The organism is Pseudomonas sp. TH49, assembly GCF_016650625.1.
Classification (GTDB): domain Bacteria; phylum Pseudomonadota; class Gammaproteobacteria; order Pseudomonadales; family Pseudomonadaceae; genus Aquipseudomonas; species Aquipseudomonas fluorescens_H.
Map to the genome: position 1 here is coordinate 3,193,647 of NZ_JAEKFL010000001.1, position 115,343 is coordinate 3,308,989.

The 115,343-nt window shown below is 56.8% G+C and carries 98 protein-coding genes, 5 tRNA genes, 3 pseudogenes and 1 riboswitch (2 of these 107 cut by a window edge); of the genes and pseudogenes, 62 read left to right on the forward strand and 44 right to left on the reverse strand.

All coding sequences use genetic code 11. The features are described from left to right. On the reverse strand, window positions 1–1,055 hold the 5' portion of the coding sequence (locus JFU48_RS14480; RefSeq protein ID WP_201136798.1) for a glycerophosphodiester phosphodiesterase. Its footprint begins 73 nt before the window's first position; 1,055 of the gene's 1,128 nt are visible here — the first part of the coding sequence; the start codon lies at window positions 1,053–1,055; its stop codon lies off the left edge, out of view. 222 nt (window positions 1,056–1,277) lie between these two features. On the opposite strand from JFU48_RS14480, the gene JFU48_RS14485 reads away from it, so the two are divergent. Further along, window positions 1,278–1,604, forward strand: a complete 327-nt coding sequence (locus JFU48_RS14485) for a DUF2025 family protein (protein WP_003227331.1) — start codon at window positions 1,278–1,280, stop codon at window positions 1,602–1,604. Window positions 1,605–1,799: 195 nt separating this feature from the next. Here JFU48_RS14485 and JFU48_RS14490 read toward each other — a convergent pair whose 3' ends face one another. After that, window positions 1,800–2,114: an antibiotic biosynthesis monooxygenase family protein gene (locus JFU48_RS14490; RefSeq protein WP_003227328.1), complete on the reverse strand. Its 315-nt coding sequence runs from the start codon at window positions 2,112–2,114 to the stop codon at window positions 1,800–1,802. After that, window positions 2,111–2,812, reverse strand: coding sequence for a CTP synthase C-terminal region-related (seleno)protein (locus JFU48_RS14495; protein WP_201136799.1), 702 nt, complete (start codon window positions 2,810–2,812; stop codon window positions 2,111–2,113). Before JFU48_RS14495 ends, JFU48_RS14490 begins: the two co-directional genes overlap by 4 nt. A gap of 43 nt (window positions 2,813–2,855) precedes the next feature. Here JFU48_RS14495 and JFU48_RS14500 point away from each other — a divergent pair, with 43 nt between their 5' ends. After that, complete coding sequence (locus JFU48_RS14500) at window positions 2,856–3,797, forward strand: LysR family transcriptional regulator (protein ID WP_201137089.1); 942 nt, start codon at window positions 2,856–2,858, stop codon at window positions 3,795–3,797. Here the strand turns inward: JFU48_RS14500 and JFU48_RS14505 are convergent, their stop codons facing one another. The 5 genes and pseudogenes from JFU48_RS14505 to JFU48_RS14520 form a co-directional block, all read right to left on the reverse strand. Next, window positions 3,798–4,331, reverse strand: coding sequence for a DUF1003 domain-containing protein (locus JFU48_RS14505; RefSeq protein WP_201136800.1), 534 nt, complete (start codon window positions 4,329–4,331; stop codon window positions 3,798–3,800). It abuts the gene before it with no gap. A 613-nt stretch (window positions 4,332–4,944) separates the two neighbouring features. Then, the gene (locus JFU48_RS30585) at window positions 4,945–5,439 is read right to left on the reverse strand and encodes a methyl-accepting chemotaxis protein (RefSeq protein WP_446739776.1); all 495 of its coding nucleotides are present in this window, start codon (window positions 5,437–5,439) and stop codon (window positions 4,945–4,947) included. A gap of 51 nt (window positions 5,440–5,490) precedes the next feature. Next, window positions 5,491–5,985, reverse strand: a pseudogene (locus tag JFU48_RS30590) (PAS domain-containing protein); the annotation flags it as partial. Window positions 5,986–6,082: 97 nt separating this feature from the next. After that, window positions 6,083–7,156 (reverse strand): diguanylate cyclase, encoded by a 1,074-nt coding sequence (locus tag JFU48_RS14515; protein ID WP_201137090.1) that lies wholly within the window; start codon window positions 7,154–7,156, stop codon window positions 6,083–6,085. A 156-nt stretch (window positions 7,157–7,312) separates the two neighbouring features. After that, window positions 7,313–7,921, reverse strand: coding sequence for a TetR/AcrR family transcriptional regulator (locus JFU48_RS14520; protein ID WP_103520091.1), 609 nt, complete (start codon window positions 7,919–7,921; stop codon window positions 7,313–7,315). Window positions 7,922–8,137: 216 nt separating this feature from the next. Between JFU48_RS14520 and JFU48_RS14525 the strand changes: the two genes are divergently transcribed. After that, complete coding sequence (locus tag JFU48_RS14525; protein ID WP_201136802.1) at window positions 8,138–9,193, forward strand: MBL fold metallo-hydrolase; 1,056 nt, start codon at window positions 8,138–8,140, stop codon at window positions 9,191–9,193. A gap of 36 nt (window positions 9,194–9,229) precedes the next feature. Here the strand turns inward: JFU48_RS14525 and JFU48_RS14530 are convergent, their stop codons facing one another. The 3 genes from JFU48_RS14530 to JFU48_RS14540 form a co-directional block, all read right to left on the reverse strand. Beyond that, a complete protein-coding gene (locus tag JFU48_RS14530; protein ID WP_201136803.1) occupies window positions 9,230–9,496 on the reverse strand; it encodes an XRE family transcriptional regulator in 267 nt (88 codons plus the stop codon). A gap of 11 nt (window positions 9,497–9,507) precedes the next feature. Continuing rightward, entirely contained in the window at window positions 9,508–9,822 is a 315-nt protein-coding gene (locus JFU48_RS14535) for a hypothetical protein (RefSeq protein ID WP_086794665.1), read from the reverse strand. Between the two features lie 93 nt (window positions 9,823–9,915). Then, window positions 9,916–10,683, reverse strand: a complete 768-nt coding sequence (locus JFU48_RS14540) for an AraC family transcriptional regulator (RefSeq protein ID WP_201136804.1) — start codon at window positions 10,681–10,683, stop codon at window positions 9,916–9,918. A gap of 112 nt (window positions 10,684–10,795) precedes the next feature. On the opposite strand from JFU48_RS14540, the gene JFU48_RS14545 reads away from it, so the two are divergent. Next, window positions 10,796–11,611, forward strand: coding sequence for a sulfite exporter TauE/SafE family protein (locus JFU48_RS14545; RefSeq protein WP_201136805.1), 816 nt, complete (start codon window positions 10,796–10,798; stop codon window positions 11,609–11,611). A 63-nt stretch (window positions 11,612–11,674) separates the two neighbouring features. Next, window positions 11,675–12,814 carry a hypothetical protein gene (locus JFU48_RS14550; RefSeq protein WP_201136806.1) on the forward strand — a complete coding sequence of 380 codons (1,140 nt, stop codon included), beginning with the start codon at window positions 11,675–11,677 and terminating at the stop codon, window positions 12,812–12,814. Window positions 12,815–12,817: 3 nt separating this feature from the next. On the opposite strand, the gene JFU48_RS14555 is transcribed toward JFU48_RS14550, so the two are convergent. Continuing rightward, window positions 12,818–13,801, reverse strand: coding sequence for a hypothetical protein (locus JFU48_RS14555; protein WP_201136807.1), 984 nt, complete (start codon window positions 13,799–13,801; stop codon window positions 12,818–12,820). 242 nt (window positions 13,802–14,043) lie between these two features. After that, window positions 14,044–14,757: an HNH endonuclease gene (locus JFU48_RS14560; protein ID WP_201136808.1), complete on the reverse strand. Its 714-nt coding sequence runs from the start codon at window positions 14,755–14,757 to the stop codon at window positions 14,044–14,046. A 706-nt stretch (window positions 14,758–15,463) separates the two neighbouring features. Between JFU48_RS14560 and JFU48_RS14565 the strand changes: the two genes are divergently transcribed. The 3 genes and pseudogenes from JFU48_RS14565 to JFU48_RS14575 form a co-directional block, all read left to right on the forward strand. Beyond that, window positions 15,464–16,609 (forward strand): PP2C family protein-serine/threonine phosphatase, encoded by a 1,146-nt coding sequence (locus JFU48_RS14565; RefSeq protein WP_201136809.1) that lies wholly within the window; start codon window positions 15,464–15,466, stop codon window positions 16,607–16,609. A gap of 3 nt (window positions 16,610–16,612) precedes the next feature. Further along, complete coding sequence (locus JFU48_RS14570; protein WP_201136810.1) at window positions 16,613–17,674, forward strand: serine/threonine-protein kinase; 1,062 nt, start codon at window positions 16,613–16,615, stop codon at window positions 17,672–17,674. Further along, window positions 17,671–18,501 (forward strand): annotated as a pseudogene (locus tag JFU48_RS14575) (serine/threonine-protein kinase); the annotation flags it as partial. The gene JFU48_RS14570 and the pseudogene JFU48_RS14575, both read left to right, overlap by 4 nt. A 241-nt stretch (window positions 18,502–18,742) precedes the next feature. On the opposite strand, the gene JFU48_RS14580 reads toward JFU48_RS14575, so the two are convergent. From JFU48_RS14580 to JFU48_RS14590, 3 genes are all read right to left on the reverse strand, one after another. Next, window positions 18,743–19,998, reverse strand: a protein-coding gene (locus JFU48_RS14580; protein ID WP_201135842.1) for an IS3 family transposase whose coding sequence is annotated in 2 segments (ribosomal slippage) — window positions 18,743–19,647 and window positions 19,647–19,998 — 1,257 coding nt in all. Because the reading frame shifts where the segments join, the coding sequence is not laid out codon by codon here. A gap of 125 nt (window positions 19,999–20,123) precedes the next feature. Then, on the reverse strand, window positions 20,124–21,374 hold the full coding sequence (locus JFU48_RS14585; RefSeq protein WP_027612630.1) for a ribonucleotide-diphosphate reductase subunit beta: 1,251 nt from the start codon (window positions 21,372–21,374) through the stop codon (window positions 20,124–20,126). Window positions 21,375–21,927: 553 nt separating this feature from the next. After that, window positions 21,928–22,188 carry a DUF2790 domain-containing protein gene (locus tag JFU48_RS14590; protein WP_003227290.1) on the reverse strand — a complete coding sequence of 87 codons (261 nt, stop codon included), beginning with the start codon at window positions 22,186–22,188 and terminating at the stop codon, window positions 21,928–21,930. 439 nt (window positions 22,189–22,627) lie between these two features. Here JFU48_RS14590 and acs point away from each other — a divergent pair, with 439 nt between their 5' ends. The 7 genes from acs (at window position 22,628) to argR (ending at window position 30,684) form a co-directional block, all read left to right on the forward strand. Continuing rightward, entirely contained in the window at window positions 22,628–24,583 is a 1,956-nt protein-coding gene (gene acs / locus JFU48_RS14595; protein WP_047599664.1) for an acetate--CoA ligase, read from the forward strand. 721 nt (window positions 24,584–25,304) lie between these two features. Further along, the gene (locus JFU48_RS14600; protein WP_003227288.1) at window positions 25,305–26,078 is read left to right on the forward strand and encodes an ABC transporter substrate-binding protein; all 774 of its coding nucleotides are present in this window, start codon (window positions 25,305–25,307) and stop codon (window positions 26,076–26,078) included. A 91-nt stretch (window positions 26,079–26,169) separates the two neighbouring features. Then, window positions 26,170–26,859, forward strand: coding sequence for an ABC transporter permease (locus tag JFU48_RS14605; RefSeq protein ID WP_003227287.1), 690 nt, complete (start codon window positions 26,170–26,172; stop codon window positions 26,857–26,859). Further along, a complete protein-coding gene (locus JFU48_RS14610; RefSeq protein WP_003227285.1) occupies window positions 26,856–27,554 on the forward strand; it encodes an ABC transporter permease in 699 nt (232 codons plus the stop codon). Before JFU48_RS14605 ends, JFU48_RS14610 begins: the two co-directional genes overlap by 4 nt. Before the next feature lies 1 nt (window position 27,555). After that, window positions 27,556–28,668, forward strand: coding sequence for a M14 family metallopeptidase (locus JFU48_RS14615; protein WP_003227283.1), 1,113 nt, complete (start codon window positions 27,556–27,558; stop codon window positions 28,666–28,668). A gap of 27 nt (window positions 28,669–28,695) precedes the next feature. Next, window positions 28,696–29,460: an ABC transporter ATP-binding protein gene (locus tag JFU48_RS14620; RefSeq protein WP_003227281.1), complete on the forward strand. Its 765-nt coding sequence runs from the start codon at window positions 28,696–28,698 to the stop codon at window positions 29,458–29,460. A gap of 231 nt (window positions 29,461–29,691) precedes the next feature. Further along, a complete protein-coding gene (argR, locus tag JFU48_RS14625; RefSeq protein ID WP_003227280.1) occupies window positions 29,692–30,684 on the forward strand; it encodes a transcriptional regulator ArgR in 993 nt (330 codons plus the stop codon). Window positions 30,685–30,710: 26 nt separating this feature from the next. Here the strand turns inward: argR and JFU48_RS14630 are convergent, their stop codons facing one another. Further along, window positions 30,711–35,756 (reverse strand): dermonecrotic toxin domain-containing protein, encoded by a 5,046-nt coding sequence (locus JFU48_RS14630; RefSeq protein WP_242486640.1) that lies wholly within the window; start codon window positions 35,754–35,756, stop codon window positions 30,711–30,713. 309 nt (window positions 35,757–36,065) lie between these two features. On the opposite strand from JFU48_RS14630, the gene JFU48_RS14635 reads away from it, so the two are divergent. The 7 genes from JFU48_RS14635 (at window position 36,066) to astE (ending at window position 43,933) form a co-directional block, all read left to right on the forward strand. Then, window positions 36,066–37,286, forward strand: a complete 1,221-nt coding sequence (locus tag JFU48_RS14635) for an aspartate aminotransferase family protein (RefSeq protein ID WP_103522294.1) — start codon at window positions 36,066–36,068, stop codon at window positions 37,284–37,286. A gap of 203 nt (window positions 37,287–37,489) precedes the next feature. Then, a complete protein-coding gene (aruF, locus tag JFU48_RS14640) occupies window positions 37,490–38,509 on the forward strand; it encodes an arginine/ornithine succinyltransferase subunit alpha (RefSeq protein ID WP_007951057.1) in 1,020 nt (339 codons plus the stop codon). Window positions 38,510–38,560: 51 nt separating this feature from the next. Then, the gene (astA, locus tag JFU48_RS14645) at window positions 38,561–39,586 is read left to right on the forward strand and encodes an arginine N-succinyltransferase (protein ID WP_003227276.1); all 1,026 of its coding nucleotides are present in this window, start codon (window positions 38,561–38,563) and stop codon (window positions 39,584–39,586) included. Beyond that, the gene (astD, locus tag JFU48_RS14650) at window positions 39,583–41,052 is read left to right on the forward strand and encodes a succinylglutamate-semialdehyde dehydrogenase (RefSeq protein ID WP_201137091.1); all 1,470 of its coding nucleotides are present in this window, start codon (window positions 39,583–39,585) and stop codon (window positions 41,050–41,052) included. The genes astA and astD overlap by 4 nt, the downstream gene beginning before the upstream one ends. Before the next feature lie 163 nt (window positions 41,053–41,215). Then, complete coding sequence (gene astB, locus JFU48_RS14655) at window positions 41,216–42,562, forward strand: N-succinylarginine dihydrolase (RefSeq protein WP_103485849.1); 1,347 nt, start codon at window positions 41,216–41,218, stop codon at window positions 42,560–42,562. A 57-nt stretch (window positions 42,563–42,619) separates the two neighbouring features. After that, entirely contained in the window at window positions 42,620–42,910 is a 291-nt protein-coding gene (locus tag JFU48_RS14660; RefSeq protein WP_003227270.1) for a hypothetical protein, read from the forward strand. A 12-nt stretch (window positions 42,911–42,922) separates the two neighbouring features. After that, window positions 42,923–43,933 (forward strand): succinylglutamate desuccinylase, encoded by a 1,011-nt coding sequence (gene astE, locus JFU48_RS14665; protein ID WP_201136812.1) that lies wholly within the window; start codon window positions 42,923–42,925, stop codon window positions 43,931–43,933. Window positions 43,934–44,055: 122 nt separating this feature from the next. On the opposite strand, the gene JFU48_RS14670 is transcribed toward astE, so the two are convergent. Continuing rightward, window positions 44,056–44,565, reverse strand: a complete 510-nt coding sequence (locus JFU48_RS14670; RefSeq protein WP_047599675.1) for a 6,7-dimethyl-8-ribityllumazine synthase — start codon at window positions 44,563–44,565, stop codon at window positions 44,056–44,058. 101 nt (window positions 44,566–44,666) lie between these two features. Beyond that, a riboswitch (FMN riboswitch) is annotated at window positions 44,667–44,837 on the reverse strand. Window positions 44,838–45,113: 276 nt separating this feature from the next. Between JFU48_RS14670 and ltaE the strand changes: the two genes are divergently transcribed. From ltaE to JFU48_RS14710, 8 genes are all read left to right on the forward strand, one after another. Next, window positions 45,114–46,118: a low-specificity L-threonine aldolase gene (gene ltaE / locus JFU48_RS14675; RefSeq protein WP_201136813.1), complete on the forward strand. Its 1,005-nt coding sequence runs from the start codon at window positions 45,114–45,116 to the stop codon at window positions 46,116–46,118. A gap of 146 nt (window positions 46,119–46,264) precedes the next feature. Further along, window positions 46,265–48,883 (forward strand): alanine--tRNA ligase, encoded by a 2,619-nt coding sequence (alaS, locus tag JFU48_RS14680; protein ID WP_003227262.1) that lies wholly within the window; start codon window positions 46,265–46,267, stop codon window positions 48,881–48,883. Window positions 48,884–48,973: 90 nt separating this feature from the next. After that, entirely contained in the window at window positions 48,974–50,215 is a 1,242-nt protein-coding gene (locus JFU48_RS14685) for an aspartate kinase (RefSeq protein WP_003227260.1), read from the forward strand. Between the two features lie 188 nt (window positions 50,216–50,403). Then, window positions 50,404–50,592 carry a carbon storage regulator CsrA gene (csrA, locus tag JFU48_RS14690; protein ID WP_002554426.1) on the forward strand — a complete coding sequence of 63 codons (189 nt, stop codon included), beginning with the start codon at window positions 50,404–50,406 and terminating at the stop codon, window positions 50,590–50,592. A gap of 62 nt (window positions 50,593–50,654) precedes the next feature. Next, window positions 50,655–50,745: transfer RNA gene (locus JFU48_RS14695), tRNA-Ser, on the forward strand. Between the two features lie 107 nt (window positions 50,746–50,852). Then, window positions 50,853–50,929 (forward strand) — tRNA-Arg (locus tag JFU48_RS14700). 71 nt (window positions 50,930–51,000) lie between these two features. Beyond that, a tRNA-Arg gene (locus JFU48_RS14705) sits at window positions 51,001–51,077 on the forward strand. Between the two features lie 72 nt (window positions 51,078–51,149). Then, window positions 51,150–51,226: transfer RNA gene (locus JFU48_RS14710), tRNA-Arg, on the forward strand. Window positions 51,227–51,244: 18 nt separating this feature from the next. On the opposite strand, the gene JFU48_RS14715 is transcribed toward JFU48_RS14710, so the two are convergent. Then, on the reverse strand, window positions 51,245–51,763 hold the full coding sequence (locus JFU48_RS14715; RefSeq protein ID WP_201136814.1) for a cell envelope protein SmpA: 519 nt from the start codon (window positions 51,761–51,763) through the stop codon (window positions 51,245–51,247). A 321-nt stretch (window positions 51,764–52,084) separates the two neighbouring features. Between JFU48_RS14715 and mgtE the strand changes: the two genes are divergently transcribed. Next, a complete protein-coding gene (mgtE, locus tag JFU48_RS14720) occupies window positions 52,085–53,527 on the forward strand; it encodes a magnesium transporter (protein WP_201136815.1) in 1,443 nt (480 codons plus the stop codon). A gap of 113 nt (window positions 53,528–53,640) precedes the next feature. Continuing rightward, window positions 53,641–54,972, forward strand: a complete 1,332-nt coding sequence (locus tag JFU48_RS14725) for an IS4 family transposase (RefSeq protein ID WP_201136773.1) — start codon at window positions 53,641–53,643, stop codon at window positions 54,970–54,972. A 213-nt stretch (window positions 54,973–55,185) separates the two neighbouring features. Here JFU48_RS14725 and JFU48_RS14730 read toward each other — a convergent pair whose 3' ends face one another. Next, window positions 55,186–55,512, reverse strand: a complete 327-nt coding sequence (locus JFU48_RS14730; RefSeq protein ID WP_003178899.1) for an Arc family DNA-binding protein — start codon at window positions 55,510–55,512, stop codon at window positions 55,186–55,188. Window positions 55,513–55,901: 389 nt separating this feature from the next. Between JFU48_RS14730 and phnN the strand changes: the two genes are divergently transcribed. Beyond that, entirely contained in the window at window positions 55,902–56,471 is a 570-nt protein-coding gene (gene phnN, locus JFU48_RS14735; RefSeq protein ID WP_003227252.1) for a phosphonate metabolism protein/1,5-bisphosphokinase (PRPP-forming) PhnN, read from the forward strand. Here the strand turns inward: phnN and JFU48_RS14740 are convergent. Both JFU48_RS14740 and JFU48_RS14745 read right to left on the reverse strand, forming a co-directional pair. Continuing rightward, complete coding sequence (locus tag JFU48_RS14740) at window positions 56,446–56,625, reverse strand: PA3371 family protein (RefSeq protein WP_003227249.1); 180 nt, start codon at window positions 56,623–56,625, stop codon at window positions 56,446–56,448. The two genes, phnN and JFU48_RS14740, sit on opposite strands and share 26 nt — an antisense overlap. Window positions 56,626–56,645: 20 nt before the next feature. Beyond that, window positions 56,646–56,876, reverse strand: a complete 231-nt coding sequence (locus tag JFU48_RS14745; RefSeq protein ID WP_003227247.1) for a hypothetical protein — start codon at window positions 56,874–56,876, stop codon at window positions 56,646–56,648. A 294-nt stretch (window positions 56,877–57,170) separates the two neighbouring features. Between JFU48_RS14745 and JFU48_RS14750 the strand changes: the two genes are divergently transcribed. Next, window positions 57,171–57,247 (forward strand) — tRNA-Arg (locus JFU48_RS14750). 289 nt (window positions 57,248–57,536) lie between these two features. Here the strand turns inward: JFU48_RS14750 and JFU48_RS14755 are convergent. After that, window positions 57,537–60,731: a tetratricopeptide repeat protein gene (locus tag JFU48_RS14755; RefSeq protein WP_242486641.1), complete on the reverse strand. Its 3,195-nt coding sequence runs from the start codon at window positions 60,729–60,731 to the stop codon at window positions 57,537–57,539. 406 nt (window positions 60,732–61,137) lie between these two features. Here JFU48_RS14755 and JFU48_RS30595 point away from each other — a divergent pair, with 406 nt between their 5' ends. After that, complete coding sequence (locus JFU48_RS30595) at window positions 61,138–61,326, forward strand: helix-turn-helix transcriptional regulator (RefSeq protein WP_223886552.1); 189 nt, start codon at window positions 61,138–61,140, stop codon at window positions 61,324–61,326. A 161-nt stretch (window positions 61,327–61,487) separates the two neighbouring features. After that, window positions 61,488–62,978 carry a replication initiation protein gene (locus tag JFU48_RS14765; RefSeq protein WP_242486642.1) on the forward strand — a complete coding sequence of 497 codons (1,491 nt, stop codon included), beginning with the start codon at window positions 61,488–61,490 and terminating at the stop codon, window positions 62,976–62,978. Between the two features lie 784 nt (window positions 62,979–63,762). Here JFU48_RS14765 and JFU48_RS14770 read toward each other — a convergent pair. Further along, on the reverse strand, window positions 63,763–64,494 hold the full coding sequence (locus JFU48_RS14770; RefSeq protein WP_201136818.1) for a TraX family protein: 732 nt from the start codon (window positions 64,492–64,494) through the stop codon (window positions 63,763–63,765). Between the two features lie 313 nt (window positions 64,495–64,807). On the opposite strand from JFU48_RS14770, the gene JFU48_RS14775 reads away from it, so the two are divergent. From JFU48_RS14775 to JFU48_RS14795, 5 genes are all read left to right on the forward strand, one after another. Continuing rightward, window positions 64,808–65,494: an OmpA family protein gene (locus tag JFU48_RS14775; RefSeq protein WP_109634070.1), complete on the forward strand. Its 687-nt coding sequence runs from the start codon at window positions 64,808–64,810 to the stop codon at window positions 65,492–65,494. A gap of 94 nt (window positions 65,495–65,588) precedes the next feature. Continuing rightward, complete coding sequence (locus JFU48_RS14780) at window positions 65,589–66,017, forward strand: hypothetical protein (RefSeq protein WP_201136819.1); 429 nt, start codon at window positions 65,589–65,591, stop codon at window positions 66,015–66,017. A 372-nt stretch (window positions 66,018–66,389) separates the two neighbouring features. Further along, window positions 66,390–66,572, forward strand: a complete 183-nt coding sequence (locus JFU48_RS14785) for a hypothetical protein (RefSeq protein ID WP_201136820.1) — start codon at window positions 66,390–66,392, stop codon at window positions 66,570–66,572. Continuing rightward, on the forward strand, window positions 66,565–67,098 hold the full coding sequence (locus tag JFU48_RS14790) for a hypothetical protein (RefSeq protein WP_201136821.1): 534 nt from the start codon (window positions 66,565–66,567) through the stop codon (window positions 67,096–67,098). Before JFU48_RS14785 ends, JFU48_RS14790 begins: the two co-directional genes overlap by 8 nt. After that, window positions 67,095–69,278: a hypothetical protein gene (locus JFU48_RS14795; protein WP_201136822.1), complete on the forward strand. Its 2,184-nt coding sequence runs from the start codon at window positions 67,095–67,097 to the stop codon at window positions 69,276–69,278. Before JFU48_RS14790 ends, JFU48_RS14795 begins: the two co-directional genes overlap by 4 nt. A 50-nt stretch (window positions 69,279–69,328) precedes the next feature. Here JFU48_RS14795 and JFU48_RS14800 read toward each other — a convergent pair. Next, a pseudogene (locus JFU48_RS14800) lies at window positions 69,329–69,400 on the reverse strand (site-specific integrase); the annotation flags it as partial. Between the two features lie 103 nt (window positions 69,401–69,503). Next, window positions 69,504–70,058 carry a GNAT family N-acetyltransferase gene (locus JFU48_RS14805; protein WP_201136823.1) on the reverse strand — a complete coding sequence of 185 codons (555 nt, stop codon included), beginning with the start codon at window positions 70,056–70,058 and terminating at the stop codon, window positions 69,504–69,506. 96 nt (window positions 70,059–70,154) lie between these two features. Here JFU48_RS14805 and JFU48_RS14810 point away from each other — a divergent pair, with 96 nt between their 5' ends. After that, window positions 70,155–70,640, forward strand: coding sequence for a hypothetical protein (locus JFU48_RS14810; RefSeq protein ID WP_201136824.1), 486 nt, complete (start codon window positions 70,155–70,157; stop codon window positions 70,638–70,640). Window positions 70,641–70,938: 298 nt separating this feature from the next. On the opposite strand, the gene JFU48_RS14815 is transcribed toward JFU48_RS14810, so the two are convergent. The 7 genes from JFU48_RS14815 to JFU48_RS14845 all read right to left on the reverse strand — a co-directional run bounded on the left by JFU48_RS14815 (window position 70,939) and on the right by JFU48_RS14845 (window position 77,274). Then, window positions 70,939–71,739 (reverse strand): hypothetical protein, encoded by an 801-nt coding sequence (locus JFU48_RS14815; protein WP_201136825.1) that lies wholly within the window; start codon window positions 71,737–71,739, stop codon window positions 70,939–70,941. Further along, entirely contained in the window at window positions 71,736–74,285 is a 2,550-nt protein-coding gene (locus JFU48_RS14820) for a type IV secretory system conjugative DNA transfer family protein (RefSeq protein ID WP_201136826.1), read from the reverse strand. The genes JFU48_RS14815 and JFU48_RS14820 overlap by 4 nt, the downstream gene beginning before the upstream one ends. A gap of 76 nt (window positions 74,286–74,361) precedes the next feature. Next, the gene (locus tag JFU48_RS14825) at window positions 74,362–74,856 is read right to left on the reverse strand and encodes a hypothetical protein (protein ID WP_201136827.1); all 495 of its coding nucleotides are present in this window, start codon (window positions 74,854–74,856) and stop codon (window positions 74,362–74,364) included. Beyond that, entirely contained in the window at window positions 74,856–75,191 is a 336-nt protein-coding gene (locus tag JFU48_RS14830) for a hypothetical protein (RefSeq protein WP_201136828.1), read from the reverse strand. The genes JFU48_RS14825 and JFU48_RS14830 overlap by 1 nt, the downstream gene beginning before the upstream one ends. A 36-nt stretch (window positions 75,192–75,227) precedes the next feature. Beyond that, window positions 75,228–75,893 (reverse strand): hypothetical protein, encoded by a 666-nt coding sequence (locus JFU48_RS14835; protein ID WP_038442577.1) that lies wholly within the window; start codon window positions 75,891–75,893, stop codon window positions 75,228–75,230. Then, a complete protein-coding gene (locus JFU48_RS14840; RefSeq protein ID WP_201136829.1) occupies window positions 75,886–76,722 on the reverse strand; it encodes a hypothetical protein in 837 nt (278 codons plus the stop codon). The genes JFU48_RS14835 and JFU48_RS14840 overlap by 8 nt, the downstream gene beginning before the upstream one ends. An 18-nt stretch (window positions 76,723–76,740) precedes the next feature. After that, a complete protein-coding gene (locus tag JFU48_RS14845; RefSeq protein WP_201136830.1) occupies window positions 76,741–77,274 on the reverse strand; it encodes a hypothetical protein in 534 nt (177 codons plus the stop codon). A 343-nt stretch (window positions 77,275–77,617) separates the two neighbouring features. Here JFU48_RS14845 and JFU48_RS14850 point away from each other — a divergent pair, with 343 nt between their 5' ends. From JFU48_RS14850 to JFU48_RS14865, 4 genes are read left to right on the forward strand one after another with little or no spacing between them, the layout of a single operon-like run. Next, window positions 77,618–78,052: a hypothetical protein gene (locus tag JFU48_RS14850; protein WP_024688444.1), complete on the forward strand. Its 435-nt coding sequence runs from the start codon at window positions 77,618–77,620 to the stop codon at window positions 78,050–78,052. After that, entirely contained in the window at window positions 78,049–82,941 is a 4,893-nt protein-coding gene (mobF, locus tag JFU48_RS14855; protein ID WP_201136831.1) for a MobF family relaxase, read from the forward strand. The genes JFU48_RS14850 and mobF overlap by 4 nt, the downstream gene beginning before the upstream one ends. Further along, the gene (locus JFU48_RS14860; protein WP_201136832.1) at window positions 82,941–83,378 is read left to right on the forward strand and encodes a hypothetical protein; all 438 of its coding nucleotides are present in this window, start codon (window positions 82,941–82,943) and stop codon (window positions 83,376–83,378) included. The genes mobF and JFU48_RS14860 overlap by 1 nt, the downstream gene beginning before the upstream one ends. After that, the gene (locus JFU48_RS14865) at window positions 83,371–83,580 is read left to right on the forward strand and encodes a hypothetical protein (RefSeq protein ID WP_101156008.1); all 210 of its coding nucleotides are present in this window, start codon (window positions 83,371–83,373) and stop codon (window positions 83,578–83,580) included. Before JFU48_RS14860 ends, JFU48_RS14865 begins: the two co-directional genes overlap by 8 nt. Before the next feature lie 228 nt (window positions 83,581–83,808). Here the strand turns inward: JFU48_RS14865 and JFU48_RS14870 are convergent, their stop codons facing one another. Beyond that, window positions 83,809–85,164 (reverse strand): hypothetical protein, encoded by a 1,356-nt coding sequence (locus JFU48_RS14870; RefSeq protein WP_201136833.1) that lies wholly within the window; start codon window positions 85,162–85,164, stop codon window positions 83,809–83,811. Window positions 85,165–85,582: 418 nt separating this feature from the next. On the opposite strand from JFU48_RS14870, the gene JFU48_RS14875 reads away from it, so the two are divergent. After that, window positions 85,583–86,389, forward strand: a complete 807-nt coding sequence (locus tag JFU48_RS14875; protein WP_201136834.1) for a hypothetical protein — start codon at window positions 85,583–85,585, stop codon at window positions 86,387–86,389. Between the two features lie 179 nt (window positions 86,390–86,568). On the opposite strand, the gene JFU48_RS14880 is transcribed toward JFU48_RS14875, so the two are convergent. The 4 genes from JFU48_RS14880 to JFU48_RS14895 all read right to left on the reverse strand — a co-directional run bounded on the left by JFU48_RS14880 (window position 86,569) and on the right by JFU48_RS14895 (window position 89,010). Next, window positions 86,569–87,258 (reverse strand): hypothetical protein, encoded by a 690-nt coding sequence (locus tag JFU48_RS14880; RefSeq protein WP_201136835.1) that lies wholly within the window; start codon window positions 87,256–87,258, stop codon window positions 86,569–86,571. Between the two features lie 72 nt (window positions 87,259–87,330). Continuing rightward, the gene (locus tag JFU48_RS14885; protein ID WP_201136836.1) at window positions 87,331–87,687 is read right to left on the reverse strand and encodes a DUF7079 family protein; all 357 of its coding nucleotides are present in this window, start codon (window positions 87,685–87,687) and stop codon (window positions 87,331–87,333) included. Further along, on the reverse strand, window positions 87,672–88,454 hold the full coding sequence (locus JFU48_RS14890) for a hypothetical protein (protein WP_201136837.1): 783 nt from the start codon (window positions 88,452–88,454) through the stop codon (window positions 87,672–87,674). The genes JFU48_RS14885 and JFU48_RS14890 overlap by 16 nt, the downstream gene beginning before the upstream one ends. Before the next feature lie 10 nt (window positions 88,455–88,464). Next, window positions 88,465–89,010 (reverse strand): PAAR domain-containing protein, encoded by a 546-nt coding sequence (locus JFU48_RS14895; protein ID WP_201136838.1) that lies wholly within the window; start codon window positions 89,008–89,010, stop codon window positions 88,465–88,467. A 555-nt stretch (window positions 89,011–89,565) separates the two neighbouring features. Here JFU48_RS14895 and JFU48_RS14900 point away from each other — a divergent pair. Both JFU48_RS14900 and JFU48_RS14905 read left to right on the forward strand, forming a co-directional pair. After that, a complete protein-coding gene (locus JFU48_RS14900; protein WP_201136839.1) occupies window positions 89,566–91,281 on the forward strand; it encodes a VPA1262 family N-terminal domain-containing protein in 1,716 nt (571 codons plus the stop codon). Next, window positions 91,266–92,672, forward strand: a complete 1,407-nt coding sequence (locus JFU48_RS14905) for a hypothetical protein (RefSeq protein ID WP_201136840.1) — start codon at window positions 91,266–91,268, stop codon at window positions 92,670–92,672. The genes JFU48_RS14900 and JFU48_RS14905 overlap by 16 nt, the downstream gene beginning before the upstream one ends. A gap of 423 nt (window positions 92,673–93,095) precedes the next feature. Here the strand turns inward: JFU48_RS14905 and JFU48_RS14910 are convergent, their stop codons facing one another. Next, complete coding sequence (locus JFU48_RS14910; protein WP_201136841.1) at window positions 93,096–94,520, reverse strand: tyrosine-type recombinase/integrase; 1,425 nt, start codon at window positions 94,518–94,520, stop codon at window positions 93,096–93,098. Window positions 94,521–95,028: 508 nt separating this feature from the next. On the opposite strand from JFU48_RS14910, the gene JFU48_RS14915 reads away from it, so the two are divergent. The 5 genes from JFU48_RS14915 to JFU48_RS14935 all read left to right on the forward strand — a co-directional run bounded on the left by JFU48_RS14915 (window position 95,029) and on the right by JFU48_RS14935 (window position 100,846). Further along, window positions 95,029–95,277, forward strand: a complete 249-nt coding sequence (locus JFU48_RS14915) for a hypothetical protein (protein ID WP_115984183.1) — start codon at window positions 95,029–95,031, stop codon at window positions 95,275–95,277. 387 nt (window positions 95,278–95,664) lie between these two features. Then, the gene (locus tag JFU48_RS14920; protein ID WP_201136842.1) at window positions 95,665–97,269 is read left to right on the forward strand and encodes a tetratricopeptide repeat-containing response regulator; all 1,605 of its coding nucleotides are present in this window, start codon (window positions 95,665–95,667) and stop codon (window positions 97,267–97,269) included. Next, the gene (locus JFU48_RS14925) at window positions 97,266–97,958 is read left to right on the forward strand and encodes a sensor histidine kinase (protein WP_201136843.1); all 693 of its coding nucleotides are present in this window, start codon (window positions 97,266–97,268) and stop codon (window positions 97,956–97,958) included. The genes JFU48_RS14920 and JFU48_RS14925 overlap by 4 nt, the downstream gene beginning before the upstream one ends. 200 nt (window positions 97,959–98,158) lie before the next feature. Then, the gene (locus JFU48_RS14930; protein WP_201137092.1) at window positions 98,159–99,400 is read left to right on the forward strand and encodes a glutamine synthetase family protein; all 1,242 of its coding nucleotides are present in this window, start codon (window positions 98,159–98,161) and stop codon (window positions 99,398–99,400) included. Between the two features lie 69 nt (window positions 99,401–99,469). Further along, complete coding sequence (locus JFU48_RS14935; RefSeq protein WP_201136844.1) at window positions 99,470–100,846, forward strand: MFS transporter; 1,377 nt, start codon at window positions 99,470–99,472, stop codon at window positions 100,844–100,846. 218 nt (window positions 100,847–101,064) lie between these two features. Here JFU48_RS14935 and JFU48_RS14940 read toward each other — a convergent pair whose 3' ends face one another. The 4 genes from JFU48_RS14940 to flgA all read right to left on the reverse strand — a co-directional run bounded on the left by JFU48_RS14940 (window position 101,065) and on the right by flgA (window position 103,667). Then, on the reverse strand, window positions 101,065–101,811 hold the full coding sequence (locus JFU48_RS14940; RefSeq protein WP_003227230.1) for a flagellar brake protein: 747 nt from the start codon (window positions 101,809–101,811) through the stop codon (window positions 101,065–101,067). Window positions 101,812–101,903: 92 nt separating this feature from the next. Next, a complete protein-coding gene (locus JFU48_RS14945; RefSeq protein ID WP_025112926.1) occupies window positions 101,904–102,371 on the reverse strand; it encodes a flagella synthesis protein FlgN in 468 nt (155 codons plus the stop codon). 48 nt (window positions 102,372–102,419) lie between these two features. Continuing rightward, window positions 102,420–102,746, reverse strand: coding sequence for a flagellar biosynthesis anti-sigma factor FlgM (flgM, locus tag JFU48_RS14950; protein ID WP_003227226.1), 327 nt, complete (start codon window positions 102,744–102,746; stop codon window positions 102,420–102,422). Between the two features lie 159 nt (window positions 102,747–102,905). Beyond that, entirely contained in the window at window positions 102,906–103,667 is a 762-nt protein-coding gene (gene flgA / locus JFU48_RS14955) for a flagellar basal body P-ring formation chaperone FlgA (protein WP_080593261.1), read from the reverse strand. Between the two features lie 82 nt (window positions 103,668–103,749). Between flgA and JFU48_RS14960 the strand changes: the two genes are divergently transcribed. From JFU48_RS14960 to flgE, 6 genes are all read left to right on the forward strand, one after another. Next, on the forward strand, window positions 103,750–104,682 hold the full coding sequence (locus JFU48_RS14960; protein WP_003227223.1) for a chemotaxis protein CheV: 933 nt from the start codon (window positions 103,750–103,752) through the stop codon (window positions 104,680–104,682). A 46-nt stretch (window positions 104,683–104,728) separates the two neighbouring features. Beyond that, window positions 104,729–105,556 (forward strand): protein-glutamate O-methyltransferase CheR, encoded by an 828-nt coding sequence (gene cheR / locus JFU48_RS14965; RefSeq protein ID WP_003227220.1) that lies wholly within the window; start codon window positions 104,729–104,731, stop codon window positions 105,554–105,556. Between the two features lie 369 nt (window positions 105,557–105,925). Next, entirely contained in the window at window positions 105,926–106,333 is a 408-nt protein-coding gene (flgB, locus tag JFU48_RS14970; RefSeq protein ID WP_108592368.1) for a flagellar basal body rod protein FlgB, read from the forward strand. Window positions 106,334–106,336: 3 nt separating this feature from the next. Beyond that, window positions 106,337–106,780: a flagellar basal body rod protein FlgC gene (gene flgC / locus JFU48_RS14975; RefSeq protein ID WP_003227217.1), complete on the forward strand. Its 444-nt coding sequence runs from the start codon at window positions 106,337–106,339 to the stop codon at window positions 106,778–106,780. A gap of 15 nt (window positions 106,781–106,795) precedes the next feature. Further along, window positions 106,796–107,521 (forward strand): flagellar hook assembly protein FlgD, encoded by a 726-nt coding sequence (gene flgD, locus JFU48_RS14980; RefSeq protein ID WP_103521696.1) that lies wholly within the window; start codon window positions 106,796–106,798, stop codon window positions 107,519–107,521. Window positions 107,522–107,551: 30 nt separating this feature from the next. Beyond that, window positions 107,552–108,883: a flagellar hook protein FlgE gene (gene flgE, locus JFU48_RS14985; protein WP_201136845.1), complete on the forward strand. Its 1,332-nt coding sequence runs from the start codon at window positions 107,552–107,554 to the stop codon at window positions 108,881–108,883. Window positions 108,884–109,630: 747 nt separating this feature from the next. Here flgE and JFU48_RS14990 read toward each other — a convergent pair. Next, window positions 109,631–112,525 (reverse strand): ribonucleoside-diphosphate reductase subunit alpha, encoded by a 2,895-nt coding sequence (locus JFU48_RS14990; protein WP_003227212.1) that lies wholly within the window; start codon window positions 112,523–112,525, stop codon window positions 109,631–109,633. 856 nt (window positions 112,526–113,381) lie between these two features. Here JFU48_RS14990 and JFU48_RS14995 point away from each other — a divergent pair. Then, on the forward strand, window positions 113,382–114,104 hold the full coding sequence (locus JFU48_RS14995; protein ID WP_103485449.1) for a response regulator: 723 nt from the start codon (window positions 113,382–113,384) through the stop codon (window positions 114,102–114,104). After that, window positions 114,101–115,343 carry the 5' portion of an ATP-binding protein gene (locus JFU48_RS15000; RefSeq protein WP_003227208.1) on the forward strand. Its footprint extends 368 nt past the window's final position, so the window shows 1,243 of its 1,611 coding nt (coding positions 1–1,243); the start codon lies at window positions 114,101–114,103; the stop codon falls past the right edge of the window. Before JFU48_RS14995 ends, JFU48_RS15000 begins: the two co-directional genes overlap by 4 nt.

The window sequence follows — 115,343 nt, forward strand, 5'->3', positions numbered from 1 at the left end:
CTGGCGCGGTTGGTGAAGATGCCGTCGACACCCGCCGCCATGACTTTCTCGAAGTCCACCGGCTCATCGACGGTGTAGACGTGCACCAGCATGCCCTGATCGTGGGTGTATTTGTTCATCCACGGTTGCACCAGATCCGAATAGCTCTGGTCGCCGCCCTTGGTCAGCTTGGCCGAAGGGCCGGTGCCGATGGCGCCCTGCGACTTGGCGAAATCAACCCATTGTTTGAATTCGGCTTCGGACTTCGGCTCTTGCTTGCCGTAGAACACGTTCTTGTCCTTCTCGCCGGACTCGGCAAAGGTCACTTTCGACTTCGGCTCGATGCTGCCTTCGCCAACCCACAGCAGGAGGATTTTCGGCACTTGCGGCATTTCCTTTTGCAGCAGTTCGAGGCTGTTTTTCTCGAAGGTTTGCAGGATCACTTTGCCTTTACCCTGGCCAACGCCGAGTTCGCTCTTGGCCAGTTTCGAACCGGCCGGGCTCAGCCAGCCGCGATCCTGCAGCTTCTCTTTGAGGTCATGCTCGATGCCGGGAAACAGCTGCGGCTCCTTTGTTTCGATGTACAGGCCCGGCTTGTGCTGCGGGTTGGCCTGGGCGATGTCGATGATTTCGTCGAGGGTCAGGATCTTCAGGCCGGCGTAGGTCGGACGCGCGCGATCCGGGTAGGCCTTGTTGTACCAGCTGCCGGCGTCGAGGGTTTTCAGTTCGGCCATGGTGAAGGCATTGGCCGGGCTGTCTTTGCGCTCAGGGAACTTGCTGGCGACATCCGTGGTGCGTTGCAGGTTGTTGTCGTGCAGCGCGAACAACACGCCGTCCTTGCTGCGTTGCAGGTCCATTTCCAGGTAATCGGCGCCGAGGTCGCGGGCCAGTTTGTAGGACGCCGCGGTGGACTCCGGTGCATCGAAGGATGCACCACGGTGGGCGATCACGGCTGGATGCGGGATGCCATGGGCGGCGGCCAGCGCGTCGATGTTGGTCTGGGCGGCGGCGTGGGCCTGGCCGAAACCGAGCATCAGGCTCAGCATGAGAGCGCTTTTGGTGAAAGTGGCGGGCATGTTCGAGTTCCTTTCGCAGGGCATTTTCAAAGACGTACCTTTTAACAACTGAATCGATTGCGTGCTATCGCCAGACCGACATAAACGTATTAAAAGCGATTTTTCCTGCACTTTTGTGGCGCGGTTTGCAGTACGCTTGCCCGTGGCAGACGCCCCGGCAGAGGGCGGGCCGAGTCTGTTGCCCTGCGTGTAAACCATCGATGATTTTTCGTGAGGTTTACCATGCGCATCACTTCCCAACTCATCTGTCAGGCCGCCGATGACCTCAAGGGCTTTGTCGGCCTCAACCGCAAGACCGGCCAGTACATCGTGCGTTTCAGCGAGGATTCGTTCGGCATGGACGTTGCGGATGACGGCATCATTCCCACCAGCGAATTTGTCTGGGCGCGGGTTTCGGATACGACCATGACCCTGAAGCGTGAGCTGATCCAGTTGTTGCTGGATCAGAACATTGATGACCGGATCAACATCACCGAACCGTTGCGGGTGTACATGAGCAAGGTTGAGGTGCCGGAGATTGTGGCGGTGCGCAGTCTGGTGAAAGGCTGAAGTTTTGTAGTGGCTGTTGCGGCCTCTTCGCGAGCAAGCCCGCTCCCACATTGGATCTGTGGCGTTCACAAATTCCTGTGGGAGCAGGCTTGCCAGCGATGGGGCCAGTGAGAAAACAACCAAATTCAAAGCCCAAACGCTGTACCTGTGGGAGCGGGCTTGCTCGCGAAGAGGCCAGTCAGCGCGCCGCAATGGTCACTGCCCAAACCGGTATTCCCGCTCCACCCGACACACCCGCGTCTGAAACTTGGAATACCACTCCGCCCGCCCACGCGCCTGAATCACCCGGTGCTCGGGATGCTCGCGCCAGGCCAGAATCGCCGCCTCGCTCTGCCAGTACGAAATGGTGATCCCGACCCCGTCCTCCCCGCGAATCGAATCAATGCCAAGAAACCCCGGTTGCTCGCTGACCAGTTCCATCATGCGCTCGGACGCTGCGGCGTAACCGTTGTCACCCTCGGTGCGGGTCGAGGTGAAAATCACGGCGAAACAGGTTTCGTCCGGCTTCATGGGCGCTGCTCCACGCACGCTTCGACGAACGCCCGCACCAGTGGCGGGATCTGGCCCTTGAGCGCGGCGCGTTCCGGCTGGAATAGCGTGGCGACAAAAAACACATGGTCTTTCAATTCGATCGCCCGCAAGTCGCCCGCCGAATCGTGCCCCACGGCGTGTAGTTGATGAGTCAGCAATTCTCTTTCGAACTGCGGATTCACACCGTAGCGGCAGCGATAGCCTTCATGAATCTCCGACGTTTCGTACGCCTTGGCGATCAACGAACCGGCGACCAGATGAATGCTGTCCACCGCTTCCACCAATGAACAGGTCAATGGCGTGAGCACCGCTCGCTGCGAGTCCGGCGACGTTTCACCATGCTCGGCATCGGCCCAGCCCAGCACGTTGCGGGAAAATTCCAGCACCGCATGCTGAAAACCGCCGCAGGTGCCGAGGAAAGGGCGCTGTTGTTCGCGGGCAAAACGGATGGCCCTGAGTGCGCCAGCTTCACTCTTGTAGGGGCTGGCCGGGACGCACCAGAAACCGTCGAAGTTTTGCAGCGGAGCATCGGCGTGGATCTGCTCGGTGGGCAGCCATTCGAATTGCACATCGCGGCCGCTCTGCTCGGCGATCAGGCCGAGGGCAACGGGGATCGCCTGGTGGGCGGTGACTTGGGGATCGTGATCGCCGATCAGGGCGATGGAAATAGCGTCCATGGGATTTCCTTGATTTGAGTGAGTGATGAATCTCTGTGTGCAGTTGTCGATCACCGGGGCTCACTATAGATTGGCGTTCACGCACTCAATATTGGCGTTTCCCCAAGTGATCAATGCAGCCATGCACTATCGGCTCGACTACCCGGATCTGGCGCTGATCCTCGCTTTGGTGCGTGGCGGCTCTCTGGCCCGGGCGTCGCAGTTGCTCAGGGTCGATGTGTCGACGGTGTTTCGCGCGGTGCGTCGTCTGGAGTCAGCGCTGGGTCAGCAATTGTTCGAAAAGAGCCGCGCCGGTTACCTGCCAACCACCCTCGCGCAGACTTTGGCCGAGCAGGCCGAACGCGCCGAGCAGGCACTGGAAGCGGCGCGGATCGGCGTGGAGCAGGGCGGCGAAGTGGTCAGCGGCACGGTGCGCCTGACCTGTACCGATTCGGTGCTGCAAGGTCTGCTGCTACCGGCGTTGGCGCAGTTCATGCCGAACTATCCGGCGCTGACCATCGAGCTGAGCACCACCAACGATTTCGCCAACCTCAGCCGCCGCGATGCCGACATCGCCCTGCGCCTGACGCGTACGCCGCCGGAGCACCTGGTCGGACGGCAATTGGCGAAGATTTCCTACCGGGTCTGCGCCAGTGCGCGTTACCTGCAAAACGTTGATGCGACGGATCTGGCGGCGCTGACCTGGATTGCTCCGGACGAGTTTTTGCCCGATCACCCGACCGTCGCCTGGCGGCGCCAACAGTTGCCCGGCGTGATCCCGAGTTATCGCTGCAACAGCATGCTTTCGGTCACTGAACTGGTGCGTGCCGGGCTGGGCGTGGCGGCGTTGCCGGACTTTCTGATGACCGAGGGTTTACAGGCCTTGAGCGAACCGCTGCACGGTTATGACACCGCGCTGTGGTTGCTGACCCGCCCGGACTGCCGGGCGTTGCGCTCGGTGGTCACGCTGTTCGATGAACTCGGGCGGGCGCTGCGACTGGCGTGATCAGGGCTGGCGAGTCTGGCAAATGTGTTCGTGCAACTCGCGGGTCAAACCCTCAATGCGTTCGGTCAGGCTTTTGGTCATTTTGGTGAGCTGGGTGTTCTGCTCCAACAACTCGAGCAGTTGCGCAGTGGTCTTCGCCGCCTGCGCCTGACGTTCGGTGTTGGCCTCCGCCAGCGCTTCGCGGTGCTGTGCATCGGCATCCGCTTGCGCTTTGTCGCGCGCGGCCTGACGGGTTTGTGCCAGCAGAATCAACGGTGCGGCATAAGCCGATTGCAGGCTGAACGCGAGGTTCAGAAGAATGAACGGGTAAACGTCGAAGGTGGTGACGCCCGAAACGTTGAGTGCAACCCATAACAGTACGATCAGGGTTTGCGCGCCCAGAAACGTTGGCGTGCCGAAGAATCGCGCGAACGCCTCGGCGCGCAGGGCGAACTTGTCGTTGCCGAAAGTGGTGTTCAAGTGGGCGTGAGTGCGGTGGAAACGCAGATGATCGACTGGGGCAGCAGCGGGCGTGTCAGTTTTTTCTGTGGTCATGATGGGCTCGGCAGGATTTGGGACTGAAGATCACTATAGCCCTGCATCAAGGCTGACGGCCCCTTCGCGAGCAAGCCCGCTCCCACCCTGGAACGCATTTCCCTGTGGGAGCGGGCTTGCTCGCGAAGGCCGCGACTCGGTCTAAAGACTCAGCACCGCGATCACCCGGGCGCCCGCTCATTGGCAAACATGCTCCCACCCTGGAACGCATTTCCCTGTGGGAGCGGGCTTGCTCGCGAAGGCCGCGACTCGGTCTAAAGCCTCAGCACCGCGATCACCCCGGCGCCCGCTCATCGGCAAACATGCTCCCACCCTGGAACGCATTTCCCTGTGGGAGCGGGCTTGCTCGCGAAGGCCGCGACTCGGTCTAAAGCCTCATCACCGCGATCAATCGGGCGCCCGCTCATCGGCAAACATGCTCCCACCTTGGAACGCATTTCCCTGTGGGAGCGGGCTTGCTCGCGAAGGCCGCGACTCGGTCCAAAGCCTCAGCACCGCAATCACCCCGGCGCCCGCTCATTGGCAAACATGCTCCCACCCTGGAACGCATTTCCCTGTGGGAGCGGGCTTGCTCGCGAAGGCCGCGACTCGGTCTAAAGACTCAGCACCGCGATCACCCCGGCGCCCGCTCATTGGCAAACATGCTCACTGCCTGCACCGCTTCACTGGCGCCATCGCGAATCTGCAAAATCACGCTGCCGGCCTGATCCGCCAGTTCAACGCCTTGTGCTGCCCGCCCTCGGGTGTCTTCCATGCTTTTGATCGCCTGGCGGGTTTCGCTCTGGATCAAACCGATCATGTTGGAAATCTCCGCCGTCGAGCCGCTGGTACGCGCCGCCAGTTGCCGCACCTCATCTGCCACCACCGCAAAGCCGCGGCCCTGATCCCCGGCGCGCGCCGCTTCAATGGCGGCATTGAGCGCCAGCAGGTTGGTCTGGTCGGCAATCGCGCGGATCGTGTTGACGATCGCCGTGATCTGCTCCGAGCGCTCGCCGAGTTGCGCGATCAAGGTCGACGACTGCGCGATGTCGTCAGCGATCTCCCGCATTTCACTGGCCGCTTGCTGGATCACCTGGGTGCCTTGCTCGGCGACTTTCCGGGTTTCCACGGAGATGTGATAAGCCGCGCTGGCGCTGCGGGCATCCTGCTCATGTTGCTCGACGCGGGTGGTGACGTCCGTGGCGAATTTCACCACTTTGCACAGGCGCCCGGAGGCGTCGTACACCGGGTTGTAGTTGGCTTCGAGCCAGATCGGCTGCCCCTTGCTGTCCACGCGCTCGAAGGTACCGGACTGGAACTGGCCGTTTTTCAGGCGCGACCACAATTCGGTGTATTGCGCGCTACGGCCAAACTCCGGGGTGCAGAACAAGCGATGAGGCTGGCCGATCACCTGTTCGGCGCGGTAACCCATGGTTTTGAGAAAGTTGTCATTGGCCTTCAACACCACGCCATCGAGGTCGAACTCGATCACCGCCATGGAGCGGTTGATGGCTTCGAGCAGGCCATTCTGTTCGGTGATGGTGTGTTGAAGGTCGTTGAGAGCGGACTGATGGCGATTGAAAAACATGTGAGCAGTACCTGGAAGTAGGGAAAGACGAGGTTTGTGTCCCTGTTTCCGCGCTGGCAGAGCAAATGCCGGATGAACATTTGCCATTAACTGCAAAGTGCCAGCATCCAGGCTGACGCGCCAATCTTATACAAACTAATTAGTCTTGTACAAGAAAGTGCGCACCAACATGTGTAGAGCTTTTTCAAAGGCTGAATTGGCTGGCGTCGTTTGAGCTCGGACGACCCAGCGCCACGCTGATCGTGTTGCGCCCCGTGTGTTTGGCGGTGTACAGCGCCTTGTCGGCGTCATCCAGCCAGGCAATCGCATCGGTGTAGGAAGGCTGAAAGCGCGCCAGGCCGATACTCAGGCTGACCCGCAATTCCGGCACATCGGGATGACGGTACTGGTGCAAGGCCTGGCGCAATTGTTCCATCCGCGCCTCGGCCTTGAGCAGTGGTTGGTCGGGCAGGATCACGCAGAACTCGTCGCCGCCATACCGGCCCGCCGGTTCACCTTCGGCCAGCAGTTTGAGTTCACGGGCCAGATGGCGCAGCACAGCGTCACCAATGATGTGCCCGTAGTTATCGTTGATGGTCTTGAAGTGATCGATGTCGATCAGCGCCAGAATGTCTGGGACGTGCTGCTGCTGGCAGCGCTCGAATTTACTGTGCAGCAGATCTTTCCAGGCGCCGTGATTGAGCAGCCCGGTGAGGCTGTCGGTGCGGCTCAGGGCGCTCAACGCTCGTTTGTGCTGGGCGAGTTTGATCGCCAGTTGATAAGACACCATGCCCAGTGCCAATGGATAAAGGGTGAGCATCGGCAGGCAGGCCCAGACCTGAATCTGCGTCATGGTCAGGCTGAACTTGAAACCGAAAATTGCCCAGCCCAGCAGCACCCCGGCGAACTGGGCGAGTGCACCGAATACGAACAGGCGTCGGCCCCCGGCGGCGACATTGTTCATGGTCATCATCGACAGGATGGTCACGGTGGTCAGCGGGTTGAACTGAAAACACGCGGTCCAGAAGCCGCCGCACAACGAGTCGTACAACAGATTGCGACGTTCGGCGTGGTAGGGAAAGTTCGAGCGGGTCGAAACCTGAAAGGCCAGATGCGGCCAGATAAAACCGTTGAACACCAGCAGCGCCCATAGCCAGGCCGGCATGTGCAGCGGATACAGTGCTGCCGCGACGCTGAAAAAGCCGACGCCCAGACCGATGGCCCTGGGCAAATAGATGCGTCTGGCGAATGACAAGCCTTTGCCGCGTTGGTTTTCCATGATGTCCTGCGCCAGATTCATCCTGAAATACTTTGCAGTGTCTTTTTCAGGCTGACCGTTCGTCGGTCAAATGTCGGACATTGTCATTTATTCCAGCGGGAATAATCAGTGTCCTTCCGAGCCATTTAATCGCGGTGGGTGTAGGAGAGGGGCGGTCTAGAGATGGTAGCGCGCCAGAAACATCTCCATTGCCGACTCGGCCACGGCTTGTTGTGTTGCCGCATCCAGCGGCGCCTGGCCCATGGAAATCTGCGGCCAGAAACCAAACGACTTCAACAGCCCCTGCACCTGCTGCGCGGCGAACTCCGGATCAACGGCTTTGAGCCGACCATCCGCCTGAGCGGCGCGAATCCACACCGTCAAGCCTTCTTCCCGCTCGCCCATGCGCGCCACCATATCCTGCGCGCGCTCCGGAGAATGGATGGTGGCGGCAATCGCCACCCGCGCCAGACCGAGAAAATTGTCATCGGCCATCATCTGCAGTTTAGCCAACAACATCTGCTGCAGTTGCTCGCGCAGCGGCTGATCCGGGCGATAGGTCACGGCCTGTTCGGCAGTGATGCGTGCCCAGAGCTGGTTGAGAATTTCGGCGAACAGTTCTTCTTTGCTCGGGAAATGGTTGTACACCGTGCGCTTCGACACCCCGGCGGTGGCCGCGATCTTGTCCATGCTGGTGATCTCGAACCCGTTGGCACGGAATTCGGCAATCGCCGCCTGAATGATGGCTTCGCGTTTGCGGTCGGTGAGGCGCTTTGGAGCTGTCATAAGTACGCTTCGGCAGAGAAGGGGGGGAATTACACTTGGCAGTTTACTTGTCATCCGGTTTGATGCAACCTAGAAACTACACCGTCCAGTGTAATGTTGCGTTAATCCGCGCAACCTAAAAACCAGACAGTTCGGCTGATGCGTGCGTGCCTTGGCCATTTATCGTCCCACCGTGAAAAACCGTGAATTACGCGGTTTTTCTGGAGTCTCTCAGTCATGGCCAATCCAGAATTCCCAGCGGATCAAACTTCCACGCCTGAAGCCTCTCGCCAGGATCAAGGACTGTTCCGAAACCATGCGCCGGTGCAACGCGAAGGCCTGCGCAAGATGCTGCGGATCATGTGGAACATGATCTTTCACAAGCCACGCAATACTCGTCCCGCCGCTGCGATCCCGGTGCACGCGCTGACGCGTGAAGACTTGCTGGCAGCCCCCAACCACAGCGTCTACCGCCTCGGACACTCGACCTTGCTGCTGAAACTGCGCGACAAATTCTGGATCACCGATCCGGTCTTCGCCGAGCGCGCCTCGCCAGTGCAATGGGCCGGCCCGAAACGCTTTCACCAGCCGCCGATCAGCATCGACCAGTTGCCGCCGATCGAAGCGGTGATCCTGTCGCACAACCACTACGACCACCTCGATTACCAGGCGGTACTGAAACTGGCGGCTAGAACCAATTACTTCCTGACCCCGCTGGGCGTCGGCGATACCCTGATCAAGTGGGGCATCGACGCCGGCAAAGTCCGTCAATACGACTGGTGGCAGGGCACTGAAATTGCCGGTATCCGCTTCGTCGCCACCCCGTCGCAGCATTTCTCCGGCCGTGGCCTGTTCGACGGCAACAGCACCCTCTGGGCCTCGTGGGTGATGATCGACGGCGACACGCGGATCTTCTTCAGCGGCGACAGCGGCTACTTCGACGGCTTCAAACGCATCGGCGAACAGTACGGCCCGTTCGACCTGACCCTGATGGAAACCGGCGCCTACAACGTCGAATGGCCGCACGTGCACATGCAACCCGAAGAAACCCTGCAGGCCCACATCGACCTCAAGGGCCGTTGGCTGTTTCCGATCCACAACGGCACCTTCGACCTGGCGATGCACGCCTGGCACGAACCGTTTGATCGCATCCTGTCACTGGCCTGGGAACGCAGTGTTGCGATCACCACGCCGCAAATGGGCGAGGCGTTCAACCTGATGCAGCCGCAGCGCGGGAGTGCTTGGTGGTTGGCGGTTGAAGGGGAGGGTGAGGGCGTGGTTCAGAACGCCTGATGAGTTAAAACCGGTTCGCCTCTATAGAGGCGAACCTTATTTTTCGAGATTGTTTTCCGACATCAAGTCCCCATAGCTCACCAACGTGGAAACGTTTATGTCGCGGAATTTCCCCCGGAGAATCTCCTCCAGACTTTCCGGATTCAAACCAAGTCTTTGAGCTACGTCGGCTTTGCTCATGGGAGCTGTTTCGATGAGTGCAGCTAATCGTGTGACATGCCGGACCTTATTTTGCATGTCACCCGCATCCACGCCTTCCAGATCCTTATAAACGCAACCTTTGCTTTCTTCGATTTCACTCAATTTCCGCGTCCTTATTCAGCCATCGCATAATCCCCACGCCCCACTGCATCCGATGGCGCACCCATACTCGCACTGCGACCCGGCGCAAACCCCGGAAAGAACACCAACCCCTGCGCCTCAAATCGATAAGCCAACGCCAGGCGCGCTGCATCCGCCACATCTTGCTGCGCTTCAAACCGCTGAATATCGTCCACCGCAACCTGCGCCTCGCGCGACAGCTGTTCCACGCTCCAGCCCAGCATCGCTCGGGCCTGGACGCAGTGTGTCGGGGTGAACTGGAAAAGGGCAATGCGTTCGAGGATGTGGTTCATCGCAAGAGAGGCCATGGTGTGCTCCGGGCTCAAGAGTGCTGATTGAAAATATACTGTGTTTTTGTACAGTTGTTTTCGGCCGGGATCAAACGCATTTTTTGATTTACCCTAGTTCGCCGCCTCCAACCAGACGGACGGTGCCTGTCCAAGGATGCGCCGAAACATCGCCGAGAACGCCGCCGGGCTCTCATAACCGAAGTCCAGGGCGATTCGCGTCACCGCTTCACCGGCGGCCAACCGCGCCAGTGCCAGCACCACGCAGGCCTGTTGCCGCCATTGGCTGAAGCTCAACCCGGTCTGCTGCCGAAACAGTCTGTTGAAGGTGCGCAAGCTTATGTGCAACTGCTCGGCCCAGTGTTGCGGCGACTGATGGGCGTTCGGCTGAAGCAGAAAGGTCTGACACAAAGCGAGGAGCTTTCCGTCAGTCGGCAGCGGAATGTGCAAGGGCAGGGGCGCACTGCGCGCCAGTTCATGCAGCAGCAGGTCGATCAATACCCCGTCGCGTCCTTCGAGGTCATAAGTCAGCGGCACTTCCACGGCTTCCATCAACAAGTGGCGCATCAACGGTGAAACGCTGATCACCTGACAACGCTGGCCCAAATCCACCGCCCCCGGCTCGATGTACAAACTGCGCGTACTCACGCCGAGCATCAGCACTTCATGCGCCACTCCCGGCGGAATCCACACCGCCCGTTGCGGCGGCACTACCCAGTTGCCGTCATGAGTACGAACCTGCATCACCCCGGTCGCGCCGTACAGCAATTGCGCCCGCCGGTGCGTATGAAATGGCAACAGATGGCCGTGGGAATAATCCGTACCGATCGCCACCACCGGGCGCGGAGTGTCATCCAACTGACTGATCGAAATATTGCGCATCGAGGGCGTCCCGGTGATTGGCGTAAACGCAAACATTATTGGCTGAGTTGCTGAAGCAGGCCAAGCCGCGTCGCTCTATCGTCGACCGCTCCCCACCACCGGAAGACGCGCCATGTTCTACCTACTGCTGACTCTCTTCGGCTGCCTGACCGGCGTCACCGCCGTCCTGTTCGGCTTCGGCGGCGGCTTCGTCGTCGTGCCGCTGCTCTACCGCGTGCTCAGCGCCAGCCACGGCGCCGACGACCCCATCGGCCAATCGGCCATGCACATCGCCGTCGCCACTTCGACCTGCGTGATGATCGTCAACGCACTGATCGCCACCGACAAACACCGCCGGGCCGGCAACCTGATCCGCCAATACCTGTGGCCGCTCGGCGGCTTCATCGCCCTCGGCGCGATCATCGGTGCGATCGCCGCGGTGTGGGTCAGCGGCGAGGTCATCCGCTACGCCTTCATCGCCTACCTCGGCGTGACCATCATCGACTGCCTGCTCAGACGCGGCTTCCTCACCCGCAGCGAAGGCGTCATCCCACGCCGACTCCGCAGTACAGAGACATCCGGCGGCGGTGTAGGCATCGGCGCCATCGCCACGTTCCTCGGTGTAGGAGGAAGCGTCATGACCGTGCCGCTCCTGCGCCGCTGCGGACTGAGCATGTCCCAGGCCACGTCCATGGCGAATCCGCTGAGCGTGCCGGTGGCAGTGGCCGGGACGCTGACGTACATGGCACTGGCCGGTTTCAGCGAGACGGATCTGGGCGCATGGTTTGTCGGGTATGTGGATTTGCTGGCGTTTGCGGTGCTGACGCTGGGGTCATTGGTCGGGATTCGCTTGGCCACGCCGTGGATCGGGCGGATACCGGATCGGGTGCATGCTTGGGTGTATATCGGTCTGTTAATCGTCGTGATGCTGGGCATGCTGCTCAAGTAGAGCCTCGATTCCTGCGCGCATCCTCTGCATACTTCGCAGCCTCATTCATTCAGGGATCGATCCATGCTCAAGGGACTGCTGCGCCTGGCGCCATACGCTGCGGCGCTGTTCACACTGATTTCCACCATCACCCATGCCGAAGATGGCCGGCGCGTGTTCACCGGTACGCTGGGCAAGATGCCGGTTGTGGTGGAGCTCAACACCACGCGGCAGGACGAAGTCACCGGCCGCTACTTCTACGAGAAGTATCACCGCGACCTGGAACTCAGCGGCTCGCTGCAGGACAGCACGTTGAACCTTGTTGAAGGCAACAACCGCTATGGCGACGACAAACCGCTGCCAACCCTGGAGTTGAAATCCACCGCCAATGGCTGGCAGGGCGAATGGCAAAACCCCAAGGGCAAGAAGCTGCCGGTGCAACTGACCGAAGCCAAACTTCCTGCGCCGAGCGCAACTACGCTGCCCTTTATTGCCACTTTGCCGAAGAGCGATCCCTACGAGTATTTGCGCTTGCAGGGACTCAAGCTCAAACCGGAGAAGAAAGAAAACTTCATGGGCTACGACCTGCAATGGTGGACGGAGCCTGAGTCAAAGATATCGTTGTTCAGTGTCGAGTCCGGCTATACGAAAGAAGAGCAGCAGCGGATTAATAACCACCTGCTCGGACGGCTCTGGACTGAAGTCATCGACTATCACCGCTGCATGATGGATGGCGGGGAATATGCCGAGTTCGATCAAGGGGCTGCCCCGAAGTTTCTCTCGCCGGACGTGGTCAGCCTGGACATTTCCACCGGTTACAGCTGCGGCGGTGCCCACCCGGATTTCGGCAGTTCGCCAATCAACCTCGACGTCCACACCGGCGAATTGTTGAAACTCAAAGATGTACTGTGGATTGGTGAACCCAATAGCGCAGCCACCGAATACGATCAGATGAAAGTCATGGCGCCGTGGCTGGTCAAACAGTTCACCACGCTCTATCCCGAAGAGATGAAGAAGCCCGCGGAAGATGACGGCAGTTGCGATTACACCGATGAAAGCGTCTGGGGTTATTCCAACTGGCACTTCACGCCGAAGGGGATTTACCTGGGCGCTTACTTCGCCCGTTACCAACGTAACTGCGACAACCCCGATTGGTCAGTGCTGCCGTACTCGCTGGTCAACCAGCACCGTGGTGCAGCCAAACTGCAGTTGCCCAAAGGTTAACCATCACGCCAACCCCGGCGCTTCCCGCATAATGAAGTGATCCAGGTTCTCGATGTTGGCACTGAACACCCCGAACGTCTGTTCGGGGTTCTTCTTGCTCGGCACCTGCTTCAACTCCGGCATCACACCGTAAAAGAAACAGAACAACTCCTTATCACTCTCGATCGCATGCTTGATCTCTTCCAGAAACGCCTTGCGCTTGCGGTAGTTGTCGATCAACTTCTTGCTCAAGTAAACGTTCACCGAATACGGCTTCTTCTTCGCCTCATCCGCCTGCTTGAACCAGACCTTCTGCTCGAAATCGATGCGAAAACTCTGGGTGTAATCCTTGATCTCCTTGATCCTGCCCCAGTAAATCAGCCCCTTGTTGTCCGTCAGATACTCGATCTTCTTGAAGAACGAGCCATAAGGCGCCGTGTGCTCACCGATCTTCAACGGCATGCGCTTGAGCAACTCCTTGTCGGCGAAGTTCGACACAAAACACTCCACTGGATGCGCAAACACACTGGTCTTGTCCGGCGCCGTCTCACGCCCCGGCGACTCCCCGGAACTCACCTGCGCCACCCGCACCGGATCATCCCGCAACACATCCGCCGCCCCCGCAGGCACAGCTGGCTTGCGCACATACTCACGCCGCGTCAGCAACAACTCCGACGGAAAATGCTCCTCCCGCCCGTCATCCACCTCGCCATCCGCCGCCTCAACTCCCGACGCCGACGACTTCAAACTCACATACGGACAACCCGCCACATGCTGCGTACCGGGCAGGTTCTTGAAGTGCGGCGTGCGCACGTAATTCACGTTCTTCGCGTTAAACGTGCCCAACTCGTTGGAAGCCTCGAACGCCGAACGACAGGCATCGTTGGGGCACTGGAAGTGCTCCTTCGCAGAATCGAACGCCACCGTCTCGTCGAAATTGAGATCGCGAACGTCATAGATCGACAACTTGTCGTCGAGGCTGAGGCAGTAGGCGAGATCGAATTTCATGGCAGGGCTCGGATCCTTGAGTGGGGGAGGGGTATTAATAGCGGGAGGCGCGGCGGGTTGCACTGATTGTTTTCAGGATGATGCAAAATCTGTGGGAGTGAGCATGCTGGCGATTCCAGGCATCAATCCAGATTTCAATCCACTGCGGGCAGCACATCACCCCTGTGGCGAGGGAGCTTGCTCCCGATGGGCTGCGAAGCAGCCCCAAGAACAACAAATACGGTTAGGCAGATAAACCGCGATTATTCCTTTTCAAGCCTTCCAACGTTGTCATACAGCCAAGCAGTGAAAGCCTCTCTGTCGTCCGAATGGTGGCAGCGTTGGTGACAGTTGGGACACAACGCCACGACATTTGAAGGCTGGTCTGTTCCCTCTTGCGACATATGCTTGACGTGATGAACTTCCAGAAACGGGTTTCCATTTTTCTTAAATGGCGCTTCTTCGCCACAACCTTCGCACTTCCCATTCGCCTCCTGACGAACCCAGCCCCTCAACTCGGGATCACGAAAGTAAACCTTTCTGGTGGACGTCGTTTGGAGAGGTGTCTTTATACCTTTGGGGACATAGTCAAATTGCTTCCGCTCAAATTTGGCCGCGCGTTGGTCCAGCAATGCTTCGTCCGCAGCTGGCTCAGAATCTTCACGCGTCAGAACAGTAGAAGCATCAAGCGCCTTACGGATGCTGCGCGCGACATTTGCCCCAACATTCTTGGCAGGCTTGTAGCCTTCAATACGCTCTCTATCCATCTCGACCAACACGGTAGAAATGTTCTGCATCCGGAACTCGACAGAGCCTTTAGTCCGACCGGCTAGCGGGCCTTCACGCAAGATTCGATTTTCCTCAGTTTTGACGAATTTCTGACCACTTTGCTCGAGCGCAAGCATCTTGAGATAGGCATCGACCGCCGCCTGAATCTCTGCGTCATTCCAATCGCTGCTGCTTTTTTCCGTGTCCATAGCATTGCCGAGGGTTGAAATCCCTCGGACGATACTGAGTGGCCATCAATGATGTCTACGAAAATTCCTACAGAAAATAGCGAATAACCGCGTACGATCCTACAAATCCTACAAATCCTACAAATCCTACAAATCCTACAAATCCTACAAATCCTACAAATCCTACAAATCCATCAAATGCTTCGGCGACTGAAACAATTTCGTAACATTGCCGTGACTCCTATCATTTATCAGACATGATCAGGTGACCGTTCAGATAGACACCATCTATCGTCGAGTTTCGCGCCCCGTAGATCACCACTGGTTTTCAAAGACATCGGTTTGAAGCTCCATGAGGAGCTTGGGAGTGCAGGGCACTGCTTGGGCGAGCATGCCCTGATAGGTGTGCGCTTTTACGACCGGGGCGTTGAAAAACTCCTGATGAATGGTCCCGAGGTTTCGTCCTGTCGAATGTCCGCATTCCTTAAAAATAAGGCGTCGAGACCTGGGCGCCGCCTTCATATGGTCAAGCCTGAGTAGATTGTGGAAAGCAGGAATTGGTTGTAGGGTACGCCAATAAGGGAGTGAGTACGTGAAAGGAATGAAGAATGTCGATGTGCATAAAAAAGTTGGGTGTATTAGGTTTGTTGGATTTCAATGTGCTGAGTTTGCTTGGGCGTTATGGTGAAAAGTGTGATTTTGTTGTTTTGCCAAGTGAGCGGAATATATGAAAATTGAATCAATGACAATTTTCAAGAGTTTGAGGAAGTGGTTTCTACGGAAAACTTCTTCGAGCGGTGTCCGACGCATACCTTCGATTTTTGGCGCATTAGCGTCTGATATAGGTGTTGGAAGAGATGATAATCAAGATCGAACAGCTATTGTAAGGTTTTATGATTATCACGGCGCCCCCTATACCTTAGTGCTTATTAGCGACGGAATGGGGGGGATGAAAGATGGGGGGATATGTGCTGCAACCACAATGGCAGCTTTTTTAGCTTCGTTTTTAACTCGTAGTAAGCAAGAAGGGAAAGTTAGTGAATGGCTTACTCGTGCCGCTCTAGATGCAAATGAAACAGTCTTCAATGAATACCTAGGTAGAGGTGGTGCAACTCTCTCCGTGTTGTATTTGAATGAAGAGGGAAGTGGTGGGATTCTTCATATAGGTGATACTCGCGTTTATGGCTTTGATGGGGAAAGCTTAATTCAGCTTACAGTTGATGATACTATTGCAGGTCAGCTCGGAGATAAAGTCGAGTCTCTAAAAAATAGAAATGAACTTTTGCAGTTTATAGGGATGGGGCAGGATTTAGATCCTCATTATTTGGGATTTGTTCCGAGTGGTTTGAAGATGTTTATCTTAACTACTGATGGAGTGCATTTTCTCGATAAGGAGGTGTTGCGAGATCTTGTAGCTAACTCTGAAGATGTTGGTGTTTGTGTTAAGAGACTGGTAGACGTTGCGAAGTGGTGCGGTAGCAAAGATAATTGTAGCTCAGTTGCTATTTCGATCGAGCCCTTAGCTTCTATAGTTGCAGAAGAAGTAGATATAAATTTGTGCGAGGTGTGGGACTCTTTTGGAGATTTACAGACCCATTTAATTCCTATGGTTTCTGGTGAATTGAATAAAGCCAGGTCTTTCTCGATTGACAAAAGTGTAGGGCTTAAAAAGTGGCTAAAATCCGCTGATAAGATCTCTCCAAAAAATAAAAAAAATCTAGCCGGGGCTAAAGAAGATAGCTATGTGGTTGTAAGTGAGCTTGACGGGGTTCATGAGGAGACTCTGCTAATAAAACAAGTCGATAACGAAAGCTCAAAACCGAAAGATAAAAAAGAACCTCAGCTAAAGATTTCTTTTCCGAGCAAGGAGTAGCTCATGTTGGAATTGCCTGAACGTTACAAGCCGTTAGGTAATGTAGCTCTTGGTGGTATGGGGGAAGTTGTATTTTGTGAAGATGTAGTGTTGGAGCGATGTGTTGCAATAAAGGTTGTTCAGAATAGTGTGGATCAGCGACGCATGTTTGATGAGTTAGCAGCTTTGATGCGGGTGCGCTCCAAGCATGTCGTGCAAGTTTATGATTATTTGCAGCTTGATGGAAGAGGTCTTGGGATAGTACAGGAGTATGTGGAGGGAGATGACTTGTTTGAGGTGGATTTCTCTAATTTAACTATTTCGGAGTTTTATAAAAATATTTGGCAACTGGCTTCGGGTATCAGTGATATTCACAGCGTTGGGGTAATCCATCGAGATATAAAACCCAATAATGTGAAAGTGGATCCTGAAGGTGTTTTTAAAATATTCGATTTTGGCTTAGCTAGAAATGATGGAGTCGACGCATCTACGGTGGGGTTCATCGGGACACATGGCTTCGCAGCTCCGGAGCTATACTCTTCTTCTGTTGAGTTTACTAACGCTATTGATGTTTACGCATTTGCCGCAACAGCATTGTATATTGCATTAGGGCGATTGCCAGATCAGATGATGCGACCTTACCAGTATTTTGGATCTGTGGATTATTTCTGTACCACGAGATTCTCTATCGATAATCATCTTGCGGCTATTTTGAATAATTGTCTTCATTCTGACCCTTCGTTAAGGCCTTCAATTTCGTTGGTCCGTGATGAACTGCAAAAGCATATTCTTTTTGATAGTCATCAAGCTTTGGTGGTTTATAAAGGGCAGGCTAAATATCTCGGTTCTAGTAGTAGATCAATTAATCTAAAGGTTGCCGGGGTTGGAGATGTGGATATAACTTATAATGGACTTGGATTTTTTGTAACTCGAGTCGCCGGTGAGGTTTTTATTAATAATGATGCGGTTTCAACTGGGTATGTTCTACCTGGTAGCTGTGTCGTCGCTTTAGGTGGTGGGTGGCGCGATAATTCGGAGCGTGCATTTATTACTTTTGATCTTTCTCATCCGGAAATAGTATTATGAATGGTCCGCACGGTAATGGGGATACAGTTGGTTCAAGATATGTTGTGATTGGATTTGTTGGGCAGGGAGGTATGCAATTTGTCTATAGGGCGCATGATACTTTAATGCAGAGAATTGTCGCCTTGAAGACGCCAAAGAATAACTCGGCAACTAAGAGGTTTAAACGTAGCGCTGTTGTCGCGGCTAAGGTTAATCATCATAATGTTGCGAAAACCCTTGATTATGTCAGGGAAGGGGATAGTAGATACTTAATTGAGGAGTTTGTTGAGGGCGAAGATCTTCAACAGGCTTTGTTGGAAAGAGCTCCCTTCGTTGATCCTTATCTGGCAGCAAAAATATTTCACAATATCTCTAAAGGCTTAGCGGCAGCACATCATGCTAACGTAATTCACCGAGATTTGAAGCCTACGAATATTATGGTTGTAGGCGGATATAGTCTTGAGGAAATAAAAATCACGGATTTTGGTATTGCCAAAATGGCTGATGAGGAACTTATTGATGCTGCGGAAGGTGGGGAGTCGACTATGACTGCTTCTCAAACAGCGGTCGGTGCTCTTCCATACATGGCGCCAGAAGCAATTGAGAGGCCGCGAGAGGTTGGGCAGGCTGCTGATATATGGTCTGTTGGTGCAATGATGTATCAACTCATTACTGGACAACTTCCTTTTGGTAATGGTCTGAAGGCAGTCCTTAGAATTCTCCAGCAAGATCCATTGCCGGTGCCCTCGTTTGTAACTGCTAATCCGCAATTTAGCCCGTTGTCGAGTGAACTACTCAAGATTTCTCTTGCGTGCCTGAATAAAGATCCTGAAAAAAGACCATCGGCTGATGGGTTGGTCTCTTTGTGTGGTGCGCTTTGTTATTCACAATCTCAAAGGATAGAGGGTGTGATTGATGACTTTAGGTTTAATGCGTGGGGGTTTATTAAGCCTGCTCAGGCTAAAGTGTTCTTTCATCGTTCTAGTGTCTATGGCCCCGCAAAAATAGTCCAAGGGGCAAAAGTTATTTTTTCTCCTCATTTAGGGAACGGCGCAAACAGGGCTCACCCAGTTATGGTGTTAGATATGTCTAGTCCTGAAATAGGTTTACACCTGTTTCAGTCTCAAACGCCCGATGCACCGCATCGGGCGTTTTGTATTTCAGGGCTAAGTGCGGCCGCTCCCGGTTGTAGATTTGCACCGATTCATCCACCATTTTCACTGCATCCGCCAGGTCTTTGGGGCGATGCAGCAAAAACTCAGTCTTCAAAATCCCATTTACCCTCTCCGCCATAGCGTTCTGATAGCAATCATAACCGTCAGTCATTGAGCACCTGATTCCATGCCGGGTATGCATCCGTTGGTATAAGTCGGAGCAATACTGGGCTCCGCGATCTGAATGATGAATGAGCGGTTGATCGGATTTTCGCTGACTAACAGCCTTCTGCAGCGCCCTGACCACCGACTCCGTATGCAGGCTGCTGTGCACATGATGACCCACGATTTTGCGTGAGTACGCGTCTGTTATCAGGCTAACGTAAGCGACACTTTCCCGCGTTGGGAGATAGGTAATGTCTGCGACCCAAACCTGCTCAGGTCTGCTGGCTACAACTTGTTCCGGGCCAGCTTTGAGTAGGTTGGGGTGACGGCGGAAGCGATGATGGCTATGCGTGGTTTTATGATAAGCACGTTTGCGAGGAACCAGCTCTCGCGCCTCTCGCAAGATAGAAAACAGGCGGTCTCGACCGACACGTAGCGTCGCTGCAGCTTCAATTAGCATCAGGTGGTGCAGTTTGCGCGTCCCAAGCCTCGGCTGGCGCCGACGCTTTTCCAGAACGAATTCCACTACCTGCTGGTCTTGGCAAACTCTCGCGTCAAAGGCTCGGTTGCGCTTGTAATACGCTTGGCGCGAAATGCCCATAAACAGGCAAGCCCTGGTAATGCTCAGGTCTTGGATTTGCCCTTGCGAGAGGACTTGCCGGGTCGCTTTTTTACGATGGACACACCGTAATCATTTTTCAAGACGTTCACGACAGCTTCAAAGAACTGGGCCTTCTGATTGCTCAGCGCCAACTGTTCTTCAAGCTCTTTGATCCGCTGTTCGGGTGTCAGCGGTAGGTTGGGGTCGGTCATCGGCCTGCTCCGCGGCGCTCGGATTGAGGCGCCTTGGCTCCAGTCCTGTCGGCCATGCTTGCGTAACCAAACCAGTACCGTGGACCGGCCTTGAATGCCAAAGCGCCGTTGAGCCTCTTTATAACTCAACTCGCCTTTTTCGACTTGATCTACGACTGACAATTTAAAAGCTAGCGTGTAATCGCGCTGGCTCCGCCTTTTTCCGGTATCCATTGAATCCTCCTGAAGATTGGTCAGAAGGTGTAAACCTTATTCAGGACGCGACAATAAATGAAAAAAAGCCCTGAATGTCAGGGCTTTTTTATGTGTCTTAACTAAATAGTTCCATTTCTAGAAGATCAATCCCAGCTCAACGCACCACCAGTTTGGTATTCGATCACGCGAGTCTCAAAGAAATTCTTCTCTTTCTTCAAGTCCATGATCTCGCTCATCCAAGGGAACGGGTTAGTCGTCCCTGGATACTCTTCCTTCAAACCAATCTGCGACAGACGACGGTTAGCGATGAACTTCAGGTAGTCCTCCATCATCGCCGCGTTCATGCCCAGTACGCCGCGAGGCATGGTGTCACGGGCGTATTCGATCTCCAGCTGCGTACCCTGCAGGATCATCTGGGTCGCTTCTTCCTTCATTTCGGCATCCCACAGGTGTGGGTTTTCGATTTTGATCTGGTTGATCACGTCGATGCCGAAGTTCAGGTGCATGGATTCGTCGCGCAGGATGTATTGGAACTGCTCGGCGACGCCGGTCATTTTGTTGCGGCGGCCCATGGAGAGGATCTGGGTGAAGCCGCAGTAGAAGAAGATGCCTTCCAGAACGCAGTAGTAGGCGATCAGGTTGCGCAGCAGTTCTTTGTCGGTGTCCGGGGTGCCGGTTTCGAACTTCGGATCGGAGATCGAGCGGGTGTACTTCAGGCCCCAGGCTGCCTTTTTGGCGACCGACGGGATCTCGTGGTACATGTTGAAGATCTCGCCTTCATCCATGGCCAGCGATTCGATGCAGTACTGGTAGGCGTGGGTGTGGATCGCCTCTTCGAAGGCCTGGCGCAGGATGTACTGGCGGCATTCCGGGTTGGTGATCAGGCGGTACACGGCCAGGACCAGGTTGTTGGCAACCAGGGAGTCGGCGGTGGAGAAGAAGCCGAGGTTGCGCATCACGATGCGGCGCTCGTCGTCGGTCAGGCCTTCCGGGTTTTTCCAGAGGGCGATGTCGGCGGTCATGTTGACTTCTTGCGGCATCCAGTGGTTTGCGCAGCCGTCCAGATACTTCTGCCAGGCCCAGTCGTACTTGAAAGGTACGAGTTGGTTGAGGTCGGCGCGGCAGTTGATCATGCGCTTTTCGTCAACGGCGACACGGGCGGAGGCGCCTTCGAGTTCGGCGAGGCCTTCGGCGACGTCGAGGGAATCCAGTGCTGCCTTGGCGCGGGCCACGGCGGCCGAGTCGTCGGCGGTCACGGCGCGGGCTTCCAGCGCTGCGGCACCGCCGGCGCTGTCGAGGCGGTCCATGTTGGCTTCAGTAGCGTGGCCGGCGTTGGCGCCTTTCACTGCTGCTACTTCACTGTCTTCTTTGTCGAATTCGTCCCAGCTCAGCATGACGTGTCGTCTCCTGCGTGAGGGCCTGTCGCCCCGTGTGAAACCTGATTGGTTGGTTTTTCACACGGTCGTACAGACCGCGTTGGATCTTAAGGAATCGTTTTTTGCAGCAGCTAAGGCAGGCAATAAAACAGAATTTTGTACGGGTTTCCGAGAGCCTCTGACGGGCGCAGATCAGCGTTGACGCTGCTGCGGGGCTTCAGAATGGCTTTTGTTCCCTGTAAGGGAATATTGCTGACCCGATTAGGGCGGCATTATAGGGAAAAAAACACGGCTGTGCTGAGGCGAATCCGCGCATGGAGCGGTCGAGGAGGCTGGTTTTTCGATGAGAGTGCGGGTTTACAGGGCTTTGCCGGGGATAGATTTTTTTTCGTAAAAATCTCGCGATTGTGGATTTGCTCAAAAAACGAACAAAAAAACCGGTTTTTCACTACATCTAGTGTTTTGCAAGCATTTTTGACGACTCCAGACACAACTGAGCCCGACCGAAGCCGGGCTGTAATCGACCCTAAAATGAGGCGCTGAGCGGTCCGATTCGGTACAGTCTCTATCATCAATTGGTGCAGCCGTTACCCATCACGCTGTAGCGCAGGATGTGACGCTGACCCTTGGAGTCGTCGTATTCCATTTTCATCGGAACAACTTCGCAGACGTTTGGAACTTCGCTCATGGACACTACGTTGGCGATGTCCAGGTGAGTCGAGTAAGTGTATTCCTCGATAGCCGGTTGTTGCTGTGCGACATCAGTCGGGACCTCGTCTGCCATGGCGGTTGCGCACAGACTGCTGAGGGCCAGAACCAATAAAGCTTTCATTTCAGATTTACCTTTTTGAGGTCGAGTGGGGTCACGCAACCTTTTTAGGGTTGCGTGTGGAACTTCATTACTTGGATAAGTTGATTAACGGCCTTCGTGGGGGCTGTAACGTTGTTAATCGGTTTGCCTTGTCGGCGATGCGGATTTTAGGGAGGTGGGGTGGGGGTAAACAGGTGGGGTTTTGATAAACACTTTTCGCGGTTTTGGTAACAATCGCCGCAAAACACCAAAAATCTCCTGTAGGAGCTGCCGAAGGCTGCGATCTTTTGATCCTGTTTTTAAAGGGCAAGATCAAAAGATCGCAGCCTTCGGCAGCTCCTACAGGGGTGGGGGTCTTGAGGGCGCAGGGCTTGTTACTACCATCGTCGAATGGTTCTATGGGCCCGGCCCGGCTACAACGGGGTCATACAAAAACAACTATTTCACCGAGGTAAGAAAGATGAGTGCGGCTTCTCTGTATCCCGTTCGTCCCGAGGTTCTGGCCAATACGCTGACTGACGAGGCGACCTACAAAGCCATGTACCAGCAGTCGGTCGTCAACCCTGACGGTTTCTGGCGCGAGCAAGCCAAGCGCCTCGACTGGATCAAGCCTTTCACCACGGTGAAGCAGACTTCCTTCGACGATCACCATGTCGACATCAAATGGTTCGCCGACGGCACCCTGAACGTTTCCTACAACTGCCTCGACCGTCACCTGGCCGAGCGCGGCGATCAGATCGCAATCATCTGGGAAGGCGATGACCCTTCCGAAAGCCGCAACATCACCTACCGCGAACTCCACGAACAAGTCTGCAAACTGGCCAACGCCCTGCGTGGTCAGGACGTGCACCGCGGCGACGTGGTGACTATCTATATGCCGATGATCCCCGAAGCCGTGGTCGCCATGCTGGCCTGCACGCGGATCGGCGCGATTCACTCGGTGGTGTTCGGCGGCTTCTCGCCGGAAGCGCTGGCGGGGCGGATCATCGATTGCAAATCGAAAGTGGTGATCACTGCTGACGAGGGCATCCGTGCCGGCAAGAAGATCTCGCTGAAGGCCAACGTTGATGACGCGCTGACCAATCCGGAAACCAGCAGCATCCAGAAAGTCATCGTGTGCAAGCGCACCGGTGGCGACATCAAGTGGAACCAGCATCGCGACATCTGGTACGAAGACCTGATGAAAGTGGCGGGCACCGTCTGCGCGCCGAAAGAGATGGGCGCTGAAGAAGCGCTGTTCATTCTTTACACCTCCGGCTCGACCGGCAAGCCGAAGGGCGTGCAGCACACCACTGGCGGTTATCTGCTGTATGCGGCGATGACCCACGAGCGTGTGTTCGACTACCGTCCGGGCGAAATCTACTGGTGCACCGCCGACGTCGGCTGGGTCACCGGCCACAGCTACATCGTTTACGGCCCGCTGGCCAATGGCGCGACCACCCTGCTGTTCGAAGGCGTGCCGAACTATCCGGACATCACCCGGGTGGCGAAGATCGTCGACAAGCACAAGGTCAACATCCTCTACACCGCACCGACCGCGATCCGCGCGATGATGGCGTCGGGCACCGCTGCCGTTGAAGGCGCTGATGGCAGCAGCCTGCGTCTGCTCGGTTCGGTGGGCGAGCCGATCAACCCGGAAGCCTGGGACTGGTACTACAAGAACGTCGGCAAGTCGCGTTGCCCGATCGTTGATACCTGGTGGCAGACCGAAACCGGCGGCAACATGATGAGTCCGCTGCCGGGTGCGCATGCGCTGAAGCCGGGGTCGGCGGCACGTCCGTTCTTCGGTGTGGTGCCGGCGCTGGTCGACAACCTCGGCAACATCATCGAGGGCGAGGCCGAGGGCAATCTGGTGATTCTCGATTCGTGGCCGGGTCAGGCGCGTACGCTGTATGGCGATCATGACCGCTTTGTCGACACCTACTTCAAGACCTTCCGTGGCATGTACTTCACCGGTGACGGTGCGCGTCGTGACGCCGATGGCTATTACTGGATCACCGGACGTGTGGACGACGTGCTCAACGTCTCCGGCCACCGCATGGGCACCGCCGAGATCGAAAGCGCCATGGTTGCGCACCCGAAAGTCGCCGAAGCAGCGGTGGTCGGTGTGCCGCACGACATCAAGGGGCAGGGCATTTATGTCTATGTCACCCTGAAGAATGGTGAAGAGCCGAGTGAGCAACTGCGTCTGGAGCTGAAGAACTGGGTGCGCAAAGAGATCGGCCCGATTGCTTCGCCGGACGTGATCCAGTGGGCGCCGGGGCTGCCGAAGACCCGTTCGGGCAAGATCATGCGGCGGATTCTGCGCAAGATTGCTACGGCTGAGTACGATGGGTTGGGGGACATCTCGACCCTGGCGGATCCGGGTGTGGTGCAGCATTTGATTGATACGCACAAGACGATGAATGTGGCGTAAGCGTTAGCTCTGTAGAAGCCCTGTCCGGTGATGCCGGGCGGGGCTTTTTTGTGTCTGGAAGTTTTGGGGTGGCAGGGCCGGCCTCTTCGCGAGCAAGCCCGCTCCCACAGTGGGCCTGCATTCTTTCAGACAGGATGCGATCAACCTGTGGGAGCGGGCTTGCTCGCGAAGGCGATCTGTCAGGCGGCGGTGTACTTCGCTGTCGGAATCCAAACCCACCCAACCAATAATTATCGATTTCCTGCGCAAGCCCTTTCCCGCTGTTACCCGCACTCGTCCGAGTAACCAAATGTGTAACCGCCCGCCCCGCAGCGGGGCGAAGGGAAACGCAATGCCCCGTTTTAGAGCCTTAAAACGCCCGGTGAAAAATAAGACACAACGCTGCGCTTGCCGGATTAGAAGGGTTTGCGAATAATAGGCCCGCAATTTGCAGCATAGATCGGTTCACTGTCTTTCGCTCTTGCATGAATTTGCAAGGCTGTCAATGCGCTCAAGCGGGTTTCTCTGTGCATCTGTAATTAGTTGTCGCATTGAAGAAATATCGGCTTCGGGCCTGTCGTTAGAATGCCGATCACTCGCTCATCGTGGCTGACGTTGAAACCCCCGAGGGTTTCAATGGGAAATTTCCCACCGATGCTGCGCCGCTTTCCCGATTCACCCATTCGCATATTGGGCTGTCGCTCACTCTGCCGTTTTTGCCCTTTACCGATGGAGTCCCAAGATGAAGAAACTTGTGCTGCTTGGCGCCCTGGCACTGTCCGTGCTGTCGCTGAATTCCTTCGCTGATGAAAAACCTCTGAAGATCGGTATCGAAGCGGCTTACCCTCCGTTCGCTTCCAAAGCGCCGGATGGCAGCATCGTCGGTTTCGACTACGACATCGGCAACGCCCTGTGCGAGCAGATGCAGGTCAAGTGTGTGTGGGTCGAGCAAGAGTTCGACGGTCTGATCCCGGCACTGAAAGTGCGCAAGATCGACGCGATCCTGTCGTCCATGTCGATCACTGAAGACCGCAAGAAATCCGTGGACTTCACCAACAAGTACTACAACACCCCGGCCCGTCTGGTCATGAAGCAAGGCACCGTTGTCAGCGACAACCTGTCTGAGCTCAAGGGCAAGAACATCGGTGTGCAACGTGGTTCGATCCACGAGCGTTTCGCTCGCGAAGTCCTGGCCCCGCTGGGTGCCGAGATCAAGCCATACGGCTCGCAGAACGAAATCTACCTCGACGTGGCCGCTGGTCGCCTCGACGGTACCGTGGCTGACGCCACTCTGCTGCAGGACGGCTTCCTGAACACTGATTCCGGCAAAGGCTTCGCCTTCGTTGGTCCGCAGTTCACCGACGTCAAATACTTCGGCGACGGCGTGGGCATCGCTGTGCGCAAGGGCGACGCGCTGAAAGACAAGATCAACGCGGCCATCGCGGCCATCCGTGAAAACGGTAAATACAAAGCCATCCAGGACAAGTACTTCGCCTTCGATATCTACGGCAAGTAACACGTCTCTGCGACAAGTCAGAAATGGCGCAAGCAACAGGATCTCTGCGGTTTGCGCCATTTTTTCATCCCAACTTTCGAGGACCTGAATCATGTTGAAAGGCTACGGGGCTGTCATCCTCGATGGCGCATGGCTGACGCTTCAGCTCGCCTTGTCGTCCATGGCCCTGGCCATCGTTCTCGGGCTGATCGGGGTCGCGTTGCGCCTGTCGCCGATTCGTTGGCTGGCGTGGCTGGGCGATCTGTATTCCACGGTGATCCGCGGGATTCCCGACCTGGTGCTGATCCTGCTGATCTTCTACGGCGGTCAGGACTTGCTCAACCGCGTCGCGCCGATGCTCGGTTATGACGACTACATCGACCTGAACCCGCTGGCCGCCGGTATCGGCACCCTCGGTTTCATCTTCGGTGCGTACCTGTCGGAGACGTTCCGTGGCGCGTTCATGGCGATCCCGAAAGGTCAGGCTGAAGCCGGCATGGCGTACGGCATGAGCAGTTTTCAGGTGTTCTTCCGGGTGATGGTGCCGCAGATGATTCGTCTGGCGATCCCTGGTTTCACCAACAACTGGCTGGTGCTGACCAAGGCCACCGCGCTGATTTCGGTGGTCGGTCTGCAAGACATGATGTTCAAGGCCAAGCAGGCGGCGGATGCCACCCGCGAGCCTTTCACCTTCTTCCTCGCAGTGGCGGCGATGTACCTGGTGATCACCAGTGTCTCGTTGCTGGCGCTGCGTCACCTTGAGAAGCGCTACTCGGTAGGCGTAAGGGCGGCTGATCTATGATCTTCGACTACAACGTCATTTGGGAGGCCATGCCGCTGTACCTCGGCGGCCTGCTGACCACCCTCAAACTGCTCGCGCTGTCGCTGTTGTTCGGTCTGTTGGCGGCACTGCCGCTGGGCCTGATGCGCGTCTCCAAGAACCCGATCGTCAATGGCGCCGCGTGGCTCTACACCTACGTGATCCGCGGCACGCCGATGCTGGTGCAACTGTTCCTGATCTACTACGGTCTGGCGCAGTTCGAAGCGGTGCGTGAAAGCTTCTTGTGGCCGTGGCTGTCCAGCGCCACGTTCTGTGCGTGCCTGGCGTTCGCGATCAACACCAGCGCCTACACCGCCGAGATCATTGCCGGCAGCCTCAAGGCCACGCCGAACGGCGAGATCGAAGCCGCCAAGGCCATGGGCATGTCGCGCTTCAAACTGTACAAGCGCATCCTGTTGCCATCGGCCCTGCGCCGGGCGCTGCCGCAGTACAGCAACGAAGTGATCATGATGCTGCAGACCACCAGTCTGGCGTCCATCGTGACCCTGATCGACATCACCGGCGCGGCCCGTACTGTCAACGCGCAGTACTACCTGCCGTTCGAGGCGTACATCACCGCCGGCGTGTTCTACCTGTGCCTGACCTTCATTCTGGTGAAGCTGTTCAAGCTGGCCGAGCGCCGCTGGTTGAGCTACCTGGCCCCGCGGAAGCACTGATATGGAACGCATCGACCACGTATTGCCGTGGAGCCACCTGGGCAGCGAGCGCAAGATCTCGGTCTTCCGCTTCGGCAGCGGCGAGCGCAAGGCTTACATCCAGGCCAGCCTGCACGCCGACGAACTGCCGGGCATGCGCACCGCCTGGGAGCTGAAAAAGCGTCTCGGCGAACTCGAAGCCCAGGGCCTGCTCAACGGCGTGATCGAACTGGTGCCGGTCGCCAACCCGCTGGGCCTCGGTCAGTTGCTGCAAGGCAATCATCAGGGGCGTTTCGAGGCGGGCAGCGGCAAGAATTTCAACCGTGATTTCGTCGAGCTGAGCGCACCGGTCGCGGCGGCGCTGGCCGAGCGTCTCGGTGACGATCCGCACGCCAACATTCGCCTGATCCGTCAGGCCATGGCTGATCATCTGGCGGCATTGCCCGAGGCGAGCAGCCAGTTGCAAGGCATGCAGCGCGTTTTGCTCAGCCACGCCTGCACCGCCGACGTGGTGCTCGATCTGCATTGCGACGCTGAAGCCGCGCTGCACATGTATGCGCTGCCGCAGCACTGGCCGCAGTGGCGTTCGCTGGCCGCGCACCTGAATGTGAAGGTCGGGTTGCTGGCGGAAGATTCCGGCGGCAGCTCCTTCGATGAAGCGTGCTCGTTGCCGTGGTTGCGTCTGTCGCGGCAGTTCCCGGATGCGCAGATTCCGCTGGCGTGCCTGGCGACCACTGTCGAGCTCGGCGGTCAGGCCAATACCGACCGCGCGGATGCGGTGGCCTGGGCCGAAGGCATTCTGGCGTTCCTTGCCGAGCAGGGCCTGATCACGGGCGAGTGGCCGAAACCGGCCAACGAAGCGTGCGAAGGCATGCCGTTCGAAGGCACTGAATTACTGTTGGCACCGCACCCCGGTGTGGTGAGTTTTCTGCGTAAACCCGGCGAGTGGGTTGAAGCCGGGGATGAGATTTTCGAAGTGATCGACCCTGTGTCCGATCGGGTCAGCACGGTGTGTGCTGGTACGTCCGGGGTGCTGTTTGCCATTGAACGGCTGCGCTATGCCCAACCCGGTTTCTGGCTGGCCAAGGTGGCGGGGCGCGAAGCGCTGCGTCACGGGCGCTTGCTCAACGACTGACTGACTGTTTTTGTGAGAACCGACCGCATGTACAAACTTGAAGTCCAAGACCTGCATAAACGCTATGGCAGTCACGAAGTGCTCAAGGGCGTGTCCCTGAAAGCGGCAGCCGGCGATGTGATCAGCATCATCGGCTCCAGTGGCTCCGGCAAAAGTACTTTCCTGCGCTGCATCAACCTGCTTGAGCAGCCGCACGCGGGCAAGATCCTGCTCAACAACGAAGAGCTGAAGCTGGTGGCGAACAAGGACGGCGCGCTGAAAGCCGCTGATCCGAAACAGCTGCAACGCATGCGCTCGCGCCTGTCGATGGTGTTCCAGCATTTCAACCTGTGGTCGCACATGACCGCGCTGGAAAACATCATGGAAGCGCCGGTCCACGTACTGGGCGTGTCCAAGGCTGAAGCGCGCGAGAAGGCCGAGCACTACCTGAACAAGGTTGGCGTGGCCCATCGCAAAGACGCGTTCCCGGGGCACATGTCCGGTGGCGAGCAGCAGCGTGTGGCGATCGCCCGTGCGCTGGCGATGGAGCCGGAAGTGATGCTGTTCGACGAACCGACTTCGGCCCTCGACCCGGAGCTGGTTGGCGACGTGCTGAAAGTCATGCAAGCGCTGGCTCAGGAAGGTCGCACCATGGTCGTGGTCACGCACGAAATGGGCTTCGCCCGTGAAGTGTCGAACCAGTTGGTGTTCCTGCACAAAGGTGTGGTGGAAGAGAGCGGAAACCCGCGCGAAGTGCTGGTCAATCCGCAATCCGAGCGCTTGCAACAGTTCCTGTCGGGTAGCCTCAAGTAATCGCTCCCGTTACGCACCAAATTAGGTCATGCTTCGCGACCTGAAGACTTGCTCGGCCCTCTGTGGGAGCGGGCTTGCTCGCGAAAGCGGTGTTTCAGTCGACATCATTGGTGTCTGATCTACCGCATTCGCGAGCAAGCCCGCTCCCACAATGGATCTGCGACAGTTTCGATTACGGGCTAGCATTGGCCCATGCCTTCATCACCGTTCTTCGTTTCGGATTGCCCGCCCATGACTGCCCATCGAATTGGTTTCCTGATTTGGCCCAGCACTAAAGCTCTGACGCTGGCGCTGGCGGAGGAGGCCTTGCGTGTTGCTCAGCGGGTGCACCCGGAGGTGGTTTACGAGCTGTCGTTCCTGCAGGCCGAAGCCAGCACCGAAGCCACGGCCGAAGGCGCCTGGCAACTGCCCGGCGAGGCCTGGACCGGCAAGCTGGAAAACTTCCAGAAACTGTTCCTGCTCGCCGACGAGCCGCCGACCACCCTGGCCCCGGCACTCAGCAGCGCGCTCAAGCAACTGGTGCGGGCCGGTTGCGTGATCGGTGGCCTGTCGGCGGGCGTGTATCCGTTGGCGCAACTCGGTCTGCTCGACGGCTACCGCGCGGCCGTGCACTGGCGCTGGCAGGACGATTTCGCCGAGCGCTTCCCGAAAGTCATCGCCACCAGTCACCTGTTCGACTGGGATCGCGATCGCCTGACCGCGTGCGGCGGCATGTCGGTACTCGACCTGCTGCTGGCGGTGCTGGCTCGCGATCACGGTGCGGAACTGGCCGGTGCGGTGTCCGAAGAACTGGTGGTCGAGCGCATCCGCGAGGGCGGCGAGCGTCAGCGCATCCCATTGCAGAACCGCCTCGGTTCCAGCCATCCGAAGCTCACGCAAGCCGTGTTGCTGATGGAAGCCAACATCGAAGAGCCGCTGACCACCGACGAAATCGCCCAGCACGTGTGCGTGTCCCGTCGGCAGTTGGAGCGGATCTTCAAGCAATACCTCAACCGCGTGCCGAGCCAGTACTACCTGGAACTGCGCCTGAACAAGGCCCGGCAGATGTTGATGCAGACCAGCAAGTCGATCATCCAGATCGGCCTGTCCTGCGGTTTCTCCTCGGGGCCGCATTTCTCCAGCGCCTATCGCAACTTCTTCGGCGCCACGCCGCGGGAAGATCGCAACCAGCGGCGCAGCAGCAGTCCGTTCGAACTGTCGTCGGTGCCGCCGGAGCGCGGTTGACGCGTCCCGGCCAATCGCGCTGAACATCACTCGTCGGCTTCGGATTCTTCGGACGTCGACACCTCCATTTCCGCGCGGTCGATGACCGCCTCCACGCCAAAGTCGATGCGGTATTTTCTGAAGTAGGCGATCAGCCGTTGAATGCTGATTTCAGAGAGCGGGTTGTCCCGCAGGTTGATTTTGTCTGCGCGCTCCTCGGGCAGTTCGAGGATGTCGCTGGGGATATCGCTGATAGCGTTGCAATCCAGCGCGACGACATCCAGATGTTCGAGCTGCAGCAAGCCACGGGGCAGGCCGGTAATGCCGGTGTTGTCCAGCAGCAGAGTCGACAGGTCGCTCATCTGGCTGACATCCGGAATTTCTCCCAGTGGGTTGTCGCTCAGATCCAGATGATCCAGGCGCTCCATTTGCGCCAGCTCCAGAGCCGTTTCGCGGGTCAGGGTGATGTGGCATTCCGAGAGCGACAGGTAGCTGAGGTCGGCCATCCGGAATATCGCCGCAGGAATCTGTTCGAGCCGGAACTGGTAGAGCGTCAGCGCCTTCAGGTTGGGAAAGGTCTGCAGAAACTCCGCAGTGCCAGAGGTGTGTCCCGGTCGGCTCCTCATGTAGAGATGCGTGAGGTGGGAAAAGTCGGCGTTGAGCGCGGGCAGATCACCGGTGATGGTCATGGACAGGTTCAGGTCGTAGAGCGGTTGGCTGTCCTGATCAAAATCATCCTGTTCGGTTTCCCGGCGCCAGCTCTGTTCGATGCGGTTCTTGAATTCGAGGCGTGCTTCCTGCTCGTTCAGTACCTCTTCGAGGGTAAAGGGTTCGCCACTGATCGGATGCAGCAAGGGGTGTTCGGTGCTCCAGTCGGCGAGGCTGTCGCTCATGTTGCGAAACTCGGACTCGCGGCGCGTCAGCTCGACTCGGCCCTCAGCCAGCGTGCCGGGCAGCAGGTAGAAGAGCTCGCTGGCCTGTTCCTGATCCATCTGGGTGTACAGCGCTTGCACGCGCTGCAGGTCGGCGGACTCGGCCAGTACGCCGAAGTCCTGACGGGTTTGATTGAAGTGATGTTTGATCCGTTCGCGGTCTGCGGCACCGATCGGGTTACCCCCGAGGTCGAAGCCCTCCGGAATGTTGTTGGGCAGTTCGAAAAGTGCCGGGGGTAACGCTTCGATCGCGTTGTCATTGAGCAATGCGGTGCGCAGTTGCTGGCGCGACAACAGGCCGGCCGGCAGCGTCGAAATGCCGGTTTCCGAGACGTCGATGTAACTCAGCCTGGCCATTCTCTCGACGTTGGGCGCAAGGCCCAGCGGGTTGTGGAACAGGTCGAGGATTTTCAGATTTGTCTGGGCTGCCAGTGTTGCTTGAGTTTCGGGCGTCAGGGTAATGCCGCACTCGCTGAGCACCAGTTCGCGCAGTTGCGGTGAACGGTTGATGGCTTGCGGCAGTTCGCCCAGAGGCATGCTGCGCAACACCAGGCGCCGCAGGCCGGAGAAGTTGTTGAGGAACCCGTGCACCCCCCGAGTGCCGGCGACACCTTCGATCGTCAGGTAATCCACGTGACTGAAATTGACCTCCACTTGCGGCAGCTCGCCGAGAATCGGATGGGACAGGCGCAGATCGATCGTGTGTTCGGTGTCTTCCGGCAGCACCACCTGTTGCTTCCAGCAGTCGATGAGGTCGACGCGCATTTGCCGTCGGCGCTGGCGCTGGATGGCGTACTGCTCGGTGTTGAGCTGGACCCCGGTTTCCGGGTGCACTTGGGGCACCGCATCGACCCACGGATCGAGGACTGCGACCAGGCGCTGACGCTCGGTGATCAACCGGTACAGCTCGCTGCGCGGGCCATTCGGGTGGCGTTGCAGGCGGGCGACAAATTCTTCCAGCTCTTCCGGAAGCAAGTGCGGCAGCAGCCAGTGCGCGTGTGTTTGCAAGGTCGGCGTGTCGGTGGGCATGCGCCGATGGCCGGTGGCGCCTCCGCGCAAGCGCATGATCGTCGGGTCGTAGGCGGGTTTGCGGTTCGGGTTTTGTGCGAGCAGTGCCAGTAGCGTTTCCCGGGGCAACGAGTGTTGGCGAATCAGTTGTTCGAACTCGGTCATTTCGCCAGTGCCGATGTTCAGCGCCGAGCGCTCGGTGTCTGGCAAGGCTTGCAGCAGGCTGGATGACAGTGAGCCGGAGGTGCGCAGTGGTTGGTCGGTCTCATCGAAGGGCTGATAGTCACCCTGTTCAGTCAGCACCAGTGTCCTGCGAATGGTAGCGCTCTGCGGGCCAATGCTGTCGAGCAGGCGCCCGTTGCGGCTGTAATGCCTGACTTCAAGGCGCAACGAATCCGACCAGCCCGGCAGGCGTGGCAGCGTGTGCAGGATCAGACGATCCGTGTCGAGATTGTGCGCTGTGGCTTTCAGCGTCAGGCCCTCCAGGGCTCGGCTTGCGCGCACTTGCAGGCGCGCCTCCTGAGTCAGTTCGACCAGACGCTGGGACAGCGTCGAGCGCTGCAGTTGCTGACACTCGGTGTCACTCGCGGTTTCGACGATCGCCTGGGCCAGATGCCTGGGCAGGCCGGGTTCGGCGTCCATCAATGCCTGGGTCAGCGCGCCGGCACCCCGTTGCAGTTGGCGATAGCGATCTTCGAACAGGCGTTGGCGCTGCTGTTGCGCCAGTTCCGCAACGGTGTGGCGCAGGCGCGTGGCACCGGCCTCTGGCGTGGGGGGCGGTGCCTGCGGGGCTTCGCCCAGCAGTGTGTTTCTTTGTGCAGGGGTCAGACGTCGCAGCCAGGTTTTCAGCAGGTCGCCATCGTCCAGCCGTGTTCCTTCAATCTGGATGAATGGCACATCGGCGACGGGACTGCGCCACAGGGTTCGCCCCTGACGATCAATCAGTTTCAGGCCGCAGTCGGCGGGCCAGTGGCCGTGGTCAAACAGCAGTTGCAGTTGGCTGGCGGGATCGGCCTTGAGGTAGTCCTCGGCACGGTGGCTGCCGACCTGTTCGATGAACAGTTGAAGGTCCTGGTCGATCTGCCAGCGTTCGAGCGTGTCGACCAGCAGCGGTGGCAACTGACCGAGCTCGACATGCATCTGGCGCAAGGCGTTTTCTTCGCAGCCGCTGATGTTCAGCAGACGTTCTTGCAGCTCGGCGGGAAGACGCTGCATCAACGGGCTGCTGCGGCTCAGCACGGTGGCGCGGTCCCAGCCCAGTGGCTGGTCGAGTTCGGTTTGCCAGGCGCCGGCGGCGTTGTGCCGCAGGGCCGGTTTGTAGGCCTCGGGACGCGTCGGATGGTCGATGCGATGCGCGCCCGTTTCGGCGGCGCGGCTGACGGCATAGCGCTTTTGTCCCAGGGGCAGTAGGGTCTTGCCTTGGTGGTGTTGCAGGCCCAATGCGTCGGTTTTCAGGTCTTTGGGCAGGGCGCCGGGCAATTCGTAGGGGCGCAGGTCGGGCTTCCAGTAGAGGGTCTTGCCATTCGCGGCCTTCACCGGAATGAAGCGGTCGATGAACTTGACGACATCGCTCGGCAGCAGTGCACGAAACTCGCCGGCCGTGATGACGCCTCCGGCAGCAAAGGTGCCGACTTGCACAACGGATTCCACGGCGCCCATGAAGTGCCCGAGGGCTTCACGTGGCAGTCCTTCGGCCCAGTCGACGATACTTTCGAACGCCTCGTCGAGCATCTGGTAGGCGGTGTAGGCGAGCATCAGTTCACCGAGAAACGGCACGAATGGCAGGGCGACGAAAGCGACGATATTGAGCAGGGTCTGGGCGATTTCGGTGAAGGAATCCCAGAGTGCCCACCGCGCTTTGCGATCGACCGTGGCGGTCGAAACGGCGATGACGCGGGTATCGTTGAGCATCTTGTCGAGCTTGCGTTGGTACAGATAGGTGAACAGCTCAGCGCGAATCGCGGTCGCGGCTATTTGCAGGAGCGGGCGTTCAGTCGAGGTCTCGCGCCAGGTGGGGCGTGGGTCGCCGGTCTGTACCGGTTGCCAGGTGACAGGGCCGAGGAGGTTGTTCAACCGGCCGAAAAAATGACCGCGGTCGGCATGCTCGATAAAGCGGCTGAAAAAGGCCTGGTATTGCGGATCGCGCAGGCGCTGGGCCAGCTCCTCGGTGAAGGCGCCGGTGCTGGCGTACTCCTTGACCGGGTGCAGCGGGTCATCGGGAAGGTACACCACCACCCGCGCTGGCGCGTTTGCTGCTTCAAGGTTCGGCGCGAACAGCACGATGCCGGTCAGGCTGGCGTCCAGCATCGTCAGCGCATGGCATTGCCACGCCTGACGATTGAGGCGCAAATGCTGCAAGCCATCGAGCAGGCCGAGAATCAGGCGATGCACATCGGCACCGAGGTTTTTTTGCATGTAGGCCATCTGCAGGGCGGCGACCAGCGCGGCTTTTTCGCTGGCGCAGACTCTGGCTTGCAGCACCGCCGCGACCAGCGGATTGCTCAAGCCCAGGTTGTCTTGCAGATACACGCTGTAGCGCCGGCCGATATCCAGTTCGCGGCACAGGCGGGTGAAGGCGATGATCGGCATCGACTCAAGCATGCCCGGCAATATGCGGAACCGGCCTTCGGGTGAAGGCTGGCTGATATAGGTCGAAGCGGGTTCGAAAGCGTCATCGGTGGTCTCGCTGCTTTCAAAATTGTGCAGCGCGGCGTCCAGCAGCGAGACGGTCCAGGTGCGCGCGGCGCCCGATTTGATTCGCAGCCACGGAACATGAGCTGGCAGGTACAGGCGCAGGAAAACCTGTCTGACATCCAGCAGCAGGCCAAAGCGTTTTTGCAGCTCGGCGCGCAGTAACGGTTCGGCGAAGGTTTTGGCGTCTTGCAGGCGGGCGAGGCTTTGCTCGACTCGGTTGTGTGCAGTCCAGTGCGCGGCATTCAGCGTGCGCAGCTTTTCATGGTCGTTGCGCGAGGCTCGCACGAGGCTGACGGGCAGTAGAGGACTGGCCTGTTTCAAAGCTTCGCGCTTGTGTGCTGCAGCCTTGCTCAACCATGTCGGAATGGCTTGGAGCAGCGGTTGATAGTGTGCGTCCTGCCGGGGAAGCAGCAGTGCGTCGGGCAGTGTCGCGAGGGTGGAGGTGGTTTCGTGAATCATGGGGTGAGGCCATTTGCCTGGGAAAGGTCCATAGCAAACACCGGCCATAGATTCGATGTGCGGTACATATATACCGCACCCCATAAAACTCTCTTGCGTAAGATCCCGAGTACGTCTGCGCAAACGGCGGCGCGCAGTTTAAACTGCGCCTTTGCGACGCTATATGTCGCATTGCCGTAAACCCGGGAAAATCCGGGGTTTGCGCTATAAGAAGTTGTCGCTTGGCGGCAAGGCCGGGCTGAAAACTGTCCTTACAATCCCCCCATCGCTCGCCAGTTTCAGGCGGGTGGCCCTCATCAGGAGACTCCGATGTCCGTTGAGCACGCTGCGGTACAACGCGCCGATTTCGACCAGGTAATGGTTCCCAACTACGCGCCTGCCGCTTTCATTCCGGTGCGTGGCGCCGGTTCCCGCGTCTGGGATCAGGCCGGCCGCGAGCTGATCGACTTTGCCGGCGGCATCGCCGTTAACGTATTGGGCCATGCGCATCCGGCGCTGGTCGGTGCCTTGACCGAGCAAGCGAACAAGCTGTGGCACGTATCCAACGTGTTCACCAACGAGCCGGCCCTGCGTCTGGCGCACAAGCTGATCGACGCCACGTTCGCCGAGCGCGTGTTCTTCTGCAACTCGGGCGCTGAAGCCAACGAGGCCGCGTTCAAGCTGGCCCGTCGCGTAGCGTTCGACCGTTTCGGCAGCGAGAAGTACGAGATCATCGCCGCGCTCAACAGCTTCCACGGCCGTACCCTGTTCACCGTCAACGTCGGTGGCCAGTCGAAGTACTCCGACGGTTTCGGTCCGAAAATCACCGGCATCACCCACGTCCCTTACAACGACCTGGCCGCGCTGAAAGCGGCGGTTTCCGACAAGACCTGTGCGGTCGTGCTCGAACCGATCCAGGGTGAGGGCGGCGTACTGCCGGCCGAACTGGCTTATCTGCAAGGTGCCCGCGAACTGTGCGACGCGAACAACGCGCTGCTGGTGTTCGACGAAGTGCAGACCGGCATGGGCCGAACCGGTCACCTGTTCGCCTATCAGCATTACGGCGTGACCCCGGATATCCTGACCAGCGCCAAGAGCCTGGGCGGTGGTTTCCCGATCGCCGCGATGCTGACCACCGAAGCGCTGGCCAAGCATCTGGTCGTCGGCACCCACGGCACCACCTACGGCGGCAACCCGCTGGCGTGCGCCGTTGCCGAGGCAGTGATCGACGTGATCAACACCCCTGAGGTGCTGAACGGCGTCAACGCCAAGCACGACAAATTCAAGACCCGCCTGCAGCAGATCGGCGAGAAGTACGGCCTGTTCACTCAGGTGCGTGGCCTCGGTCTGTTGATCGGTTGTGTGCTGAGCGAAGCCTGGAAAGGCAAGGCCAAGGACATCTTCAACGCCGCTGAAAAAGAAGGCCTGATGATTCTGCAGGCTGGCCCGGACGTGATTCGTTTCGCCCCGAGCCTGGTGGTGGAAGATGCCGATATCGACGCCGGTCTGGACCGCTTCGAACGCGCCGCGGCAACACTGACGCAAGCCTGATAGACCCTTCGACGCCTGAGGATTTGGGCGTCGAACCCAATTTTTGATACCGGGCAATATCAAATGTGGGAGCGGGCTTGCTCGCGAATGCGGTGTATCAGTCGACATCTACGCTGACTGATACACCGCATTCGCGAGCAAGCCCGCTCCCACAATGTTCGGTGTTTTTTCTGTGATTTTTATAAGAGAAAAGGAGTGACACCATGCTGGTGATGCGCCCTGCGCAAATGGCTGATCTGGGCGAGGTACAGCGTCTGGCCGCGGACAGCCCGATTGGTGTCACTTCCTTGCCGGATGACGTGGAACGCCTGAGCGACAAGATCGCCGCAAGCGAAGCCTCGTTCGCCGCCGAAGTGAGCTTCAACGGTGAAGAGAGCTACTTCTTCGTCCTCGAAGACACCGCCACCGGCAAACTGGTCGGCTGCTCGGCGATCGTTGCCTCGGCCGGTTACTCGGAGCCGTTCTACAGCTTCCGCAACGAGACCTTCGTCCACGCGTCCCGCGAGCTGAAGATCCACAACAAGATCCACGTGCTCTCGCAATGCCACGACCTGACCGGCAATAGCTTGCTGACCAGTTTCTACGTGCAGCGCGAGCTGGTGGGTTCGCCGTGGTCTGAGCTCAACTCCCGTGGTCGCTTGCTGTTCGTCGCCAGCCACCCGGAGCGTTTCGCCGATTCGGTGGTGACCGAGATCGTCGGCTACAGCGACGAGAACGGCGACTCGCCGTTCTGGGACGCCATCGGTCGCAACTTCTTCGACCTCAACTACGCCGAGGCCGAGCGCCTGTGTGGCCTGAAGAGCCGCACGTTCCTCGCCGAACTGATGCCGCATTACCCGATCTACGTGCCGCTGCTGCCGGATTCCGCTCAAGAAGCGATGGGCCAGGTGCACCCGCGTGCGCAGATCACCTTCGACATCCTGATGCGCGAAGGCTTCGAGACCGATCACTACATCGACATTTTCGACGGTGGCCCGACCCTGCATGCGCGTGTTTCGGGGATCCGTTCGATCGCTCAGAGCCGTGTGGTGCCGGTGAAGATCGGCGAGCCGGTCAAAGGCGCCGGGCGCCAGTATCTGGTGGCCAACGCGCAGTTGCAGGATTACCGCGCGGTGCTGCTGGAACTCGATTACGCGCCGGGCAAACCGGTGACCCTGGATCTGGAAGCAGCCGAAGCCCTGGGCGTCGGTGAAGGTGCCAGCGTGCGCCTGGTGGCGGTTTAACGCCTTAGCGAGTTTCACGGGTGGCGAAGGCGGCCCGTTTGAGGAGATAGCATGATTGTTCGTCCCGTACGCAGCAGCGATTTATCCGCGCTGATCGACCTGGCCCGCAGCACCGGCACCGGCCTGACCACTTTGCCGGCCAACGAAGAGCGCCTGACCCACCGGGTCGGCTGGGCCGAGAAGACCTTTCGCGGCGAAGCCGGCCGTGGCGATGCGGACTACCTGTTCGTGCTCGAAGACGACAACGGTCGCGTGGTGGGGATTTCCGCCATCGCCGGCGCGGTCGGTCTGCGTGAGCCGTGGTACAACTTCCGCGTCGGCCTGACCGTCAGCGCCTCGCAAGAGCTGAACATCTATCGCGAGATTCCGACGCTGTTCCTCGCCAACGACCTGACCGGCAACTCCGAGCTGTGCTCGCTGTTCCTGCACGCCGATTACCGCACCGGTCTGAACGGCCGCATGCTGTCCAAGGCGCGCATGCTGTTCATCGCCGAGTTCCCTGAGCTGTTCGGCAACAAGATCATCGCCGAGATGCGCGGTGTGTCCGATGAAGCCGGTCGTTCGCCGTTCTGGGAGAGCCTCGGTCGGCACTTCTTCAAGATGGAATTCAGCCAGGCCGATTACCTGACCGGGGTTGGCAACAAGGCGTTCATCGCCGAACTGATGCCGAAATTCCCGCTGTACACCTGCTTCCTGTCACCGGATGCGCGCAACGTCATCGGCCAAGTGCACCCGGACACCGAGCCGGCGCTGGCGATGCTCAAGAGCGAAGGTTTCAGCTATCAAGGCTACGTCGATATCTTCGACGCCGGCCCGGCCATCGAATGCGAAACCAGCAAGATCCGCGCAGTCCGCGACAGCGAAGCGCTGGTGCTGGCGATCGGTACACCGGGCGATGACGCCACACCGTTCATCATCCATAACCGCAAGCGCGAAGACTGCCGCATAACGGCTGCGCCGGCCCGTCTGGCCGCTGGCACGCTGGTGGTCGATCCGCAGACCGCCAAACGTCTTCAACTCAACGCTGGCGATCAAGTGCGCGCCGTGGCGTTGTCTGCTGCTCGGGAGTCGAAATAATGAATTCGCTATACATCGCAGGTGAATGGCTGGCCGGTCAGGGCGAAGCTTTTCAATCACTGAACCCGGTGACCCAGCAAGTGCTGTGGTCGGGGGAGGGTGCTACCGCCGCTCAGGTCGAGTCCGCCGTGCAGGCTGCGCGTCAGGCGTTTCCGGGCTGGGCGCGGCGTTCGCTGGACGAGCGTATCAGCGTGCTCGAAGCCTTTGCTGCCGCCCTGAAAATCCACAGCGACGAACTGGCCCGCACCATCGGCGAGGAAACCGGCAAGCCTTTGTGGGAAGCCGCGACCGAAGTCACCAGCATGGTCAACAAGATCGCGATCTCGGTGCAGAGCTACCGCGAGCGTACCGGCGAGAAGAGCGGCCCGCTGGGCGACGCCACTGCTGTGTTGCGCCACAAGCCACACGGTGTGGTTGCAGTGTTCGGCCCTTACAACTTCCCGGGCCACTTGCCGAACGGGCACATTGTGCCGGCACTGCTGGCGGGTAACAGCGTGCTGTTCAAGCCGAGCGAACTTACGCCGAAAGTCGCCGAGCTGACGGTCAAGTGCTGGATCGAGGCCGGTTTGCCGGCCGGCGTGTTGAACCTGCTGCAAGGCGCTCGCGAAACCGGCATCGCGCTGGCGGCGAACCCGGGCATCGACGGTCTGTTCTTCACTGGCTCCAGCCGCACCGGCAATCACCTGCACCAGCAGTTCGCCGGGCGTCCGGACAAGATTCTTGCTTTGGAAATGGGCGGCAACAATCCGCTGGTGGTCGATCAGGTGGCTGATCTGGACGCGGCGGTTTACACGATCATTCAGTCGGCCTTCATCTCCGCCGGTCAGCGCTGCACCTGTGCGCGTCGTCTGCTGGTGCCGCAAGGCGCGTGGGGCGACAGCCTGCTCAAGCGTCTGGTGGAAGTCAGCTCGACGATTGAAGTCGGTGCGTTCGATCAACAGCCGGCGCCATTCATGGGCTCGGTGATTTCCCTTGGCGCGGCGAAAGCGCTGATGGATGCCCAGCAACACCTGCTGGCCAATGGCGCGGTGGCGTTGCTGGAGATGACGCAGCCGCAGGCGCAGTCGGCATTGCTGACCCCGGGCATTCTTGACGTGACGGCGGTGGCCGAGCGTCCGGACGAAGAGCTGTTCGGCCCGTTGCTGCAGGTGATTCGCTACGCCGATTTTGCTGCGGCGATCGCTGAGGCCAACGATACCGCTTATGGTCTGGCGGCGGGTTTGCTGTCGGATTCCGAAGCGCGTTATCAGCAGTTCTGGCTGGAAAGCCGCGCCGGTATCGTCAACTGGAACAAACAGCTGACCGGTGCCGCGAGCAGCGCGCCGTTCGGCGGTGTCGGGGCTTCGGGCAACCATCGCGCCAGCGCCTACTACGCCGCAGATTACTGCGCGTACCCGGTGGCGTCGCTGGAAACCCCGAGCCTGACGCTGCCTGCGGCCCTGACGCCTGGCATCAAAATGGCGTAACGGCCATCGCGAGCAGGCTCACTCCTACAGGATTTGTGTCGTACACAACATGGGTGTTCCCCGCCAAACCTGTAGGAGTGAGCCTGCTCGCGATAGCCGCGACGCGGTCTGACTGAATTGTTAATTGAAGCCTATAACAACAGATTCTCGTGGAGCCTCGCTGATGAAATCCTATGAAGTCAATTTTGACGGTCTAGTGGGGCCGACCCATAACTACGGCGGTCTGTCCTACGGCAACGTTGCGTCCCAGAGCAACAGCCAGCAATCTTCGAATCCGAAGGAAGCGGCGCTGCAAGGCCTGGCGAAGATGAAAGCGCTGATGGAAATGGGCTTTCAGCAAGGCGTGCTGGCGCCACAGGAACGTCCGGACGTGGCCGCTTTGCGCCGTCTGGGTTTCAGCGGCACCGACGCGCAAGTGATCGAGCGCGCCGCGAAGGAAGCCATGCCGTTGCTGGTTGCCAGTTGCTCGGCATCGAGCATGTGGGTGGCCAACGCCGCCACCGTCAGCCCGAGTGCCGACACCGCTGACGGTCGCGTGCATTTCACCGCCGCCAACCTCAACTGCAAATACCACCGCAGCATCGAACACCCGACCACCAGCCGCGTGCTCGGCGCGATGTTTGCTGATCAGCAGCACTTCGCCCATCACGCCGCACTGCCAGCCGTTGCGCAGTTCGGTGACGAAGGCGCGGCCAACCACACGCGTTTCTGCCGTGAGTACGGCGAGGCCGGTGTCGAGTTCTTCGTGTTCGGTCGCAGTGCGTTCGACACCCGTTACCCGGCGCCACAGAAGTACCCGGCGCGTCAGACCCTGGAAGCCTCGCAAGCGGTGGCGCGTCTGCACGGTCTGCGTGACGAAGGCGTGGTTTACGCGCAGCAGAACCCGGCGGTGATCGACCAGGGCGTATTCCACAACGACGTGATCGCGGTGGGTAACGGCGAGGTGCTGTTCTATCACGAGGATGCGTTCCTCGACACCGAGCAGATGCTGGCCGAGTTGCAGCGCAAACTGGCCAAAGTCGGCGGCAAGTTCCAGTCGATCTGTGTGCCGCGTTCGGCGGTCACCGTCGACGACGCCGTGCGCTCTTACCTGTTCAACAGCCAGTTGCTGTCGCGTCCTGACGGTTCGATGCTGCTGATCGTGCCGGAAGAGTGCCGGGGCAACGAGCGCGTGTGGAACTACCTGCAAGGTCTGACCAGCTCCGGCGGCCTGATCCGCGAAGTGAAAGTCTTCGACCTCAAGCAAAGCATGCAGAACGGCGGTGGCCCGGCGTGCCTGCGACTGCGCGTCGCGCTCAACGAAACCGAGCTGGCGGCCGTCAATCCAGGGGTTATCATGACGGCCCCGTTGTACGGTTCGTTGACCGCATGGGTTGAAAAGCACTACCGCGACCGCCTGAGTGAAACCGATCTGGCGGACCCGCAGTTGCTGCTTGAATGCCGGACGGCACTGGATGAACTGACGCAAATCCTTAAACTGGGCGCGGTTTATCCATTCCAGATCAATTGATGGCCGGCGCGTCGCCTGAACGCGACGCGCGGCTTGTCTACCCAAGAGAGTAAAAACATGAGCGATTCCCTGCAGCTGATCCTTGAAGACACCGACGGCACGCAACTGCAAACCTCGTGCACCCGCGTCGCGGTCATGTGGCAAGGCAAAGAGCTGTGGATCCAGCAGGACGGCCGTGGCCAACTGCTGATCGGCGTGGACGTCGAGGAAGGTGACGAAGAGTACGCCAACCTGCTGCTGCGCCCATTGGCAACTAATCTGGTAAGTCTGCAACTGGAAATGGAACCGGCTGACCTCGGCGATGACGAGGAACATGTGCACGGCCCGGATTGCAACCACGACCACTAAGGAAACCGCTCTATGCTCGCCCTCGGCAAACTGCTTGAACTGACCCTCGCCGGCCGCGAACCGGCGGAGAAGACTCAACTGACTGTCGAAGGCGTGCGCATGCGCTGGTTGAGCGAGGGTGCGCTGGAAGTCCGGCCACCCGAAGCGCGCGACAATGGCCTGGACCTGCTGTTGTCGGCAGGCATCCACGGCAATGAAACAGCGCCGATCGAGTTGCTCGATCGGCTGCTGCATGACATCGCTCGCGGCGATCTGAAGCCGCGTGCACGCATTCTGTTCCTGTTCGGTAACCCGGAAGCCATTCGCAAAGGCGAGCGCTTCGTCGAGCAGGACGTCAATCGGCTGTTCAACGGCCGGCATGAACAAACCAGCGGCTCCGAAGCCATCCGCGCCTGCGAGCTGGAACGGCTGGCGGCAAGTTTCTTCAGCCTGCCGGACCGTCAGCGTCTGCACTATGACCTGCACACGGCGATTCGTGGTTCGAAGATCGAGCAGTTCGCGTTGTACCCGTGGAAAGAAGGTCGCCAGCATTCGCGCCGCGAACTGGCGCGCCTGCGTGCCGCCGGGATGGAGGCGGTGCTGCTGCAGAACAAGCCGTCGATTGTGTTCAGCTCCTATACCTACGACAAGCTCGGTGCCGAGGCCTTCACCCTGGAACTGGGCAAATCGCGGCCGTTCGGGCAGAACGAAGGGGTGGATGTGTCGCGGCTGGAAACGCGTCTGAAGCAGATCATCGAAGGCAGTGAGCCGGATCTGGCTGCAGAAGGTCTGGAGGGTTTGCAGCTGTTCAGCGTCGCCCGGGAAATCATCAAGCACAGCGATGCGTTCCGCCTGAACCTGCCGGCGGACATCGAAAACTTTTCCGAGCTGGATGTGGGTTATGTGCTGGCCGAAGATCTGGCCAATACCCGCTGGATCATCGAGGAAGAGGGCGCGCGGATCATCTTCCCCAATCCCAAGGTCAAGAACGGCTTGCGTGCCGGCATCCTGATCGTGCCGACCACCGACGAACATCTCGCCTGAGTTCAACACCTATCCAATGTAGGAGTGAGCCTGCTCGCGATCGCAATGTGTCAGTCGCCATCGTGGTCGACTGATACTCCGCTATCGCGAGCAGGCTCACTCCTACAGGTTTGGTTTCGTGATCAGACGGCGACCGCACGCGGCTCACTGCGACGCAGCGCACGAACCTTCTGCAGCGTATCCGCGCAAGTCCGCGCCGCTTCCTGACCCTTGTGCACGAAGTGCTCGAAGAAGAATTTCTGATGTTCTTCACCGGCATGGAAGTGATGCGGGGTCAGGGACACCGAGAACACCGGCACTTCGGTTTCCAACTGCACCTGCATCAGGCCGCTGACTACGGACTGGGCAACGAACTCGTGACGGTAGATGCCGCCGTCCACGACCAGCGCCGCCGCGACGATGCCGGCATAACGACCGGTCTTGGCCAGCAACTTGGCGTGCAGGGGCATTTCAAAGGCGCCGCCGACTTCGAAGAAATCGATGTCCGATTCCTGATAACCCTGAGCCAGCATTTCGGCGACGAAGCCTTTACGGCTCTGGTCGACGATTTCCTTGTGCCAGCAGGCCTGGATGAACGCAACGCGCTCGCCGTGAGGGTGTTTGGTTTTGCTGTCGATAGCGGTGGGTTGCATGTTCTGACTCCTGTTTGTGTGAAAAACAGGGCGTTATGAATCGAAAGGGATTCAAGGGTACGCACGAGCACACAAGCGCGCGGGCGGCCCTTTGGTGTCAATCCCGTTCTCTCTTCATCCGGACTATGACCGTCGGCCCCGGAATCACACCGGGTCTGCTGACCTTGCCGCCGATCACCGCCAATGCCGTGTCGTCGCCAAGCGCTCGCGGGCTATGCGCATTGCGCGCAATTACCGCCGGTGGGGAATTACACCCCGCCCTGAGAACGTTTTTGCCGCCCTTTCTCGGGCGGCGCAGCGTTTTTATCACAGATTTTCCGGCCTTGCACAGAACCTGTGGGAGCGGGCTTGCTCGCGAAGGCGGTGTGTCAGTCAGCAGATGTGTCACTGACAGACCGCTTTCGCGAGCAGGCTCGCTCCCACATGGATGGCGTGTTCTCAAGACGTAACCTGACCTTTTCGCGCTCAGGGGTTGATTAATCGGCGCCATGACCGCAGTAATTCAACTTCGAAAAGGGATTTCCCCTGCTGACTCTGAGGCCAGGTTCATGAGCGTTATCGATCTTCGCAGCGACACCGTCACCCAACCGACTCCTGCCATGCTCGACGCGATGACTGCGGCGGCCACCGGTGACGATGTGTACGGCGAAGATCCGACGGTCAATCGTCTGGAGGCGGAACTGGCAAAACGCCTGGGCTTTGCCGCCGCGCTGTTCGTGCCAACCGGCACCATGAGCAATCTGCTGGGCCTGATGGCGCACTGCGAACGTGGCGACGAATACATCGTCGGCCAGCAGGCGCATACCTACAAGTACGAGGGCGGTGGCGCGGCGGTGCTCGGTTCGATCCAGCCGCAGCCGCTGGAAGTGCAGGCCGACGGTTCGCTGGATCTGGCTCACGTGGCGGCAGCGATCAAGCCGGACGACTTTCACTTCGCCCGTACCCGGCTGCTGGCGCTGGAAAACACCATGCAAGGCAAGGTGCTGCCGCTGGAGTATCTGGCCCGGGCGCGCAAATTCACTCAGGAGCACGGCCTGGCTCTGCACCTGGACGGCGCGCGCCTGTACAACGCGGCGGTCAAGCTCGGGGTGGATGCCTGGGAAATCACTCGGCATTTCGATTCGGTGTCGGTGTGCCTGTCCAAAGGCCTTGGGGCGCCAGTCGGTTCAGTGTTGTGTGGCACTGAGCAACTGATCGGTAAGGCCCGGCGTCTGCGCAAAATGGTTGGCGGCGGCATGCGTCAGGCCGGGTTGCTCGCGGCGGCGGGACTGTATGCGCTGGATCACCACGTCGAGCGCCTGGCGGATGACCATGCCAACGCACAGTTTTTGGCCGAAGGCTTGCGCGAGGCCGGGTTCAGCGTCGAGCCGGTGCAGACCAACATGGTTTACGTGCAAATGGGCGATCAGGCTGAAGCGCTCAAGGCGTTTGCCGCCGAACGCGGAATCAAGTTGAGCGCCGCGGCGCGCTTGCGCATGGTCACGCACATGGACGTCAGTCGCTCGCAAATCGAGCAAGTGATCGCGACATTCGTCGAGTTTTCGCGCAAGTGACAGCGTTAGCCGCCCAATTGACCGTTACTATCGTATAAACACGCTGTACCCCACGCGAAGGGCCGATATAATGCGGCCCTTTGCCGTCGTTTCGTCTGTTGACGTTTCGTACAGGCCTTTGGCCGCAGCCTCCGTGGAAGAACCTAATGAAAAGCGCAGAAATCCGTGAAGCCTTCCTTCGCTTCTTCGAAGAGCAAGGCCACACCCGTGTAGCCTCCAGCTCTTTGATTCCGGGCAACGACCCAACCCTGCTGTTCACCAACGCGGGGATGAACCAGTTCAAGGACTGCTTCCTGGGCCAGGAAAAGCGCGCGTACACCCGCGCAACCAGCAGCCAGAAGTGCGTGCGTGCCGGTGGCAAGAACAGTGACCTGGAAAACGTCGGTTATACCGCTCGTCACCACACATTCTTCGAAATGCTCGGTAACTTCAGCTTCGGTGACTATTTCAAGCACGACGCGATTACCTTCGCCTGGACCTTCCTGACCGGCGTTCTGAAACTGCCGAAGGAAAAACTCTGGGTCACCGTCTACGCCTCCGACGACGAAGCGTATGACATCTGGACCAAGCAGATCGGCGTGCCGGTCGAGCGCATGATCCGCATCGGCGACAACAAAGGCGCGCCTTACGCCTCCGACAACTTCTGGACCATGGGCGATACCGGTCCGTGCGGCCCATGCACCGAGATTTTCTACGATCACGGCGACCACATCTGGGGCGGCCCACCGGGTTCGCCGGAAGAAGACGGCGACCGTTACATCGAGATCTGGAACAACGTGTTCATGCAGTTCAACCGCACCGCCGATGGCGTGTTGCATCCGTTGCCAGCACCGTCGGTCGACACCGGCATGGGCCTGGAGCGGATCAGTGCGGTGATGCAGCACGTCAATTCCAACTACGACATCGACCTGTTCAAGAACCTGCTGAAGGCCTCGGCTGAAGCCATCGGCTGCGAAAATGGCGATCAGTCGTCGCTGAAAGTGGTGTCCGACCACATCCGTTCGTGCGGTTTCCTGATCGCCGACGGCGTGCTGCCGTCCAACGAAGGCCGCGGCTACGTGCTGCGCCGGATCATTCGTCGCGCCTGCCGTCACGGCAACAAGCTGGGCGCCACCGGCAGCTTCTTCTACAAGATCGTTGCCGCGCTGGTCGCCGAGATGGGCGAAGCCTTCCCGGAACTGCAGAAGCAGCAGAGCAACATCGAGCGCGTACTCAAGGCCGAAGAAGAACAGTTCTCCAAGACCCTGGAGCACGGCCTGAAGATCCTCGAACAGGATCTGCTGGAACTCAAAGGCACCGTGGTGCCGGGCGACGTGGTGTTCAAACTCTACGACACCTACGGTTTCCCGATGGACCTGACCGCCGACATCGCGCGTGAGCGCGGCCTGACGGTCGACGAAGTCGGCTTCGAGCGTGAAATGGAAGCTCAGCGTGTGCGTGCGCGTTCGGCCAGTTCGTTCGGTCTGGACTACAACACGCTGGTCAAGGTTGATGTGGCCACCGAGTTCACCGGTTACACCGACACCAGCGGTTCGGCAAAAATCGTCGCTATCTATAAAGATGGCCAATCGGTCGACGTCTTGAGTGAAGGCGAAGAGGCGGTAATCGTGCTGAATCAGACGCCGTTCTACGCTGAATCCGGCGGCCAGATCGGCGATTGCGGTTATCTGCAGGCGGGCAACGCGCGTTTCGACGTCCGTGACACCACCAAGACTGGCGGCGCATTCCTGCACCACGGCGTGCTGGATTCCGGCAGCCTGACCATTGGCGCTCCGGTGGAAACTCACGTGGATGCCGAAGTGCGTCACGCGACCTCGCTGAACCACTCGGCCACCCACTTGCTGCACGCTGCATTGCGTCAGGTGTTGGGCGAGCACGTGCAACAGAAAGGTTCGTTGGTGGATAGCCAGCGTCTGCGCTTCGACTTCAGCCACTTTGAAGCGATCAAGCCGGAGCAGATCAAAGCGCTGGAAGACATCGTCAACGCCGAGATCCGCAAGAACTCCGCGGTTGAAACCGAAGAAACCGACATCGAAACCGCCAAGCAGAAAGGCGCAATGGCGCTGTTCGGCGAGAAATACGGCGACAACGTGCGCGTGCTGAGCATGGGCGGCGATTTCTCCGTCGAGCTGTGTGGCGGTATCCACGCCAACCGTACCGGCGACATCGGCCTGCTGAAAATCATCAGCGAAGGCGGTGTGGCGTCGGGCGTGCGTCGTATCGAGGCAGTCACCGGTGCTGCGGCACTGGCCTACTTGAACGCTGCTGAAGAACAACTCAAGGAAGCGGCCAACCTGGTCAAGGGCAGCCGCGACAATCTGATCGACAAGCTGTCGGCCGTGCTGGAGCGCAACCGCGCGCTGGAAAAGCAACTCGAGCAGTTGCAGGCCAAGGCTGCCAGCGCCGCGGGCGACGATCTGTCGAACTCGGCAGTCGACGTCAAGGGCGTGAAGGTTCTGGCTGCACGTCTGGATGGTCAGGACGGCAAGGCGCTGCTGGCGCTGGTCGATCAGCTGAAAAACAAACTCGGCCGCGCAGTGATCCTGCTCGGCAGTGTCCATGAGGAAAAGGTCGTACTGGTTGCAGGTGTAACCAAGGACCTGACTGGCCAACTCAAAGCCGGTGATTTGATGAAACAGGCTGCTGCGGCAGTGGGCGGGAAGGGCGGTGGTCGTCCGGACATGGCGCAGGGCGGCGGTGTCGACGCCGGCGCACTGGATGGCGCACTGGCGCTGACCGTTCCATTCGTCGAGCAGGGTTTATAAAACGGCCCGTCGGGCCCGCAGTCTAGTGGCGGGCCCGGCGGCTGTTCGAGTGATTATTGGGCGCCCTTCATGGGCAGAGGCGGCTTTGAAATGGCTTTGATCGTACAGAAATTTGGAGGCACCTCGGTCGGTACTGTCGAGAGAATCGAGCAGGTCGCCGACAAGGTTAAGAAATTCCGCGATGCCGGCGATGACCTGGTGGTTGTGCTGTCTGCAATGAGCGGCGAAACCAACCGTCTGATCGATCTGGCCAAGCAAATCAGTGGCGACGCGCAACCGGTTCCGCGTGAATTGGACGTGATCGTTTCCACCGGTGAGCAGGTGACGATTGCCCTGTTGGCCATGGCGCTGATCAAGCGCGGTGTGCCGGCGGTGTCGTACACCGGTAATCAGGTGCGGATCCTGACGGACAGTGCGCACAATAAAGCGCGTATCTTGCAGATTGATGACCAGAAGATTCGCGGTGATCTGAAAGCAGGTCGCGTGGTGGTTGTCGCCGGTTTCCAGGGCGTCGACGAGCACGGCAACATCACCACCCTCGGTCGTGGCGGTTCCGACACCACGGGCGTGGCACTGGCGGCGGCATTGAAGGCTGACGAGTGCCAGATCTACACCGACGTCGATGGTGTCTACACCACTGACCCGCGTGTGGTGCCAGTCGCCCAGCGTCTGGACAAGATCACCTTCGAAGAGATGCTGGAAATGGCCAGCCTCGGTTCCAAGGTGCTGCAGATCCGTGCGGTGGAATTCGCCGGCAAGTACAACGTTCCGCTGCGCGTACTGCACAGCTTCAAGGAGGGTCCGGGCACCCTCATTACTATTGATGAAGAGGAAACCATGGAACAGCCGATCATTTCCGGCATCGCTTTCAACCGCGATGAAGCCAAGCTGACCATCCGTGGCGTGCCAGACACCCCGGGCGTGGCGTTCAAGATTCTCGGCCCGATCAGTGCCGCGAACATCGAAGTCGACATGATCGTGCAGAACGTCGCGCACGATAACACCACCGACTTCACCTTCACCGTGCACCGCAACGACTACCAGGCCGCACAGACCGTGCTGGAAAACACCGCTCGCGAGATCGGTGCCCGGGAAGTGGTGGGCGACACCAAGATTGCCAAGGTCTCGATCGTCGGTGTCGGCATGCGTTCTCACGCAGGCGTGGCCAGCCGCATGTTCGAATCCCTGGCCAAGGAAAGCATCAACATCCAGATGATCTCGACGTCGGAAATCAAGGTTTCCGTGGTGATCGAAGAGAAGTACCTGGAACTGGCCGTGCGCGCCCTGCACACGGCTTTCGAACTGGATGCGCCGGCCCGTCAGGGCGAGTAAATCCGGTCACCTGAAGGGCGCGGTCTGACCGCGCCCTTTATTTTTTGAATGGCGCGAGCCCTGAACTGTTCTTTTGCTCGCGCTGGTCAATACTCAGGCATGTAGGGCTACGATCGCTCCGGTTGTAGGTCGGGTGCCTTTTTTTTGCAGACTGTTGTCCCTGAAATGAAATGCGTGAGGAGAAAGGTATGCTGATTCTGACTCGTCGGTGCGCAGAAAGCCTGATTATCGGTGATGGCGAAATCACCGTGACCGTGCTCGGCGTCAAAGGAAATCAAGTGCGTATCGGCGTCAACGCCCCGAAAGAGGTTGCCGTGCACCGTGAGGAAATTTACCTGCGTATAAAGAAAGAGAAGGACGAAGAACCAAGCCATTAATTTTTATCGATTTTTATGTTTGCAAACGGGGAAGAAGGTGGTTAATATACGCCCCGTGTTGCGGAGAGCTGGCCGAGTGGCCGAAGGCGCTCCCCTGCTAAGGGAGTACACCTCAAAAGGGTGTCGGGGGTTCGAATCCCCCGTTCTCCGCCATTATTTGCTTAGTACGTTGTAATCTGGCTTTTTCTGTAAGTTGTTGAATTTATTAGAAAAAGTGGTTGGAATAGAGATTAGACGGGCTATAATGCGGCGCAACAAATGCACTCGTAGCTCAGCTGGATAGAGTACTCGGCTACGAACCGAGCGGTCACAGGTTCGAATCCTGTCGAGTGCACCATTTAAGAGTTGTTTATAGCGATATAAAGAACTCGGCTTCAGCCAGTTGTGGTCTGGTTTAAAAACACAAATGCACTCGTAGCTCAGCTGGATAGAGTACTCGGCTACGAACCGAGCGGTCACAGGTTCGAATCCTGTCGAGTGCACCATTTAAGAGTCGTTTGTAGCAATACAGGCAACTCGGCTTCAACCAGTTGTGGTCTGGTCTAAAAACACAAAATGCACTCGTAGCTCAGCTGGATAGAGTACTCGGCTACGAACCGAGCGGTCACAGGTTCGAATCCTGTCGAGTGCACCATATTCAAGAAGCCCGCGTTTAACGCGGGCTTTTTGTTGTCTGCGATTTGGCTTTTCCTTTCACGCAGCCCTTCTCATCAAAATCGACTTGAGCACTGCGGCCTCGTTTCAGGTCGTATCGATAGCTTGTCGTCGACGTTCGAATATTCACCTTGTCCGGTTTGCCCAGAGCGCTTTCAACATCCCGTTGGCTCATTCCGGCAATCACTCGTTGATTGATGATCGCTGCGCGGCGCTGCCTGGCATTGATCAGGTTGCCGCATTTGTCCTCCAGGCGGCCAACGATGCCTGGTTCACGTCCCCTGATTGTCATACCGGATATTTCTTCGTGGTTGTGTTCCGGCATGATCGGCACGACAGATCCGGGCGAGTAGGGCTTGACTTGCTGCAGCGAGCGCTGCTCATCGTTCGCACAACTCAGGGTGGTGAAGGTGATGCCGCCGTCGGGTGCTTCGCAGCGGTGAAGGGTGTTGGCAACCCCGGCGGGCGGCAGGCAGAGCAGGCTGGCGACTACAAAACGGAATGTTCTGGATAGCATTCGACGTCCTCCATGACGATCTACGCTCAAGGGTAGTCGCTACATTTTTCAGTGCCGGTGTGTTTTCTTTTCAAGATGAGTCGTCGCATCTGCACGGGTCAGGACAGTGCTCAGCTTTGTCGCGCAAGCGCTTGTTTCGACCGCGATTTTTTAACGTTTAAAACTGTCAGGCGGTGTATCATTGCGCCCGTCAGCCCCGCCGGGGCTTATGGAAAACCTCCATGGACTTACCCAGTAGTTACTCAGTAACCCGTTTCACCAATCATGAATTGACTGATTGATCCTTCCGGCGTGCCCCGCTGCTGGGAGTGGAGTTCGCCTATGTCCGAAATCGAAGTAAAGAAAATACAGGAAAGCCTGCAGGATCGCCTGGCTCAGGTCGTTGAGCTGCTGCAGCGCCAGAAGGTCGTCGAAGACCTGACTCATCGCCAGGAAGGCGCGCATCACGACCGGGTCGAGAACCTGGTTCACCGGCAGAACCTCGTCGAGCTGCAGCGCAAACTCGATGATCTGCACTCCGCCGACGTTGCCTACATCCTTGAAGCCTTGCCGCTGGACGACCGTCTGACGCTCTGGCAACTGGTCAAGGCTGATCGCGACGGCGACATTCTTCTCGAAGTATCCGATTCGGTTCGTGAAACGCTGATCGCCGACATGGACGATCACGAGCTCCTGGCTGCGGCCAAGGACATGGACGCCGACGAACTTGCTGACCTGGCTTCCGAGCTGCCGCGAGACGTCGTCCATGAGCTGATGGAGACGCTAGACCAGCAACAACGCGAGCGCGTGCGTTCGGCGCTGTCCTATGACGAGGAGCAGGTCGGTGCGCTGATGGACTTCGAGATGGTGACCATCCGTGAGGATGTCAGTCTCGAAGTGGTTCTGCGTTACCTGCGCCGTCTCAAGGAGCTGCCGGGGCACACCGATAAACTGTTCGTGGTTGATTACGACGGCGTGCTCAAGGGTGTGCTGCCGATCAAGCGTCTGCTGGTCAACGATCCGGACAAACAGGTTTCTGAAGTCATGGCCAGCGATCCGGTGAGTTTTCACCCGGACGAAGACGCCTATGACGCTGCTCAGGCGTTCGAACGTTACGACTTGATCTCGGCCCCGGTGGTCGACAAGAACGGCAAGCTGATTGGCCGTCTGACCATCGACGAAATGGTCGACCTGATTCGTGAGGAGAGCGAAAGCGAAGTCCTCAACATGGCGGGTCTGCGGGAAGAGGAAGACATCTTCGCCTCCGTCTGGAAATCCCTGCGCAACCGCTGGGCGTGGCTGGCAATCAACCTGATCACTGCCTTTGTCGCTTCGCGGGTGATCGGCCTGTTCGAAGGCTCGATCGAGAAGCTGGTGGCGCTGGCGGCGCTGATGCCGATCGTGGCGGGTATTGGCGGTAACTCCGGTAACCAGACGATCACCATGATCGTGCGCGCCATGGCGCTCGACCAGGTCAGCACGGGCAACACCTCGCGCTTGATGCGCAAGGAGCTCGCGGTGGCGTTGATCAACGGTCTGGTCTGGGGCGGGGTGATCGGTGTGGTCGCTTACTTGCTCTACGGCAGTTGGTCGCTGGGCGTGGTAATGACGGCGGCTATGACCCTCAACCTGCTACTTGCAGCGCTGATGGGGGTGTTGATCCCGATGACGCTGGCCAAGATGGGTCGCGACCCGGCAATGGGCGCCAGTGTGATGATCACGGCCATGACCGACAGCGGTGGCTTCTTCATCTTTCTGGGGTTGGCGACGATCTTCCTGCTCTGATTCGCCGCAATGCAAAAGCCCGCCAATTGGCGTAATGCTGTTCACTTAAGCATTTGAGTCTCAGCAGGGCTTACTTGAAAATCCGATGCCAGACCTCTGGCATCGGATTTTTTATGTCTGTTCAGCAAGACCTGCTCGACCTTGGCGATCTTTTTAACTTCTGCGATCTGAGTACCTTTACCCAACATATTCCGGTTGAGTGGGTAGCGTCTGCACTGGATCTCTCCAGTCAGGCGACCATTCGCCGACGTCGCTTGCCCGCCGATCAAGTGCTTTGGCTGGTACTCGGCATGGCGCTGTTTCGTGACGAGCCGGTCCACGAAGTGGCCAGGCGTTTGAACATTTGTGCCCAAGGGCTGGCCTCTGACCAGCTATTAGCACGAAGCGGTGTAACCGAAGCGCGTAAGCGGCTCGGTGCCGATCCTGTTGAATGGTTATTTCGCAAGACAGGTCATCAATGGGGCGCGGAGCGTTATACCGATGATGCTTGGCAGGGCCTGCAAGTGTTTGCAGTGGACGGTGCGCTTTTGCGTACTCCGGATACGCCCGAACTTCGAGATCATTTCGGGTCGGGAAACACCCGGACCGAGCGCCAGACTCCGTTCCCCATGCTGCGCTTGGTGGCGTTGATGAATGTGCGTTCGCACGTAATCCTGGATGCCCAATTGAGCCCTTACCGACGCAGTGAAATGCGCTTGGCCGACGAGTTTTTGCAGCAGGTTCCCGATCACTCGGTGACGTTATTCGATAAAGGGTTCTGGGGTGCCGAACTACTGTCGAATCTGAATAAAGCCGGTACACATCGGCACTGGTTGATTCCAGCCAAAAAAGGCACGGTTTGTGAGGAAGTGGCTCGTTACAACCCGCATGATCGCCTGGTGCGCATGAAGGTCTCACCGCAAGCCAGAGCCCGAAATCCGGCCCTCTCAACACATTGGGAGGCCCGCGAAGTCAGCTATGAAATTCAAGGCAAACTCAAGACAGTCATGACGTCACTGCCGGCGAGCACCTACAGCACCGAAGCCGTTGCCCGGCTTTATCAGGAACGCTGGGAAATCGAGTTAGGCTTCAGAGACATCAAAAGCTCAATGCAGCAGAACGCAGTGACCTTGCGTAGCAAAAAAGTCGACTTGATCTATCAGGAAGTCTGGGGACTGTTGCTGGCTTACAACGTGGTTCGTCGGGAAGCCAGTCAAGCGGCAGTTGCATTGGGTCGCCTCCCTTCGGACATCCGCTTCAAACCAGCCTGTCAGTACATCGCGGTCCAACTGATCGTAATGGCAGCAGCCAATCCGATTTCAGCGACAGGGAGGCGGCTATCAGAGTTGAGGGCAGGTATTGGAGGATTGTTTCTGGATCACCGCCCAAGGCCTTCAAGACCTAGGACGGTGAAAATTTCAAAGACCCGGTTTCCTGTGGATCGTAAGGCTGCTCCACTTAAGTGAACAGCATTACGCCAATTGGCGGGCTTTTTTGTGCCTGTGTATTTATCTGTGGCGAGGGGATTTATCCCCGATGGGTTGCGCAGCGACCCCAGGAGAGGCCTTGGTACCATCGGGGATAAATCCCCTCATTACAGGTCTACCTCGGATTGTCGTGATTAAAATCCGGGCAAAAAAAAGCCAGCACTTAAGCTGGCTTGAGATGTTCGGCGCAACTCAAGACGCGTCTGCGGCCATTTCGGCGTCGTGAGCGATCAGCGACACCAGGGCGTTCTGTTGACGGTGCGACAGCTGACGGAAGCGTTGCAGCAGCTCACGCTCGTGCAGCGAAAGCTCAGGGCTGTCCAGGCGCATGCTCAACTCTTCGCCCAGTGCACCTTCCTGAATAAGACTCTGCTCAAGGCGCGCAATGATTTCGGAGTTCATGCTGCGATGATGATTGCGAGCCACCTCGGCAATGCGTTCACGCATCCCGTCTGGCAGACGTACGACGAACTTGTCAGCCGTACGGCTGGAATAAATTGCCTGTTTCAATGGGCGCATATATTTAACCGGTTAGTTCAGGGGAGCGGTTCTCGGGATTGGCCGCAGGATGTGTGGTAGGACAAGCATCCGCGCCAAATGGTTCAACCTGAATTGTTAAGAGGCCCGCATCATGCCTCAAAATTGCCAGATCATTGGCGTCAATTCTGTGACAAATATTGAGCTGGGTAAAGGCGTAATGCCAGCACCAATTATCAGAAATGCGGACTGGTTTGAAAACTTTGCCTTGGTCCGCATCTATGACCGCTTCCGGGTGCACATCTGTTGATGTCCAAAGACGTCAGAACGTGCATGCTATGCGGCTTTCGATCCTTGTTCCTTACCTGTACAGGATAGTGGCAATTTGCCGATTTACTAGGGGCAAACACCGGCCGGAGGGCGTTTTCAGGATGGATGGCAAGCTTATTTATCTGATGGGACCCTCCGGTTCAGGCAAGGACAGCCTGATCGAGGCCGCGCGTGAGCCTTTGCGCGAGTTGAACTGCGAAGTCATGCGTCGAGTAATTACCCGATCAGCGGAATCCGTGGGCGAGGACGCTATCGGCGTGACGCCCGAAGAGTTCGAGCGACGCCAGCAAGCCGGGGGCTTCTCGCTGGCCTGGCACGCCAATGGGCTGGCTTATGGCATCCCGGCAGAAATGGACGAATGGTTGCGTGCCGGGCGACGCGTACTGGTGAACGGCTCACGCGCCAACCTGCGTCAGGCGCTTGAGCGCTACCCGACACTGCTGCCGGTGCTGCTGACGGTCAAGGACGAGGTCTTGCGTGAACGCCTGCTCAGGCGTGGCCGGGAGACGCCTGAGCAGATTGATGCGAGGCTGGCGCGCAATGCGCTGTTCAAGGACAGAAGGGCAACTGATTTGCCCGTGCATCTGATCGACAACTCAGGCGACCTGGCGGACGCCGTTAAGCAATTGCTGAACTTGATCCGGCTTAACGCAGCACCGGATCAAATTTGATCTTGCGCCCGGCCACCAGGGCCAGCACAAACAACACCGCAAATACGCCGCAGCCAATCAGGGGAAGGGTGACTGCGGTTTCCTCGAACAGCGAAAAATGCACAACGCCACTCAATAAGGCGAGGATCAGAAACCCTGCGGCTGATTTGGACATGCTGTACTCCTGAAGATATTTCAAAAAACCAGACGTTCGGTGTCGCGCGTCGGCAGTGCTTGCTCAGGCTCATTGACCGCCTGCGCCGCGAAGTCGCTCTGATCGCTCAGTACCGCCCACTGCGGCGCTTTCTGCACCTGCAAGTAATGCGGCATACGCTGAGCAACCGGTTCAGCACTCTCGGGGACAAAATGAAAGCCAACCAAAACCGCCAGTGCGATTGCGTTTGCGAGCAGGAGAGTGCTGTTCATGGGGCGGACTCCGTTTGTTCTGTTATGAGAACAGACATAGCAGCCGTCGTGCCAACAGTCTAACCGCTGTGAAGTCCTTTAAAAACAAGCATTTGGAAGGGTTTTTCATAAGGCGCGGGTTGCAATCTGCAATGATGGCTTTTTGGAGGAGTGCAAATTGCACGGTAAATGTTCCCGCAGCATTGCAAGGCGCCTGCCTACACTTAAAAAGCCCACGGACGACATGACAAATCAAGGGCCGGCCGTTAACATGCACGCCGTCCGTCGCGCCGTGTCCGGCCGTGACAACTCAGTGTCCCAGTAGCTCAATTGGATAGAGCATCCCCCTCCTAAGGGGAAGGTTGGCAGTTCGAACCTGCCCTGGGACACCATAATTATCAAGTGGTTAGCGAGACTTGGTGTTAGCTTTTTCGATTATCCTTGTCGCTAGTCCCCACTTTGGTCCCCACTTCTCTGCACGTTCATTATCGAGAGATCCACCAAGGAACCATGGGTGTTTTGGTCGATTTCCGAAACTGGTGCTAGCTCGTTCTCACTTTCTTTGAATTCCATTCCAATTGAAAAGTCATTTGCGCTGCAGTTGATCTCGATACGTCGGAATTGGCCGGGACGTTTGAGCCGCCCATGTAGGGGCGGCTGACAGAGATAAACCCTTACAGGTCATGTGTGCTTGTGCCCAAATCCCCGAGGCTGAAGAAACATGTTTTCTAGGTCATTTGGGCCAACATCGGAAGCGTCCTTCACCTGCAACGATCTCTTAAGCAGATAGATTCCGTCGATGAATTGCGGTGGTTGCCCAGGCACCATTACAACTGGCATTAAGAGATAAGCACCAGCCTTCTTGTAGTCGTCCAAAAACCTTGTGAGGTTGACGTCATCAGCAGGTTCCATGGTCAGGGAGCGCGACGCCAGCATCGCAACTTGTAGATCCCCTTGATCCCTCGGGATCTTTGAGGTGATGACCATTCCGTAATGCGTCGGATGCTCGATGGAAAACCGGCGAACAATGCCTACGTGGATTTCCTCCTCCTTGTCTACTGTCCCGAATCGCTCTCGCCACCGCTCAAATATTTTTACGGCCGCATCCCTATCCTTAAACATTATCGCAATGAAGGGCGGCGCCATGGGATTAACCACTCCATAAGCTATGCCCATCCAGCCAGCGCGATCCCAGAGGTGGACATCGATCACCGATCGGACTTTCACATTGCGGTGGTCTGTCAACGTCGGGAATTCCCTCTCATCGAGGATCTCGTCTTTGGCTTGCGTTTCTTCTCTGGCTGGTCGCGGCTCCCGTCTAACCTGCGGCCTTTCCAGCTTGGCTTCGAACCTTTTCGGTGAACGCTTATCCCAGGAGTTCAGGCGCGACACGCCGTCGAAGATGCGCTGGCGGCTGATGCACAGTGAACCAATCATCGCAACGCGTTCCATTGCTGCGTCTGTCTTGAATAGCCGATCAGCCGCTTCTTTGAAGTTTTTCGCAGTGCAAGTCGCTGAAAAGATGATGGCGGCGACTTCCAGCAACATGGAGAGAAAGTCGCCATGCACCGACGGGGTCCCGGGAAACACGTCATTGGGCCAGCGAACCGTCGCTCTCATACGGTCCAAATCAGCCGTCACCTCGAAACGCGCGATGCTCGCATCGACAACTGTGACATCGAAACGCTCCGCGTGAGCGAAAGCGCCCAGTTCGAACGCGGTCGCGAAGAACGCCTCGACTGTTCCAGCAATGGCTTCGGCGACGGTTATACCTGTGTCGGTGGGCTCATGTATGACGTTTACCTGAACGCCAAGTACTGAGGTGGCAAACACCTGAGTATTCTGGTCGTTGAAAATTGATGGTCGCCAATGTGCGTCGCCAGCGGGCTGCCCCGCCAACTGATTGAAAAAACTCTGTACGTCCTTGGGAGATTCGCTTTCGGGAACCCATCCTTCCTGCCTCAGAGCGTCCTCATATCCCAGCAGGTATAGCAGCGTGAACCTGCTGATGTTCAGGTCCAGCCCTTCCAAGATATCAGGGATCAATTCTAGTCGCGGTATCTCCTCCGAGGAGAGGTTCGTCAGTTGACAGGCTAGGACCATGTCGAAGTCCTTCAATTGCGCAGCGGCACGACTCTTCGACTTGTCGTCGAGTGGCAAAGCGTTCAGGCATCCGCGCGCGATCTGAACCATTCCCAGCAACTCAGGGAAGTGCTTAAGCTGGACCGCTTGCCATGCCGCATTCATCAGCGTCGGAAATAGAGTTGACGGGAGTTCGCCGTTTTCTTCACCTTCAATGAACAAGGTCGCGGCGGCCGAGGTGCAGCTCGCACGTGCCGCCCAGAGTAAACCAGCGCTTTGGTAAGCGACCGAAAGTTGAAGCAGGGCGTCAACCAGGTTTTCCGCATGCTCCTTTTTGGAAAGCAGCCGGGCGGCTTTGCCAAGAAGCCGGATCATCTCCATGTTTTCGTCGAAGTCGAGTTGCTTGGCGCGATTGAGCAATACCACCGCGCCTTGAACCTCCCCCGTACGTTTAGACACGAAGTCGGAGAGTTGGTCCACAAGGTTCCGGTAACCTCGGTCTTTGCCGGCGACCTGGCCGAACACCTCAATTAGCCTAACCAGGCGTTTAGCATCAAACTCCCCCAAGCCGTCAGCCTCGACGAGGATGTCTGCAAACTGTGGCCACAGCGAGGAAATTCGTTCTGGCTCGCCGGCAATCAGGGCTTCGTTGAGCTGGATGGTCAGCAGCGAAGTCTTTGCCTCCAGCGCATTGTTTGGCCGGCTGCTGTCGCTCGCTAGTTCGGCAAGCCTTGATGATAACCGGGCAATTCGGGGTTCCAGTCGGACTTGCTCCGACGTGAGGTGCTCATGAATGACGGTATTGAATAATAACTGCGCCAAGTTGCACAGCATCTCAAGATTAGTCGCATGTTCGTTTCCGATGACAAGGGCTTCAAAGCCATCATAGCCGTCGACGATGGCCTTGATGTCGTCGAACCACCAGAACGCCGTCCAGAGCGACTCGTAGCGCGCGTTGAGCTGCTGCCGATGCGTTCCTCCATCGTCCGCCAGGCGAACGGCCCGAACAAACCTGCCGTCGACGTCAGTTCGCGGCAGTTCCAGCTCTCGCGCCAGCTTTGCTGCCACAAGCGCTTCGGATGCGCGCTGCATCTTCATCCCGACAAACGTAGAAGGGTCCGCAAGTTCCTGCTCTATGTCGGCTAGTTGCTGCTTTCGCGAATAATCAGATGGGCCAAGATCAAGATCGCTCGTTTCTTCACCGATCCTCAGATAGTTAAACGCAAGATCGCGGCGATTCTTATCGATGACCTCATTGATGATCCAGGCACGGTCGTGGATGATCACTTGAACACCGTGCTTACGGGTGAGTTCATCTTCCACTCGGGCTCGATCCTTCGCACGCGCGGCTCTGGACGTCACAAAAAAGATCTTTTTGTAGTCGCGGTCTGTGGCCACGATTCCATCCACGTCCGACCTCGCTTTGTCGGCCCACGTTTTTTTCGCGCTGAAGGCGAAAGCCCATCGCTCGCTGCCGCTATTGGCCATACCGATAAAGGTGAGCTTGCTAATCTCATCGGAGACCGGAGAGGTCTCGGTGTCGGCCTTGCTGTCACCGCCACCCTCCGGGCCAGTTGCCGGCCTTAGGTTTGGACAAATCGTCCGTTCGCAAAGCTTGCGGCAGAACAGTTCAAAGTCATGCGTTTGGTTACGCTCGGTGATGGTGTCCAGGTGATGCGACAGGATTTCGGCTTTGAGCTGATGCTTGACGCTAGAGGTTGAGTCCGAATAGAGCTCAGGTCGGATCTGGCGCATGAACTGTGATGGCGAAACAACCTTTTCTTCAGCCTTCATCTGCATCCTGTGGCTCTCTGTTCGCGGGGGCATCGGCGGTCCTTGGCAATGGAAAGCGTGCTGTTGCGTCTAAAAACACTAGCGATTTTTCCGAGATTGTATCCCATCGCGGCGGATCGGCTTGGGGTGTCCTCTGTACTGGCGTAACAACCAGGCGTGATGCTCACAATCGACGTAAATCTAAATTTAGCTAGATTAGTTAGTTATAATTACAAGTGTTTTAATTCATTTCTGTCGCTTTGTTTGTTAGCACCTCGCTGTGGCGCCGCATAAATATATTCAGATGCAATTGCGATAGAAAAACGACGGGGAAAACAGCAAGTTAGTGCCAAAGTTCAGCGGATTGACGTGTCAGCTCGTGTCGCGAATGATCAGCGTCACAGGCTTCGACAACGAGACGTATGCGATGCAAATTCAAACTACTGAGCAAGTTTGCGAGATCTTTAAGATTTCACGATCAACGCTTTATCGACTATCGAAAAACGATCCCGCCTTTCCACAGCCGTTGCACTTCGGTCGCGCAATTCGCTGGAACCTCGCAGACATTTGTGAGTTTTACGCGCAGCAGCGACACGCTCCGCAAAAACGGGCATAAAAAAGCCCGCACGAGGCGGGCTTTTCCTTAATTACGTTCGGCAGCTGATTTCTTGGCGGAAACCTGCGGAACGCAATCGGTGAGCACAGTATGTATATGCCTTTGCAGATCTGCAAGCATCAATTCTGCGTGCGCGTTCACCGCCGATCAGGCGGTGGTCGATGGCGGCAATAGTTCATTGTATTGGGACATCTTCACTGATCGATACACCTCCATCCCGATTCTTTGAGCCGGGCGGTGTGTTCAATCGCGTGTTGATGGAGGCCCCGTATCTGGCTCGCTGTAGCGATAACAAAACCGCCGCGCGAGTTCGCCCCCGCGAGCACGCCATTCGCTATCCATACATGCAGATCAATCGTCCAGGGATGGTGTCTTGGCTGATCTTCGACCTCGATCACATTAATTCACTTGCCTGGGACGACGAAGGTCTGCCGCCGCCGAACCTGATCGTGCGGAACAGGAATAATGGTCATTCACACCTTTTCTACGCCATTCCTCCGGTCTGCACGACTGAGAACGCCCGAGACAAGCCGATTCAGTACATGAAGGCGGTCTACACCGCCTTTGCCCTGCGCTTAAAGGCCGATACCGATTACAACAGTGGCCCAGTCGCCAAGACTCCAGGGCATCCGTGGTGGTCGACCTCAGAGTTGCATAACCACGTCTACGAGTTAGGCGAACTGGCCGATTATGTGGAGCTGGAGGTTTCGCCCTGGAAGACGGGGCCACAGCTGGAAGACCTCCCGCACTCCAGACACTGCATCCTGTTTGAACAGCTTCGCTATTTCGCTTACAGCATCGTGAACCAGGAGCGCGAGCGCGGGACGCTTGCCACGTTGACACGGCGACTGGAAGCCTTCGCTCACAACCATAACAAGTTCGCTAGGAATGGCTTTACCCAGGACTTAATGCTGTCCTCAGTAAGAGCGACGGTCAGATCCGTCGCACGTTGGACGTGGACGCGCTACGAGGGCAGCGCTAGGTGTTGCCGGGGGGCGATGGAACTCGACAAGTCGTTACCACTAAACGAGCGTCAGAGCCTCGCAGCCAGGCGCACCCACGAATTGCGGCATAAGGCTACCGAATCGAAGATCCGAGCGGCGTGCAGAGGACTCCAGGAGCGCGGTGAAAAGCTGACTCAAGCCTCGATAGCCAGCTTTGCAGGTCTCTCTCGGCAGACGGTGGCCAACTATGGCCACGTCCTGGATGAAGTCTCGCGGCCGCAGATCATAGCCGTCCTGGGCGCGGCTAAATCCCCTTGCATGCAATCACAAATCGTCGCTGGCACCAGCGATCGAGGAAGCGAATGCAATCATTCCGCGGCCTCTACCAGCGCGACCTTGGATGTTAATTATGGTGCACATCAGGTAACCGCCCCTTTGACGTGGGCTTTGAAAAGCAACTCGCGGGAAGTGGGGGTAGACAAGGAAGCCGGGGGCTCTGCCCCTCTCGACCCCGGCAGAGCTGCGCCCTGCACCACAGGTCAGAAACAATCCAGACGACGCCAAACAGTGGATTATAGATTGTGCAAACACTCAAGCGCCGAGACAACAGCTATGAACCCGAAATGCCCCCTAGAAGGGAAAGGAGTGAGTTCGAGTATCGGCGTGCGGCCTGGAGACTATGAAGGGAAGCCAACAGAATTTGGATAAAATCGTACGCTAAGCGTGCGGCCTGTCAGGTTGAGACGCTGTGTGAGCCGACTAGGCCAGCGACTCTGGCCTATGAGTTGAAGTTCGTGGCTGCGAGCTTTGAACAAGGCAAGGGCCATTATTCAGCGTGAAGCATGATGAACAAAAATGATCAATGGGCCTTTTGGACGCTTGTAGATCCTTGCATAATCAACTTGCGACTTAGTCGTGTACCACAGGGTGGTTACAGGGATCCGCAAGGATCGCACCCCGTTACTGCGAAAGCAGTTCGCCTAGCGCGACGCAAGAACGACCTGCCCCGTCGAACGTACGCAATCGATGGCTGAGAATCCCTCCTAGAGAGGGATTCGCCGTTTCTGGCCCCCGATTTTCCTCTCATCACGTTTTGGGCCGGTTCCGGACTTCTTTTCGGGACACTGACCCTTTGGCTTTTTCTGGGAATCGGCCGCGACCTTGAAAATGCTGACCCCTTCTTTTTGATTGGCATTCCCTCAAGGCTTCAAGCTCTATGGACTCAACCTGACAGGCCGCACGCTTAGCGTACGATTTTTTCGTATTCGCTATCGACCCATAGGAGTGCTTATCGTCGGGGTATCTGCGTGCCTGCGAGGCGGCATGCCCAATCTTTGATCAAGCGCCTGAGGCGCTTGAGAGGCCCCGGAAGGGAAGGAAGTGAGTTCAAGCATCGACACGCATCCTGGAGGCTGTGAAGTGGCAGGCGAAGGGCGAGGAGATACCGCGCGATCTAGTGAAGCCTCAACGTCCAAGCGCTTGCTAGGTGACATCAAAACGATATTGATAGGGAGCTGAGAAGTAGTAAATGAATCGGATAAACTGGGTAGAGCCATCCTTTGACGGAGCGTAACGGTGGCACCTGGACCTGCAGCAGAGTCAGTCCGAGCACTGGTGCCAATGCGGCTGCGATGATTACCGCATGATCCATCGTGGGCAGATCAGGCAACAGCAAAATCGAGCTGCCGACATTTGCGATAGCGGCGAGGAGAGCGGATAGGGACCAACTTACGATTTTAATCTCTAGCTTCCGTGCCTGAAGCGCGATTACTAGTGCAGTAGGTAACAACACTCCAGTTAGGCCGTAGCTCAGTATCGGACGGAGCGCGACTGTGGTCATCAGGGCTAGGATCCCGCATAAGATCAGTCCGGGAGTTCGATGATGCATCGCCTGAGCGATAACTAGCCCAAGTGCTATGACGAACAGAATGTTTAAATGCCCATTATCGAAATATCTCGAATACGGCCATTGGCTCAGGATGGCGAATAGTAATATCCCACTCAGATATTTCCATCCGATTGGACAACTGATTGGCTGCCGGACAACATTTGTCGCAGTTGCGAGACAGAATAAGGGGTATGCAAGTCGTCCGATAATCCGCATCGAGGACAGATTTTCCTGGATTTCATTTGGTAGCACGAACCAGGTGTGATCGATGATCATCGTAAATAGTGCGATCCACTTAATTAGATCGAGCGAGCTGTCTCTTTCGAAAGTATTCATCGTTAGTCTGCAGCGGCTATTTGTTGTCGTTAATTATATATGGCTTTTGGTCTTGTGATATATATTTATCATGAAGAAGTTGGCGGTTTGTTACTTGTATGTGCGGTAATGCTGGTACATAATTATGCCTAGAAAGTAATTAGCAGTTAATCGCTGTGTACCAAACTACTCCCGAGCAGCGATAGGGGTAGGGAGGCAATAACTAAAATAGCCCGGTCGGGTGCTCGCTGTTATTCGTATATATCCGGTTGACTCTATCAACTGGCTCGGACGCACTTTCTCCATTCTACGACTAACAATTAGAGGCCTCGACATGCAAAAAGCTATTACCTCCGTGCTGGTTACCAGCATTCTCTTCTCTCTCACTGGCTGCGCTCGTACTGGGTTGCAGGATCAGGATGGTTCCCGCAACCAGACCCTGACCTGGGGCTCCATCGGCACTATTGCAGGAGCCGCAGCAGGGGCGCTGATCAACAAGGACAACCGTGGTAAAGGCGCACTTATTGGCGCTGGTATCGGTGGCTTGGCCGGCGCAGGTTACGGCGTGTACGCCGACCGTCAAGAGGCTGAACTCCGCAAAGCGACTGCTGGCACTGGCATCGACGTACAGCGCCAAGGCGATGACATCAAGCTGGTGATGCCTGGTGCGATCACGTTCGCTAATGGCTCGACTGAACTGTCTCCTGCTGCCCAATTTAACCTGGACAAACTGTCTGGTTCCTTCAAGCAGTACGGAGAAAACAACATTGAGGTTACTGGCCACACCGATAGTGTCGGTAGCAACTCTAGCAACATCGAGCTGAGCCAGAGGCGCGCTATTAGCGTCGGTAAGCACCTGATGAGCCAGGGCATTGATAAGAATCGCATTCAGGTGTTCGGTGCCGGTCCGTCGCAGCCGATCGCAAGCAACAGCTCGGAGCAGGGGAGGGCGCAGAACCGTCGTGTGGAGATCAAGCTGAAGGCGCCGCTGCAGCCCGTCGCTATGGAGCGGACGCAGTAACAAATCTACGTCTGGCTCCTTTGCCAGGTCTCGATACCGCCCCGCTGTTACAGCAGGACGAGATCCTGGCACATTAAATTGAGGGAATCTGATTATGAAAAAGCTGAGCATCATCGTTGTCACCATGGTTTTGGCTGCACTTGTCGGCTGTGGCGAACCTAAAATGAATAAGGTCATGCCGGCAACTGCGACGGCTGATGCTGTGTACAGCGAAAACACCTCTCGATACTTGGATAAAGCTGTAGGGCGACCGAAGGCAGAAAGTATTCAACTCACTTTCTGGAATGAGCCAGGCAATCGCGACACCGGATATATGTCACTGCTGATAAATGGCGTTCAGAAGGTGCGTCCGATAGACAATATCGGCGGTTACAGCCGCCAAACTGCTGGTACAGACGCTTTTAAATTTGTATATGAAAATGGCAAGTGGTCAGCGTATGTTTCAGAAAATGATATAGAGACGCATTCCAACCATCCCGAAGAATTTTTTGCGGGTGTTGCGCAAATACTTCGACATTATTGATTTACGTGCTTGTTCAGAAGCCCCTTCATTGGGGCTTTTTGCTGGCATATAGGTTGGCTCTATGATGGGTTTTCTTTGTGCTCTGAAAATCAAGCTAATAGCCATCCAATTTATTCTTATGTAATTGCAAAAGCATTTTCATATTTGTGAATAATCAATTAGATGGCTGAGCTTTAGGGTCATAGAATTATGTGTGTGAACATGAAGAGGCTTTGGTTATGTCGTATGAGCAGCTAAAAAAGGTTCTCGCAATACTGCGAGAGATACAGGTTAAAGCATGTGAGTTGCCAGAATCATGCATGCATGACGGCTATATCATTTCAGCCCTTGCTGGAACTGTGGAGGAAATTCTTTCGAAGGAGGGCGGGAACTATGTTTAAAGAGGCTAGCGTAAAGATTCCAAGAGCTATCGGCGTTTTTCTAATTATTTATTTCGGCTTGGTCTTGCCGGCTCGTGAAATGTCGCAGCTTGATAGAAGCGAAAGCACGATGCAAATCAAGGCTCCAGAAACTCCAATTCCTCCTGTTTATATGGGGAGTAGTAATCATGAGTAAGATTAGAACGGCGTTTGGTTACCTGAGTGGTTACCGTCAGACTGTCAATGCTGGTCGTGAGCTTAAAAATGCCGCTACTCTTCCGATTTATTTTATTAAAAATATTTACCATTGGGTCAGTGAAATACGGATACAGGCGAAAGCTGGTCGCCATCTCGCAGAGCTTGATGATGAACTTTTGTGGGATGACATTTGTTTGAAGAGTCAAGTTACGAATGAGTCACTGCGGCGGGCTTATAAGTCGCTTATTTTTGTCAATTTTGTATTAGTTCTTAGTGTGGCGGCTGTGCTTTCTTATTTTGTCGCAAGCTGGGGGCAGGGCAAAATGCTTCTTTTCGCTAATGGTGTTTTTCTGAATATGGTGCTGATGTTGCTTTTTCAGAATGCCTACCGCATTCATATGGCTTATACGCAAAGCGCACCACACCCGTTGCGATTTTTGCGAGAGATTTTTAAACGGCCGTCGTTGTTGATAGGGCGAGTGCTGCCTAATGATTACTGTGTGCGGGTGAGGGCTATCGAATGAATAGTTTCTCCGCACTTGTACTGACATGGCTTTTCGGACGTTGGATATTTGATGCGGCAGAACTCCCAGGAATAGGTGCTCAGGACGTAACACCACTGACGATATTTGCATCCGCTTTTTCAACACTCGGTCTAGCCATGTTCGGCGCCCTCGCGGCTTGGGCTATATTTCTCGGAATTTTCCGACTCAAAAACAACGGGAATTTTTTCGGTGCAAAAGATGGGAACGAGGCTTTTTTCTACCCGCTGCGGGTGATCTTCGCCTTGACTCTAATTGCACCGGTTATTCCTGTCTCTAGTGCCGGCGGGATTCAGATCACTTTGACGCCAGGACACGCTCTTGTGGCCGGTGTCTCCAAATCTGCGGCCGAATTCGGCGACACGATGCAACACAATGCATTTGAACTGATGCATCGCCATAACCTGTTTAGTGATCCGAAATTCCGAGTTGAAGTCGACGCGAAAGTCGCTTTGGACATGCTAAACAGTTGGAAAATCTCAGCGGTCCAACTCGCTGGTCTGAAAATATTCCGAGATCCGAACGATCAATTAAATTCGCTATCGAGTCGTGACCTTGCGAATGAGGCTTTAAAAATAAAATGGAATCAGGTTTACGGCGGTAAGTATCCAGCTGCGGGGTCGACTGAAGCCGCTGCTGCAGGCGTGTATATCGCAAACGCGGGCCGATCTTTACAGATACCGTTAATTCCTCCGAGCGACGAATTGGCCCGTGCTGTCAGCATGGGTGTCCAACGATTGATCGATCCCGACGCGGTTACTGGTACGGTCGAGGGGGAGATGGAAACCGAGGGGTGGTTTTGCCAATCCGGTTGGTTGTCGTCAATGACATGCAGTGATGAGTATGAACAGGTCAAGAAAAACAATGCCGCCTCTATCGAGGTCGGTATAGCCTCGGCTCAGCGTCAGATCTGGATCGGTCTGGTCGAGCATGCCGTCCAGCAGGCGATTTTGGCTCGGGACGGGACTGTGGGGGCAGGGGACGCGAAGACGTTTTTTGAGGAAAGTATCACATGGGCTAGTCAGTCCGCAGACTGGTACAAAACCATGGTTGAGCAAACCATCAGCACCACGATTGCAACTGACCAGGCTGCTCGTAGTGCAGCGTATTTTGACGAAGTAAAGAACTGGGGTTGGATGCTCGGCGGCACTTTCGTGTTGCGCGCAGCGAGCGACTTCTCACGTGCTGCTAGCTACGCAGAGGGCGCGACCGCACAGATGATGCCAAAATCCACGCTTTCGGCGATGACTCCGGGCGACTCGCTCTCAAAACTGGTCGAAAGCGAAGCCCTGGCACAGATTCAACCTGGAAATGTTGGTGCTGAAAAGTCGCTGCTGGCTAGAGTTTTTTCGCTCGACATCCTCAAGTCCACGACCGGGCCCTCGAACCAGAATATCCACAACATTGCGTCCTGGGGACGCTCGCTCGTTGGCACTGGCATTGGATTTTTTGCGGGCGGGACGATCGCGAAATATATCCCCGGTCTTAACTCAATCACTGATGGGACGCTGCCAAAAGCAATCGGAGGAGTAATGATTGTCTCCGGCGGGTTACTTGGCTACGTGATGCCTCTATTGTTTGCAATCTATGGACTGATGGGGGCAATCAGCTGGCTCGTAGCCGTTGCTACGACCTTTTTCGGAGTGACGCTCTGGTCGGCTGGTATGGCCGCACCGAAAGGCGAAGAGCACACCTCTCAATTGTCGGCCAAAGGGTGGAACGCCTTCATCTTCATCTTTCTCTATCCTGCTTTGGCCGTGGGTGGCCTGGCAGCAGCGATTGTGATTAGCGCTGTCGGCCTGGCAATGGTCCAAGCGATGGCTATGGGACTTTGGGGGATGTTTGATCCTGGTGTCGCCGATGTCGGCCGTCCGCTGGAAAGCCTCGGAGGGATTCTGATTGGCGGATTGCTGATGGTCGTAGTGATTATCCTGCTGTCCTGGAACGTAGTTGTCACAAGTGCTCAACTGATCACCTCATTTCCCCGTAGTGTGCTCAATATGATTTCGCTCAGCGAACCGGGCCTCAATCCTTACGAGAACTCGATGCAGGGGATTATGGGGGGGCTTTCTATGAGCACCCGGCAGATTCTGACGGGATCTATAAGCCGGGCGATCACCCCATTTCGACCGCCACAGCCCCCGCAGGGCGGAGGCATCTAATACCGCACTTTATATTTCGGCGAGTCTTCCGGTCTGGAAGCTCGCCGATCTTATATGCGAGTGGTACTGATATTGGCATGCCCCAGCCACTGCTGGACCTTGGCGATATCGGCCTCATGCTGACTGCTGCGGACACCTCAGCCAGGGTCTGAAACTGCGCTGCCGTCAGACGACGGTCTGCTGGGGCTGGCAATAGCTCACCAGAGCCGGATGGGTTGATGTCCTTCATTTTATGCCGGGCCCTGCAGGCCGACCTGCAGCGTGCTCACTCGCAACCCATTCCCAATACTTACGGATTGAACGGTCTACCTCAGACTCCGGTACCAGGTGTTGCCAGCGCTCGGACTCTTCGTCCATCTGAGCCTGAGATCCCAACTGAGGGCCGATTTCAGCACCTGCAGCTTTGAACCTGGCCCGAGCTTTGTCCCAGAACCCGTACGATAGCTCGTACTCGTAGAGAGGAATGATTGGCACCTGGTGCGTTTGCCAGAGGTGCCATAGCAGTGCCAGTCCGTTGCCCTGACGATGATGCTCGGGCTTTATCTCGATCTTGTTGATATACACCCGGTCCTTGAGCACGTTGAGGCTGTAGTCAACATGGCCGATGCGGACACCGTCCCGCTCAGCGACGATAAACGATCCCGTCCCTGGAAACGGAAACTGGAGCCGCTGGGTGTCGTTGGAATGGTCGATACGGATCGACAGTGACGACAGACTGGTTGTCAGGTTGTTTGAAGCGCGCCGCTGGAAAAAATCGCGCATTGGGTCAAAAAGCGACATACGGCCTACCTGTCTAAAAAGTTCGCGTATTTTATCGGTAATTTTCAAACCTGCTGGGAATTGAGGCGAGGAGGGTAGGTCGGTAGCATCCAAGTCATGAAACCTCACCTGAATGATCTGCTCCTCGATCACATCATTAACTCCGTTCCCGTCCTGCAGATCGGGCGTGATCGTATGGCCTACTATCCAGGCTCTGCGTTCGCCGGCCTGGCCTGCAACGCCTACCCGCAATCCTGGAGAGCCAAGGCATCGAAAGAACCCAGTGGTTCACTTTGGTTCGCGATCCACCTTGATGCGATCGGAATTTACTGGGAAGTTGACTATGTTGCATGGGCGAAAGGCTGCGCTTTCGTCTCTACCCCCGAGCATCGATTCTATTGGGCGCACGGCAAACCCGGGCTGGCTGAGAGGGTGCTGCGCCCCTTGTATCTGGACTGGATGCTTCAAGGTGCTCTTGCGGCTGAGTACGGGCCTGATTATTTACCAGGGTTAGCCGGCGACCCAGTGCTCCTGGACGAGTACAGCGAGTACCAGGAGCAAATGGTCCAGCTACTGAGCAGATTCGCAATCGAGGCGCGATAGGTTGAGCAAGCATTGACGACAACCGCGAATATCCTTAGATTGAATCCAGTAGCCGAGGGAAACGAGGGCGAAAGCCTCCACCCGCGGACATATGAAAGTGCCTAACGAAGAAACCACCTCACGGTGGTTTTTTCGTTTCTGGCGCCGAATTTACCAGCAATCCTTCAAAGCCTCCCCCTGGTGCGCAAGGACATGTCCCGCCCCGGCGCTCACCGTTTTCCCTTCTGGGCTCGGCCCGCGCAGCGGGCATAAAGATCCCGGCCGAGGCCGGGATCCTTTAAGGCGCGAGCCGACAAGACTACCAGTCCAGGACCTGGACCTTGCCAGGCACGCCCGTGGGCGCCGCGCGAGGCTTTGCCGCCGGCGCGGGTGCTGAAGTTTCCAGCGGCATGAGCGGCTCGGGTGCTGCCGGCGCGGCCGGCATAGAGCGAGAAGCTGCCGGCTTCGCTGGGGACGCGGGATCTTTCAGCTCCCGCGTCTCATTTTTTGAGCCTGTGGCCGTTTTGCCTTGCGCAATCAGCAGTAGCTCGCGGTTGATTTTGTCCAGGTAGTTCATGCCTTCCTGGATCTTTGCGTTTTCAGTTTGATAATGCTCATCCAGTTTCGGACTGGTTCCATTCGCAACCCAGCTGTCGCGATCGAGTTCGATGAAGACCTCGAATGCAGCTGGATCAATGCCCTGAAGGGGCTTGATTGGTGCTGGATAGCGCTGAAGCAGATAATCCACGTCAGGATCTGTTTCTCGATTGGCTAGTAGCGGCCCGAAGCGTTCCAGTAAGGCATCACGCTTAGAACTGATCCGAGATTGCAATGCCGTCAGACGTTGTTGTAGGCCCACCACCTGGATGGCCGCAATGCGCTTTTCCTCGGCCCCCCGTGCAGCCTTTGCCTTCTCGGCAGCAGCGATACGAGCAGACTCTTCCCGAACACCTTGGGTGAAGTGCCCCGCGCCGGCGACAACTGCGATGCAGAGCGCCGCGACACCGATCGCTTTCATTAACCGGCCAGACTTGAGTTGTAGCGGCTCGCCGACGATAACCGAACCGACCTGGAGCAGGTCGCCATGCTGGGCGAGGAGATGTGCGGAAGAGTTTTTCATGCTGCTACCTCCTCAGCAGGCTGTTCAATTTGCTGCTCGGTTGGGAATGTGAACATCGGATTGAGACGGATCTGGGCGCGGCGGACGGTGCCGCAACGATTCACCGCAGCCAGGGCCGTGAATTTTTTCATCGTCAGCGACCGGATCTCCTCCGGCGACACGAGCGGGATCTCGCCAATTTTTACGCTGCCAGCCGGCCGCTCCCGACGAATTGCGGCAGGCAGCTGCTGCCATGCCTGTTCAGCACCCAGTTTCTTCGCCAATTCAGAGACAGTGCTGATAGCCTGGCCGACTTGGCTATACGAGCGGCCAACTTTGATCATCTCGTCGGATGTCTGCGCTCTGGCAGCCAAGGTTCCAGTGGAGTAACCGCCCGCATTTGCGCCGTAAAGGTTTGCCGTGGCCACCGGATCAGTTGTGTTCGCAGCGACCTCAGAAAACACCACGCGAGGTGCAGCTCCCAGGCGCTGGGAAACGTAGTCGAGGGTCATCTCGGAGCCGACTTGCATGCTCACCACAGAACGGTATTGATCCAGGAGCATGATCGTGGCCTGCTCGTCCTGCAGTGCAACCTGCAGACCATCGAGGCCCTGAGTTGAGTACAACGCGCACAGACCGAGCGAGCGGGCTTTAGGCAGGATCGCCAGCTCTTCATGCGAAACCAGATCCTGTGCCTCGTCGACTACCAAGAGCACAGGCTCCTGACCTTCGGTTTTCCAGTTGTCGCCACGGCGCTTGATCGCGCTATAGAAGCGACGCTTGGCCAGCGCCGAAATGGCAACGCCACTTTGGGTATCAGGTAGAGCCAGCCCAATCATTGCGCAGTAGAGGCAGTCCTCGATCTCGACACCTTCAACACAGTCAGCCCACGCCCCAAGCTCTTGATCATTGATGAGAGTACCGAGCCAGGTTTCCAAATTGAGTTCGATGGACGAACGGGTTTCGGTAGCTTTCTGCAGGTGGCGCACCATGAACGAGTTATAAGCACGATGCAGGTGTCCAGGGAGAAGATGCATGCAATCGCCTTCGATCAGTTCTTTTGCGCGATCACGGCTACTTGGCTCGAATGCGAGTTTGTAGATTGAGCTGAGATTCCATGGCCACTCGACCGGCTCCAAGGCATTCATGAGGGCAAGAACTTTCGCCGTGCTGCGCAGTAGCTCACGGGCGAATTGCTCCCACTCGCTGCCCGAAACGTCGCCCGCATTACCTTTATCGGAACTGAATAGCTGGAAAAGAGTATCGGCGACTTCATCCGGCTGGAGATTCTGGATGGCGTTGAAGTTCGACGATTCGGGACTGATAACCTGGTAACCGGGCAGGCCGGCGAGCTCTTTCGGAAGTTGACCCTTGCCGTCCAGTACCAGCAGGCCGCCTGCTTTCGCCTCTTGCCATTGCCAGACCACTGGCCGAATCACCGCTGCCGTTTTACCGGTTCCGGTTTGGCCCAGTACAAGCATGTGCGTCGAAAGGTCCCCCACAGACAGGCCGAAAGGCATGCCCGCTTGGGCGGGGCTATACGGATCACGTCGTTCAGCAAATAGATCAGTTGCAGTGCCCAGGTTGATGAACGAAGACTTTTCGTTCATTGCTCGTTCGATCTGTTCATTCAATGCGCGATCGAAGTCCGCGAATTTGCTCTTACCTTCCTGCTCAATGAGTTTGGGATAGGCAGAGACCGCCAGGGCCTCGCGGGCCGCCGCAGCTCGGGTCTTAGCGATTGAGGACAGATCGAAGATCGCCAGGAGCGACCAAGCTGCAGCGCCGCCGGCGGCGACCGGCGCGATGAACCAGCTCAGGGAATCTGAAGCGACGAATAGACCTGCCAGCAGAATGGCGATTCCGGCGACAGCCATTGGCATCGACTCATCAACCAGGGCTTTGCGCAAGTAGGACACCGATAGGTCATCGGGTACGATCTGGCCATCAACAGGATTGCCGTCGCGATCGTACGTCCATGATCGATACGAGCCCACCAGATCGGCAGGAGTTCGAGGCGGAGTTACGCGCAGCAACACGCGAGCGCCGAACTTTTTCACATCCTGGATTTCATCCTCAGTCAGCAGCGGGCCGGCCGGGACCATCAGGCGCCAAGCGGCAGGCGTGAGACCAAGCGAGCAACGGAAAACGTACCCCCCCGCCACAGCGATGCAGAGACCGGCAGTGATCGAACCCCATTGCCAGGCGAGGCTGGAACCGTTGCGACCCAAGAGGTAGGCCGTTGCGGATACCAGGAAGAACGCACCGACGCTCAGCGCGAAATTCCGGGCGCGTAGGCGCTTCTGGAGTCGAGCGCCCGCATGGAATGCAGCGCGGCCATAGAAGGCGCGGCGCGTAAGCGACGCACGATCCGATGGGAGGGCCTCGATCACATCATCGTGGAGGATCTGATTGGCCGGCCAACCGCGAGTATCCGCGCTCAGTTGTGGGCCAAGCGCTATGCGAATGGCCTGTGTACGGCGCTCGCGCCAGGCGCGTTTTGCTGCTTCAGGATCTGTGACCCAAAGAAGCAGATTTTCCATGTAATTACGGAATTGCGTTACCATACAATTTCTTCCTTTCGTGGGTTTTTCCTGCCGCGAAACCGGCTCACCTGAGTTGCCGCTCAGGTGAGCCACCCTTTCACTGCGCTTGCTTAGTGGCGTTCGCCGCCGCAGCAATTTGAGCGCTCTCGATTACCAGCGCCCGCGACGCATCAGCAATTTTTGCTCGGGTGTCAGCATTGCGGACCCGTTGCTCAAAATGACGCAATTGCGGCATCCGGCCAGTTGTTTTTGTCTGAATCAGGTCCGATTTCATCGCGTCTAGAAAACTGTTCAGGCTCGGATAAAGCTTGAGGCTGCTGACGTCAGGTGGAGTGCCAGTTGCCAAGGCCAGACGAAGAGCGCGATTCTCAGTTTCGAGTAGTGCGATTCTGAAATCAGCGGCGATTAGCCCAACGTGCATTGCCGCTTGTCCAGACTGCTTCAGGTCATACACACCGAGCATGTCTTGGTCACGAGACTGAAACTGAGGCTCGCTCAATCCAGGCAGGCAATCTTCAAGAGGGCAAGCGCCCACCTGGCCAGTAAAAACTGCGACCAGTGCCGATGCTGCAATGAGGGTTCTGTTATCCATCACATTGATCTCCCGGCGTATTCGCTCTGTTTTTCCTGGTTGACCTGTTGATCAGTCAGCTTTTTTTGCTCCTCCTGGACCACCTCCTGGGCATCTTTGCTCTGCTCAGCGTGGGATGCTGGAACGTCGTCCCGCTGCTGATGTTGCTTATGCAACTCCTCCATGCGCGGATCCTTGGCCAGTGTGTCCAGCTCATGAAGGTCGCGCCCCTCAAGGCGCTTGAACTCTTCGCGCTCCTCGCGTCGGGCACGGATAAACGCCTCCGCGTCACTGCCAAGCAAGCTCACCTTCTTTTTTCGGGCACGAAAATCCCCGTCATCGCTATGGTTGCTCATGCGATTTTCTCCGTCAGTAGTGGTTGCGCGTTAGCGCTATTGGTGGTGGTTTTGGGTAGATTGTTTGAGGTACAGCTCAGCCGCCGGCACAAGTGTGGTCAGAGATACAACGACACCGATAACCAGGCCGGCGCATAGGTCGAGCAATCGGGCCTTGCCGGCGCGATTGCTCGCGGCGGCAAAGTCGGCCGAGATCAAGCGAAGTGCGTTGTCTTTGTCCTGCTCGAAGTACTTCATTCGTTGGACCAGCACGGCGTTCTTTTCTCTCTCTGCTTCGAATTTGCCTTTCAGCTGATTCCGCTCGGCAAACAGATTTGCCGAGCTCTCACCTACATTGGCCATGGCAAGGTTAATCTTCATGCTCAACTCATCGATCGCGATCTGAGCCGCTTCGTCTTGCACATGGCGTTTGGCGTCAACGATCGAGTCAGCCAGTACCTGCGCGATCGACTCACGCAAGGCCGCCCTGAACTGCATGTCATCTGCCGACCGCAGCAGGCGGTCAGGCAAGGCCCCCAGTTGTTCGCTCAACAGGGAGGCGCTGGCAAGATGGCCAGCAACACCGTCCAGCCTATCGATGAGTTTCACAGACTCTTCCAGGATGCCTGGATAATCGCGATTGCCGCGCAGGAGAACGTGGAGTCGTGTCACTTCATCAACGAGCTCATCAATCGAGCGGATTGCGCCGCCGATGTCACTCATGGCGGCCACCCAACGAATAGAGCAGGTACGGCGCGATCAGCTGCTGTGAGGTAAACGATTTGCCGACCCCGCCCTTGGTCGAAACGACCATCATGCGCAGACGATCGCGTTCACCGAGGATCTGATCGAGGCGCTTGAACACCACATTGATCATTTCACGCACGGTTTTTGAGCCGGTCACGGCACGCATCAGGCGGGTATTAAGCTTGGCGCGGTCGAGGTCACCAGCCTGCTCGGCCTCGATGATGATGCTGCGCAGGCGATCAGCGATCGCTTCGCGCTCTTCGGAGATCTCCCACTGAGTCAGGCCGATGCGCCGACTACGGCCATAGCGTTCGATTCGAGGCATGACAAGGAGCTCGGTGCCGGTCTGCTCAGCCAAATCGAACACTTCTGCAAACGCTTCGCGCAGCGCGAGATCCGTGGTGTCCTGGGTGCGACTGGTGATGTCGTTGAGCAGGATGGCGATCGGAGTTTGCTTATCGAATTCGCGGATCAGCTTGATGGTTTTGAAGGCGTTATCAACATCCTGGCCTTCGTCGCGTACGGGAATCAGAGTCAGGTCGAAGTGCCGCAGTAACATCTGCTCACCGATGGCCATGATGGTCTTGCTCGCTGTCTCATTGCCACCGATGTCCAAAACGAAGCTGTCCAGCCCGCTGCCGTAGATCAGGTGTTCAATCGACGCGCCAGGGTCACTACCAACTGGGAGTTGCAGCGGGCGGATTCGCGATGCAGTGAGCCACGACGAATCGAGGTTAAGGTCGTCCATTTCTACCAGGTGAGCAACTGCTGCTGCTTTTGCCATTTTCTCTTCCTTCTTGCTCATGGGTTTTCCCGTTGATTTCTAGAGAAACTTTCGAGGGGTTGCCGCCCGCTCTAAGTCAATATTTCCTGCAGTTGAACCGCTTTCTTCCTTAATGCTTGTTGTTTCTGCTGGTCGCTTATCGAAGGCTTCAGGGGTGTTTGTGCGGATGACTTCAGGGTGTAACTCACGCCCAAAATCAGGATCAGCTCCGGTCGTTCGTATGTTCGCCAGAAACTCTCGGTACTCGCGAGCCAGGAATTTCTGGATGAACTTGCGCAAGCTGTTGTAGCTAACAACGATTCCTGCCCTTTCCAGCATTTCCTGCTGTTGCGTGATCGGTGTTCCTAAGCGCGTTGCCTCGCGGAGGATTTCGATCCTCGGCAGCAAAGCTTTGGTGACGCTTCCCCTTACGTTCTTCTGGCCACTGCCAGATTCAGCGGCGGCCTTCATACGCTCCAGCTCGGCTTTCAATGCCGCCGTTTTGCGATCGGCCTCTTCCTGCTGCATCCGCATCCACTCCAGCTGGTCCTGCTCATCACGGGCGCGTTCGGCGTCTGTGCGTCGGTCAAACATGGCATTCACCTATGGTCGCTGCGTTTGTTTAAAACTGCTTGCTAACTCTACCAAAGGTTCGGCTTCTAGTTGGCGGTTTGTTGCAAACAAGCTGCAAAGGTTGACCGCTTAGGGCTCATATTAGTTGCAAACTAGTGCGAGTCAAGCAAAACTTGCTTAAAGTGATGCGAGATGCTTGTATATATACAGCTTTCGTTAACACATCTGCACCCTTCGGGTGCTTCGCGTCGGCCCGGATCCCGCGCAGTTCGCGGACTCCAAGCCGTAAAGCCAACAAAGCAAAAGCAAGGTACGCCGGCTAAAGCCGTCTACCTGAGAAGCGTTCTCAGAAGGGAAAAGGAAAATGGCGCGGAAAAAGGCTGGGGCAAAGACCTCGACCCAGTACCTGAATGAAGTTGCAGCGGTGCGCTTGGAGCGCCTTTCGGCACGCTTGGGCGTTGCTCAAGGCCGCGTACTCGATGCCCTCATGTCCCAGCGTACAGACGAAGAGATCGCGGGCTTCCTAGAGGCGCAGCGCTTCTGTGCCGAGCCGTCTCGTCCGGTACCTGTTCTGCTCGATGGCCCGGTTGTGGCTTCGATTGCAGGCGCAATTACCCAATCCGTTTCTTCCCTTCTGGGCTCTGCTCTTCCTGATCTGCTGTTGCAGGTTCTCGCCAGCCAGGCCGAGCGTCGGCCTGAACTGCTCGCTGGCACCATCGAGCCGATGCTCAATCGGCTCGTGCCGATGGTTATGGATCGCCTCATTGCCGAGCAGACAGGCATGGAGATTGAGCGATGAGTCACTACGGGATGAGCAACCAGAAGACCACGGCCGGTAATTTTGCGGCCAAGGCTTCCTACTTCGAAAAGAAGCTGAAGGAGCTCCAGGCCTTACGTGAGAAGCGCATTGATCTCGGCGCAGAGCGTGGCGTGACAGATGAGGTCATGGCTGCCGAACTGGCGAAAGTCGACGCCGAGATCGCCGCTATTGTCAGTCAGGTGGAGGGCGACCAGGGCACAGGGCGAGAGGACTACTACCACAAGTCCGGCAACGACACTTTGGCATCGGGTATTGCAGGACCGTTGGCCAACAAGCTGGGCCTCGGTGAGCATCCCCAGGACGGTGATTACCTAGCTCTTTTCCGTGGAATCAACCCACGCACCGGAGAGGCGTTCCTTGATGAGAAGCGCCAAAAGGCCATCGACAAGGCTATTCAGGAAGCTGAATCGAAGAAGGCAAATCCGTCCTCGAAAAAGCAGCTAGACGCCGGCGACCTGGAGCGACTGGAGAAGGACGGGAAAGAAAAATCGGCAAAGGATCCTGTTCTCGGCTTCAGCTCGTGTGTGAGCCTCCAGAAGTCCATCAGCATCTACTGGGCACAGGCCGACGACCAAACCCGTCGCGTGATCCAGGAATGCATGATGGGGGCTGTGAACGATGCGATCGAGCGCGAGCACCGTACTGGCCGGATTCGCGGACGTGAAGGCGCTCAGGGCGCAGAATCTGTAACCGGCGAGTGCGTCACTCTGACATATGCCCATTGCACAGCACGTCGCGCCCCCGGCCAGGACTTCCCTGATCCTCAGCTTCACGTACACCTGGAACGGCCGAATTTCGTTCGCACCGTCGACGGCAAGTTCCTGACCCTCGATGCGGGGTGGCTGTACAAGAGCCAGAAGGAGTTTGGTGCAGTCGTCGACGTGGCCTTTTATCAGCGTCTCCAGGCACGCCTCCCTGAGTTGGCTTCTGCGATGGTCGTTGATTGGAGCGGGCATGGCCTGCGTCTCAACGATGCTTCAGTTTCGAAGGAACTCGTCGCCGAGTTTTCCAAGCGCAGCGAGCAGATCCAGGCAGAGAAGAAGACTATGGCCACCGCTGGCCAAGCTGCAGCTCAGGCTATCGCCGTCCGAAGCCGCAATGCGAAGGACATCGAGCTAGGCGACAGCCTGGATGGTCATTGGCGCGAAGCGATTCCCACTGTCGAGCTGAAGGCATCAACCGCCAAAGATCTCCAGGCACCGAGTCTCGCTGAGCTGCAGCGCATGGTGTTCCGCGGATCCACCGTGATCGATGAATTCGCGATCGATTCCGCGGCCGCGCACCTGACCATTGGCAAAGGTGGCCTTGAAGAAATCGAAGCAACCAAGTCGGAGATTTACAAACAACTCGGCCTCATCGAAATTCCCCAGCAGCCGGACGAAAACGGCCGCATGCCGCCGAAGCGTTACACGACGAAGGAGCTCTTCACCCTTGAAGCCGACTGCGTAAAGGCGGTGCATGCTGGTCTCGATGATCCGAGTTGGAATGTTGGCCGTGCCTTTGTTGACCAGGTGATTGACGACTATGAGAAGGAAAAACAGGCGACCCAGAAGCCAGGCGAAAAGCCTTTTCGGCTCACTCAGGAGCAGCGCCAAGCTGCCTACGATCTGACTGGACCAGGTCAGTACACATTCTTTAAGGGGGCCGCTGGCGTTGGTAAGTCTTCCACTCTGGCACCGACCTTCCGCGTATACGCCGAAGTTTTCAAGGCGCAGGGGCGCCGTGTAATTGGCGTTGCGCCTGCAAACAAGCAGGCAACGGAGCTGGCTAAGTCGACCGGTATTCAGGCCCAGACTGTCCATTCACTACTGATCAAGCACCAGAACGCGCTTGCCGCGCAGCAGGCTGGGAAGCGTTTAAAACAGCAGGATCTCATCGGACGCGGCGATATCGTCGTGTGCGACGAAGCCGGCATGCTGGACACCTACCAGATGCATAACCTGGTGGTGGCTTGTCATCAGGCAGGCGCCCGCCTGATCTGCGTTGGTGATAGAAACCAGCATGACGCAGTGGAGACCGCCGCATTGTTCGGCCTTCTGCACGACGTTGTTGGGGATCGCTGCGCCAAGATCGAAACGATCGCCCGCCAAGTCGACCAGTTCAGGCCTACTGCTCAGGCCCTTTATGAAGGCAAGGTGAGCGATGCGGTCCGCCACATGCAGCGCGATGATCAGCTCAAGGTTTTCGCTGACGGCGTGAACGAAGCAGACGAGTTGGTTGGCGATGTTTTCGCTGACATGAAAGCTGGCCTGCCAGGGAAGGATAGCGTTGTCCGTGAGTTGGACTGGTCCCAGATTCTTGTCCTCACTGATACGAACGAACAGGTACGGGCGCTCAACGACAAAATTCGTGATGCCCGATTCGCTCGTGGTGAATTGAGTGCTGTAGGCAGCGTAAGCATCGAAACCGAGGTACTGCCCGGCGAGCGATTCACGATTCAGGTTGCGATTGGTGACCGCCTGCTTTTGCGCAAAACGGCCAAGGACTCTCAGAATGAACCGATCTACAACGGGGACCTTGGCACCGTGCTGGGTATCGAGCGAGTCACCCGCGAAGTCGACGGTGAGCGGATCGAGGACATTCTGTTCACGATCACCCGGGACGATGGGAGGACGGTCAAGATCAATGCCAGTGAATACGAGTCGCTGCAGCACGGCTATGCGATGACCGGCCATAAAGCGCAGGGCATGACTGTTATGCAGTCTTACTACCTGCCGTCATCCTACGCTTCTCTGCAGGCTTGGTATGTCGCCTATACCCGCGGAATCCACGGGTGCAAAACGTACCTGAGTGAAGCCAACTGGCTCCCATTCAAGAAGTCGACGGCGGAATTCGTCTATAAAGAGAACGCTCTCGACCTGATGCCTCAGGCTCGCGAAGCTATTCGCGCATCCGTGCACACTGGCCAGCCGTTCAGGCTGACCCCTCAGAAACTTTCCGTCCTCGATCGTCTCCAGGGGGCCTCTCCACTTTTCCAGTTCCCCGGCCAGGCGAAGGAACAGCCCCAAGAACAACCCCGCCAGTCCGTCACCGTCCTGCCGCCCGTAGAGGTTGAGATCGAGCACGCCAAGGCCTTCGGCGCTGAAATCGTCGACTTTCGCATCGACGAACAGACCTGGCCGGCTGATGCCCGCCGCGTTGCCGTTGTAGCTGCAGAAAACCCCGCTCCAGGTGCAGAAGTTGCGCGATGGACAAACCCCGGCTCATCCGTTCCCCCAGAGCAGCGCCGCGACCTTTGCGAAACGCTCCAGGGAATGAAGACCGCCTTATTCACCACGAAGCTGAAACTGATCAAGCCTGAGCCTCAGGAGGCCCGCTATGTCCGAATTGATCCTGTCCGACCTGCCACCCTTGCCGGCCTCGGCCGATACCCCCGCGTTGATGGACGACCTGTCGCCGCCGCCGATGGAGTTTCCCGACCCGAATCCCGAGCCGACGCCGCAGGCCAGCGAGTCGCCGGCAGCCTCGGCCAATTTGACCGCGCCGCCGGCGCCGGTGACGCAGCAAACGAAGAAGCCTTCTCCCGTCCGCTCGGCAACATTAAACGCCCTGCAGGGCGAGCTCCCTCAGACTGTCTGCGTACGTTGTCCACATGCGATCTGGCAGCAGGTCCCGGAAGGGGACGTGAGGGTGTATTGCCCGATAACACACTCGCTGATCGACAGCCTCTTGGTCGAGTGCGACGGCAGGTTCCTGGTACTGCTTTAGCACGCTCGATGAAATACGACAAAGCATCAGACGCCCGCGAAGTCGCCGCGATGAAACGCGACGTTGACCTGACCGACTACGCTGCTCACCTGGGCATGGAGTACGACAAGAAGGCCTCGTACAAAGGACATGCTGTTTTCCGCCACGCCTCAGGGAAATACGACATTTACCAAGCCGCTGATGACAATTGGGTCTGGCATGACCGCCATTCGGGCAAGAGCGGTGACATCTTCAAGCTCTATCAGGAAGTCAGTGGCGGCACCTTCATCCAGGCCAAGGACGATATTCGTGCGTTTCAGGGGGGCGTTCTGCCTTCGCTGGGTAAATCAGCGGAAGAGCAGGCCCGTATTGATCGGGCACGCGAAGAGTCGCGACAGAGGAAGGAACGCGAGCGCCTAGAGACAATCGCAACCAGCACGGAAAACCACTACCGCACTTTCGGTTTCATGTCTCGCCGTGATAGCTATCTGAGCCAAGAGCGAGGTATCTCGTCCGAAGTGTTGGCCGAAACGCGCTGGCGTACGAGCCGGCATGGCTCCGCTGTGTTTCCTCACATTGATGCTAATGCCAAGTTCTGCGGGTATGAGTACCGCGGCGCTCAGGTTATCAATGGCGAACGACGTGAGTACAAGGGTTTTACGACAGAAACTGAAAAAGGTGTCTACCTCGCCAACCCGAAATGCGCGAACCCCACCGAAATCCGCTTCAGTGAGGGCGGCGTCGACACCCTGAGCACCTACCAGTTGGCTAGCCCAGAAGAGCGGCAGCGGATCCTGTTCATCGGCACAACTGGCGAACCTGGTCCAAACACTGAGGCGGCAATCATCGCCCTGGCCGAGCGCTATAAAATCCAGCGCTTTTCGCTTGCTTATGATCGTGACCAAGGCGGCGATAGCCTTACGGTGAAGCGTCATGCTCGACTCGTCAGCCAGTTCGCTGGTGTGCAGATCGAGGATGTTCGCGAGCGTATTGGTCTGCAGCTTGGCGAAGATCCCAACGAAGCCCTGAAGCGTATCGAAGCGATGAGCGCCCAGCGAGAAGTGCAGAATTCTGAAACCGTTGCTCTGGCAGAACCGACAACAAGGCCGGTTGCCCAGCCAGAAACCCAACCTTCGTATGACGAAGATGAAGCAAATTATAGTCACAGGAGTTCGATCTAATGTCCCGGGATCATGAAAAATTCCTTAATCAGATCCAAGCTCTTGGCAAGCAGATGCGTGCTTTAGAGATCTCCAATCTCGCGGTCCAACTTGAACAGCTTCGCGCTTCGCTTACCAACGAAAACGCAGGTCCTTTCGTACTTATGTTAGCTATCGCTCAGCAGGTGTTGCCGATTAAAGAGGCGTACGTCGTTCCCGATCCGCTATCCGATGAGAAATGCTGGGAGGGAAGTGGTGGTTGGCACCTGGTGCTATTTTCGGAAAACGCCCCTGATGAGATCGGCTTACTCAATCTTCGTAATCGCCTTTTCGACGACGGCCCTCGCTCGGTAGCCAGTCGATTCGAAGTATTCAGCTACATCAAACATGCTGGGTATCTAGGACAGGCGATGGCCGTCGGCATCCAGATCCCTCTTTTGGAGTTACATCATGACTAAACGCTTGAGCTTCAGCCTAGACCTGAACGCAAATGACCTTGATGCGCTACAGACCGTGCTGGCAAACCCGAGGGCCGTCGCGACGGCTGTTGCACCGAATGATCCGTGGGAGCATGCGCGGATTGTTGATGTGTTGGTGGAAATGGCTGGGACTGTTGCCGTTGCGCTGAAGCCAACAATGGATTGCGAATCGCCAGGTTAAATCACTCCACGCCCTCATGGTTGGGCTATGTCGCGGAAACGTATTTGGGGTGACTTACCTATGCACCGTGCATAGCTCGCCATTTGTGCGGATTGCAGCAGTCAAAGCGGATTTCAGTAGTAGCAGATAGCAAGCGCGCAATCTGCATAGCCTCGCCATGCCATATCAATTCAAAAAACACACCCGATACATGGCTGAGGCTAGCGCACAGGCTTCGTATTAAGCTAATTAACTTAGGCTAAAAGTACTGATGATTTCGCAATCACGACATGTCAGGTAGATACTAATATCTTTCATCTTCAGAGAGTGCTCCAGCGAACCGCATTCTGGGCAGAAAAGATTGTTTTCTCGTTTGATTGTTTCGTCGCGCGGTAGACGGTGGCTTAGTACATCTCTCCAATATTTACCTGGTGCGATCTTGAACGCCGCGTCTACTTCACCGAGATAAAAGTCGAAGAATATTTTACTAATTACTGAGCGGGGAGCGTTTCTATCTCTCGAAAACCCGAATACTTCGCGTTTTTTTATAGCGTGCGCCTCTGCAAGGGATAGCATTTTCCCGGGAATAGTATTGGCTGCATGTCTATGGCTAACGTGTTTTTTTTTGTGAAATAGATGGGCGTTGTCAACGGCGTTGGAGGCTAACGTGTAGAGTTGTGATGTGGAATGGGTTTCGAGAAGCTGCATGATAATCGCAGGAGTTTTTGTTTCGGCACCAAAGCTCACATCTAGGATATTTGCTTTAAGATGTAGGTATTGAATTACCTCCTCCTGAGGTATTTGGAATAGCATTTCTTTTATCTGTGGAGACCAGCTGCTTGATATATTTTCATTAAGGTCTTTGTTTATTGCGCTGTACAACGCTGTGAGTGTTGAACGCTTCTGCCCGTCAAGTGTTACGTTTGATAACCATTGCACATTGAATATGTCAGGGTCTTTGTTTCTAAGTGAGTTGGGTGGCGAGTTAGGATCGATGATAATTGCTTTGCATTTGCAAAGTGATGCTAGTAATTGTTCTGTAAAATTTGCTGTTGGAGTCAGCAGGTAATTTCTATGGCTTTGTGTGATGGGGATTATGTAGTCGAAGCTCTCCGGGGTTTGGCAGCGAAGTAGGCTTATTAGCGTAAGCTTGTGTTTGAAATTTAGGTCTGTATAGGGTGTCGGTGCTACTAGCTCGGGGTTGAATTTGTCTTTTATTGTTTTTTGGAACTCAATTTCCCTACGTGCTTCAGCCTCCTTTCGTTTTAATTGGCATGGTTTGCAATTACAGTGTTTTTTGAATCGCCCAGACTGCGGGTCTTCAAAGTGACCGCAGTCTAAGCATTTTATTATGTTTTCCTCGGAGGCCCGTTGAGTCTTATTTTTGCGTTTGCTTGACATGGCGCAGTGGCAATAAGGGCAAAGCTTTTCGTTCAGTATAAGAGGGGGGAATAGATATATAAGTTGTTTGGCTGTACTAGGGATTCGGAATTCAGCCTGAAGCACGGATATTTTTTCACCAGCAAGATAGCGCGTGTATAGCGTTTCAATCTCTTCCGGATCAAGATGAGCGATTTCTGGTGCTAATGGCGGAAGGTTTCTCATAAAAGTCCAAATAATATGATTTTAACGAAAACTGTTCGTGGATCCGTATAACCCGGTCCGGTTGTTGGCGCTGATGCGATTTTGACCCAGCCAGCCAGATTCATTGAACCATCCAAGAGTGCAAAAAATACTGACTTTACGGATGTCACCAGAAGCAGAATGTGGGCCATTGGAAATCAGTTCGTATTAGAGACGACACGCGGATACTATAGAGCCGACAACTGGCACCCAGGTTACCGGTGCCTTTTTCCAGCAAGCTGACAGCCTTTCCATCTTTCTTCATCCTTCCTCCTAACTGCGCGCTGACTCCTTGCCGGTGGCGCCGTTCAAGCTATGCCATGGCAGCGATGACCCGCTTTAATCTGAATGACGTCGATAGTATCGACATTTGATCCCCTAGCGGCATAGTACAGAGGGCATGGATGTGAAATACGAGCCGACCCAGCCAGGCAACCCCCACAAATTCACGATCAACCAGCACGTGTTTCCGAAGGCGAGCATTGAGCGCTTCGCGGGCGGGGACGGGTGCGTTGAGGTTTTCTCGATATCGCACCGTAAGGTCATGAGGCTCAAGCCCAATAATCCCATCTTCTGCGCGCAGCGTGTCTGGGACCAGAAGACGGAAGCAGCTGTGAGTCGGCGCATCGAAGACAATTTTCAGATGCTGGCGTACGCGATCGAGCGCGGCACCGTAACCACCATTGGGATTTGGGAAAAGCGTACCGTTGAACAGTTTTTCTCTCTCTGGCGTACGAGGCAAAAATTCAGGCTTGAGGGCTTGGAAGACGTGAGGCTTCACAACGTCGAGAGTGAATCACTGACCAAGGCGCAGCAGGAGGCCATAGAGAGCAAGCACGCCATGTACGTTTCGGATGGGGTCTTGAAGGGTAGGCTGCTCGCGAGCATTCACGTCTTCGGCTACGAGGCCACCTTTATCCAGGCAAATGAGTCGATGCAATGGGGCATCGTTCGCTCCGTTTCGGACGATTTTCTAGTGCCCGATTGCTTTGAAGACATGATGGTCGTACCGATCTCACCCAGGTTGGCGGTCGTTGCCGGCGTGCCTGATTGCGTGCTGAGCAGCGATGAAGTGGCGACCATCAATCAAAGCGCGATCTCCCGCGCGAGAAACTACTACTTTGCTCGACAGCTTTCGTCAGCACCCGTGATTCGTCGCTCCACTAGCTCACAATTCAGGGGCATCTTTCCAGAGCGCCGAGGCTGATTTGAAACCCGTTGTAGGCTAGGTTGGACCCGCTTCTGGAGCGGGATTTATCCGGGGGAGGTGGGGCTGGATGGGAGAAGTGAATCGCCCCTGGTGTTGTAGGCATCACATATGGTTTCGTAGATACTTCCAAGCCTCCTAATGAGGCGCAAATGGATGTGCCGTGAACCGTCAGCGTTTTAGTTTTGGCTGGAGCTCTTGGCTTCGCTAGTGAGAAACTTCATATAGAGACCGTGTTCCCGAGCTCTAAGTGCGGCCGTTTCAGCCTCCATCATCTCACCTACAGTGCCAGGAATTGGGCCCAGAATTTTGGGCAGATCTGACACAAGGACTGCGAGCGCATCCAGCGATGCCTTGCAAGCTTTCCCCATTTCGCGCAAGCGGTAGGGCATTATCTGGGCGGCCGAGAGCTGTGTATCTGTCAATTGGCTAGGGCGCGCATCAGTGAGTTTTTTAGTGTCCGCCTGTATCCCCATGCGTCGGTCAGCGCAGGCTGTGAGTAGTCCAGCCACGTTACTGTCGGTATGAGCCAACGCGGTGATCTGTTCGGGAGAGAGCACTAACTCTGGAAGTTCAAGGTTTACGGCAAACCCTATGATGTAGTCATCCATCTGAGCATGGTCTTTGGGGTTAGCTACCTTGTGGTCCAGAAATCCCTGCATAAATTGAGCAGAGAGTTCAGCGCTATTGGCGATCGATCGCACCTTGCCACCAATAGCGATAGCTACGGCCTCAGCCTCCCGCCGTTCCGCTTTTTCCGCGCGACTTTCAGCCTGGTATGCAATGCCGGCCGCTGCCGCTGCAAGTACCAAGGCAAGCCCCGCGATCGCGTCAGATCGAGTCCACTCTGTTGCCCACTTGAATGACATCAGCAATGCCCCTCCTTTGCGTAATAATCGGTTATTCGTTCAGCGAGTCACTAGTCCATTGTGCGTTCGGGTTCAAAGCCTGCTGGCGATTTCCTTCCAGATGTAGGCGTAGTTGTATTGCAGCCAGCGAACAAGCACTTTATCGAACTGCCGACGAAACCAGTTACGCTCTCTCGCTGCTAGCCTTTCTTCTATCGATTCTCTGAGTATGTCGGGGTCGAACCCCGTCCATACCGGAGGCACAGCTGCCACGAGATTGGTGAAGCACACTGGCGCGACCTCTGAATAGAGGATTGTGTAAAGTATTTCAGGGTCGACGCCTCTCACCTTATTCGCCAAATAGTCATATTCGACGGGAAAATCATTGAATGGCTCGGAAAGAGCAGCTCTGACTTTTGTCAGTAGTGGTTCAGTCAAAAGATGTCCCAATGTGTGAGCTCCTCTAACTCTTCGTCCAGTGAGCTCGCCACCGCTTCGCCTGCGACACCACCGGCGATTGTCCCTGCTAAGACAACTGCTATTGCACAAATGGGGGCGCCTGGGCCGCACAATGCGCTAACCCCCATCCCCGCAAGAATACCGCCGACCGCACCAGCACCGACGATGATGCCTTGGCGAGCTGCTTCTTTGGGTTTGTTGTCAGCATTCAATATTTGATAGGTTGCTAGAGCCGCAGTCACGAGGACACCAAGCTTGCCCATGATCAACATTTTTTTTGTGCCGGTCGTGAATTTCGCGTTATCACGGCCCGAAGATTCCAGGATGGCGTAGTGAACCTTGTTCTTTTCTACTTCTGAAAGGCTGTCGTAACCCTTCTGAAATAGGTTTTCAGAATACATATCCAAAAGTGTTTTGAATCCCTTCCCCTCTTTTTTCTTCCTCTGAACGATCGCCAACCCCTGCGCTGAAGTGAATTTGCGATGCTCCATCATGATTTTATTTCGCATCTCATGACTGAACTTCACCCCTTCATGCGCCGTAATCCTTCCCGCTTTCACGTCATCTCTGACTTGCTGAGACATGCGTTTGATATTCTTGGTATAGCTCGATCTGATTTTTTCATCAGAGATCGCATCCAGTGAAAATCTCAGCGCAGAACCCTCCATCAGTTCTAACGCCCTGTCGAGGGGAGAGTCTTGCAAGGCGTGCTCACGCTGGACGACATAGCTGCCGGTGACAATGTACGGCTCTGTCATAGGATGGTCCTTATCCTAAAATTGTGTTCAATAGGCTCTCGGTGATAGAGGGGGCCTGAGTGGATGCTTGCTCTTCAAACTTGAGCATCACGCAGGTCTTACCGGACGGATTCGAAAACTTAACGGCGTTGTCTTTATTGAATACACCTGGCAGTGATGATCCATCCTCAAAATGCGCGGTACACGATAAGCCCTCATAGCATTCGTCAGCAGGAATCCTGAAGCCGATCCAGCTCGCGAAACCCGTTAATGGAGTAGGAGGAACAAACTCGCACGGTGTATGGGTATCGCCAATTATTACCGTACCCGAACCTCCAATCACGATACCGCCGTGGGTGCCTCCGGTATCGATGGTCGCCGCATTCTTGCCGTTAATGAACACGGTCGCAGACAGCCCCGAAGAGAGCGCACTACCGCAAGTGCAGGTGTCGCCCTGACTCGCTGCGGGAAGGCCGTCGAAGAATACGTCAGGAGATCCTGATGCTATAGGGTTGGTACCGTGCCCCGGCAGAGGGCAGCTGTATGGATCACTTTTCCGCGCTGCTGGCTTAGCCACTATGACCTCCTGTCAATAATCCTTGTGAGCGTCGTAACCTACCAGAATAGATCGCCCATTAGAAATCTCGTGGTGATGGGCGCATGTAATGATCAGCGATCAGCGATCAGCGTCTGCGCGAGTTGATCAGCGATTGAGCCAAGAATTCACTATGGCGTGAAGAAAAAAGCCCATTTGATTGCAAGGGTCAAGGGCAGCAATCGGCCGAGGCTGTGTAAAAACGTTTTTCAGCGCGACAGGTACTCAAAACCGGACTGGAAATCGCGCTTCTACGCAAAATACACATCTGCTGACGTGCCGATAAATTTCAGATTTAACGTAGACGCGCACACCTCAATTTTGGCGAAGCGTTTTTACGCACTCTGGGCCAGAAGCAGCCGTTTGAGGAAGGTGACTCAGATTCGTTTTGAAATGCGGCTTATTAATGGCAGTGCACAACGGAGCTAAGGGCGTACTGCTCCTGTTGCTATGGGTGGAAGATGCATTGCTCCCCTGCAATGACCGGGTCACTCGAAGCCGCTATAGTTACCTCCACCTCACTACAAGAAATTCATAATGAATCAGACTCAATACACAGCATCGAACTCCAGAGACCAAATATCTCCCGGATTGATTCGATTACTTGAGCTAGGTGTTCTAGGTCACTACCAATGGTTCGAGGTTGTTGAAGTAGGCTGTTCTGACAGTAAGGGCTTTCTGAACGTTTTTACCATCTGTGTGGCAATCGAGGGAACACCTTCAGAGGAGCAAAAAAAAACCTTATTCCTAAATGGGAGTAATAGAACAGTCAATGGCATAGCCAACCGCGCTTTTGGGGTGGTCAGGAGATATATTTCATTAGAATCGTTGCTCCAGGCGGCAGCACGGTTCGACACCAATGGGGAATGGCAACCCCACGACGCTCCCTTATTGCATGGAAAACTGAAGGCGAGTGCACCTGCTTTTTATGCGGTGGATGGAAGCATTCCCGTCCCGCTGAACCGTGTACTAAAGAATAATTTTTGGAATGGCTCATATGTTGTTGAGTTGGCTGATTCAACAAAAGATAGTTTGCGGTTTATTACTGATAGCCCGAGCTATGTAGAGGCGGTTGGTGCTTGGGTAAAACAGTTTTCCAAAATTGATTTATCTATGATTCCAGACAGGCTCGGAAATATCGTGATTCAATTGCCGGTAAACTCAATAGCAACAAATTTTTCCGGCTCGCAAGATAATATGATTGGTGTCACTGTTGCATGGCATCCTGATGTAGAGCCTCGTCGCCTTAGTGGATCCATTCAACTCGTTTTTGATGAGGCCATCGTAGCTTATGGGCAACAAGAATTGACCGAGGGAGATAACTCAATCGTTGCAGACATATCAAGTAGACCATTCAGGGGGATAGTTTGGGATCTTGATAAAAATATTATTTTAGCTGCACACCCTCCGACGACATTTATTGGTGGGGGTGGTATGCGCGGAACAGTATCAAGTGTGGGTGACTCTGTTCGAATTTTTCATGATGTTGGTAGTGACGGCTCTAAGATTCGCAGAGAAGTACCTCTAGTATCTGTTCAAAGAACTTGGTCTCATGGGGAAACGTTAATCCGTCCAAATGGAGTGTGGACTGAGAGGCGAATCAGTGACACTGAAATCAGAAAGCTGGTAAGTTTGAAGCGTTTTGTACAGTACGGGGGTAAGGTTCGCGGTGAAACAGAGCATCAGAGATCTTTAGCAGATATAAGAGAGCTGGTGAATATGCATGGCGAAGATGCCGCTTATCTCTGGGATCCCTACCTTTCAAGTGCAGATATTTTAACAACGTTTTTTTATTGCAAACATGAGAAGTCTAAGTTGCGAGCAATAACCTCCACCAAGGTGTGTGGGAAGATCGACAAACCGAAATGTAAGGTGTGCGAGACATCCAAGGATATATCGCCAAGCTTATCAGAAGAGTCGAGCCAGGAACCGGATTCGTCAACACGAGAGCATTGGATAATAGACCAAGTGAAGTTACTATCTGAGTCCATTGAGGGGAAATCTCATATTGATCTTGAATTTAGAATTAGCTTTGGTCCTAAAGGCTGGCCCTTTCATGACCGTTTCCTCATATTTCCCAACGGAAGTGGTAATGGTCCCGAGGTATGGTCTTTAGGCGCATCCGTGAATCATCTTGGTTCCGTTCACGCAATCGTGCAGCAGGTAGCTCACCCTCAGCCTGTTGTAGATGCATTCGATACGTTATGGGCGCACTTAAATTCAAACGAGCACTTGATATGGAAGTCGGTGTAATGGAAGAGCGTATTGGATTTCTGAAAGATATTGGGGCAAGGGCACGAGATACTCCTGCCTTAGAGCCTAAGGGAATAGTCCAGTCGAGATATTTTCATGATGCTAATGACCTTGAGATCTTTCAATTTAATTTTGAGCAAGAGTTTCCTTTTCTTTTCAATTTTTCACCACTTTCACTAGAGGATGCTGAGAGGGTGTATGGCATCTTTCAGTGGTTAGTTGCTCAGCTTGTTAAGGCACAAATCGATAGTTCTAGTGCATCTCTAATTCAGGTCATTACGGTGGCTGCTGCTCTTGACCTCGGCGATGGTCAGCTTTGGAGAGAGCTTCAAAGTTCTGGCCCTCTCAGAAGTGATCGATTGGATGAATTGATGCAGCTAATAATGGCGTATAAAATTACAATAACGCGCCATCACCGCCATATGGAGCATATCGATACAGTTTTTCTTTCTGGCTGCATGCTTCACAATTGGGAGAGCGTTGATCAGTCACTTCGTTATGTTACCGATTATCTATATGACCCTCTGCTTTCATGTGCCGTTAGAATGCTGAGTATTTTTTCGGAATCTTCGCTCGAGATTGTTCTGAGTGAGTTGCAAGACGTTGTCGTATTAATAGCTGTGATTGAGATTTTGAATCCTCTGCAAGCTGCTAAAACGCTTCAGGTCGCCGTTAATTCTAATTCTTGGCCTTTGAAATTTTGCGCGTTGCGACTCTCGTTAAATTGCATAGCTTCTGGTGTGAATGACGAATTCCAGGTTCTTTGGGAGCAACTCTTGCGCCAAAGTGCTGACAATAGTCAAGAGTGGATCAAGTGGGTTGCAGTATTCAACAGTTATCCATCAAGATATCCAGAGCTACAGTGCGCTATGGGGAAAGCTCTGCTTAGTATGTCCGAAGCGGCGATCACCCAGTATTTAAATGCTATTCGCTTGTCAATTACGAGCAGCAGAAAGGATTTGATGCTCGCGTTTGAGAAGGTACAGCAGAGCAGTGACGAAGTTCAGCGCAACCTTATTTGGACGCTTGCGCATAAACGGTGGAGCGCATGGGATTTTGATAGCGATGACGCAGATAAACATGTCTTTTCGATGCAAACATCTGCGTTGGATTTTGCAGTTGCTATGTATTATCTAGATTGTTTAAGCGATGATGGTCGAGGCAGTGTTGAGAGTAGGCTTCGATCCGAATTTGATGAAGTTAGAAATTCATGGTACGAATCTATTACAGATTATATGTCGGCATACAATCGGCATATTTCGCGCTATCAACCCCTCGGGCATGCAAAACACAATTTACATGAAGATCACGACTGGCTTGAGGGGCGTCATTGGTACAATCCCGACTGGATTTCGAAGCATTTGTATTGGGAGATAAGAAACCGCCTGTAAAATACGAAAAGCGCTCTGGGGTTTTTCTCAGGATTCGAGGTTATATGTTGGTCGTGAATTGATCCTCATTATTTAGATGAGCCTGAATCTATCGCTATAGGGTGAGCGTTGCACATACGAATGGTTATTCCCTATTCTCATTGCGGCTGTTAGGTAAGCGACGCATGGCGTAAAAAGATGGCAGTTGCGTTTTTTTGTCTGGGTGAGCAGGCCTCGCCTAACGAGGTTCCTGCTTGGTAGTGAACGTCTCTAATGTCTGCTATTTGCCGAAAACTGCCGTTCTTCACTGACCACTTTCGGCCGGTTGCTGTCTGTCGCCACCGTCAGCTTGGGTTGTGGATTGCGGCCCTTCGTGGCGGGCAGCAATTGGCCGCTCTCTGTAGGTATTCACTACTGCGCCTGTTGGTCAGTCGAATCACGGCGTCAGCTTTTTGTGATCTCCTGAGGCCGCTTTCGGCTGAGCAAAATAACCTTGCCTTGATCCCACTCTTTCTCCGTATACAAACAGTCTAGGTATCTACCCCATAACTCCAGAGCAGTCTTTTTCTCTGGTAGATAGCTGTATCGATCGTAGTGAATCGATTGCACATCGTTGCGTCCGTGAGATAACAGCCAGCTACGGATTTCCTTTGTAATTCCAAGTGCAGCCATCAGCGTTTCAGCACTTACCCGGACGTTCGCGTAACTGAAATATCGCGTTTTACCGGAGCCACTCAAGGCTTTTCCAGCATCACTGAATCGTTTGCCCGCTGTATCCGGACGAATACAGCGCCTGCCAATACAAAACGGGCCAGGCCCGATTTTGCTCTCAAACAAAGGCGTCAGGATTTGTTTAATCCTGGCGGTTAGGGGTAGCAGGTGATCCCATGCTTGAGTCTTTTGCCCTTTTCCGTCAGTAAGGTGCAGAAGGTCATCGGACGTATCCTCCCAGGTGACACGGAGCAGTTGCTCCATTCGTTGGCCGCCCAGGTAGATTAAACCTTTGCAGATCGCCATCTCTCGCGGAGGCAGGGTATCCAAGTGACGTAAAAGCTCACCAAGCTCTTCTGGCGTCAGGGATTCAGTCTGACCGCCGCGTGTATTAGCAAGGGTAGGGACCTTGGTAGCTGGATTGACCCCGATGTCGAAAACTTTCGAATCACTTACATCTCGATCCAAGGAGAGGTGTGCCTTCCCGCCATAGCTGAATGCAGCCTTTAGATATCGGTGGACGCTGGCGGCTGTTGATCGCATGTCAGTATTGGCCGTTTTTGCTTTGTTCCCGATACCTCGACCTTTAGGCTTGCGTGCGAGTAGCGCGCTCATCACTAAATGAATGTCTTCGCCGGTGATGGACTTTGCTGGACGCGTCATCAGATCTGGGTGGTGCTGGATTACGTGTGTCTGAAATAGGCGCTCGACTTCTTTCGCCTTGACCTTGCCGCGAGCGGTCAGATCTTTGACGTATGCATTTAGCAGTTCTTCGAAGCTACCTTGTCGGGTCGCAAGCTGCTGCGCGAGCACTACAGCTTGTCGTTGTGTTTTCTCTGCGGCGGCTCTGGCCGCCAGGTACACTTTTACGTCGCCGTGCTCGGAAGCAATCAATGCCATCTCTGCCGCTTTGTCGCGTAGCTCAGACAGCGCCAGTCCCGGCGCTCTGGCGCTCAAGCGATATTGACCCAGAGAGATCATCGTGTCCTTTGCGTTGAGTCGATAGCGGAAGTAGGCGCTGATCGCACCACTTTGGCTGCGCTTGAACAAAAGGCTACCCCGGGAACGGCCAGGCAAGCTTTCCGTCAACTTGGATGCTGGCGGCATGCCCTTGAGCTTTTGATCGTTCACGCTTTTGTCAGCAGTATTGGTGGCCAATTCTAGTCCCCACTTCGGTCCCCACTTCTCATGATGCAGAACGCTACAAGGAGAAACCTCAAGACACAAGTAGAATAGATAGGGCCTTTAAAAACAGAGGTTTGTGGTGTTTCAGGAAGCGATCGGAATCAAGCTGACTCACCAAAGCATATGCCTCCTAAGGGGAAGGTTGGCAGTTCGAACCTGCCCTGGGACACCATATACATATCAATGCTTCCAGCGATTTAATCTGCCAACGTCCAATCTTTAAGGGGTGAAGGGTGGGTGCAAGTGGATCGCTTCAAGCATTCAAAGAGCCCCGCTCAGGTAATTGCCTGTCGGGGCTTTTTAGTAATCGCGACCTCGTATCAAGGTATTGCTCTGGGAGAAGAGCTCAGGCTTTGGTCGACGATAGCTACTGCTCACGTAGATTTTCTAGCTACCGAACTTGCGTCTCTCGGCTTGTGTTGAAGGTCCACTTCGTAGTGAACTCCAGCCGATGGCTCATTCAGACTAATGAGGATGAACCTTGAATCATGAACTATGGCTGGAACCCGATGGCTTACAGTTGTTTTGTCCCTCTGGGCCTCATGGCGATGAATCGCGCGCCCTCCTTGAGCCGGGGTCGAAACTGATTTGGGAAGTTGAGGCGGCAAGCCGCTTCGAAGCGATGAGCAAGTACTATGAGTACATGGACTGGGGCGAATGGACGACGGATTTTCCCGAGCTGGATAAGACGCCTTACGGAGGGCCTGGCTGGGAGGATTACCCCGCATGACCTGTGAATCTCCTTGGCACTCCATCTTCAATTCATTCGCGCCAACGTTCTTCCGATTCCGTAAACCGCGAATTCAAAGCCCTTTCGGTTCGCGTGCGCGAGAAGCACCGCGAAACCAGAATGGTTGACGTCGATAGCCTTCAGCCATCGCACGTGTCGCCAGTCGAGATAAACCCTGTAGTGAAAAGATGACTCGGCGCGCAGGGTAATCGCTGCACAAGGAATCTTGAACCCCTCCACTTCAGAGAACCCCACTCCTTGCCGATAACTCATTCGGCGACCTCAGACTCGCGCGAAATCGCTTGATAGCATTTGGCCTCCAGCTATCATCTGCGCGCCTGTGAAAACGCCCCCGGTTCACCTACTTCAATTGCCTGGAAATCCTCGATGCTGTCGTATCACCAAAAGAGTTTTCTGATCGTCGATGATTTCTCGGATTTCCGCAGTTCCGTACGCTCGATGCTGCGCGAGCTGGGGGTCAAGGACGTGGATACCGCCGATACCGGCGAGCAGGCGCTGAAGATGTGTGCGCAGAAGTCTTATGACTTCATCCTGCAGGATTTCCACCTCGGTGACGGCAAGAAGAACGGCCAGCAGGTGCTGGAAGACTTGATGTCGGAAAAGCTCATCAGCCATGAAGCGGTGTTTGTCATGGTGACGGCCGAGACCAGTCAGGCGATGGTGCTCAGTGCCCTGGAGCATGAGCCGGATGCCTACCTGACCAAGCCGTTCAACCGCTCCGGCCTGGCGCAGCGCCTGGAGCGTCTGGAGCAGCGCAAGACGTTGCTCAAACCGATTCTGCAAGCCCTTGATCGCGGTAAACCGGTCGAGGTGCTCAATGCCTGCATTGCGCTATGCAAGCAGGACATCCGTTATTCGCCGCTGTGCCTGCGTTATCGCGCCGATGCGCTGCGTGACATGAATCAGAACGAAGCGCTTGAACGCCTTTACGACAGCATCATCGCTGACCGGCCGTTGCCGTGGGCGTTCGCCGGGCTGGGCAAGTTGTTGTTCAAGCGTGGGCAAGTGGCGCAGGCCAAGGGTGTCTACGAAAAAGCCCTGAAAGTGTTCCCGATGATGCCGGCGCTGTACGACGGCATGGCTGATGTGCTGGTCGCCGAGGGCGATACCAAAGGCGCGCAGCGGGTGCTGGAGGAGGCAATTCGTTTGTCGCCGCTGGCGGTGCGCCGGCAGGCGTTGCTCGGCAAACTGGCGATGGCCAACGAAGACTTCGACACCGCGTCCCGTGCCTATCGCCAGGCCGTGGCGCAGGGCGCGCAGTCGCGGTTCAAGGACCCGGAAAGCAACCTCGGTCTGGCTCATGCCTTGATCAGCAAGGGCAGTGAGCGCGGTCTCGACACGCGCACGCGGCTGGAGATCAACACCACGCTCAGCGCCGTCGCCAAAGAGAACCCTTCTGACCCGGGCCTGCAGATTCGTGCGCGCTTGATGAAGGCCACCAGTCTGCTGCTCAACGATGCCGAGACCGCCGACAAGCTCACCGAACAAGCGCTGATGCGCCTCGACGGCATGGAGCAGTTCATGAGTCCCGAGGCGGCGTTGCTGGTCGCCAAGCAGTTGCAGATGCTCGGTCAGGCCGAGGCGGGCACTTCGATGCTCAAGAGCTGTGCGGAGATCTACGGCGACGATCCGGCGGTGATGAAAGACATCGCCAAGCTCACCGATGACCCGACTATTCTCAGTTCGAGCAACGCCGCCGCCGACCTCAACCGTCAGGGCGTGCGCGTGTACAAGACCGGCAATCTGGTGGAGGCCCGCGAGGTGTTCCGCAAGGCGCTGAAGCTGCAACCGAAGAACATCAGTATCGCGCTGAACATGGCCCAGTCGCTGCTGCACGGCACCGACACCAGTGTGCCGTCGGCGGAGCTGGAAGAATGTCGGGCCTGCCTGAAAATGGTCGGCCTGATGCCCGACACCGACGCGCGTTATGCGCGTTATCAGAAGCTGAAAAGCAAGGCGTTTGGCGAATGAACCAAGACGAGCAGGCGCTGGATTTCTCCACGGTGATCGCCTCCACCGTTCACGATATGAAAAACTCGCTGGCGATGCTGATGCAGGCCCACAGCCAGTGGCTGGCGCGGTTGCCTGAAGGGCAGCGCGGTGGGGCGGAGCAGGGTGTGATCGATTTCGAGTTCGCCCACCTCAACGGCATGCTGGTGCAGTTGCTCGGGCTGTACAAGCTCGGCGTCAACCAGATGCCGCTGCAACCGGCGTATCACGAACTCGATGATTTCATCGAGGCGCAACTGGCATCGCACCAAGAGGTGTTCGCCAGTCGCGGGATCATCGCCACCTATGAAGTCGATCCGCTGAGCCCGTTGGGTTTCTTTGATCGCGAATTGGTTGCATCGGTGCTGGGCAACTGCATCAACAACGCCATCCGTTATGCCCGCGAGTCGCTGCTGATTACCGTCAGCGACGAGGCCGGGCAACTGGTGTTGAGCATCAACGATGACGGCGACGGCTACCCGACCGAGATGCTCGAGCGGCAGGCCGATTACGTGCAGGGCATCAATCACAGCAGTGGCAGCACCGGGTTGGGTCTGTATTTCGCCAACCGGATTGCCGCGTTGCATCAGCGCAATGGCGTGGTCGGGCACACCGAAATCAGCAATGGCGGACCACTGGGTGGCGGGGTGTTCAGCCTTTATCTGCCGTGACCCGGGTTTTTGTTTGACGCTGCTTGATATTCCGAACAGCCGGAGCCTATTTTGTACGGGTCGCCGTTCGCGGCTCGCACAATAACAAGGATTGCGTCATGACAACCGATGGCCAGCGTTCACTCGCGCAGCGACTGACCGGCATTGATGAGATTGAATGTGTCACGCCAGATTTGAACGGCGTTCCGCGCGGCAAAGTGATGACCGCCGAGGGTTTCCTCGAAGGGCGGCGTTTGCAGATGGCACGGGGGGTGCTGCTGCAATGCATCATGGGCGGTTATCCGCCGGCGCGGTTTTACGGCAGCGATGACGGCGACCTGGCACTGGTGGCCGAGCCGAGCATGATTCACCCTCTGCCATGGAGCGACGAGCCACGTGCCCTGGCCATCTGCGATGCCGACGAACTGAGCGGCGAAAGCTCCAACCTGTCGACCCGTGGCCAACTCAAGAAAGTCATCGCCCGTTACGCCGCACGCGGTCTGGCGCCGGTGGTGGCAACCGAGCTGGAATTCTTCGTCTTCGCGCCGAACATCGATCCGACTCAGCCGTTCCGTCCGCCGGTAGGCCTGGATGGACGCCGCGAGGATGGTCAGTCGGCGTTCAGCGTCAGTTCCAACAATGGTCTGCGGCCGTTCTTCAGCGAAGTCTATAAATGCATGGCGGCCCTCGGTCTGCCACGCGATACCTTCATGCATGAAATGGGCGTCAGCCAGTTCGAGATCAACTTGCTGCACGGTGATCCGCTGTTGCTGGCCGACCAGACTTTCCTGTTCAAACACCTGCTCAAGGAAGTCGCGCTCAAGCATGGTCTGAGCGTGGTGTGTATGGCCAAGCCGCTGGCACACACGCCGGGCAGTTCGATGCACATTCACCAGAGCATCGTCGAGATCGCCACTGGCAACAACGTGTTCAGCGACGAGAACGGCCAGCCGACCGCAATGTTCCGCCATTTCATCGGCGGGCAGCAGGCGGGCATGGCTGATTTCACCGCACTGTTTGCACCGAACGTGAACTCCTATCAGCGTCTGTGTCATCCGTATGCTTCACCGAACAATGCCTGCTGGTCCCACGACAATCGCGCGGCAGGGCTACGGATTCCGGCCAGTTCGCCGGTGGCCCGGCGGGTCGAGAACCGTTTGCCCGGCGCCGATGCCAATCCGTATCTGGCGATTGCCGCGAGCCTGGCCGCGGGCTTGCATGGTATCGAGCATGAGCTGGAGCCGAGCGCGGCGATTCAGGGCGAGTTCGAAGTGCCGGACAATCTTTCGTTGCCGTGTACCTTGCATGCCGCGCTCGAGCGTCTGAAACGTAGCCAATTGGCCAGGGAACTGTTCGGACAGGAGTTCATCGAAGGCTACATCGCTTCGAAGACCATGGAGTTGACCAGCTTCTTTGATGAAATCACTCCCTGGGAACGGCGTGTTCTAGCAGCCCAGGCCTGACGAACTGTCGTCATCGGGCTATCGTTTGGATAGCCCGATACTTACTGCAAGGAGCCGCTCGGAACGCCGATGCGCCAAATCTGGAAATCCTTTCGAGCGCTGTATTTCGCCTCGCTGATGATGTTGATCGGCTCGGGCCTTCTATCTACATACTTGGCTTTGCGCCTGGCCGCTGACCATGTCGATGGGCTATGGGTCGGTGCGCTGATGGCGGCCAACTATTTCGGCCTGGTGCTGGGCGGCAAGATCGGTCACCGGCTGATCGCCCGGGTCGGACACATTCGGGCGTATTCGGCGTGTGCCGGGATCGTCGGCGCGGCGGTGCTCGGACATGGTCTGGTCGACTGGCTGCCGGCATGGCTGGTGCTGCGGACCATCGTCGGTCTGGGCATGATGTGCCAATACATGGTGATCGAGAGCTGGCTCAACGAGCAGGCCGACGCCAACCAGCGCGGGCTGGTGTTCAGCGGTTATATGATCGCTTCGTATCTGGGGCTGGTGCTGGGTCAGCTGATTCTGGTCATGCATCCGGGCCTCGGCCTGGAGCTGCTGATGCTGGTCGCGCTGTGTTTTGCCTTGTGTCTGGTGCCGGTGGCGCTGACTCGACGGATCCACCCGGCGCCACTGCATCCGGCACCGATGGAGCCGCGCTTCTTTATCAAGCGGGTGCCGCAGTCGTTGAGCACGGTGCTGGGGGCCGGTCTGATCATCGGCTCGTTCTACGGTCTGGCGCCGCTGTATGCGTCGCAGCAGGGGCTGTCGACCGAGCAGGTTGGTCTGTTCATGGGTAGCTGCATTTTTGCCGGGCTGCTGGTGCAGTGGCCGTTGGGCTGGTTGTCCGACCGTTATGACCGGGCGCTGCTGATCCGTTGCTTTGCCGGGTTCCTGGCGGTGGCGGCGTTGCCGTTGGCGATCCTGCCGCAGGTGCCGCTGGAGGTGCTGTTTGTGGTTGGCTTCCTCTGCTCGCTGGTGCAGTTTTGCCTGTATCCGCTGGCGGTGGCGTTCTCCAACGACCACGTCGAGGGCGATCGCCGGGTGTCGCTGACGGCGATGTTGCTGGTGACCTACGGTGTCGGCGCGAGTATCGGCCCGCTGCTGGCGGGTGTGCTGATGAAGCTGTTCGGCAGTCAGAGTCTGTACGCGTTCTTCAGCTTCTTTGCACTGGTGCTGGTGTGGCGCATTCGCCCGAAAGCCGTGACCAATCTGCATCAGGTCGACGACGCACCGCTGCATCACGTGGCGATGCCGGACAGCATGTCGAGTTCGCCGCTGGTGGCTGCCCTCGACCCACGGGTGGATGAGCAGGTGGTGCAGGAGCAGATGCAGACGACGGTTACGCCGGAGCCGGAGCCAGAACCCGAGGTTCAGCCTGAAGCAGCGGTGGAAAGTGATGCGGCTGAGGGCAGCGATAAACCGACACCGGACATCAGTGGGGCCAGACCCTGAGTCGGGTGAGGGTGAGGCTGTTCAGAGGCAGACACTGTAACTGTGGCGAGGGAGCTTGCTCCCGCTGGACTGCGCAGCAGGCCCCGCTTGCCAGATAAAGGTCGCGCCCCAGCGGGAGCAAGCTCCCTCGCCACAGGTGTCCGTTGCTGGCAGAAAGATTTTTGGCATAAAAAAGGGCAGTCCCGCGAGGGGCTGCCCTTTCTATTTGCCTGTACGAATCACAGATCGTCTTTATCGAACCGGCGTGCTTCACGCTGCAGTTGATAAACGAAGCGCTCGACGTTGCGCGCCGCCTGACCACTGATGTTGTGGAAACGCAGGCCGGCGAAGGTGATGTTGAGCTTTTCTTCGAAGTGCAGATACCGCAGTTCGACCGAAGTCGGCTGATTGCCGAACAGCGGGGTGGCGATCATGCGGTCATAAACCTGGCCCAGTTGCAGGCGGTCGGTAATGTCGCCTTCAAAGCGCAGCTTGCAACCGGTGGCGGAAATATCCAGCAGTTTACCGTTGATCGGTGCCTTGAGCTTTTCGCCGCCGAGTTCAACGCTGACCAGGTCCGTCAGCTTCAGGGCCGCGCGAAAAGCGTTGCGGCGCTGGTGGTAAACCACTTCGGTCGGCAGTTCGCCGGTGTAGAAGCGGTCGCCTTCGGATTCTTCAATGTTCAGCGTGCCGTTGCATTCCCAGGCGATGCGCACGCCTTCGTGGAAGCCTTCGACCTTGAACGGTTCGCCGGCCAGCAGAAAACGCTCGCCATCGCGCGGGATCATCTCGTCCAGGGCAATCGTCGCGGTTTCCCGGTCAACCTTGATCAGGTAGCTCTGGAAGCGCTGACTGCGCTCGTGAAAGGTGATGATCAGCGGATCGTGGCTTTCTTGCAGCTGGCGCAGGTTGCTGGAGATTTCCAGGGGCGTGGTCAGCACCTTTGGTGGCTGCGGAGTATCATCCGCGCTTAGGGCGTTTGGCACGTTTTCTCAATCTCCAGACAAAATTTGACTACGACTAGCCAGCATTTTGCCAGCATGTTTCGCGGGTTGATAGTGCAGGCACATCGAATGGCTCACGCCTGGCTGAGCGTACGCGGCTTGGTGGGCTTGGCGAAAGTGCCTGTTGCGTCATACAACGCTGGTGGCTCGCCCCCGGTGAGGATTTTCAGCTGATTGGCCGTGGTGGCCTGCTGAATCTGGATCGACTGACCGTTTTTGACATTGGCCGCCTGGCACTGGGCAATCAGGTCTGTCAGTACGTCGCTCTGGGACAGCAACTGATCGCCAATGCTCGACTGGCTGGCCAGTTGCTCCAGGCCCTGACGATCGAGCGGCAAATTGAGGCTGGCGAGGATTTCGCTGCGCTTGCGGCCATGCTGTTCAAGCAGAATGATCAATGCCTGTTTGCGCGCCAGAATATCTTCGAGCAAGGGCATGTCGCGACCGTGCAAGGCGAGGGACTCGGTTTGCAATAACTCCAGCAATTGTTGAGCTGGAGCAAAGTCGTCGGTGATCAGTTGCAATAAATTAGTGTCGTGCATGGCTGGCCTTGGGTTCTAAGCGTCCAAAAGCCTGGCGCCGGCAAAAGCCTAGCGCTGGGCTTCGAAGTTGAGCAGTTTGCTGGCTACACGGTTGCTGTCGACTTTATAGCTGCCATCGGCAATCGCTGCTTTCAACTCGGCCACTCGGGCTTTATCGACGGCAGGCTGATCGCGCAGCTTGTCAGTGACCTTCTGCAACTGTTGAGCCTCATTGCTGAGGTGTACCGATTCCCCGCTTTTTACGGTACTGGCCGTTTCGGCCGGGGTATTCAGCGGCGCGGAGGTGCCGGTATCGGCGGTTTCCTTGGCGTTGCTGGTACGTGTACTGCCCGTAAGTGACGAGGAGCTGTTCAAACGGCTGAAATCGATGACCATGTTAAAAACCTCTGGGAATTTGGACGCTTGCCATGTTCTCGGCCATCCCCTGGAAAACTTTAGGCTCATTTGCAATGAGCTGCATGCGTCGAAGCGTGTCCTGCTTCGGCACAGTTTAGGGAAGCGTCGAGGCCGGCGCCAGTTTTCTGCGTGAGCGTTTTACATGGCGACTTCCACTTGGCCCGGCGCGATGACCTGCGCCTTGATCACCCGGTTGGAGTTCAGGTTTTTCACCCGGATCTGTTCCTTCAGACCGCCATTGGCCAGGGCTTCGCCGGGCATGCGTACGGCGAGCGTACCGCTGCGGGCGATGATGACCACCTGATCGCCCTTGCGCACCACTTCAGCCTGTTCCAGGTGCACCAGAGTAATGACCTGATCGGCGACCGTTGGTCGGGTTAATTTTTGCCCGATGGCTTCATCCACCGACGTCAGGAAACCCTGATTGATCTGGCTGACGTCGCGTTCACGCAAGGTCACGTCCTGCGGCTCGATAATCCCGGCGCGTTTGAGCGGTCGTGTGGTGGTGACAATCTCGCGAAACAGGCGGACTTGAGCGGGCACGAACACCGTCCAGGGCGAGCTTCCCTCGCACCGGACCTTGACCGTGACCCGGCCCAGCGGACGTGCCGGACTCTCCAGCGACGCTGTCAATTCCTTGTCGCACATAGGCATGCGCATACGTGGATCGAGCTGGTTGACCTCGATTTCGTATCGGCCTTCGGTTTGACTGGTAGCCAGATAGTCTTCTACGGTGAACTCAAGAAAGCCCTGAGTGACGCCGATAAGCATGTCAGGCAAGGTAACCGTATCAGCACCGGCAGGGCTGCCAGCGAAAAACAAGCAGACGGCAGACGTCGCGCACAACGCTTTGCGGGTGCGGGAGGTCAGGCGTCGGAAAAATGTCGTTTGAGCGTTCATACGAGTTAAAAAGCAAGCGCCGTGCCGTTTAGCAATGAATGTGCGTCGCAACAACACTTGGCGTTGGTGTAGGAGTCTGGGCATGGCTGGTGTAATGGATTCGGTGAACCAGCGCACGCAACTGGTAGGGCAGAATCGCCTGGAGCTGTTGTTGTTCCGTCTCGACGGTCAACAGCTCTACGGAATCAACGTGTTCAAGGTGCGGGAAGTGCTGCAATGCCCGTCGCTGACGTTGATGCCCAAGTCCAGTCCTGTCGTGTGCGGGGTGGCGAATATTCGGGGGGCGACCATTCCGATCCTTGATCTGGCAATGGCGACCGGTTCCGGGGCGTTGAAAGACAAGAAAAATCCGTTCGTGATCATCACGGAGTACAACACCAAGACCCAGGGTTTCCTGGTCCGCTCGGTGGAGCGCATCGTCAACATGAACTGGGAAGAGATCCATCCGCCGCCCAAGGGCACGGGGCGCGATCATTACCTGACCGCTGTGACTCGAGTCGACAATCAGTTAGTCGAAATCATCGACGTCGAGAAGGTGCTGGCGGAAGTCGCGCCGACGCCGGAAGCGATTTCGGTCGGTGTGGTCGATGTCGAGACCCAGAGCAAGGCGTTGTCGCTGCGGGTGCTGACGGTCGACGACTCGTCGGTGGCGCGCAAGCAGGTCACGCGTTGCCTGCAGACGGTCGGTGTCGAAGTGGTGGCGCTGAACGACGGCAAGCAGGCGCTGGATTACCTGCGCAAGCTGGTCGATGAGGGCAAGAAGCCGGAAGAAGAGTTCCTGATGATGATTTCCGACATCGAGATGCCGGAGATGGACGGGTACACCCTGACGGCGGAGATCCGCAGCGACCCGCGCATGCAAAAGCTTCATATCATCCTGCATACTTCGTTGTCGGGGGTATTCAATCAGGCGATGGTCAAGAAAGTCGGTGCCGATGACTTCCTGGCCAAATTCCGTCCTGATGACCTGGCATCCCGGGTAGTCGACCGGATCAAAGCAGCAGATATCAGCTAGGGGCCTTCTGCCCCTGGCGGTCAACACGATTTAAGAGGCGGCATCATTGTCTACGGGTAATTTGGATTTCGAACAGTTCCGGGTCTTCCTGGAAAAAGCCTGTGGCATTTTGCTCGGTGAAAACAAGCAGTACCTGGTCTCGAGCCGTCTCAACAAACTGATGGAGCAGCAAGGCATCAAGTCCCTGGGTGAGCTGGTACAGCGCATCCAGACCCAGCCGCGCAGCGGTTTGCGCGAGCAGGTAGTCGATGCCATGACGACCAACGAAACCCTGTGGTTTCGTGACACCTATCCGTTTGAAGTCTTGAAGAACAAGGTGCTGCCCGAGGCGATCAAGGCCAGTCCCAACCAGCGTCTGCGGATCTGGTCGGCGGCGTGCTCGTCGGGTCAGGAACCGTATTCGCTGTCGATGTCGATCGATGAGTTCGAGCGCAGCAACCTCGGTCAGTTGAAGATGGGTGTGCAGATCGTTGCCACCGACCTGTCCGGCAGCATGCTGAACAACTGCAAGACCGGCGAGTACGACAGTCTGGCGATCGGTCGCGGTTTGTCCGCCGATCGTCTGCAGCGCTACTTCGACCCGAAAGGGCCGGGGCGCTGGGCAGTCAAGGCGCCGATCAAGAATCGCGTGGAGTTCCGCTCGTTCAACCTGCTCGACAGCTATGCGAGTCTTGGCAAGTTCGACATCGTGTTTTGCCGCAACGTGCTGATCTACTTCTCCGCCGAGGTGAAGAAAGACATCCTGTTGCGCATTCACAGCACGCTGAAGCCGGGCGGGTATCTGTTCCTCGGCGCTTCCGAAGCGCTGAACGGTTTGCCGGATCATTACCAGATGGTCCAGTGCAGCCCGGGGATCATTTACCAGGCGAAGTGATTGCATCGGCAATACAAAAAACGGGAGTCCTCAGGGGCTCCCGTTTTTTGTGCCTGAATTATCTCCCTCACACACCACAAATCCCCTGTGGGAGCGGGCTCGCTCGCGAAGGCAGTGTGTCAGAAAAACAGATATCGACTGACTTGACGCTTTCGCGAGCAAGCCCGCTCCCACAGTGGGTCTGTGGTGTAGGTGCGAGGGGAGGGCAAGCGGCAGAAAAGCGGCAGCCAGCGGAAGCCGTTTGCCGCTTTTCTGGCATTGCCGCTTTGCCAATGCCCTGCAAAGCCCCGGTTTTCGGGGGTTTCTCGCATTGGCACGCGGCTTGCTAAAGCTCAGGTACGAAAAACCGGTCACCCGAAGGTTCCCGACATGAGCATCAGCTTCGATAAAGCGCTCGGCATTCACGAAAAGGCATTGGGCTTCCGCGCCCAGCGCGCCGAAGTGTTGGCCAACAACATCGCCAACGCCGATACCCCGAACTACAAGGCTCGGGATCTGGACTTCTCCAAAGTGCTTGAAGCACAAACCCAGAAGAACGCCAACGGCACCATCGCCCTGAACATGACCAACAGCCGTCACATCGAAGCTGAAGGCGTGGGCAATGGCGACGAGTCGCTGATGTATCGCACGCCGATGCAGCCTTCGATCGACCAGAACACCGTGGACGCTCAGCTCGAGCAGTCGAATTACGCGGAAAACGCGGTCGGCTTCCAGGCCAGCTTCACTCTGCTCAACAGCAAATTCAAAGGGCTGGTGTCAGCCCTGCGCGGAGAGTAATCCATGTCCCTGTCCAGCGTTTTCAACATTGCCGGCAGCGGCATGAGCGCCCAAACCACGCGTCTGAACACCGTGGCTTCGAACATCGCCAACGCCGAAACCGTCTCATCGAGCATCGACCAGACCTACCGCGCCCGTCACCCGGTGTTCGCCACCATGTTCCAGGGCGGCCAGAACAGCGGCAGCAACTCGCTGTTCCAGAGCCAGGACGCCGCAGGGCAGGGCGTACAGGTACTTGGCGTGGTCGAAGACCAGAGCAACCTCGAAGCGCGCTACGAGCCGAACCATCCGGCCGCTGACGCCAAGGGCTACGTCTACTACCCGAACGTCAACGTGGTGGAAGAAATGGCTGACATGATTTCCGCGAGTCGGTCGTTCCAGACCAACGCCGAAATGATGAACACCGCCAAAACCATGATGCAGAAGGTGCTGACCCTCGGTCAGTAATAAGGGGCGACGGCCATGAGTGTTTCCGATACCACCAGCAGCTTGAGCATGAATGACATCCTGGCGAACTCGTCGAAGAAGACCAGTTCGACCGCCGATGGCATTGCTTCTGCGACTAACAGTTCCACCGGCGGCCAGGCGCTGGGCAAGGATGCGTTCCTGCAATTGCTGGTCACCCAGCTGAAAAACCAGAACCCGCTCGACCCGCAGGACAACAGCGCGTTCGTTGCGCAGTTGGCGCAGTTCAGCAGCCTGGAAGGCATCACCACGCTTAACAGCACCGTCAGCTCGCTGGCCGGCAACTACAACTCCTCGCAGGCCCTGCAGGCGTCGTCGCTGGTGGGCCGCAACGTGATCGTGCAGACCAACACCGTTCAATTGGACGACCCGAGCAAAGGCATGACCGGTTCGGTCACCGTTCCGTCGTCGATTGCCGGCGGCACCGTCAGCATTACCGACAGCAGCGGCACGGTCGTTCGCACCATCGATCTGGGCAGTCGCGCCGCAGGCAGCGCGAGCTTCACCTGGGACGGCAAGGACAAGGACGGCAACCTGGTGAATACCGGTACCTACACCGTCAAGGCCAACGCCTCGATCAATGGCACCTCGACCGATATGGCGACCTATCTGCCAGCCACGGTCAACAGTGTGACCATCAGCCAGACCGGTGGCGAGCTGATGCTCAACCTGTCCGGCAAGGGCACCGTCGCCCTGTCCAAAGTACAAACCATTGGTATATAGAGCCGACTAACCGGCACAAAGGAGTGGAATATGTCTTTCAATATCGGCCTTAGCGGTCTCTATGCAGCCAACAAACAACTGGACGTGACCGGCAACAACATCGCCAACGTCGCGACCGCCGGTTTCAAATCGTCCCGTGCAGAATTCGAAGACGTCTACTCGGCCACTCGCCTGGGTAGCGGCAGCAAAGTCATCGGCAACGGTGTGCGCCTGGCCAACGTCTCCCAGCAGTTCACCCAGGGTGACATCAACAACACCGGTAACGTGCTGGACATGGGTATCAACGGTTCCGGTTTCTTCACCATGAGCAACAACGGCGCGATCACCTACACCCGTGCCGGTACGTTCAAGGTCGATAATAACGGCTTCATCACCAACACCGACTACACCTCGCGCCTGCAAGGTTATGGTGTGGATGCCAACGGCAAGATCATCAACGGCGTGTTGACCGACCTGAAGATCGACACCTCGAACCTGGCGCCGAAATCGACTTCGCTGGTGACTTCGTCCATCAACCTGAACTCGTCGGCCCCAGTGATCGACGACACAGTGGCGGCAGGCAAGTTCGACCCGGCAAAACTCGAAACCTACACCAAGTCGTTCAGCACACCGATCTATGACTCTCAGGGCAACTCGCACGTCATGGATCAGTACATGGTGAAAACCGGCCAAAACACCTGGAAGGTCTACACCCTGGTGGACGGGCGCAATCCGGATGCAACCGGCAGCGATCCAACCAAGACCGCCCCGACTGCTTCGACACTGACGTTCGACAGTTCGGGCAATCTCACTCAGGTCAGCACGCCTAACCCGGCGGATGCGACCAAGCCGATCATCAGCAGCGACTTGAAGCTGACCGGCTGGGTACCGGGTACCGTGACCAACGGCACCTTCACGCCAAACGGCGCGTCTGCCAACACCAATGGCGTGACCATTTCCATGGCCAAGACCACTCAGTTCAACGCTGATACCGCGCGTTCGATCCCGACTCAGGATGGTTACGCCACTGGCCAGATCACCAACCTGACCATCGACGGCACCGGTACGCTGTTCGCCAACTTCAGCAACAACCAGAGCAAGGCCATCGGCCAGGTCGCGCTGGCCAGCTTCACCAACGAACAAGGCCTGCAGGCTGTCGGCGGTACTAGCTGGAAAGAGACTTTCGCTTCGGGTATCCCGGGTTACGATGCGCCGGAAACCGGTACCCTGGGTTCGATCGCGTCCAACTCGCTGGAAGAGTCCAACGTTAACCTGACCAACGAGCTGGTGGACCTGATCAAGGGCCAGAGCAACTATCAGGCGAACGCCAAGACCATTTCGACTCAGAGCACCATCATGCAGACCATCATTCAGATGACCTGATTGCGGTTTCTGGTTGTGCAAGAGCCCCTCTTTTTGAGGGGCTTTTTTGTGGGCGGCTATTGGGTGGCAGCTGTTTTGATTGGGTGAGTATCCGGTTCTTTGGGTGCTGCGGCTGGCGGTTTCGCCCTTACGGCGAGTCACTTTTTCAGACGCCAAAAAGTAACCAAAAGGCTTGGCCCCAGCGTTCGGCCCTCGCTTAGGCTCGGGTTCCTTCGCTGCGGGATTCATCCGGGGGCATCGCCTACGGTTTGCTTCGCTGCACCTCCTCTCGATGTGTTTGGCTTCGCCAAACGGTCGCTTCGCTCCCACCCCCGGATAAATCCCTCCACTCAGCCTGCCGACGGGGCCGGTACGGCAAAATCAAAAGCTTTCGGCGAGCTGACACTCGGCCATTGAGTGGTGAAAAGCATGCGCTTGGCTTTTGCTCTTCTGTGGAAGCCAGCCTGCTGGCGATGGCGGCCTGCCAGCCGACCACTCTCTATCCGAATGCATCCAGTCCCGGTGGGAGCTGGCTTGCCAGCGATGGCGGCCTGCCAGATGTACTCATCCTCTGGGGCTGCCGAAGGCTGCGATCTTTTGATCTTTGGCAGCAGCACTGAAGATCAAAAGATCGCAGCCTCGTTGCTCTCGACAGCTCCTACAGGTAAATGGCGGGCAAAAGAAAACCCCCGACAAACCAGAAGTCTGTCGGGGGTTTTCTTTTGCCTGGGAGAATCAGGCGCCTCGCGACGCCTGACTCAGCTCAGCTTATTGGCAAGCTTCGCAATCCGGCTCGTCGATCGCGCAAGCCTTTGGCACTGGAGCCGGACCTGCCGGAGCGGCCAGAACCGAATCGTCGCCGTGGTTGCCGCCGCTGGAAACAGCGTTCAGCTTGCCGGTGTTGATGGTCGACTTCTCGGTGCTGGTCGCGGCCAGGGCACGGAGGTAGTAGGTGGTTTTCAGACCACGGTACCAGGCCATGCGGTAGGTCACGTCGAGCTTCTTGCCCGAGGCGCCGGCGATGTACAGGTTCAGCGACTGGGCCTGGTCGATCCACTTCTGACGACGGCTGGCGGCGTCAACGATCCACTTGGTGTCCACTTCGAACGCGGTCGCGTAGAGCTCTTTGAGTTCTTGCGGGATGCGCTCGATCTGCTGAACCGAACCGTCGTAGTACTTCAGGTCGTTGATCATGACCGAGTCCCACAGACCGCGCGCCTTGAGGTCGCGAACCAGGTACGGGTTGATCACGGTGAATTCGCCCGACAGGTTCGATTTCACATACAGGTTCTGGTAGGTCGGTTCGATCGACTGCGATACGCCGGTGATGTTGGCGATGGTCGCGGTCGGTGCGATGGCCATGATGTTGGAGTTACGAATGCCTTTCTGAACACGGGCGCGAACCGGTGCCCAGTCCAGGGTTTCGTTCAGGTCAACGTCGATGTACTTCTGGCCACGTTGCTCGATCAGGATCTGTTGCGAATCCAGCGGCAGGATGCCTTTGGACCACAGCGAACCGTTGAAGGTCTCGTAAGCACCACGCTCGTCTGCCAGGTCGCAGGACGCCTGGATCGCGTAGTAGCTGACCGCTTCCATCGACTTGTCGGCGAACTCGACGGCAGCGTCGGAACCGTAAGGGATGTGCTGCAGGTACAGCGCGTCCTGGAAGCCCATGATGCCCAGGCCGACCGGACGGTGGCGGAAGTTGGAGTTCTTCGCTTGCGGCACCGAGTAGTAGTTGATGTCGATCACGTTGTCGAGCATGCGCACGGCAGTGTTCACGGTGCGTTGCAGCTTGGCGGTGTCCAGCTTGCCGTCGACGATGTGGTTCGGCAGGTTGATCGAGCCCAGGTTGCAAACGGCGATCTCGTCCTTGTTGGTGTTCAAGGTGATCTCGGTGCACAGGTTCGAGCTGTGAACCACGCCGACGTGCTGCTGCGGGCTACGCAGGTTGCACGGGTCTTTGAACGTCAGCCATGGGTGGCCGGTTTCGAACAGCATGGAGAGCATTTTGCGCCACAGGTCTTTGGCCTGGATGGTCTTGAACAGCTTGACCTTGCCCGGGTACTCGGTCAGGGCTTCGTAGTACTCGTAGCGCTCTTCGAAGGCTTTACCGGTCAGGTCGTGCAGATCCGGAACTTCGGATGGCGAGAACAGGGTCCACTTGCCGTCATCGAAGACGCGCTTCATGAACAGGTCAGGGATCCAGTTGGCGGTGTTCATGTCGTGGGTACGACGACGATCATCACCGGTGTTCTTGCGCAGCTCGATGAACTCTTCGATGTCCATGTGCCAGGTTTCCAGGTAGGCACACACAGCGCCTTTGCGCTTGCCACCCTGGTTGACGGCTACAGCGGTGTCGTTCACCACTTTCAGGAACGGAACCACCCCTTGCGACTTGCCGTTGGTGCCCTTGATGTACGAGCCCAGTGCACGAACCGGGGTCCAGTCGTTGCCCAGGCCGCCAGCGAATTTCGACAGCATGGCGTTGTCGTGGATCGCGTGGTAGATGCCCGACAGGTCGTCCGGAACGGTGGTCAGGTAGCAGCTCGACAGCTGTGGACGCAGGGTACCGGCGTTGAACAGGGTCGGAGTCGACGCCATGTAGTCGAAGGACGACAACAGGTTGTAGAACTCGATCGCACGGTCTTCTTTCTGCTTCTCTTCGATTGCCAGGCCCATGGCCACGCGCATGAAGAAGATCTGCGGCAGTTCGAAACGCACGCCATCCTTGTGGATGAAGTAACGGTCGTACAGTGTCTGCAGGCCAAGGTAGGTGAATTGCTGATCGCGCTCGTGGTTGATCGCCTTGCCCAGTTTTTCCAGGTCGAAGGTGGCCAGCACAGGGTTCAGCAGTTCGAACTCGATACCTTTGGCAACGTAGGCTGGCAGCGCCTTGGCGTACAGCTCGGCCATTTCGTGGTGAGTGGCGCTTTCGGCCACACCCAGGAAGCCCAGGCCTTCGGCACGCAGGGTGTCCATCAGCAGGCGCGCGGTCACGAACGAGTAGTTCGGCTCACGTTCAACCAGGGTACGCGCGGTCATCACCAGTGCGGTGTTGACGTCGTTCAGGGCCACGCCGTCGTACAGGTTCTTCAGGGTTTCGCGCTGGATCAGGTCGCCATCGACTTCAGCCAGGCCTTCGCAAGCCTCGGTAACGATGGTGTTCAGGCGGCCCATGTCCAGCGGCGCGAGGCTGCCGTCGGCGCGGGTGATACGGATCGACGGGTGCGCGTCGACCGCAGCTTCGACCGGAGCGTGGGCAGCGCGTTCTTTCGAACGGCCGTCACGGTAGATCACGTAGTCACGAGCGACTTTCTGCTCGCCGGCACGCATCAGGGCCAGTTCGACCTGGTCCTGGATTTCTTCGATGTGGATGGTGCCGCCCGACGGCATGCGACGCTTGAAGGTCGCGGTGACTTGTTCGGTCAGACGGGCAACGGTGTCGTGGATTCGCGACGAAGCGGCAGCGGTGCCGCCCTCAACTGCGAGAAACGCTTTGGTGATAGCGACGGTGATCTTGTCATCGGTGTAAGGAACGACAGTGCCATTACGCTTGATCACGCGCAGTTGACCAGGCGCGGTGGCAGCCAGATCCGAATTCGAATCGGCGGCCTGCGGCAAGGTGCCCTGCGGGTTCTCGCGAGTTGTGTCGGTTTGCATGGGGGGTGATCTCCACATTCTCTATGTTTGTTTGGGCACCATCATGGTGCTCACCGTTCTGGTCCGAAGCACTACAACCGACGGGCGTCGGGCATAACAACTTCGGACCAGTAGGAAAAAGGCTAATGACGCCGCATCCTTGCCGAAGTTTTTGGCTGCGAGCCAGGGCTCGAGCCGGATTCCTTCCAGGGTGACAGTCATGACTGCAACACCCGTACCGTTCCGGTCGTTTCCAACCTAAAAAACGGTGCCATCCGCAAGTGCGGTTTGGGCTTTGAAAAACTTGCTTGGTTCAACCGGAAACCGGCAATAAAGCGCTTGAGTTTCAGGTCCGAAATGTGGTTGGGCGTTTGAGCGGAAAACCCTATATGTAGGGTCTCTCCTTGTGCCGTGCTACAAGATAATGCGTTTCGAGGGGGCTTGCAACGTACTAGCTGTGGATAAGCCTGTGCGTAAATTGTGTAAGAAACCAGGAATTCCCGTGTAGGCCGCGAACCTGCTGAGCTAGACCGTTTGTCACTGTTTTTCACTCGGGAAAAACGCTTCAGCGGATTTTTAAGGGCGCGAACCCTATCACAAAAAACCGGGTTGTCCGAACGCATTTGGCGACTTGTGTTCTGGTTGTACGCCGTTTATACAATCGGCTCATGCGCAAGCATTCTTATCCTCCCCAAACATGACAAAAGGTCGGGAGGATCTAAACCTGTGGGAGCGAGCCTGCTCGCGAATGCGTCGGTAGGTTCAGCATCAATGTTGACTGATCCAACGCTTTCGCGAGCAGGCTCGCTCCCACATGAATTGTGCTGTGTCGTACGGTTCTTCCTTTATTAATAAAAACAGCAAGCAGAGGTCACTGGTGGAGCAAGAAGCCTGGCAGGTATTGATAGTCGAGGACGACCAGCGTCTGGCCGAACTCACCCGCGAATACCTGCAAGCCAATGGATTGCAGGTGGAGATTGAAGGTAACGGCGCGCTGGCGGCGGCGCGGATCATCAAGGAGCAGCCGGATCTGGTGATCCTCGACCTGATGCTGCCCGGTGAAGACGGTCTGAGCATCTGCCGCAAGGTGCGCGACCGTTATGACGGGCCGATCCTGATGCTCACCGCGCGCACCGACGATGCCGACCAGATCCAGGGCCTCGACCTCGGCGCCGACGATTACGTGTGCAAACCGGTGCGTCCACGGCTGTTGCTCGCGCGGATTCAGGCCTTGCTGCGACGCAGTGACACAGCCGAACCCGTCGCGGAGAAAAGCCGTCGCCTGCAATTCGGGCCGCTGGTGGTTGACAACGCCTTGCGCGAAGCCTGGCTCAGCGACAGCGGCATCGAACTGACCAGCGCTGAATTCGACCTGCTCTGGCTGCTGGTGTCGAATGCCGGGCGAATCCTCTCTCGCGAAGAGATCTTTACTGCGCTGCGGGGCATCGGTTACGACGGCCAGGACCGCTCGATCGATGTGCGTATCTCGCGCATTCGCCCGAAAATCGGCGACGACCCCGACCACCCGCGCCTGATCAAGACCATCCGCAGCAAAGGCTATCTGTTCGTCCCTGAAGCCTGCGTAGACCTGGCGCTGTGAACTCGATCTTCCTGCGCATCTACGGCGGTATGTGCGCAGCGCTGATCCTGGTCGCGGTGCTCGGCGTGCTGGCGTTGCATCTGCTCAATCAGGTGCGCAGCGAGCAGTACCGCGAGCGCCTCGCCCACGGCACGTTTTCGCTGATGGCCGACAACCTGCAACCGATGAACGAAACCGAGCGCCATCGGGCGCTGTTGGTGTGGGAGCGGCTGCTGGGGATTCCGCTGGCGCTGAAGAAGTTTTCCGAGACTGATCTGGACTTGTCACAGCGCACTCGGGTGCAACGCGGTCAAGCGTTGGTGGAGCAGACCGGCCCGCATGCGGCGCGGGTCTATCGACTGGTCAGCGACAAGGAACAGTTGCTGCTGACCGGTGACGTACAACAGATCAGCGAGCAACTGGCCCGCGCGACCATTTATCTGCTGGCCGATGAATTGGTGCGTTTTCCGGTGGGCGAACAACCCAAGCGGCTGGCGCAGTTAAAGGAAGAGAAGGGCTTCGGTTTTGATCTGCGACTGGTCACGGTCAACGAGGCCGATATGGACGAAGACCAGAGCCGTCGCGTGTCCGAGGGCGACACGGTGATGGCGCTGGGCAAGGGCGGGGATTCGATCCGGGTGTTTGCCGGCATGGTCGGCACGCCGTGGGTGCTGGAAATCGGCCCGCTGTATCAGATGAATCCGTATCCGCCGCAATGGCTGGTGCTGATCGCCGTGCTCGGCCTGAGTCTGATCGGCCTGATCGTTTATCTGTTGGTGCGCCAACTCGAACGGCGTTTGCGCGGCCTCGAAGCCGCCGCCACGCGCATCGCCAAGGGCAGCCTGGAAACCCGCGTGCCGGCCCGGGGCGCTGACTCGGTAGGACGGCTGGCGGCAGCGTTCAACGGCATGGCCGAGCACTTGCAGCAGTTGCTGGCAATCCAGCGTGAGCTGGTGCGCGCGGTGTCCCACGAACTGCGTACACCGGTGGCACGTCTGCGTTTCGGTCTGGAGATGATCGGCTCGGCCACCACCCCGCAGGCGCTGGAGAAGTACCGCGAGGGCATGGATCACGACATCGAGGATCTCGATAAGCTGGTGGACGAGATGCTCACCTACGCGCGACTGGAGCAGGGCTCGCCGGCGCTGACCTTTCAGCGCATCGACCTCGATGCGTTGGTCAATCAGGTGATCGAAGAGCTGGCGCCGTTGCGTGCCGGAGTCACGGTGCAGCGTGGTATGTGCCTGTCATCCACCGATA

Excerpts from the sequence above, each read along its gene's own strand:
- flgA (WP_080593261.1), bottom strand. The coding sequence starts at position 103,667 with ATGAACGCTCAAACGACATTTTTCCGACGCCTGACCTCCCGCACCCGC.
- JFU48_RS14990 (WP_003227212.1), bottom strand. The coding sequence starts at position 112,525 with ATGCAAACCGACACAACTCGCGAGAACCCGCAGGGCACCTTGCCGCAG.
- JFU48_RS14740 (WP_003227249.1), bottom strand. The coding sequence starts at position 56,625 with ATGTCCAAATCAGCCGCAGGGTTTCTGATCCTCGCCTTATTGAGTGGC.
- JFU48_RS14795 (WP_201136822.1), top strand. The coding sequence starts at position 67,095 with ATGAATAGTTTCTCCGCACTTGTACTGACATGGCTTTTCGGACGTTGG.
- JFU48_RS14660 (WP_003227270.1), top strand. The coding sequence starts at position 42,620 with ATGAGCGATTCCCTGCAGCTGATCCTTGAAGACACCGACGGCACGCAA.
- JFU48_RS14570 (WP_201136810.1), top strand. The coding sequence starts at position 16,613 with ATGTTGGAATTGCCTGAACGTTACAAGCCGTTAGGTAATGTAGCTCTT.
- mgtE (WP_201136815.1), top strand. The coding sequence starts at position 52,085 with ATGTCCGAAATCGAAGTAAAGAAAATACAGGAAAGCCTGCAGGATCGC.
- JFU48_RS14585 (WP_027612630.1), bottom strand. The coding sequence starts at position 21,374 with ATGCTGAGCTGGGACGAATTCGACAAAGAAGACAGTGAAGTAGCAGCA.
- JFU48_RS14830 (WP_201136828.1), bottom strand. The coding sequence starts at position 75,191 with ATGAGCAACCATAGCGATGACGGGGATTTTCGTGCCCGAAAAAAGAAG.
- JFU48_RS14520 (WP_103520091.1), bottom strand. The coding sequence starts at position 7,921 with ATGACAGCTCCAAAGCGCCTCACCGACCGCAAACGCGAAGCCATCATT.
- JFU48_RS14790 (WP_201136821.1), top strand. The coding sequence starts at position 66,565 with ATGAGTAAGATTAGAACGGCGTTTGGTTACCTGAGTGGTTACCGTCAG.
- JFU48_RS14490 (WP_003227328.1), bottom strand. The coding sequence starts at position 2,114 with ATGAAGCCGGACGAAACCTGTTTCGCCGTGATTTTCACCTCGACCCGC.
- flgB (WP_108592368.1), top strand. The coding sequence starts at position 105,926 with ATGAGCATCAGCTTCGATAAAGCGCTCGGCATTCACGAAAAGGCATTG.
- JFU48_RS14540 (WP_201136804.1), bottom strand. The coding sequence starts at position 10,683 with ATGCGCAATATTTCGATCAGTCAGTTGGATGACACTCCGCGCCCGGTG.
- JFU48_RS14590 (WP_003227290.1), bottom strand. The coding sequence starts at position 22,188 with ATGAAAGCTTTATTGGTTCTGGCCCTCAGCAGTCTGTGCGCAACCGCC.
- JFU48_RS14615 (WP_003227283.1), top strand. The coding sequence starts at position 27,556 with ATGGAACGCATCGACCACGTATTGCCGTGGAGCCACCTGGGCAGCGAG.
- JFU48_RS14805 (WP_201136823.1), bottom strand. The coding sequence starts at position 70,058 with ATGTCGCTTTTTGACCCAATGCGCGATTTTTTCCAGCGGCGCGCTTCA.
- JFU48_RS14670 (WP_047599675.1), bottom strand. The coding sequence starts at position 44,565 with ATGCAACCCACCGCTATCGACAGCAAAACCAAACACCCTCACGGCGAG.
- JFU48_RS14835 (WP_038442577.1), bottom strand. The coding sequence starts at position 75,893 with ATGAGTGACATCGGCGGCGCAATCCGCTCGATTGATGAGCTCGTTGAT.
- JFU48_RS14495 (WP_201136799.1), bottom strand. The coding sequence starts at position 2,812 with ATGGACGCTATTTCCATCGCCCTGATCGGCGATCACGATCCCCAAGTC.
- csrA (WP_002554426.1), top strand. The coding sequence starts at position 50,404 with ATGCTGATTCTGACTCGTCGGTGCGCAGAAAGCCTGATTATCGGTGAT.
- acs (WP_047599664.1), top strand. The coding sequence starts at position 22,628 with ATGAGTGCGGCTTCTCTGTATCCCGTTCGTCCCGAGGTTCTGGCCAAT.
- JFU48_RS14535 (WP_086794665.1), bottom strand. The coding sequence starts at position 9,822 with ATGGCCTCTCTTGCGATGAACCACATCCTCGAACGCATTGCCCTTTTC.
- JFU48_RS14560 (WP_201136808.1), bottom strand. The coding sequence starts at position 14,757 with ATGGACACGGAAAAAAGCAGCAGCGATTGGAATGACGCAGAGATTCAG.
- JFU48_RS14815 (WP_201136825.1), bottom strand. The coding sequence starts at position 71,739 with ATGAAAAACTCTTCCGCACATCTCCTCGCCCAGCATGGCGACCTGCTC.
- JFU48_RS14730 (WP_003178899.1), bottom strand. The coding sequence starts at position 55,512 with ATGCGCCCATTGAAACAGGCAATTTATTCCAGCCGTACGGCTGACAAG.
- JFU48_RS14610 (WP_003227285.1), top strand. The coding sequence starts at position 26,856 with ATGATCTTCGACTACAACGTCATTTGGGAGGCCATGCCGCTGTACCTC.
- JFU48_RS14905 (WP_201136840.1), top strand. The coding sequence starts at position 91,266 with ATGGAAGTCGGTGTAATGGAAGAGCGTATTGGATTTCTGAAAGATATT.
- astE (WP_201136812.1), top strand. The coding sequence starts at position 42,923 with ATGCTCGCCCTCGGCAAACTGCTTGAACTGACCCTCGCCGGCCGCGAA.
- JFU48_RS14890 (WP_201136837.1), bottom strand. The coding sequence starts at position 88,454 with ATGACAGAGCCGTACATTGTCACCGGCAGCTATGTCGTCCAGCGTGAG.
- JFU48_RS14555 (WP_201136807.1), bottom strand. The coding sequence starts at position 13,801 with ATGAAATTCGATCTCGCCTACTGCCTCAGCCTCGACGACAAGTTGTCG.
- JFU48_RS14820 (WP_201136826.1), bottom strand. The coding sequence starts at position 74,285 with ATGGTAACGCAATTCCGTAATTACATGGAAAATCTGCTTCTTTGGGTC.
- aruF (WP_007951057.1), top strand. The coding sequence starts at position 37,490 with ATGCTGGTGATGCGCCCTGCGCAAATGGCTGATCTGGGCGAGGTACAG.
- mobF (WP_201136831.1), top strand. The coding sequence starts at position 78,049 with ATGAGTCACTACGGGATGAGCAACCAGAAGACCACGGCCGGTAATTTT.
- JFU48_RS14620 (WP_003227281.1), top strand. The coding sequence starts at position 28,696 with ATGTACAAACTTGAAGTCCAAGACCTGCATAAACGCTATGGCAGTCAC.
- JFU48_RS14685 (WP_003227260.1), top strand. The coding sequence starts at position 48,974 with ATGGCTTTGATCGTACAGAAATTTGGAGGCACCTCGGTCGGTACTGTC.
- JFU48_RS14485 (WP_003227331.1), top strand. The coding sequence starts at position 1,278 with ATGCGCATCACTTCCCAACTCATCTGTCAGGCCGCCGATGACCTCAAG.
- JFU48_RS14765 (WP_242486642.1), top strand. The coding sequence starts at position 61,488 with ATGGCGGCAATAGTTCATTGTATTGGGACATCTTCACTGATCGATACA.
- JFU48_RS14550 (WP_201136806.1), top strand. The coding sequence starts at position 11,675 with ATGCTCAAGGGACTGCTGCGCCTGGCGCCATACGCTGCGGCGCTGTTC.
- alaS (WP_003227262.1), top strand. The coding sequence starts at position 46,265 with ATGAAAAGCGCAGAAATCCGTGAAGCCTTCCTTCGCTTCTTCGAAGAG.
- JFU48_RS14755 (WP_242486641.1), bottom strand. The coding sequence starts at position 60,731 with ATGAAGGCTGAAGAAAAGGTTGTTTCGCCATCACAGTTCATGCGCCAG.
- JFU48_RS14845 (WP_201136830.1), bottom strand. The coding sequence starts at position 77,274 with ATGTTTGACCGACGCACAGACGCCGAACGCGCCCGTGATGAGCAGGAC.
- JFU48_RS14840 (WP_201136829.1), bottom strand. The coding sequence starts at position 76,722 with ATGAGCAAGAAGGAAGAGAAAATGGCAAAAGCAGCAGCAGTTGCTCAC.
- flgM (WP_003227226.1), bottom strand. The coding sequence starts at position 102,746 with ATGGTCATCGATTTCAGCCGTTTGAACAGCTCCTCGTCACTTACGGGC.
- JFU48_RS14860 (WP_201136832.1), top strand. The coding sequence starts at position 82,941 with ATGTCCCGGGATCATGAAAAATTCCTTAATCAGATCCAAGCTCTTGGC.
- JFU48_RS14870 (WP_201136833.1), bottom strand. The coding sequence starts at position 85,164 with ATGAGAAACCTTCCGCCATTAGCACCAGAAATCGCTCATCTTGATCCG.
- JFU48_RS14900 (WP_201136839.1), top strand. The coding sequence starts at position 89,566 with ATGAATCAGACTCAATACACAGCATCGAACTCCAGAGACCAAATATCT.
- JFU48_RS14600 (WP_003227288.1), top strand. The coding sequence starts at position 25,305 with ATGAAGAAACTTGTGCTGCTTGGCGCCCTGGCACTGTCCGTGCTGTCG.
- flgC (WP_003227217.1), top strand. The coding sequence starts at position 106,337 with ATGTCCCTGTCCAGCGTTTTCAACATTGCCGGCAGCGGCATGAGCGCC.
- JFU48_RS14745 (WP_003227247.1), bottom strand. The coding sequence starts at position 56,876 with ATGAACAGCACTCTCCTGCTCGCAAACGCAATCGCACTGGCGGTTTTG.
- JFU48_RS14865 (WP_101156008.1), top strand. The coding sequence starts at position 83,371 with ATGACTAAACGCTTGAGCTTCAGCCTAGACCTGAACGCAAATGACCTT.
- JFU48_RS14605 (WP_003227287.1), top strand. The coding sequence starts at position 26,170 with ATGTTGAAAGGCTACGGGGCTGTCATCCTCGATGGCGCATGGCTGACG.
- JFU48_RS14545 (WP_201136805.1), top strand. The coding sequence starts at position 10,796 with ATGTTCTACCTACTGCTGACTCTCTTCGGCTGCCTGACCGGCGTCACC.
- JFU48_RS14925 (WP_201136843.1), top strand. The coding sequence starts at position 97,266 with ATGAACCAAGACGAGCAGGCGCTGGATTTCTCCACGGTGATCGCCTCC.
- astB (WP_103485849.1), top strand. The coding sequence starts at position 41,216 with ATGAAATCCTATGAAGTCAATTTTGACGGTCTAGTGGGGCCGACCCAT.
- JFU48_RS14780 (WP_201136819.1), top strand. The coding sequence starts at position 65,589 with ATGAAAAAGCTGAGCATCATCGTTGTCACCATGGTTTTGGCTGCACTT.
- JFU48_RS14505 (WP_201136800.1), bottom strand. The coding sequence starts at position 4,331 with ATGACCACAGAAAAAACTGACACGCCCGCTGCTGCCCCAGTCGATCAT.
- ltaE (WP_201136813.1), top strand. The coding sequence starts at position 45,114 with ATGAGCGTTATCGATCTTCGCAGCGACACCGTCACCCAACCGACTCCT.
- JFU48_RS14810 (WP_201136824.1), top strand. The coding sequence starts at position 70,155 with ATGAAACCTCACCTGAATGATCTGCTCCTCGATCACATCATTAACTCC.
- JFU48_RS14515 (WP_201137090.1), bottom strand. The coding sequence starts at position 7,156 with ATGGAAAACCAACGCGGCAAAGGCTTGTCATTCGCCAGACGCATCTAT.
- JFU48_RS14725 (WP_201136773.1), top strand. The coding sequence starts at position 53,641 with ATGTCTGTTCAGCAAGACCTGCTCGACCTTGGCGATCTTTTTAACTTC.
- JFU48_RS14960 (WP_003227223.1), top strand. The coding sequence starts at position 103,750 with ATGGCTGGTGTAATGGATTCGGTGAACCAGCGCACGCAACTGGTAGGG.
- JFU48_RS14945 (WP_025112926.1), bottom strand. The coding sequence starts at position 102,371 with ATGCACGACACTAATTTATTGCAACTGATCACCGACGACTTTGCTCCA.
- JFU48_RS14935 (WP_201136844.1), top strand. The coding sequence starts at position 99,470 with ATGCGCCAAATCTGGAAATCCTTTCGAGCGCTGTATTTCGCCTCGCTG.
- JFU48_RS14775 (WP_109634070.1), top strand. The coding sequence starts at position 64,808 with ATGCAAAAAGCTATTACCTCCGTGCTGGTTACCAGCATTCTCTTCTCT.
- JFU48_RS14630 (WP_242486640.1), bottom strand. The coding sequence starts at position 35,756 with ATGATTCACGAAACCACCTCCACCCTCGCGACACTGCCCGACGCACTG.
- JFU48_RS14770 (WP_201136818.1), bottom strand. The coding sequence starts at position 64,494 with ATGAATACTTTCGAAAGAGACAGCTCGCTCGATCTAATTAAGTGGATC.
- JFU48_RS14930 (WP_201137092.1), top strand. The coding sequence starts at position 98,159 with ATGACCGCCGAGGGTTTCCTCGAAGGGCGGCGTTTGCAGATGGCACGG.
- flgD (WP_103521696.1), top strand. The coding sequence starts at position 106,796 with ATGAGTGTTTCCGATACCACCAGCAGCTTGAGCATGAATGACATCCTG.
- JFU48_RS14785 (WP_201136820.1), top strand. The coding sequence starts at position 66,390 with ATGTTTAAAGAGGCTAGCGTAAAGATTCCAAGAGCTATCGGCGTTTTT.
- JFU48_RS30595 (WP_223886552.1), top strand. The coding sequence starts at position 61,138 with ATGCAAATTCAAACTACTGAGCAAGTTTGCGAGATCTTTAAGATTTCA.
- flgE (WP_201136845.1), top strand. The coding sequence starts at position 107,552 with ATGTCTTTCAATATCGGCCTTAGCGGTCTCTATGCAGCCAACAAACAA.
- JFU48_RS14880 (WP_201136835.1), bottom strand. The coding sequence starts at position 87,258 with ATGTCATTCAAGTGGGCAACAGAGTGGACTCGATCTGACGCGATCGCG.
- JFU48_RS14850 (WP_024688444.1), top strand. The coding sequence starts at position 77,618 with ATGGCGCGGAAAAAGGCTGGGGCAAAGACCTCGACCCAGTACCTGAAT.
- JFU48_RS14825 (WP_201136827.1), bottom strand. The coding sequence starts at position 74,856 with ATGGATAACAGAACCCTCATTGCAGCATCGGCACTGGTCGCAGTTTTT.
- JFU48_RS14565 (WP_201136809.1), top strand. The coding sequence starts at position 15,464 with ATGAAAATTGAATCAATGACAATTTTCAAGAGTTTGAGGAAGTGGTTT.
- JFU48_RS14920 (WP_201136842.1), top strand. The coding sequence starts at position 95,665 with ATGCTGTCGTATCACCAAAAGAGTTTTCTGATCGTCGATGATTTCTCG.
- JFU48_RS14525 (WP_201136802.1), top strand. The coding sequence starts at position 8,138 with ATGGCCAATCCAGAATTCCCAGCGGATCAAACTTCCACGCCTGAAGCC.
- JFU48_RS14715 (WP_201136814.1), bottom strand. The coding sequence starts at position 51,763 with ATGCTATCCAGAACATTCCGTTTTGTAGTCGCCAGCCTGCTCTGCCTG.
- phnN (WP_003227252.1), top strand. The coding sequence starts at position 55,902 with ATGGATGGCAAGCTTATTTATCTGATGGGACCCTCCGGTTCAGGCAAG.
- JFU48_RS14635 (WP_103522294.1), top strand. The coding sequence starts at position 36,066 with ATGTCCGTTGAGCACGCTGCGGTACAACGCGCCGATTTCGACCAGGTA.
- JFU48_RS14875 (WP_201136834.1), top strand. The coding sequence starts at position 85,583 with ATGGATGTGAAATACGAGCCGACCCAGCCAGGCAACCCCCACAAATTC.
- astA (WP_003227276.1), top strand. The coding sequence starts at position 38,561 with ATGATTGTTCGTCCCGTACGCAGCAGCGATTTATCCGCGCTGATCGAC.
- argR (WP_003227280.1), top strand. The coding sequence starts at position 29,692 with ATGACTGCCCATCGAATTGGTTTCCTGATTTGGCCCAGCACTAAAGCT.